We start from the raw sequence: 81,995 nt of genomic DNA on the forward strand, positions 1-81,995 counted from the left end.
TGGAGAGGAAATCGAGATTATCGGTATTCGTCCAACGTCTAAGACGACGGTTACAGGCGTTGAAATGTTCCGCAAGCTTTTAGATCAAGGTCAAGCGGGTGATAATATAGGGGCTCTGCTACGTGGTGTTGACCGTGAAGGGATTGAGCGTGGTCAAGTATTGGCGAAGCCAGGATCCGTTACGCCTCATACACGTTTTAAAGCAGAAGCTTACATTTTGACAAAAGATGAAGGTGGACGTCATACACCATTTTTCACGAATTATCGCCCTCAGTTTTACTTCCGTACGACGGATGTTACAGGTATTGTTACGCTTCCAGAAGGAACGGAAATGGTTATGCCAGGTGACAATGTTGCGATGGATGTTTCGTTGATCGTTCCGATAGCGATGGAAGAGAAACTTCGTTTTGCTATTCGTGAAGGTGGTCGTACNGAGTGCTTTGATTATTGAAGGCACTTTGTATAACAGGGAAATAAAGAGCATGAACAGTCAGAATATTCGCATTCGCTTGAAAGCGTTTGATCATAGAATTCTTGATACGTCGACGCGTGAGATCGTATCGACTGCTAAACGTACCGGTGCAAATGTCCGTGGTCCCATTCCGCTTCCGACGCGGATTGAGAAGTTTACGGTCAATCGTGGACCGCATATCGATAAGAAAAGTCGTGAGCAGTTTGAGATGCGAACACATAAGCGTCTTCTTGACATTGTTGATCCAACGCCGCAAACAGTGGATGCGCTTATGAAGCTCGATCTTTCTGCTGGTGTGGATGTAGAAATTAAGCTCTGAGGTTTGAGGACAGAAGGAACAGACCCGATGCGTTCAGGTGTAATAGCACAGAAGCTGGGCATGACCCGTATTTATAATGATGCTGGTGAGCATGTGCCGGTGACGGTACTTCGTTTGGAGAATTGTCAAGTCGTTGCTCAGCGTACAGTTGAAAAGAATGGTTATACTGCTGTTCAATTAGGTGTAGGCTTTGCTAAGGTTAAGAATACTTCACAAGCTCTTCGTGGACATTTTGCTAAGGCTTCTGTTGAGCCTAAAGCTAAAATAGCAGAGTTTCGTGTGAGTCCCGACAATCTTCTTGATGTTGGTACTGAGATTACAGTGGAACATTTTGTTCCAGGACAAAGAGTTGATGTGACTGGTACCAGTATTGGTAAGGGGTTTGCTGGTGTTATGAAACGACATAACTTTGGTGGGCATCGTGCTTCTCATGGTAATTCGATTACACATCGTGCTCATGGTTCTACAGGGCAGTGCCAAGATCCTGGTAAAGTTTTTAAAGGTAAAAAAATGGCTGGCCATATGGGGCAAGTGCGTGTAACAACACAGAATATTGAAGTTATTTCCACTGATAGTGAGCGTGGTTTAATTTTAGTGCGTGGTGCTGTTTCTGGTTCTAAAGGTTCTTGGATTTTGATACGGGATGCTGTGAAGAAGCGTCTTCCTGAGAATGCTCCAAAACCTGCTGGTATTCGCCGTCTTGTGAAGGAGAAAGCGGAAATGGTTACTCCGGTGACGGAAACCTCTGAGGTTGAGGGAGCCTAATAATGGATCTTGTAATTAAAACTCTTGATGGTAATGAAGCTGGCAAATTAAAGGTTTCTGAAGCTATTTTTGATCTTGTTCCGCGTGAGGATATTTTGCAACGTGTTGTTCGTTGGCAGCTTGCACGTCGTCAGCAGGGAAGTCATCAATCCCAAGGTCGTTCTGATGTGTCGCGAACAGGGGCAAAAATGTTTAAACAGAAAGGAACTGGGCGTGCTCGACATTCATCTGCACGTGCACCGCAGTTTAGGGGTGGGGGTAAGGCACATGGACCGGTGGTTCGTAGCCATGCGCATGATCTTCCTAAAAAGATTCGTGCTCTTGGGTTACGTCTTGCTTTATCTGCAAAATTAAAAGCAAAAGATTTAATTATTGTGGATGAGTTGACTGTTAAGGATGCTAAAACGAAAATGCTTGTTTCTCATTTTTCTAAGCTTGGATTTAATAACGCTCTCTTGATTGGTGGTAAAGAGATTGATATTAACTTTTTTCGTGCAGCCTCTAATATCCCTAATATTGACATTTTGCCTATTCAGGGAATTAATGTCTATGATATTTTGCGTCGCAGCAAACTTGTTTTATCAAAAGCAGCTGTTGAGGCTCTTGAGGAGCGTTTTAAATGACAGATCTTCGCCATTATGATATAATTATTAGTCCAGTTATTACTGAAAAGGCGACTATGATTTCTGAATATAATCAAGTTGCTTTTAATGTCGCGCCGAAAGCGACGAAGCCTGAGATTAAGGCTGCTATTGAAGCGCTTTTTAGCGTAAAAGTTAAAGCAGTTAACACGATAGTCCGTAAGGGTAAAGTGAAGCGTTTCAAAGGTATAGTTGGTCGGCAGAGTGATGTCAAAAAAGCGATCGTAACTCTGGCCAGTGGTCAGACTATCGACGTTTCGACAGGTCTTTAAGAGGCTCGGAGATAGGAATAATGGCACTTAAGCAGTTTAATCCAACGACACCTGGGCAGCGTCAGCTTGTTATTGTGGAACGTTCTTGTCTTTATAAGGGAAAACCTGTAAAGATGTTAACTGAAGGTTTGTCTTCAAAGGGTGGACGTAATAATCGCGGTCGTGTTACTGCTCGTTTTCAGGGTGGTGGACATAAACGTAGTTATCGGTTTGTCGACTTTAAGCGTCTTAAACGTGATGTTTCAGCAAAGGTTGAGCGTTTAGAATACGATCCTAATCGTACCGCTTTTATTGCTTTAATCCGCTATGAGGATGGGCAATTGAGTTATATTCTTGCACCACAGCGTCTTGGTGTTGGTGATTCTGTTATGGCTGGTTTAAATGTGGATGTTAAACCAGGTAATGCTATGCCTCTTGCTAATATGCCTGTAGGTACAATTATTCATAATGTTGAGATGAAGCCAGGGAAAGGCGGACAGATTGCACGTTCAGCAGGTGCTTATGCGCAGTTGGTTGGACGAGATCATGGTATGGCTATTCTTCGTTTAAATTCTGGTGAGCAGCGTTTGGTTCCGAGTAGCTGTTTTGCAACTGTTGGCGCTGTTTCAAATCCTGATCATGGGAATATTAATGATGGTAAGGCGGGGCGGTCACGTTGGCGTGGTAAACGTCCACATGTTCGTGGTGTTGCTATGAACCCCGTTGATCATCCACACGGTGGTGGTGAAGGTCGTACATCGGGGGGGCGCCATCCAGTTTCTCCCTGGGGTAAACCTACGAAAGGTAAGCGTACGCGCTCCAATAAAGCCACTGATAAATTTATTATGCGTACGCGTCATCAACGCAAGAAATGAGAAAGGTAGTCTGAGGTGGTTCGTTCAGTGTGGAAAGGTCCGTTTGTTGACGGCTATCTTCTTGGTAAAGCAGAGAAGGTACGTGCAAGTGGGCGCAACGAAGTTATAAAAATATGGAGTCGTCGCTCTACTATTTTACCGCAATTTGTTGGTTTAACTTTTGGTGTTTACAACGGTAATAAGCATATTCCTGTTTCTGTTTCTGAAGAGATGGTTGGGCATAAGTTTGGTGAGTTCGCTCCTACCCGGACTTATTATGGTCATGGTGCCGATAAGAAAGCGAAGAGGAAGTAGGAATGGGAAAAGCTAAAGTTTCGCGCCAGCTTAAAGATAATGAAGCAAGAGCTGTCACGCGGACAATTCGTGTTAGTCCGCAAAAGCTTAATTTAGTTGCTGCAATGATTCGTGGTAAAAGAGTTAATGTAGCGCTCGCTGATTTGATGTTTTCACGCAAGCGAATTGCTGCTACTGTGAAAAAAACGCTTGAATCAGCAATTGCAAATGCAGAAAATAACCACGATCTTGATATTGATTCGCTTGTTGTGGCGGAAGCTTATGTTGGTAAGTCGATAGTGATGAAGCGCTTTCATGTTCGTGGTCGAGGGCGTGCTAGTAGAATTGAACGTCCATTTTCGCATCTTACTGTTATTGTTCGTGAAGTTACCGAAAAAGTGGAGGCCGCGTAATGGGGCAGAAGATCAATCCAATAGGACTTCGTCTTGGTGTTAATCGGACTTGGGACTCTCGTTGGTATGCTGATAGTGGTGAATATGGGCGCCTTCTTCACGAAGATTTGAAAATTCGTTCATATGTGCTTGAGGAACTTAAACAGGCGGCTATTTCTAAGGTTGTTATTGAGCGTCCTCATAAAAAGTGTCGTATTACAATTCATTCTGCACGTCCTGGTTTGATTATTGGTAAAAAGGGTGCTGATATCGAAAAGCTTCGTCGTAAACTCTCAGAAATGACGGATGCTGAAACTTCATTGAATATTGTGGAGATTCGTAAACCGGAGATTGATGCGACAATTATTGCGCAATCAATTGCTCAACAGTTAGAGCGTCGTGTTGCTTTTCGTCGTGCAATGAAGCGTGCTGTTCAGTCTGCTATGCGTCTTGGTGCGGAAGGTATTCGTATCAATTGTTCTGGCCGTCTTGGTGGTGCTGAAATTGCTCGTATGGAATGGTATCGTGAAGGTCGTGTTCCACTTCATACCTTGCGTTCTGATGTTGATTACGGTACAGCAGAAGCTAAGACCGCTTATGGTATTTGTGGTATTAAAGTTTGGGTCTTTAAGGGTGAGATTCTTGAGCATGATCCGATGGCTTCAGAACGTCGTGCTACGGAAGCTGATCAATCTGGTTCTTCATCGAATCGTCGCCGCGAAAATGCTTAGTTTTTGAGATTGAACTAAAATTTGGAGTAGAGAACAATGTTGCAGCCAAAGCGCACAAAGTTCCGTAAACAGTTCAAAGGCCGTATTCACGGTTTTGCGAAGGGTGGTACGGATTTGAATTTCGGTGCCTACGGTTTGAAGGCTGTTGAGCCGGAGCGGGTTACTGCTCGTCAAATTGAAGCGGCGCGTCGTGCGATTACACGTTATATGAAGCGTTCTGGTCGTGTGTGGATTCGCATTTTTCCAGATCTTCCGGTTACATCTAAACCGACTGAAGTTCGTATGGGTAAAGGTAAGGGAAGTGTTGATTATTGGGCTGCACGTGTTGCTCCTGGGCGCGTCATGTTTGAGCTTGATGGAGTTCCGGAGGATGTTGCACGTGAAGCACTAAGATTGGGTGCTGCAAAGTTGCCTATAAAAACGCGTTTCATCCAGCGTATTGCTGAATAATGAGGTTATAAGCGATGAGAGCCACAGAATTACGGGCGCAAACGCTCGACCAAATGAAAGATGAATTGGCTAAGTTAAAGAAAGAGCAATTTAATTTGCGTTTTCAAAAAGCAACAGGTCAATTAGAAAAGACTGCGCGCGTTAGACAAGTTCGTCGTGATATTGCGCGTATTAAAACTTTTCTTCGTCAAAAGATAAGTGAAAGTAAGGTTTAAGGAAATAAGAGATGCCTAAACGCGTTTTGCAGGGTGTTGTTATTAGCGACAAAAGTGATAAGACTGTTGTTGTCAAAGTTGAACGCCGTTATTCTCATCCGCTTCTTAAGAAGACTGTTCGGCAGTCTAAAAATTATAAAGCGCATGACGAAAACAACCAATTCAAGATTGGGGATCAAGTTTCTATTCAGGAATCTAGACCAATTTCGAAAGATAAATGTTGGATTGTTGTAAAAGACAATGTAGCGTAATGAGTTAAGCTTATTGTTTTAGAATTTAACAGTGTGGTTATCATTGATAAATTTGAAGGCGATAACTTTATCGTTATTTGGCAGGCAAATCCGAGTGTGTAAAAGATTCAATCGGATATATGTGTTAAGAGAAGGTGGCCAGTCATGATTCAGATGCAAACAAACCTCGACGTTGCTGATAATTCTGGAGCGCGTCGTGTCATGTGCATCAAAGTGTTAGGCGGTTCAAAGCGGAAATATGCTTCGGTCGGTGACATTATTGTTGTTTCGGTTAAGGATGCAATTCCTCGTGGCCGTGTTAAAAAAGGTGATGTTATGAAAGCTGTTGTGGTTCGTACTGCTAAGGATATTCGTCGCGCAGATGGTAGTGTCATTCGTTTTGATAGTAATGCTGCGGTTTTAGTAGATAATAAAAAAGAGCCGATCGGTACTCGTATCTTTGGACCTGTTCCCCGTGAATTGCGTGGTAGGAATCATATGAAGATCATCTCGCTTGCTCCTGAAGTTCTGTAAGGAGTAAATGTTATGCAGAAGATTCGAAAAGGTGATAAAGTTGTTGTTTTGTCCGGTAAGGATAAAGGATGTAGTGGTGAAGTAATTAAGGTTAGTCCAAAAGAGAATAAGGCTTTTGTTCGTGGGATTAATATGATTAAACGTCATCAACGTCAAACGCAGAAGCAAGAAGCTGGAATTATTTCTAAAGAAGCTCCGATTCATCTGTCTAATTTGGCGATTGCTGATCCTAAAGATGGTAAGCCTACACGTGTAGGCTTTCGTATGAATGCAGATGGTAATAAAGTTCGTTTTGCCAAGCGTTCGGGAGAGTTGATTAATGGCTGAGGAAAGACAAATACCGCGTATGAAAGCGCATTATTTTGAAGTGATTCGTAAAGTGCTTCAAGAGAAGTTTAATTACAGAAATGCGATGCAAATTCCGCGGATTGATAAAGTTGTAATAAATATGGGGATAGGTGAAGCAACTGCTGATTCGAAGAAGCCTTCCCTTGCCGCTGAGGATTTAGGGCTAATAACGGGTCAGAAGGCTGTTGTTACGCGTGCGCGTAATTCTATTGCGACCTTTAAGGTTCGTGAAGGAATGCCTCTTGGGGCTAAAGTTACATTGCGTAAAGATCGTATGTTTGAGTTTTTAGATCGTCTTGTGACGATTGCTCTTCCGCGGGTTCGTGACTTTCGTGGTTTAAATTCAAAGAGTTTTGATGGTCGTGGCAATTTTGCTATGGGTATTAAAGAACACATTGTGTTTCCAGAAATCAACTATGATAAAGTTGATCAAATTTGGGGTATGGATATTATCGTTTGTACGACAGCAAAAACGGATGATGAAGCTCGTGAGTTATTGCGTGCTTTTAATTTTCCTTTTCGTTCGTAACGGCAAACGTAGTGAGGTGAAATTATGGCCAAAGTAAGTGCCGTTGAAAAAAATAAGCGTCGTGAGGTGATGGTAAAGCGCTATGCTGCCCGTCGTGCACGTTTGAAAGCAATAGTTATGGATCAGAAGGTTTCTCTTGAAGAACGTTTTAAAGCTTCTGTTCAGCTGGCAGAGTTGCCGCGTAATTCTTCGAAAGTTCGTATTCGTAATCGCTGTGAGGTTTCAGGTCGTCCGCGGGCTTATTATCGTAAATTAAAAATGTCGCGAATTGCGTTGCGTGAGCTTGGCTCTATTGGCTATATTCCTGGTATTGTAAAGTCTAGTTGGTAAGAGGAGATTATTTAATGTCTATGTCAGATCCTCTTGGTGATATGCTAACACGTATTCGTAATGCACTTGGTCGTAAAAAAGGTAAAGTAGTTACTCCAGCTTCGAAGCTTCGTGCGCACGTTCTTGATGTTCTTCAGTCGGAAGGTTATATTCGCGGATATAATCAAATTGATTTAGGTGATGGGAAAGCTGAGATTGAAATCGAATTGAAGTATTTTGAAGGGCTGGCTGCTATTCGTGAGATTTCACGTGTATCAAAGCCAGGGCGTCGTGTGTATGTTTCTGCTAAGTCACTTCCTCAGGTGGCAAATGGCCTTGGTATTTCGATTTTATCGACTCCTAAAGGTGTCATGGCAGATCATAAGGCGCGTGAACAGAATGTTGGTGGAGAACTCCTTTGTCGTGTTTTCTAAGTTATGTCAAGAAAACGGAAGAAAAAGTAGGTTAGAACAATGTCTCGTATTGGAAAGAAACCCATTTCAATTCCTTCTGGAGTTACTGCTACTGTTGAAGGTCAGCTGGTTAAGGCAAAAGGTCCAAAAGGTGAGCTGAGTTACGTCGTCAATGATGAAGTCTTAGTCAAACTTGAGGAAAATATCATATCAGTTATGCCGCGGGATCAGTCAAAAGATGCGCGTTCTAAATGGGGTATGTCGCGCTCAATGATTGAGAACATTTTTTGTGGTGTGAAAGATGGTTTTGAAAAGAGGTTGGAGATTAATGGGGTTGGTTATCGTGCTGCTTTGCAGGGTAAGGATGTTCAACTATCTCTGGGCTTTTCGCATGATGTGGTTTATAAAGTTCCGTCGGGTGTTACTGTGACTGTTCCTAAGCCAACGGAAATTGTTGTTTCTGGAATTGATAAACAGCAAGTTGGACAAGTTGCAGCGGAGATTCGTGAGTATCGTAGGCCTGAGCCTTATAAAGGTAAAGGTGTTAAGCATGCAGATGAACGTATCTTCCGTAAAGAAGGTAAAAAGAAATAAGGATTTTGTATTATGGTTTCATCTAAGGACATTATCCAACGTCGTGCAAGGCGTGTTCGTCGTAGAATTAAAATGGTTTCTCATGATCGTCCTCGGCTTAGTGTTTATCGTTCAAATCAGAACATTTATGCTCAAGTTATCGATGATTTGCGGGGATGTACACTTGTTTCAGCCTCTACTCTTGAAAGTGATTTGAAAAAATCGTTAAAGAGTGGTGCTGATAAAAAGGCGGCCTTTGCTGTTGGTAAGTTAATTGCTGAGCGTGCGAAGAAAGCGGGTGTTAATGAGGTGGTTTTTGATCGTGGAGCGTATGTGTACCATGGTCGCGTCAAAGCTTTAGCTGAAGCTGCTCGTGAAGGTGGTTTGAATTTCTAAAATTTCTTATTTATGAATGAGTAAGGAGAGTTTAGAGTATTTCGTTTAAGTTCTTCCAGTTTGATGAGGGACTTTGTTATCGTGCTTCCGGAAAAGAAAAAGGAATGAGGAATGGCACAAAAAGAACGTGGTGAGAGAGAAGAACGCGATAATGAATTTGTCGATAGGCTCGTTCATATCAATCGTGTTGCTAAAGTTGTAAAGGGTGGTCGGCGTTTTGGTTTTGCTGCTCTTGTTGTCGTTGGAGATCAAAAAGGGCGTGTGGGTTTTGGACATGGTAAAGCCCGTGAAGTTCCAGAAGCCGTTCGTAAAGCAACGGAATCTGCGAAACGTGGGATGATTTATGTTCCGCTTCGGTCTGGGCGTACATTGCATCATGATCTTGAAGGTCGTCACGGAGCTGGGCGTGTTTTGCTACGTTCGGCTTCTGCTGGTACTGGTATTATTGCTGGGGGACCGATGCGTGCTATTTTTGAAGCTCTTGGTATGCAGGATGTCGTTGCAAAATCACTAGGGTCGTCGAATCCTTATAACATGGTTCGTGCAACATTTGATGCATTGAAACATCAAATGCATCCTAGAGATATTGCTGCTCAACGTGGTATAAAGTATTCGACTTTGCAGGCGCGTCGTCGCCATTTAGTCGACCTAGAAGGGTAGTTTCTGAGATTATCAGAAAAGGAATTAGGAAATGGTTCAGAAAAAATCTCAGAGTGGTAAAACTGTGACGGTGGAACAAATTGGAAGCCCTATTCGAAACTCACAGATTCAGCGTGCAACCTTAAAGGGGCTTGGACTAAATAAAATGCGTCGTCGGCGCGTTTTAGATGATACACTTTGTGTGCGGGGTATGATTGCTCGGGTTCGGCATCTTGTTCGCGTTATAGATGAAGGTTAAGGGTTGCGGGAGTATTAGATATGAAACTCAATGAACTGCGTGATTGCGAAGGCGCAACAAAAAATCGTAAGCGTGTTGGGCGTGGTATTGGTTCCGGTACGGGTAAGACTGGTGGACGTGGTGTAAAAGGGCAAAAGTCACGTTCTGGTGTTTCCCTTAATGGTTTTGAAGGTGGGCAAATGCCTATCTATCGTCGTTTGCCAAAACGTGGATTTAGGAATTTCTTTGCTAAAACCTACAATGAAGTTTCACTGGGACGTATTCAGTTGGCAGTTGATGCAGGTAAGTTGAATATTGAAAAGCCTGTTGATATGGTTTCTTTGAAAGAGGCTGGTATTATTCGTCGTGAAAAAGATGGGGTTCGTCTTCTTTCTGATGGTGATTTGAAGGCTAAGATTACCTTTCATGTTTCTGGTGCTTCACAAGCTGCTCGTGTTAAGATTGAAAAAGTGGGTGGCCAGGTTATTCTTCCTGATATTGCTCGATAATTTTTTGATATGAATAGAGACCTAAAGAAGAATAATATCTGTTTTGTGGGATCTTTTGTGGAGAATTGTTTAAGTTCTGCATTTGTTTGTGTATGCATATATGAATTTTAGGATTATACTTCTGTGATTTGAAGAACTGGAGTGTAAAGTGGAGACGTTTTATGGCATCAGCAGCAGAGCAATTTGCTTCCAATATAAATTTCGGCACCTTTTCGCGTGCAACTGAATTAAAGAAACGCATCTGGTTTACTCTGTTGGCGCTTCTTGTATATCGTTTTGGCACTTACATCTCTCTTCCAGGCATCAATATCGATGCTTTGCGGCAAACATTTGAACATCACGCGTCGGGTGTATTAGGACTCTTTAATATGTTTGCTGGAGGTGCCGTTGGGCGTATGGCTATTTTTGCGCTGGGTATCATGCCTTATATATCGGCATCTATTATTGTGCAATTGTTAACATCTATTATTCCTTCTTTGGAAACTCTTAAAAAAGAAGGGGATTTAGGTCGTAAGATTATCAATCAATATACGCGTTATGTAACAGTCGTATTGGCAATTCTACAAGCTTTTGGTATTGCGGTTGCGCTTGAAAGCGGTATAGGGTCGGGGCTTCAAATTGTTTTAGAACCAGGTCTTATGTTTCGTATTTCTTCTGTTATTACGCTTGTTGGCGGAACGATGTTTCTTATGTGGCTTGGCGAGCAAATTACGTCACGTGGTATTGGTAATGGGGTTTCTCTTATCATTTTTACAGGGATTGTAGCCAACTTTCCTTCTACTTTTGCTCAGCTTTTGACAGCTCATAGTCAGGCTGATTTATCAACTTTTCTTTTAATAGGAATCGTTCTTATTGCTGTTTTGGTTATTGGGCTTATTGTTTTTATAGAGCGTGCGCAACGGCGAATTCTTATCCAATACCCGAAACGTCAGGTCGGTAATCAAATGTTTCAAGGAGATATGTCGCATCTTCCTTTAAAGTTGAATACTGCTGGTGTTATTCCACCTATTTTTGCTTCATCTTTATTATTATTACCTGCCACTATTAATAATTTTTCTGATAAAATGCCACAATGGGTTCAGGAGATTTCTTATGCTCTTGGTCATGGACAGCCACTTTATATGATTGTTTATGCATTTTTAATGGCGTTTTTTTGCTTTTTTTATACAGCTATTGTGTTTAATCCAAGTGATACTGCAGATCAGTTGAAAAAACATTCTGGTTTTATTCCAGGGATTCGTCCAGGTGAGCGTACAGCCGAATATATTGATTACGTTTTGACGCGTATTACTGTTGTGGGCGCTATTTATATTATCTTGGTTTGTTTGTTACCTGAATTTATGATATCTGCATTACAGGTTCCTTTTTATCTTGGGGGAACATCCTTGTTGATTGTTGTTACTGTTACACTTGATACGGTTGCTCAAATTCAGGGGCATCTTGTTGCCCACCAATATGAAGGGTTGATAAAAAAATCAAAACTTCGTGGAGGTAGAAGGAATCGATGAGAGTTATTCTTTTAGGTCCTCCTGGAGCGGGAAAAGGTACGCAAGCAAAAATGTTGACTGAGGAATATAACATTCCTCATTTATCAACAGGGGATATGTTGCGTGAGGTGATTGCCAAAGAAACGGAGATTGGTAAAAAAGCTAAAGCTATTATAAGTTCTGGTGCTTTGGTACCTGATAGTATTGTTAATCAAATCGTATCAGATCGGATTGATGAAGCTGATTGTGTAAACGGTTTTGTTTTGGATGGATATCCGCGAACTGTGGGGCAAGCAGAAGCGTTGCAACAGATACTGGATTCAAAAAATATGTGGCTTAATGCTGTTATTGAATTGTGTGTTGATGAAGACGTGTTGATTGAACGTATGAAGAAGCGTGTTGAGGAAACAATAGCGACTGGTGGACAGGTTCGTTTAGATGACAATCCTGTTGCTTTTGCAAAAAGATTAGTAGAATATCGTGAAAAAACAGCTCCCTTATCAAAATTTTATTCAGAGAGGGGAATGTTGAAGGTTATTGATGGAATGATTGGTGTTGCTGAAGTGACACGTATGATTAGAGGGTTTCTTTCATGAGATTTTTTTTAGAAATAAATGAAAAGAGTTGACTTTTGAGATGAAATCTATCAAAAGTGAATTTAATTTATTTTAGTGAAATAATAGGATTCGGAAGAATTTTTTTTCTGAGTCTATTTTTTTCTGTAAAGTATATCAGGTGTTTTATAACAATTTGTCAAAATAACTAAGGAGAGTAGGCGTGGCTCGTATTGCTGGCGTCAATATCCCGACAAATAAGCGTGTAATTATTGCGCTTCAATATATCCACGGGATTGGACCAAAATTTGCTCAAGAAATTATTGAAAGAGTTGGCATTCCTTTGGGGCGTCGTGTGCATGAGCTTTCAGATGCTGAGGTGCTGCAGATTCGTGAGGCAATAGATCAGGGGTATCAAGTTGAAGGTGATCTTCGTCGTGAGGTTGCTATGAATGTTAAGCGTTTGATGGATCTTGGTTGTTATCGGGGATTGCGTCATCGCCGATCTTTGCCTGTCCGAGGACAGCGTACACATACGAATGCCCGTACACGTAAAGGTCCGGCTAAGGCAATCGCCGGTAAGAAGAAATAAGGGCCTTTGTAGAAGGTTTTTTATATATTCTTTTTCTTGTTTGATTTGTTTGACAAGGAAAAAAGGTGGAGCTGCTGATGTTACGGCAGTGATGAGATCGTTGAAAGGGAAATTATGGCCAAGGAAGCCACACGTGTTCGTCGTCGCGAACGTAAAAATATTTCATCGGGTGTTGTGCATATTAATTCAACATTTAATAACACAATGATTACTATTACTGATGCTCAGGGTAATGCAATTGCTTGGTCATCTGCGGGAGCTCAGGGGTTTAAAGGTGCGCGTAAATCGACACCTTTTGCTGCTCAAGTTGCTGCGGAGGATTGTGCAAGAAAAGCGCAAGAGCATGGTATGCGTTCTTTGGAAGTTGAAGTTTGTGGACCTGGATCAGGGCGTGAATCTGCTTTACGTGCATTGCAATCTGTTGGTTTTGTCATTACTTCTATTCGCGATGTAACACCAATTCCTCATAATGGATGTCGTCCGCGGAAAAGGCGGCGTGTTTAATTGGGTGTTGTTTTTTGTTGTCGGAGATTTCTCTGATGTTCACATTGGTCGTTACGATTGAATGGTAACGGAACTAAAGAACGGGAATAAAAATATGATCCAGAAAAACTGGCAGGAACTTATTAAACCCAATAAGGTTGAATCATGTGCACATGATAATCCAAATATTATAAGTGTGATTGCTGAACCTCTTGAGCGTGGTTTTGGTTTAACGTTAGGAAATGCGCTTCGTCGCGTTTTGTTATCTTCGCTTCGTGGTGCTGCTATTACTGCTGTGCAGATTGACGGTGTCTTGCATGAATTTTCATCGATTCCAGGTGTGCGTGAGGATGTTACGGATATTATTCTGAATATAAAAGAAATTGCGCTTCGTATGGAAGAAGAAGGGCCTAAACGTGTCGTCGTTTATAAAGAGGGGCCTGGTGTCGTGAAAGCGGGAGATATCAGTACAGTTGGGGATATGGAAATTCTAAATCCAGATCATGTTATTTGTACTCTTGATGAAGAAGCTGAAATTCGTATGGAATTTATTGTCAACACAGGAAAGGGGTATGTTCCATCTGATCGTAATTGTGTTGATGATGCACGTATAGGGCTTATTCCAATTGATAGTCTTTATTCACCTATCCGTAAGGTATCTTATAAAGTAGAAAATACACGCGAAGGTCAAGTTCTCGATTATGATAAATTAACGCTCACGATTGAAACAAACGGTGCTGTTAATGGTGAGGATGCTGTTGCTTTTGCAGCACGCATTCTTCAGGATCAATTATCGTTATTTATTAACTTTGAAGAGCCACAGAAGGAGCCTGTTGAAGAGGCTGATTCTGAGCTTTCTTTTAATCCTGCTCTTCTCAAAAAAGTGGATGAATTAGAACTTTCAGTTCGTTCGGCAAATTGTCTTAAGAATGATAATATTGTCTATATTGGTGATCTGATTCAGAAAACAGAATCTGAAATGCTTCGGACACCGAACTTTGGTCGCAAGTCGTTGAATGAGATTAAAGAAGTTTTGGCGTGTATGGGTTTACATCTTGGGATGGAGATTCCTGCGTGGCCGCCTGAAAACATTGATGATCTTGCAAAACGTTATGAAGATCAATATTAAAATTAGAATTTAAGGAGAGGGCTTATGCGCCATAGTAAGTCAGGACGCAAGTTGAACCGTACTGCCAGTCACCGTAAAGCGATGTTTGCAAATATGGCAACTTCGTTGATCGAGCATGAGCAGATTGTGACAACACTTCCAAAGGCTAAGGAAATTCGTCCTATTGTTGAAAAACTCGTTACTCTTGGTAAGCGTGGTGGTTTGCATGCGCGTCGGCAAGCTATTGCAGCACTTCGTGATGCAGGAAAGGTTGCAAAATTATTTGATACGCTTGCGCCACGTTATGCATCACGCAACGGTGGGTATTTGCGTATTATGAAAGCGGGGTTTCGTACCGGTGATAATGCGCCCATGGCTGTTATAGAATTTGTTGATCGTGATGTTGAAGCGAAGGGTGCTTGGGATCGTGCTCGCATGGAAGCTTCTGAGAATGAAAAGGGAACATCTTCGTAGAGTTTTTTATTCTGTTGGATTTTTAAAGGCCGCCTTGTCTTGGGCGGTTTTTTTGTGAGCATTTTTAAGTTTGTTTTAGTTGAGAAATAGGTGCAGAGAGAAAATTATAGAATATTGAATTATCTTATTTTTATAATATTTATTGTTCAAATAGGTTGTTTTTATTCTCTATTATGAAATATTAATAGAGGTCCTTAATTTGCGGGGATACGTTTTTTTATTCTATTAATCTTCAACAGAATGTGCTGATTTTATAAGGAGTGGATTATGAGGTATTCTTTTTGGGTGCGGATTTTTTTTGCAATTATGATGCAGATATCATTTGATCATGTATATGCTCATGTTCCTCAAACACAAACAGAAATCACCCTTTCATTTGCTCCTTTAGTTAAAAAGACAGTTCCATCTGTTGTAAATATTTATGCAGCTCGACAAATTAGAGCTCGATCACCTTTTGAAGGCGATCCATTTTTTGAGCAATTTTTTGGTCGTTTTCAAAATAAATTTCCTGTTCGTAAGCAATCGTCATTAGGATCAGGGGTGATTGTTGATGCACGTGGTTTGATCGTTACAAATTACCACGTCATTAAAGATGCAAGCGAAATTAAAGTGGCTTTTTCTGATGGACGGGAGTTTGAGAGTAAGGTCGTGCTCAAAGATGAAGCAACTGATATTGCAATTCTTGAAGTTAAGGAAAAAGATGCTCAATTTCCGGCTCTTTCTTTGGGAAATTCTGATACTGTTGAAGTTGGTGATCTTGTTCTTGCTATTGGTAATCCCTTTGGTGTTGGTCAAACAGTTACAAGTGGTATTGTTTCAGCGCAAGCGCGTACACGTGTTGGGATTTCTGATTTTGACTTTTTTATTCAAACAGACGCAGCCATTAATCCAGGGAATTCTGGTGGCGCTTTAATTGATATGAAAGGTCAGTTAATCGGAATTAATACGGCTATCTATTCGCGTTCCGGTGGTTCTGTAGGGATTGGTTTTGCTATTCCAGTTAATCTTGTAAAAGTGATGCTTGATACTGTTAAACGCGGTGGAAAATATTTTGTGCCGCCTTATATTGGGGCTTCTTTTCAAAATGTTACAGCTGATATTGCTGGTGGTTTAGGTTTAGAACGTCCCTATGGTGCTCTTATTGTTGAAGTTATCAAAGATAGTCCTGCTGAAAAAGCTGGATTGAAAGTAGGTGATGTTATTTTGAGTGTGCAGGGGGTACGCGTTGACAGTCCAGATAGTCTTGGTTATCGTTTGATGACAGCTGACGTTGAGCATAGTCTTGCCTTGGAATATTTACGAAGTGGAAAAACTTTAAAAACACAAATAACAGTTTCATCAATATCAGAAACTGCATTTTTAAAATCTGAAAAAATTACGGGTGACAGTCCTCTTGCTGGTGCTGAGGTGTTAGATTTAACACCGCAAAATAGTCGACGTTTTCATCTTCCTATATCTGCAAAAGGGGTTGTGATTACCAATCTTGAGGAAATGAGCAATGCAGCTGGAATTTTTCAGTCAGGAGATATTCTACGTGTTGTAAATGGCCATAAAATTCAAACAGTTCATCAGTTGAAAAAGGTTCTTATGCAAGGTCGCTCAAATATGTGGCAATTGGAATATGAACGTGATGGTATGTATATTCGCCAATTTATTCGTTGAGGTTTTTTTTTGAAGAAAGATTTTTTTACTTCGTCGTTTGATTTTCAAGTTAATAAAAATCAGCCACTTGCAGAAAGAATGCGCCCTTGTTCTCTCAATGATGTTGTGGGACAAAAGCATTTGATTGGAGAGGATGGTTTGCTTTCACGTATGGCGGCAACAGGCTCAATTGGATCGATGATTTTTTGGGGACCTCCAGGGACGGGAAAAACGACCGTTGCACGTTTGTTAGCCCTTGAAACAAATTTCGCGTTTGAACAGGTTTCTGCTATTTTTACAGGAGTTTCTGAACTTAAAAAGATTTTTGAAGTTGCGCAGAGGCGTTTTATATCTGGGGATAAAACACTTCTCTTTGTTGATGAAATTCATCGGTTTAATCGTGCACAGCAGGATAGTTTTCTTTCTGTGATGGAAGAGGGTACTGTGGTACTTATAGGTGCAACAACCGAAAATCCTTCTTTTGAACTGAATGCTGCCCTTCTTTCGCGTGCACGTGTTTTAACATTTCTTTCTCATGATCATGAAAGTTTGGACATGCTTTTGAGGCGTGCTGAAGAAGTGGAGGGAAAAACTCTTCCCTTGGATAATGATGCCAGAGACGTTTTGATAGAGATGTCTGATGGTGATGCGCGGGTTGCGTTAACATTGGCAGAGGAAGTTTGGTCTATTGCGCCATTGGGAGAGATTCTTGATGTTGTTGCTTTGCAAAAAGTTATTCAGCGTCGTGCGCCTATTTATGATAAAGGACGAGATGGGCATTATAATCTCATTTCAGCGTTGCATAAATCCGTTCGTGGATCTGATCCTGATGCTGCGCTTTATTATTTGGCACGTATGTTGGATGCTGGTGAAGATCCTCTCTATATTGGGCGAAGATTGGTTCGTATGGCCGTTGAAGATATTGGTTTGGCGGATCCTCAAGCTCTTGTCATTTGTAATGCAGCAAAAGATGCCTATGATTATTTAGGATCACCAGAAGGAGAGTTGGCCTTGGCGCAAGCATGTCTTTATGTTGCAACTGCGCCAAAGTCAAATGCAGCATATCTTGCGTATAAAGCAGCACTGCGTTGTGCACGCAAAAATGGCTCTTTACCACCTCCTAAGCATATTCTTAATGCTCCTACGAAATTTATGAAGGAAGAAGGGTATGGAAGTGGTTATTGTTATGACCATGATGAACCAGATGCTTTTTCAGGACAAGAATATTTTCCCGAAAAACTTGGACGTCAGAGTTATTATAAACCAGTTGAGCGTGGTTTTGAGCGTGAAATTGTGAAACGTCTTGAGTGGTGGCAACAGTTGCGCAAAAAACGTAAAGATCAAAATAAAATTTGAGTTGAAATACGTTTTTTATTGATCTCTTATGTTATTGTATGAGAAATTTAGCTTATATTTTAAACAATTTATTGCATTGCTTGTAGAGATTTTTTTGATATCTTCAAAAGTGCATATTTTTTCAAATTTAAATATATCATTCAACTTTTAAGCTGCTTTATTTTTTTTGGTTTTATTAAATAATATATTGACTTATAATGATAATTAACTGTTTCGTAAGTTGAATGAAAGTTTCAAATACCGTAAATTTCTCTCATCCCAAGTCTGTTATTTGTTGAAGCAATCAAGTTATTCGCTTGCATGTTACAAGCAGGATTAGCGTGTGATAAAAACTGTACAAGAAAGGACTAAAAATCCCTCCTATGAATTGTCTCAAGTGCCGAGAGCTGTTGCAATATTGGAGGATGATAAATAGTGTGATGGTGCCGGCTTGCTCCTTCTATAGAGTAAAGATGGTGGTGCCTAAAGGGTTTTGCAGTATACCACATTCATAGGTGTTGTCACAAAATGAGCTTGGAAGTTTTGAGAGATGTTTCTTAAATCAAGTGCATGAATATGCAACACAATAGCGTTTTGTTCTTCGATGCAATAGGGTATGAGGTTGATTGATGATGCGTTTTTTGTGTGATCAATAGCGGGAGAATTCTTAGTCTCTCAAGTATTTAATCAAAGGGATAAGCAGAAGGGTTGTAGAACATTGTGTTTAAAATTAAATTGTTCCTTTTCTAGAGAGATATAAATATGTTAACTATGCTCCCATAGAGATATTACTTTATTGGAGTTTATTATGTGTCATAAGATAAGCAATGCCAATTCTTTATTGTGATGGTCATGAATGTTTATGGACATAATGTGGAGATAGGAATGGAAATAGTCTGTGAAACTCTAAACTCAAGCCTTTAGTTAAATTAAAAGTACAGTATACACTAAAGTTTTAGGTTATTATGAATTCGGTCAAGGATATAATCGTGGATAAAACAAAAGCTCTCGATGCTGCTCTCTCACAAATTGAACGTTCTTTTGGTAAAGGCTCGATTATGCGTCTTGGGCAAAAAGAGCAGGTTGTTGAAATTGAAACAATTCCAACAGGGTCGTTATCCTTGGATATTGCTTTAGGGATTGGTGGATTACCGAAGGGGCGTATTGTTGAGATTTATGGACCAGAAAGTTCTGGGAAAACAACATTGGCTCTCCATGCTATTGCTGAGGCACAGAAAGGTGGTGGGATTTGTGCTTTTATTGATGCAGAGCATGCGCTTGATCCTATTTATGCGCGTAAGCTTGGTGTTGATTTAGAAAACTTGTTCATTTCTCAGCCAGATACCGGTGAACAGGCATTGGAAATTACAGAAACGTTGGTTCGTTCTGGTGCCGTTGATGTGCTTGTTGTGGATTCTGTCGCAGCTTTAACACCGCGAGCAGAAATTGACGGTGAAATGGGTGATGCTTTGCCCGGATTGCAAGCTCGGTTAATGAGTAAAGCGTTACGAAAATTAACCGCAGCAATTTTTCGCTCTAACTGTATGGTTGTTTTTATTAATCAAATTCGCATGAAAATTGGTGTGATGTTTGGTTCTCCTGAAACGACAACGGGTGGAAACGCTTTAAAGTTTTATGCTTCTGTTCGTTTAGATATTCGTCGCATTGGATCCATTAAAGATAGGGATTCAATCGTTGGTAATCAGACGCGCGTTAAAGTGGTGAAAAATAAATTGGCACCTCCATTCAAACAGGTTGAGTTTGATATTATTTATGGTGAAGGTATTTCCAAAGTAGGTGAATTGATTGATTTGGGTGTCAAGGTTGGTGTTGTTGAAAAATCTGGTGCATGGTTTTCTTATAATTCTCAGCGTTTAGGGCAGGGGCGTGAGAATGCAAAGCAGTTTTTACGTGAACATGTGGAAATAGCTACAGAGATTGAAGCAGCTTTGCGCCAAAATGCTGGTTTGATTGCGATTGAATTGTTAGAAAATGCAGGGTCAGAAAATATAGAAAGTGATGAAGCCATTTGATGGGGGGGGGTCGTCTATAATTTTTTTTTCTTTAAGATTTTTCTGTTTTTTTGTTTGAGTTTTTAAATACGCAGTCATTTTTTTCTCAATTTTTTAAAACAAATATTCCATTTTTGATTAAATTGACTCCATGCGTGGCGAAGAGGATTTAATGAGGGGGGATTTTTCTTTTATGGTTTTGTGCTGTATTGAGCAGGTGTCAACATGAATAGTGTTAATAATATTCGGTCAACATTTTTGGATTATTTTCATCGTAATGGGCATAAAGTTCTTTCTTCTAGTCCGCTTGTTCCGCGGAATGATCCTACACTTATGTTTACAAATGCAGGGATGGTGCAGTTTAAAAATGTTTTTACTGGACTTGAACAACCTTCTTATACGCAGGCAACAACGGCACAAAAATGTGTTCGTGCAGGTGGAAAGCATAATGATCTTGATAATGTTGGTTATACGGCGCGCCATCATACATTTTTTGAAATGCTGGGTAATTTTTCTTTCGGTGATTATTTCAAAGAAGAAGCTATTTTTTTATCATGGAATCTTTTAACAAAGGAATTTTGCCTGCCAAAAGATAAATTGTTGGTGACAGTTTATCAGAGTGATGATGTTGCTGCTGAACTGTGGCGTAAAATTTCAGGTCTTCCAGATGAAAAAATTGTTCGTATTGCGACGGCTGATAATTTTTGGTCGATGGGAGAAACAGGCCCTTGTGGTCCTTGTTCGGAGATTTTTTATGATCATGGTGATGAAATATGGGGCGGTCCTCCTGGAAGTGCTAATGAAGATGGGGATCGCTTTATTGAGATTTGGAATCTTGTTTTTATGCAGTATGAGCAAGTTTCCAAGGAAGAACGTGTTAACTTACCTCACCCTTCTATTGATACCGGTATGGGATTAGAGCGTATTGCTGCTGTTTTACAGGGCGTTCATGATAATTATGATATTGATCTTTTTCGTGCATTAATTGCTGCATCAGAAGAAATTACAGGGATTGAGGCAAAGGGTGATTTTATTGCCAGCCATCGTGTCATTGCTGATCATCTTCGCTCATCTGCATTTTTGATTGCTGATGGTGTGCTTCCTTCTAATGAAGGAAGAGGATATGTTTTACGTCGTATTATGCGTCGTGCTATGCGTCATGCGCATCTTCTTGGTGCTAAAGAGCCCTTAATGTGGCGACTTTTACCTGCTTTAATTCGCGAAATGGGACAAGCTTATCCTGAGTTGACACGTGCTGAATCTTTGATTTCAGAAACTTTAAGGTTAGAAGAAATACGTTTTCGTAAAACGCTTGAACGAGGACTTGGTTTGTTGAACGAAGCAAGTACCGATCTTAAAGAAGGGGACTATTTGAATGGTGAAGTTGCTTTCAAGCTCTATGATACCTATGGTTTTCCGCTTGATTTGACGCAAGATGTTCTTCGTCGTCGCGGAATATCTGTTGACGTTGGTGCTTTTGATAAAGCGATGGAACGCCAAAAAGAGGAGGCACGTGCCAATTGGTCTGGTTCTGGAGAAGCTGGAACAGAGAAAATCTGGTTTTCTGTTCGTGATCAAGTGGGGGCCACAGAGTTTTTAGGTTATGAAACTGAGACAGCGAAAGGTATTCTTACAGCTCTTGTATGTGATGGTAAAATTGTTGATCATATTTCTTCAGATCAGAAAGCTATGCTTGTTGTTAATCAGACACCTTTTTATGGTGAATCTGGTGGGCAAATTGGTGATAGCGGTATCATTTCTGGTAAAAATTTTATTTTTAAGGTGCATGATACCCAAAGAAAGGGTGATGGTGTTTTTATCCATATTGGGGAGGTGAAATCTGGTCAGGCATCGAGGTCTGATTGTGTAGAATTAACGGTTGATATTGTTCGTCGTAAGAAAATTCGTGCGAATCACTCTGCTACTCATTTGTTACACGAAGCTTTACGCCAAACATTGGGGGACCATGTTACACAAAAGGGTTCTCTTGTATCGCCAGATCGGTTGCGTTTTGATTTTTCCCATCCAAAATCCGTTTCACCAAAAGAGTTGAAAAAAATAGAAGATTTAGCCAATGAGATTATTTTGCAAAATAGTAAAGTAATAACGCGCCTCATGGCTGTAGATGAGGCCATTTCTGAAGGAGCCATGGCATTGTTTGGTGAAAAATATGGTGATGAAGTTCGCGTTGTTTCTATGGGGGAGCCACTTGAACAGGAAAGATTAAAAAAGCGTTGGTCAATTGAGCTTTGTGGAGGGACACATGTGGAGCGAACAGGTGATATTGGTTTAATTCATATTGTTTCTGAAAGTTCTGTTTCAGCTGGAGTGCGGCGTATTGAAGCTTTAACAGGCAAAGAAGCACGTCTTTATCTTAGCCGCCAAGATGAACGTATTCATGAAATCGCTGATCTTTTAAAAACTTCTTCTGCTGGTGTGGAAGAACGGGTGCGAATTTTGCTTGATGATCGTCGTAAACTTGAAAAAGAATTGAATGATGTACGCAAGAAAATGATGTTGAGTGGTGGAGTAACAGAAAGGAGCCAAGGTGATATTACCATCATCAATGGGCTTTCTTTTACCGGACGCGTTGTTAAAAATATTTTACCACGGGATCTTAAGGCGCTCGTCGATTCTGAGAAAAAACAAATTGGATCTGGAGTGGTTGCTTTTATTAGTGTCTCGGAGGATGGAAAAGGGAGTGCTGTTGTCGGTGTTACGGATGATTTAACGGATAAATTAAATGCTGTAGATCTCGTTCGTATTCTTTCAGCGATGCTTGGTGGTAAAGGTGGAGGTGGCCGTCCTGATATGGCGCAGGCTGGTGGTCCTGAGGGGAACAAAGCTGATGAGGCATTTGCGGCACTAAAAGATTTTCTTGAAAAAAATTAAATTAAATCATTCTGCATAGGTGTTTTTTACATTGTTATATTTGGTTGGCATCTATGTATCATGAATATCTGTCTGGTGTATTTCTGAAATGCAGATACAGCGTAATTGGGGAAAATACAATTGTAAAGATAAAGACAGTGTTTGTCTTTATCACCACTTTATCATTTGGCTTTATAGCTTCCAAGCGTTTCAGGAGTCACCTTTTTAAGATAAGATAGATTATGCAGCACTTCATGCTTTACTGTGTATTCTTTTACTAGGAAGACTAGTTATTGTGTTGCTCTTATAGATTTTTTGAAGAAACATCTCTTTTTATGAAAGGAAAAATACAAGATTTATTGCATACGATTATCCTTATAAAGTTATAAGCTATCATTATTCGATTAGTTATTCAAATGAATAAAATTTCTTTCCTTGAAAAGGCTTATAAAAGAGTTGTTGTATCTTAGAGCTATTATTTTCATTTTGCTTGTTATGTACAAGAAAACAGTTTTTTGGTTTATTATTAAAAGGTCTTGAAAGGAATATTCTCCTATCTTTATAAATCTTTATTTTAAGTTATAAAGTAATGAATTATCAATATAAATCAAAGGAATATAACATAAATCTAAATATTTAGATTAACATCTAATTTATTTATGATGAAATTGCTTTAATATATTGAATTATAATGATAATTTATCGTTTTATCTTTTGAATAAGAGCTACGAATATTCGTAGGGTTTTATTATTTCAAATTCTGTGTATGTTAAATTAATCAAAACCACTCACGAATGTCGTTGTGAAATGGGCTTAAGAGCATTGAGAAATGTTTCTTAAAAAAAGTTATATGAATGTGCAAAACAAGGATGTTCTGTTCTTTATGAGAGGACTATAAAGAAAGTGATAAACAAAAGTGCAACGCAATACATAATATTCATTATTTAAAAGATATTACTTTAGTTCGTTTTGAAATTCGTAAAGCTGAGTTAAAAGAAGACGGTAAAACTGGAAATTGTTTTTACCTTTACATTTTCCCTAAATGAGAATGTATACTCGTCAATATGCACAGATATAGGAAAATATTTTTGTTCTAATCTAGTAAAATTGCAATAGCAGAGAAAATACTAAACTGTTTTAATATTTTTCTTAAATACCTAAAATGGATTGTGGCATTTTTAGAAATCTTTTTACTTGTATCATATAAGCACTCTTGTTATCTTGAGGAGGATTTTTTGGCTTGAAAAAGAGTATTAATTTTATGATGCTATGGCTTCATGTAAGGGGATAACATTTTCTCCTTCTCTTTCTGGTGGTTTGATTGTTAAACCACTTGCCTTTAAAAAATTAGAGAAACGTCCCCCTTTATCGATCAATTCTTGAAAGTTTCCTTTTTCCATTAAGTGACCATGATCCAGAAAGAGTATCACATCAGCATTGCGTACTGTTGAGAGGCGATGTGCTATAATAAAAGTAGTGCGGTTATGGCTTATGCAATCGAGAGCATCTTTGACACGTGCCTCTGTTTCAACATCAAGAGCGCTTGTTGCTTCATCTAGAATGAGAATAGGGGCATTTTTTAAAACAGCGCGTGCAATTGCTAGTCGCTGTTTTTCTCCACCTGATAATTGAGATCCTCGTTCGCCCACCATTGTGTTATAACAATCAGCTTTTTTTAGAATAAAATCGTGAGCTTCTGCTATTTTTGCTGCTTCATAAAGTTCTTCATTCGTTGCGCTCGCTTTTCCTATTGAAATATTGTCATGAATAGTACGGTTGAAAAGACCCGAGTCTTGAAATACTGTTGCTAGAGATTTGCGTAAAGATTCGCGATTGATTGAGCATATATTTATTCCATCAATGGAGATATGCCCAAGGGTAGGGTCGTATACGCGCTGCAACAGATTGATCAATGTTGTTTTTCCAGCCCCTGTTGGTCCTACAATCGCAACAGTTTGTCCTGCTTTAACCTCAAAGGAAATATCAAAAACACCTTGAGAAGAATTTGGGAATTGATAGGTCACGTGATGAAATTGTATGGCGCCTTTAACATTTTGGAGGGAAGGAAGATTTTGTGGTTCGTTGATATGAAAGGTTGAGTCTTCCATTTCAAAAAATTCTTGCAGTTTTGCTTGTGAGGATATTGCACAATTAATAAAATTGCTCATTTGGTCTAGGCGGCTAATCATGAGTTGTGCAAATCCAACAAAAGCAACGACTTCACCTACTCGTAATTGATCTTTTGCAACAAAAAAAGCTCCAAGGAGAAGAACACAAACGATTGAAATTGTTGAAGCCATTCGATTTAAGCCACTGGCGAGCGCCCACCAATTGAGAACAGGATTTTGTGCTTTAAGAAGAGCATTTGTATGTTGATGCAGTATGGAAGTTTCTTCTTTTATTCGGTTATAACTTTGTACAATGGAAACATTAGAGATTGAATCACTGACATGCTTAAAAAGGTTATGATGATAGCATTCTACAGCGGCTTGTCCGTCTTTTGTTTTTCGCATCACTAAACGTGCAATTAATACATAAATGATGGCAAGCACAACCAAGACTATTGAAAGACGCCAATTCATATTAAACGCTATGGGGATGAGAACCAATAAGGCGACAAGCGTTGAGAGGTGTTGGCGCATAAAATCAAGCCATATGGTTGACATGGAATCTATTGCGCGCAAAAGTGTATGGAGTGCGTTGGAAGTTCCACGTTGTTGATGCCAAATTAAAGGCATGGCAATGATACGTTCGAAAGATTCCGTTAAAACCGTTAAGCGGCGTCTATGGGCTAAGCGGTCAGCACCGCGAGCAACAAGGACATAAGCAATAATATGTGAAAGTCCAAAACAAACCCAAATGGCAAGAGTAGGGATGATAGCTGTTTTGTCTGTAATAGAATCAATAACTTGTCCAAATAAAATAGGTTCTGCAATAGTGATAATAGCTAATATAACATTAGCGGTACAGATTAAAAGGGATGCATTTTTTTCTCTATTTAGGTAAGTGAGAACACGTGCATAGGTTTTGAATAAGGACACGGTTAATTATCTCCATTCGCTATTAAGCGTAAAGGCTGTTGATTTTTACAACGCTTAGTTTTTAGCTAATAAAATTTGGACGTTAAGAAAAGGAAATTTTGGATACTAACTGTAATATGGTGTGATAAAACCAACTAAAATATGAATTTTTGTGTTTATAAAGGCGCAAAAATAGATCAATAAAATTATCAGGTAAGGGAATTTTCATGGCAGGCATAGAAATAAAAAAAGTTGAGGCAGATGAAAATGGAATGCGCTTAGATCGCTGGTTTAAAGTGCATTATCCAGGACTTGGTTTTGGAGCTTTGCAAAAATTGTTGCGTTCTGGTCAGATACGGGTTGATAGTGGACGTGTTAAAGCCGATACGCGTCTTTGTATAGGGCAAGCTGTTCGTATTCCACCTCTCCCTATTAATGACAAGGAGAGTCTTTCAATAACGGATAAAACACTTCGTGGGCAGGATGATGGGACCGTTTTGAAAAAAATGCTGCTTTATGAAGATCCAAAGGTATTTGTTTTTAATAAACCAGCTGGGTTGGCTGTACAAGGAGGCTCTGGTTTAACACGTCATATGGATAGTATGCTTGAGGTATGGCGCAATAAAAAAGGTGAAAAGCCGCGTTTGGTTCATCGTCTTGATCGTGAGACGTCGGGTGTGCTTATTGTTGCGCGATCAAGGGGAGCTGCTCAGTCCTTAACTGCTGCTTTTAGAGCGCGAGAAACAAAAAAGACTTATTGGGCGTTGGTTCGGGGCGTGCCTAAAAAAAAGCAGGACAAAATTTCAACGTGGATGGTTAAGGAAATGACTGCACAAGGTGACAAAATGCGTGTTTGTGAACATGGGGAGCCAGATTCACATCATGCGGTTTCTTACTATCGCGTTTTAGATACGCGAGGGCGGGCTCTTTCGTGGCTTGAAATGGAACCCTATACAGGGAGAACACATCAGCTTCGTGTGCATGCAGCCCATATGGATCATCCTATCATTGGCGATACAAAGTATTTTTTTTCTGATAGTAATTGGACATTATCAGGAGGAATTCAAAATCGTCTTCATCTTCATGCACGTCGTATTCGTATTCCGCATCCTTCAGGAGGAATATTGGACATTGTTGCACCTTTACCACCTCATATGGTCCAAAGTTTTAATCTTTTATCTTTTAATGAGAGTGATGCTGAAACCGACTAAACAAACTTCATTTGTTCTTTTTGATTGATACAAATTTTATCTATAAATTTGATAAGATGAATAGGGCATCATTTGAAGAAAGTTTTTGATAAGTCAATAGCTATGAGAAAATTGTGTTTTTGAGTGATGAAATTTTCGAATATCATGGCTTTCTTTCTACAGCTCTTTATCCATATTGATTGTATTGTTATTTTGGATATGATGTATCGTTTAATAATCTGAGTTTATGAAGCTGCTCCTTTGAATTATCTACAGAGGTCATATATTGGGGAGGCGTGTCTGTTGAGGGAGATGAGTTAGATAAAATCTGAAAGATATTTACTAAAATAGTGAAAGCAATTTTAGTTTTTTCATGGGGAATAATGGAGGCATTTTATAGTAATGCTGAGGGAAAGTAGCCTCTCAAAAAATTCCTGTTGTCAAGGATTTTTGTTTTGTTATCAATGTGGTTTGATATGCTTATAGTATAGATTTATGCTTTGTATCTTTGCTTACACAATGAAGCCTTCTTAGCAAAGCTCTCCTTTCAATGACCAATTATTTTTCTACTTACTTAGTTTATCCAAAAGATTATCTTTCATAAAAGAAGAAATAAGTTTTTAGTATCTTAATGCTTCATTGAAGTGAACTCATCACATTGAAAAAATATCTAGACAAAAAATTGGAGATAAAACGTCAGGCGCGTTTTATTGCTCTAAGGAGGGCTTGAACACTTTTGTTTTTTCTAGTGAACAAAAACAGATATTTATTATGGAAACATTCAAAGGGGGGATAAGTTGAAATTAGGAGTGACTGATGGGATCATTATTGATTGACGTTAATAACGTCTCAAAAATATATCGCAACATTGACAGAGGAATTGGTTTTAAAAACAAGGTCTTTTCTCTCTTCAAGCCGGTTTATACAAATCATCATGTGTTAAAAGACATGAGTTTCACCCTCTTTTCAGGGCAATCGTTAGCAATTCTTGGCCCTAACGGAGCGGGTAAATCGACACTGATTAAAATACTTTCTGGTATACAATACGCTGATGAGGGATGTGTTAAAGTCCTTGGTGTTGATCCTTATAAAGCGAAGAAAAATCTGTTCAAGTCTTTGGGTGTGGTCTTTGGTCACAAGAATTGTTTATGGTGGGATTTGCCCTTACGCTACAGTTTGGATATGGTTCAACCATTATATGGTCTTGAACGCGCCTCTTTTACCCGTGATCTTAAAGAGATCGCTGAGTTACTGGGCCTTGAGCATATTATGGATAAGCCAGTGCGGATGCTTAGTCTGGGTGAGAGAGTGAAAAGTGAATTGGCATTTAATCTCTCCTTTAGACCTAAACTGTTGTTTCTCGATGAGCCAAGTATTGGTCTTGATATTACATCTAAGCATGAAATCAGGGAGCTTCTTAAAAAACTGAAAAAGGAGCGTGGCACTGGATATATCATCACAAGTCATGATATGGGAGATATTGATGGATACGTTGATGATATTATTCTCTTGCATAAAGGAAAGAAACAGTTTCATGGTAATCTTCACGCGCTTAAAAATGTCATCCCTTCTTTGGTGAGAATAACGTTTTTTTGTGAACACATGGCTGTACCTTCAGCTGTTGTAGAAAAAATTGATGAGATTGCGTTGAAATTATCTACTTCTTTAAAAGATAAGCACTTTAACGCTGAAGAATGCTCGCTGGAGGTTTCGCTGCCCCGTGAGGATTTTGCGCGTTTTGTACGCGAAATTACAACCAAATTGAACTGTACGTTCTCTGTATCCACTCCCTCGCTTGAAGAGATGCTCCGTGTTAAATTTAAAGAATTTATCTAACCACTGCTTTGGTATGTTTCTTTTTGCCAAGAATGGATTACTCACTGTTCTAAGTGATAGAGCAATGTTTTTTACCGATATTATCATTGGGACACTTTCGCCATTTGTTATTCAACTTCTATTATGGAATGCACTTTTCTCTGATACGGGCAACACCATAAATGGCTTTAGCTTTTATGATATGATGTATTATTATGCTTTTGCTTTAGTCCTAGGTCGCTTAAATAATGGTTATAATGTGATTAAGTTTTTCTCTCATCATGTTAAAGAAGGCCAATTAGAAGTATATCTTACAAAGCCCTTTAGTTATATGACACAAATGCTTTTTACTTTTTTAGGGGAGAGTGTATTATATAGCATCCCATTATTGGCTCTTTTTATTGTTAAGCTTGTTTTATCCTATGAAAATATTCTGGGATTGGTCATCGCTTTTCTGTTCTTTTTTCTGGTTGTTATTCTATCACAATTGCTTTGTTTTTTAATCTCTTTTGGAATTGCTTTATTAAGCTTTTGGGTGATTGAGTACAATATATTACTCTCTTTTAGTATTCTTAGTTCAGCGCTTCTTGGGGGTGTTCTTTTACCACCATCTTTTTGGCCGGTGTGGCTTATTCCGCTTATGCAATTTAATCCTTATCGTTTCATGATATCCGCTCCTGCCGAGTTTTTCGCGACGCAAAATTTAGCGTTGTTTCAGCAGTTTATTTTCGGAAGTTTTACTTATATTTTGTGTTTTTTATTCTTAATTTATATCGCTTGGAATAAAGGGATGAAAGCATATAATGGAGCAGGTGGTTGAGATGAAAATCATCCTTCATTTTATCAGTCTGAATATCCGCCGACAGATTGTTTATGGTAAGAATTTGGCTGGGGAGTTTATTCTTTCTCTATGCTATTATTTTATTCAATTCATATTTATTGATAGAGTATCTTCTTTTTCAGGAAAGATCGGTAACTATAGCAGAGATGAAATCCATTTTATCTTTGTTGTCTTTGTTTTACTTGGAATATTTTTGAATATTTTTATTAATTCTATTGAAACGTTTTTTGAAAAAGTAGCGGATGGTAAAATTGAACCATACTTGATAAAGCCCGTTTCAATTTGGTTGTTGATGTTGTTTGGTTGGTGTAAACCTCTTAATTTGATCAAGCTCTTTGTCCTTTATGTTAGTGCCTATTTATTTGTATCATTACCGAATATTTCTGATCTTAAGCTAAGATGGATCTCTTTTGTTGTTGCAATATTTTGTGTTTTTATTGTCAATATTTGTTTTTTTCTGATGTTCAATTTTATAACATTTATTATTAGCCGTAAGATGCCTGTCGAATATTTTCATGAAATGATTTATGAGCTTTCATTTGTGCCAATAGGAATTTATCCTTTAAGCATCGTAAAATGGCTTTTGTTTATGCTTCCCATGGCTTTTTCTGCTTCCTTGCCTGTGTCATTGTTGCTTGGTAAAGGCGAATGGAATATTGGATATCTTCTGTTGAGCGCTTTTCTTTCCATGGTCATGACTTTCATAAGTTATAAGAAAACAATGCGTAAATTTAATGGATTAGGGGGATAATATAAAAGTCATCATGATTATAAAAATAAAAAATTGAGTAAAAATTCTATCGTACTGTAAAATATCGTTATTTATGCTGGCGGTATAAGTCATGTAAAATTTACATATGAGGATTTTTTATTAGACATATTCATGCATAAAATCGGTTGTATTTCTATAGCTATGAGCAAAGAATTTACAATAAAAATCAGAGAGTTAAATTTCTTGGTTTTAGATTAGTTTGAGTTTAGATGGCTGCTTGATGACACAAGCCAATGGTAAGATGGTGTACAATATTAGTAGTGCTTTCTTCTCCGAGCAAAATTTATTTTTGTTGCGTTTATAGTGCTAAAAAATTGTCAAAGATGGGTAATTTTTATATGTGCAGAATGTGGTTATTCGTGCGGATTTTGTTGGTGCATTCAATATATTATTACGTGGAGGAGTTTTTGCTTAAACAATAAGAACATTGACAGAATAAAGCTTTTAAGTTGTCCGATAGAAAGCTAAGAGCTTCGCCAAACAACATGATAGCAATTATCAAGACAACAATCACATAGAGATTTTTCAGCATGCTGAGCAGTCAAAATTCAGTTAATAATTGCTTGGAAATAAAAGGATCCACTAAGCAAAGCGGGAAAAAACGATGGCAACGCAACTGAGTTCAATAACATAATTAAATATATTTCTTTGTTGTAATGGTTAATTAAGGGAATTATACTTAATTTTATTGTAAATTTCTTATTTTATGTTATGATTTTATTTAATATAAAGATAATTATTATGTAATATTTTAGTGTTATTATAAATATTATTATTTAATTAAACATATACAATATAAATATAATATATTTATATTATTTTAAAAAGTAATTAAATAAGATATTATTTTGTAAAAAATTATTTTCTATTTTTTAATATTAATAAGCTCATTTTTCAATTTTTCATTAACAATGATAAGAGAAAAATGGAGTTTTACATCCTCTTTACAATAAATAAAAATGATACTTTAATCTGGTGTTGCTCTCTAAACTTAGAGCTATATAGATGTTATTGCTTATCATTAATAAAACTAATGTGATTGATGGCGTAGAGATTACAAAGGGCTAAATTTTTTTGCATGTAATTCATATCTTTTACAAGACTTTAAAAATAACACAGAAAAAATGAGAGAGGAAGGAATAGTGAACAAGAGTGATAAGCTTTTTCATTTTCTAGTGTTATGATTACTTTTGTATTTTACGGTTCATTCATTGTATGTATGATCAATTCCAAAATTTTTATTTTAAGCTTATAGTGAATCTATATTTTAGTCTGTTATTGAAGTGTTGTCGTGATTGAGATTACAATATCACAGTAGTGAACACTCTGATTTAATAGAGAAGATTGTTTGCTAGCAAATAATCTATCCATATCAACGTTATTTAAATTTTTTTCCAAAATATATATCTATGTTAATTTTCGTGATTGATATCTTTTCTAAGATGAAAAGGGGCATGAGCTGATTTGAATATCCATAAATTTTTCGTATTAACTCAAAAAATATATGATCACATCATTTTACGGCTATTCTAGATTATCATTTTGATAAACTGAATAAGTATAGCGATGCGTCTTACAAATATTTGCAAAAATGCTTTTATTGGACATTATTAAATTTTTTATGATTTATATTTTTAATCATTTTATCTTGGTTAGAAAGAAGGTGTATTCATTTTTATTTCTCTATTTTATCTTAAAGTCGTGGAATTATATTAATGTTAGAAATTTATAATTGTGGAAGACAATGAACTTTATTAAAATTATTCCACGTTCTTGTAGAAACGCATGGCTGTGAAATCGTTGAAATGTGTAATAGCTTATGGCATTAGATTTGGCGCATTCACCAAAGTTATCCCTTATCTTACCTAATTTAGCTTTTTTAATCAAAGAGTTAAGCTGGTGCTTACGCTAATTGTAGCTGGGGCAAATATTTTTTCTCAATCTATCCTAAGGAAAAATTATTTTATAAAACTATTTATTTTACTATATTATACAAAAAAATAAAAATATTATGTGTAACTAAAAAACAACATATTGATATTTTTATATATTATAAAATCATAATAATATTTATGATAATAAAGCTAAATTTATAATAAAAACAATAAAATAATTTTATTTTAATATATTTTTATCATTAAACTACATAATGTAAAGTACAAATAAAATAATTGACAATTATTAAATAAACATGTAACGGATATATTGTAAGTGTAATATAATATAAAAATAACAATTAAAATAAAATTATTAATTAAATTTTGTATTATATTTTTATTATCAGAAGATAAATATACTTTATCGATAGATAACGGAATGTTTTCTATTTAGAGGGGGCGGTAAAGAAAATTTATTTTACTAAATATTGTAATTAGGTGGTTATGATGAAAATATTCAAGCATTGTATAGTATGTTTTGTTGCAGTAGCGATTTTCTTTTCACAGATTTTAAGAGCCAATGCTGATTCTTTAAATGGCAGATTTCAAAATGCTGGTTTTATTTCTGTAATGACACAGGAAAATAGAGTTATTAAAGCTGTTGATATGATTATTAGCCAGTTTGGAGGACAAGGGGCTGAGAAAAATGTCCAAAAAGTTGCGGGTTTAATGGGGTTGGAGACAGCGATTTTTGGTCTCATCGCATATCTTGTATATTTCTTTACTAGAAAGCCACCGAGTCCTAACAGAGAGACAGGTGGAAGAACATTCGATGCTTTTGCTCATAGTTCATGGGCTTTGAATTAAAAGATATTATCCTTGATAAACTTTGAATTATGCTGTTATTGAATGTTTTATATTAAATAAACCGTGATATTTAATCACGGTTTATTTATTTTTTTTAATCTTAATGATCTTGATAAGTTTATCCTTTTATATCATTAAGATATTGTTTTGTGGATGCCTGTATATGGTGCATTAAATTCAGCTAATCAGTTGCTTTTTAAATTTACTTAAATTTTTTTCTCTTCAAAATGCGCATTTAAGCTAAGTTTGTGGTTGATATTTTTTTTATGATGAAAACGCGAATGCATTAATTGAGATATCCATAAACTTTGTATATCAACTCAAAAAATACAAGGTCACACAATCTTACGACTATTTGTGGGTTTTATGTTGATGAACTGAATAAGTATAGCGATGCGTCTTACAAATATTTGCAAAAATGCTTTTATTGGACTCTTTTAATCTCTTTGTGGTTTACAATTCATTTTATCATTTTATCTTAAGCAAAGAGAATGTGGATTCATTTCTATTTCTCTATTTTATCTGAGAAGGGTGGAGTTATACGAATGTCAAAAAAAGTCATGATCGTGGAAGATAATGAGCTTAATATGAAGTTATTTCGCGATCTTGTAGAAGCGAGTGGTTATGAAACCGTTGAAACACGTAATGGTCTTATGGCATTAGATTTGGCGCGTTCATCAATGCCATCTCTTATTCTTGTGGATATCCAGTTGCCAGAGGTCTCTGGAATAGATGTTATTAAACAATTAAAAGAAGATGAAGAACTTCGATCAATCCCCGTTGTTGCTGTAACAGCTTTTGCTATGAAAGGCGATGAGGAGCGAATTCGTGCCAGTGGATGTGAAGAATATATGTCAAAGCCTATTTCTGTCCCTCATTTTATTACAATGGTAAAGCATTTCTTGGACTAAAGCTTGTTAAGTGATGATAGAAAAAATATTGAAAAGCTTATAAGATTGCTAAAGTTGTCGCGTAAAGATTTTTGTGCTTTAGCACGTCGATATATTACAAGTTAGTAAAACAGATTTAAAAAATTGAAACTGAAGTTTTGAATTTTTTCGGTCTATTTTTCTTGCCTTTTATCTTAAGAGAAGAGGTTGTTTTGCATTCTTGTTTTTTCTAATCGGTATAGATTTGTTCCTACATTCATCTAAAAGTCTGTTTTAGCAGTTTTAAAAAGCCCCGTTTTTGTCCGAGGCTTTATGCATTGCAAAAATTGAAATTAACGCTTTGAGAATTGGAAAGAACGACGTGCTTTTGCTTTACCGTATTTTTTACGTTCAACAACACGACTATCACGGGTAAGAAACCCACCTTTTTTCAAGATTGAGCGAAGTTCTGGTTCGTAATAGGTTAAAGCTTTGGAAATGCCATGGCGCACTGCACCGGCTTGTCCAGAAAGACCACCGCCTGCAACGGTTGCAATAATATCAAACTGGGTATCCCTATTTGTTGCAACAATTGGTTGACGAAGAATCATTCTAAGAACAGGACGAGCAAAATATTTGTCAAATTCCTTATTGTTGATCGTGATTTTTCCAGAACCTGGTTTAATCCATACACGCGCAACAGCGTCTTTACGCTTTCCTGTTGCGTAAGCACGTCCTTGTGAATCAAGCTTCTGCACGTGAACAGGAACAACATTTTCATGTGTTTCTGTAATACTTGTTACTATGCTAAGCTCAGAAAGAGAATTAATTTCAGCCATAATCAAGCAATCCTTTTGTTTTTGCGGTTTAAAGCACCAACGTCAAGAGATTCAGGCTGTTGTGCTTCATGTGGATGTTGGCTTCCAGCGTAAACACGTAGATTCTTCAATTGACGGCGACCAAGAGGCCCTCGAGGAATCATGCGCTCTACTGCTTTTTCAATAACGCGTTCGGGAAAACGCCCCTCAAGAAGTTGACGTGCTGTACGTTGTTTGATTCCACCAATATAGCCGGTATGCCAATAATATTTTTTATCCGTATATTTTTTGCCAGTGAGAGCTATTTTATCTGCATTAATGACAATAACGTTGTCACCATCATCAACATGTGGAGTAAATGTAGCTTTATGTTTGCCACGTAAGCGGTTAGCAACAAATGTGGCAAGACGACCCAAAACAAGGTTTTCTGCGTCAATAATAACCCATTTTTTCACCACTTCAGTTGGCTTTTGTGAAAAAGTTGCCATAGAAGTATCCTTTATTAGAACCCTTTTAATATAAGGGAATTTTTACTGTTTTGCGTTGAAAATTGTTACCATAGCGAAATATTTAACGCATACTACTTGCTCTGATATAATGTCTTTTGATTGACGTCAAGAGAAAATAAAAACTTTATAAAACAACATGTTACAAGAAAGGTATTATAATACCCCATTAAAAGAAGTTTGTAGACCATTTAAACTTAAAATGAATGTTGCAAAAGACTATTTTATCTTTAACGCATGATTGTATTTTATCGTTCTTCATTATAAAATAAGAAATAATGCAGTGGTCTCGTTATTTTCTCAATGTTGAATCTTCTGCTTGTGGTCAAGCTTGGTTAGATGCCCTTGATGTTCAAGGGATAAATAACGCGCGCGCTATTTCTCAAAAATTTGGCTTTCCAGATCAGTTAGCTCGAGTACTTTCAGCAAGAGATGTGGATGAAGCTGAGGCTGTTGCTTTTATTAATCCAACATTGCGTACGCTTATGCCTGATCCAGAAAGTTTTAGGGATATGCAATGCGCTGCAGAGCGCATTGTTAAGGCTCTTCTCAATCAAGAACAGGTTGCTGTGTTTGGTGATTATGATGTTGATGGTGCTTGTTCATCGGCACTCATAGCACGTTTTTTTCGTTATTTTGGTATTGAAGTCAAAATTTATATTCCTGATCGTATTGTTGAAGGCTATGGTCCGAATGAACAAGCAATGAGAATGCTTGTGCAAGAAGGCGCTCGGTTAATTATCACTGTTGATTGTGGCGCAAACAGTCCTGATGCCGTAAAAGCAGCGAGGCTTGCTGGTGCTGATGTTGTGATTTTAGATCATCATCAAATGTCAGAGATTCATCAAGAAGCTGTTGCTCTTGTCAATCCTAATCGTCCTGATGATTTTTCTAAACAGGGGCATTTATGTGCAGCTGGCGTTGTTTTTGTTACGTTAGCTTGGGTTCATCATTTGCTGCGGAAAAAACAATTCCAAGGACCGCTGCCTGATCTTTTAAGTATGCTTGATCTTGTTGCATTGGCAACCATATGTGATGTCGTTCCATTACAGGGGGTTAACCGTGCTTTTGTGTTAAAAGGGCTTCAAGTTGCTCGTTCTATGCATAATCTAGGAATAACAGCTTTAACAAAGGTTGCACGAATAGGGGAGCCGCTTAATAGTTTTCATTTAGGTTTTTTATTAGGTCCTAGAATTAATGCAGGAGGGCGCATTGGTGATCAAGCTTTGGGAGCACGTTTGCTTAGCTGTGAGAATAAAGATGAAGCGGACAGAATAGCAGAACAATTAGATCGGCTTAATCAAGAACGCCAAGAAATGGAGAATATTCAATTAGCACAAGCGGAATCCTATATTGCTTCTCTTTATCAAGGTCAAGAAACACCATTGTCACTTGTCATTTCTCATAAAGAATGGCATCCGGGGATTATTGGTATTCTTGCTTCCCGCCTCAAAGAGCGTTTTTTTTGTCCTGTTTTTGCTATTGCTTTGAAAGAAGATGGAAATGGCGTAGGGTCGGGACGCTCAATTAATGGTATAGATTTAGGAGCAATCGTTCGTGAAGCTGTTACACTCAATTTATTAGAAAAAGGAGGGGGGCATAGTATGGCAGCAGGAATTACAATTCAATCAACAAAAATTGAAATTTTTCGAAAATGGCTAGAAGAAAAAGTTTCTTTAATGGTTTCACAGTTGCGTGCAAAAAAATCTCTTAGTATAGATGGTTCTCTTTCTGCTTCTGGTGTTAATGAAGCGCTGTTTGAATTGCTTGAAAAAGCAGGGCCATTTGGGGCAGGGAATGCAACACCTGTTTTTGTTCTTCCCTCTCATCGACTGGTGAATCTATCTGAAGTTGGTAAAGGACATCTTCGCCTCATTGTATCTAATGTTGAAGGAAAAAAACTACAAGGAATAGCTTTTCGTGCTGTAGGGACATCGCTAGGTGATTTTCTTTTTGAAAATATTGGTGAAATGATTCATTTAGCTGGTCATCTTAGTTTGAATTATTGGAATGGAACGATCAATCCGCAACTGCGCGTGATTGACGCAGCTGCAGTGGTTTGAAAGGGATATTTTTTACATTAGATGTCTAGATTAGAGGCAAAAGTAGAGTTTTCTTGTATGAAACGAAATCGTGCTTCTGGTTTTGTTCCCATGAGACTTTCTACAGTCTTTTTCGTTTCTTGCATTTCCACGGCATCAATAGAAACACGAAGCAATGTACGTTTTTGAGGATGCATAGTCGTTTCTTTAAGTTGTTCTGCGCGCATTTCACCCAGCCCTTTAAAACGCCCGATTTCGATTTTAGCTTTTCCAGTAAATTCAGTTTTGAGCAATTCATCCTTATGAATATCGTCACGAGCATAAGCAACTTTTCCTCCTTGCGATATTCTATAAAGGGGAGGGACGGCAAGATATAAATGTCCCTGATGAATAAGGTCAGGCATTTCTTGAAAGAAGAAGGTAATGAGCAGTGACGCAATATGAGCACCATCAACATCAGCATCTGTCATGATGATAATACGTTCATATCTGAGATCTTTTTCACGATACTTGGAGCGTGTTCCACATCCAAGAGCAAGGATCAGATCGCTAATTGTTTGGCTTGAGTTCATTTTTTCATGTGCAGCACTGGCGACATTTAAGATTTTACCACGAAGAGGTAAAATTGCTTGGTTTGCTCTATTTCTTGCTTGTTTAGCAGATCCTCCTGCAGAATCCCCTTCAACAATGAATAGTTCAGCACCCAAAGCATGGTTCTGGCTACAATCTGCAAGTTTACCGGGCAGACGTAATTTACGGACAGCAGTTTTTCGACTTATTTCTCTATCTTGGCGTCGTCTAACACGTTCTTCAGCACGTTCGATAACCCAATCGAGAAGTTTTGTTGCTTCTTGTGGGGAATTTGCTAACCAATGATCAAAAGGATCGCGGATTGCATTCTCAACGATACGCTGTGCTTCAATGGTTGCTAATCGATCTTTTGTTTGTCCAACAAATTCAGGGTTACTGATAAAGACTGAAAGTATTGCGGCTGTTGAAATCATAATATCGTCAGACGTAATAATCGTTGCGCGCTTGTTTCCTATTAACTCAGCGTAGGATTTCAATCCACGCAAAAGAGCTTGACGTAATCCTATTTCATGTGTTCCGCCTTCTCCTGTAGGAATCGTATTGCAGTAAGATTGCACACAAGAATCACCACCATGCCAAGCGATAGCCCACTCAACGGAGCCATGGCCATTATTGTGTTGTGTTTTGCCAGAAAAAATTTCTGACGTTACTCGATATTCATCTTTTAGTGACGAAAGTAAATAGTCTTTAAGCCCATCGGGAAAATGAAAAACAGCTTTTTCAGGAATATTTTTTGCGCCTTCAAGTATGACGGGATCACAAGACCAGCGAATTTTTACGCCACCAAAAAGATAGGCTTTGGAGCATGTCATCTTATAGATTTTTTCTGGATCAAAAGCTGCTTTTTCACCAAAAATTTTATGATCAGGATGAAAACGAACGCGCGTACCACGACGATTATAAACATCTCCCAGATCTTCCAATCCAGATTGAGGAATACCACGTGAGAAACGTTGGCGGTAAAGTTTTCGTTCTCGTGCAACTTCAACTTCCATATCATCAGAAAGAGCATTGACGACAGAAATTCCTACTCCATGAAGTCCACCTGCAGTTTGATAAGCCTTTCCATCAAATTTTCCCCCTGAGTGGAGTTGTGTCATAATAACTTCAAGAGTCGATTTCTCAGGCATTTGAGGATGATTTTCAACAGGAATACCGCGTCCATTATCTGTAACGGTTATATAACCGTTCCTATCTAATGAGACCTCAATAGAATCTGCATAACCCGCAACAGCTTCATCCATCGCGTTATCAATAATTTCGGCAAATAAATGATGAAGTGCTTTACTGTCTGTTCCACCAATATACATTCCAGGGCGTAAACGTACCGGCTCTAAACCCTCAAGAACTCGAATAGAGAGGGCATTATAGTCATCTTCTTGCGTATCTTTTGCACTTTTTCTTGAAATCATCGCGTTTGATTTCATTGGAGACTGCAGAGTGTTTTCTTTTGTATTTACCCGAGATTGGGCTTTATTTAAAACACTAAAAAGATCCTTTTTGTTATCGCTCATAGCGTTTAACTATCCACCTCATAAAATCAAATATTTATTAAAATAATTTTATGCCTGTTTTTTATTTAAAAATCAATGCACTTAGGAAACATCGATTGTTGGACCAAAAATTTTTTCAAAAGCGTGTTTGAGAGCAATATCAATATCATGCATTGCTACAGGGCAACCTAGATCAAGAAAGCTTGTTACACCGTGGTTTGTAATTCCACAAGGAACAATTCCTGAATAATGGGCTAAATTAGGATTAACATTGATAGAAACTCCATGAAAACTTATCCATTTGCGCACTCGAATGCCAATAGCTGCAATTTTATCTTCGGAAGAAAGATCATTTTGTTTTGATGGGCAATGAGACTGTTTAACCCAGACACCAACGCGATCTTCTCTGCGTTCGCCTTTAATATTAAAGTTGGCAAGCATCTGTATAATCCATTCTTCTAATGCACTAATGAAAGCACGAATGTCTTGTTTCCGGCGTTTAAGATCAAGCATGATATAAGCAATACGCTGTCCTGGACCGTGATATGTAAATTCACCTCCACGTCCTGCTTCATAAACAGGGAATAAATTAGGCGCCAAAAGATCTTTTTTATTTGCACTCGTTCCCGCTGTATAAAGGGAAGGGTGTTCGAGAAGCCAAACTTGTTCATGCGCAGTTTTTGCAAGAATTTTTTCTACACGTTCTTGCATATAACGCAGAGCTTCAGGATACTCAATCAGATGATCGCTTATTTTCCATTCGACGGGTGGATTTTCTAGAATTGCATTAAAATGATGTGATAAGTGATTACGATCTGTATGTTTCAATTCACATGTCATGGGTAATATTTATCTTGATGTTTGAGTTTGTATTGTAATCAATAAAAGTGATTACAGAGTAAGGTATAGAATTGTTGAATAAAAGAGAATACGTTCATAAAATTTTATCTTAAGAAGATTTGCTACGCTTAAAAATCCACGTTCCTTTTACCATCTTCCTGTTGCACCACCACCACCTGATGATCCACCACCACCCCTAAATCCCCCTCCACCTCGAGGACCACCGAACCTTCCACCAGGATATCTGCCACCGGCACTTAAGTTAAGAAACCAAGGTGTGAAGATGATCCCCAGCCAGAGATACTTTTGTGGACCCACTTTTTTACCAAAAATCATTGCAAGAATGGGCAAACCAACGACTATAAAGAGAATGAGAAACATAATTGCATTGATTACCATTTCTTCTTTTTCAGCTTGTTTACGTTGTTCTTCAACGATTTTAGCTTTTTCTTTGATGCGAAAAGTAAAATCAGAATCACTTTCTGTAATAACTTTGATAATTGTATCAACTGCTTCAGCAATTCCTTTTTGATAATTTCCTTCGCGAAAATTAGGAATCATGAAGCTATTAATAATGACAGAGGAAAGAGCATCTGTTAGCTCTCCTTCCAAACCATATCCAACTTCGATACGTGCTGTGCGTTCATTCGGTGCAATGACCAGTAATACACCATTATTGATCTTCTTTTGGCCTAATCCCCATGTACGAAAAAGAGAATTGCTGTACGTTTCTATATCGTTGCCCGAAAGAGTAGGGAGTGTTACAAGAACAATTTGATCTCCCGTTTTCTCTTCGAGTGCTGCCAGTTTTTTTGTCAAGTCTTCCTTGGTTGCATTATCGAGCAAATGAGCCACATCATTAACATAACCTGTTAAATGAGGAAATTTTATTTGCGAACAAGCGATACTTCCCAATGCAGCAACTAAATACAGAGAGCAGATAAAAGCCCATAATTTTGGAAATACAATACGTTGCAAAGAGTATCGAAATGATTTCATTAATTAAAATTAACCTTTGGTGTTTGTTGGCTATCAGTATCGATGGTAAAAGTTGGCATAGGTTTAGCATCACGAAACCATAATTTTGCCCAAATCATCGTCGGCATTGTTTTGAGTGCAGTATTGTAGGCACGTACTGTTTCAATATAATCGCGGCGCGCAACGGAAATACGGTTTTCTGTTCCTTCTAATTGTGATTGAAGAGCAAGAAAGTTTTGGTTTGCTTTAAGATCCGGATAGTTTTCAACAACAGCCATAAGTCGCGAAAGTGCACTTGATAAATTTGCTTGATTTTTGAGATATTGCTGCATAACTTCTGGATTATTCAACATATCTGCATTAATGTTGACTTGTGTTGCTTTAGCACGTGCTTCAATTACATTTGTGAAAACACTTTGTTCATGAGCTGCGTAAGCTTTAACTGTTTCTACAAGATTGGGGATGAGATCTATACGACGTTGATATTGATTGAGCACTTCACTCCATGCTGCATGTGCTTTTTCTTCATTTGTTGGTATCGTATTAAATCCGCACCCACTTAAAAATGGCACTAACCATGCCAAAAGAATCACGATTGGAAATTTTTTTAATATTTTAAACATTGAAGAAGTTTGTACATTTAACATAAAGATGTCTCCACAGATATTTTATGTATTATATAGGGTTTATTTTCTTGGTGGAAAGTATTTTGAACTTTATAAACAGGCGTATTTATCAATAAATTGATATCTCTCTGCGTTTTAGGTACGCTTAAGTGACTTGTTGATGTTAAAATAATAATAGTAATATAGATGTCATCTTATAAAAGATCAATAATATTTATATCAATTATTATTACAGAAAAATATATTATTTTCGTAGGAGTTTTGGGTTTCGCAACGTGCAGATAACAATTGGAAAAGAGAAAAATGTAAGTATCAATCTTATGGAAAGATATAAGGTCAGGGCAGTTCTTATTTTCCTCCTTTAGAAGTTATGTTTAATACATTGGATAAAAAGGCTTTTTTATTATGTATGGTAGTAATTGAGAAGGAGGGTGAAAGTCCTATGATAGAAAGTGTTCAGCGGCAAAGTGAAAAGTTTGATGGATTGGCTAATGATTATGATCGTTATCGTCCTCGCTATCCCCTTACTTTATTTAAAACCATGCTCCATCCTTTTAAGAACAAAAAGCATTTGTCCATTGTGGATGTGGGTGCTGGGACAGGCATCGCATTAGAGGGAATTGTTAAATTTTTAGGAAATGAGCACCAATATCATGCTATCGATGTATCGGCAGATATGATTAAGCAGGGGCGAAAAAAATTTCCTACGGTGCAGTGGTATCAGGGCCGTGCCGAAGACCTATTGCCTCAAATTGGCGAGGTTGATCTTGTCATTGCAGCGCAAGCGTTTCAGTGGATGGATCGTCCCAAGTTGCTTTGTTCTGTTTCAGATCAACTTCGAGTCAATGGTGTCATGGCGGTTATTCAAAATAATCGTGATTTCAAGCATAGCGAATTTCTAGAGGCTTATGAGACATTGTTAGAGAAAATGAGTCCGAATTATTCCCGTTATTATCGTAATTTTGATTTTTTACAGGAAATGACTGATGGCTTTGGGGTAGATCCAGAAAAGATTTTTTTTCATACGCACAATTGGACGATGATGATCCCATCTGAAGCTTTTATTGGAATGAGCCGCTCTTCAACGCAAGCGCAACGCGCTATTGTTTGCTATGGGGAAGAATATTTGCGGCAATTGGTCGCATTGATAAAGAAATATGAAGTGCAAGGCAATTTGGAGCTTTTGTATCGAAGTGAGCTCTATATGTATGCAGGATAATCCGATATCGATGATTGCTTTTGCTCTTTTAGCACATCAGAGTGGGCGGTATTCAGGAAATTAACGCCTTATTAAGGCAGACTTTGAGGGCGAAAGTTTTTTTCTTCAGCATTCACATTGACATCTTATTACCGCTGATTTTCATTGTTCACTTGATATGAGAGAGTTTAAATAGAAAATTTATGCAGTGCATTATAGTATCGAAGCGCTTTTTTTACTGCAGTTTAACAACAGATTATTTTATAAAATAAGAAGAGGTAGATTGAATAGAAATATTTGATAATTCTTTGTTTTTATGATTGTTTTTTGTTATTAAATGAGAGTGTTTTTAATAAATTTTGACAAAAACAACTGAAAAAGTACAAAAAATTATCATAATCAGAAATTTGTAGTAAAAAAGGTAATGGCTTGGAAGCACCTTTAAAAAACAACTCATTTTGAAATTATCTCTAAATTCAGATTCAATATAACAAAAAAGTAAAATATAAATATGCTATATGAAGCATTTCTCTGTTTAAAAGATATAATATAAAACAATATATTAATTATTTTTTTTTGATATAAGAAAACTTCTTTTATTTTCTATTTTAAATAACGGGTTAGGCCGATTCTTATGTGGTTTTATTGAAGATGTGTTTTTCAAGGTTTAATCTGGCGCTTTAAATACAATTTTAGAAGTCGCAAATAAGCTCAATTTCTTCTCTGTTGTGATGTGTTAAATAAGTTTTTTAATTTTCTATAGAGTTTGATTTTTGCAATCATGATAGATTGTGACAGCTATCTATTTAAGGTTTTTATAAGTTTAGTAAGAATAGCTTGATAATAAATCCATTGATTTTTTCATCTTTACGCTTCATAAAAGAATAAGCCTGCACCATCCACACTTTCATCTCCCAATGTTGCGACAGCCCTTGACACGGTTCATAAGAGGAGTTTTTAGTCCTTTTTTACAGTTTTATCCATACGCCAATCTCGCTTATGACGTGCAAGCGAATGGTTTTGATTTATTCAACATACACAGATGTGGAATGAGAGAGTTTTAAGATATTCAGCTCTCTCATTTAATATGAAGCATGCTAGATTATGATTATAAATTAAAGCTTTATCTATTTTTGAAATCCATGACTTGGTTGTGTTTGTCAATATTTCATTTTCATTTATCGTAAACTATTCTACTTTTGGATAATAACTCCATTGTAAGGAATACCTTTAAGAAAGCATTCTCGCTTTAAAGAGTCGTTATAGTTTTTTTTGTTTTATAGAAGGATCAATAATGCTAAACGTTATACTTTGATAAAAAAAAAGAAAGTAGATTATGACTATTATACTGAAACCGAGCGAGGTGACGCTTAGTGAGCTTGCAGCTATTTATTTTAATGGTGAAGTGAGTAAACTTCATAATGACACGCATTTAGCTATCGAGAAAGGGGCTCAGCGCATTGCTGAAATTGCTGCTGGAAGTGAGCCTGTGTACGGTATTAATACTGGTTTTGGGAAGTTGGCTTCCATTAAAATTGATGCGGACGATGTCGCTGTTTTACAGAGAAACCTTATTTTGTCCCATTGTTGTGGGGTAGGAGAGCCTTTAGCTGAAAATATTGTGCGTTTGATAATGAGCTTAAAGCTTATCTCTTTAGGAAGAGGGGCTTCAGGAGTTCGTCTAGAATTGGTAAATTTGCTGGAAAATATGCTTGCAAAGGGCGTCATTCCTGTCATCCCTGAAAAAGGGTCTGTTGGTGCTTCAGGTGATCTAGCTCCACTTGCTCACATGGCGGCTGTTATGATGGGAGAAGGAGAAGCATTTTTTCAAAATATTCGTATGAGTGGGGCGGTTGCATTAGAGAAAGCGGGATTGTCCCCTATTATTTTAGAGGCAAAGGAAGGTCTAGCTCTTATTAATGGAACTCAAACATCAACAGCCCTTGCACTTGCTGGTCTTTTTCGAGGTTATCGGGCATTGTGTGGTGGATTGTTGGCAGGGGCTTTGACGACAGATGCTATCATGGGATCAACGGCGCCATTTCATCCTGATATCCATATTTTACGAGGACATTATGGGCAGATTGCTGTATCGAAAACATTAGAAAAGCTTGTAGAGGATTCAGAAATTCGTGCAGCACATTTACGGGGGGATGAGCGTGTACAAGATCCTTATTGTATACGTTGCCAGCCACAGGTCATGGGGGCATGTTTTGATATTTTGCTGGCAGCAGCAAAAACACTGATTATTGAAGCAAATGCTGTTACAGATAATCCATTGATTTTAAGGAATGGTGAAGTTGTATCAGGTGGGAATTTTCATGCTGAACCTGTAGCGTTTGCTGCTGATCAGATTGCTCTTGCTTTATGTGAAATAGGATCTATTTCTCAACGGCGTATTGCTCTTATGGTTGATCCAGCAGTTTCTTATGGACTTCCAGCTTTTTTAGCGCATAATGCGGGTCTTAATTCAGGTTTTATGATTGCTGAAGTAACAGCGGCAGCTTTAATGTCTGAAAATAAGCAAATGGCCCATCCTGCTTCCGTTGATTCAACCCCAACTTCTGCCAATCAAGAAGATCATGTTTCAATGGCTTGCCATGGAGCGCGCCGGTTATTGGTAATGAGCGAAAATCTTTTTACACTTATTGGCATTGAAACGCTTGTTGCAGCACAAGGAATTGAATATCGTGCACCTTTAAAAACAAGTACTTTTTTGCAATCCGTTATGGAATGTCTACGAAAAAATGTTGCTTCTCTTAAGGAAGATCGCTATCTGGCTCCAGATCTTCATCAAGCACATATACTTGTGCGTGAAGGGCACTTATTATCTGTTTTACCAGAAACAATTTTTCCTTCATTAAGTTTTCAATAGTATTTGTTTGAAGGTCAATGCTGAAGGGCGGATATTGAATTTTAAAACTTTCTCATATGAAAATATAGAGGAGCGATACAATATTTGAATTATTTAATAAATCATATATTTATTACTGTATATATCTGATTTTTGTAGTTAACTAGATATTATGTTATTTTATAGAAACTATAAACTTAAAGCACCTATATTTTCTGATTTATATCAGAAATTTTAATATAAGTTAAATAATATCCACGAATTATATATTCGTGATATTATATTTCTATAAATATAAATATAAATTATAATATATGTATTGTATCGAGTAAAAATAAAAGTTTTATTTTATATTATTCTTATTTGTTAATACTTTATGAATTTTATAGTTTATTTTTGATATTTAAAATAAAAAAGGAGAAAGGAATGTTTAAAAGTGCTAAATTATGTGTTTCAATAACAGTTCTTTTTTTCTCTCAAATTCTTGAGATTCATGCAAATTTTAGGAGAGGTAGCTTTCCAGAGGAAGTTTTCATTATGATAGTGGCCCAAGAGAAAGAGCCTCTTATTTCAGCGAAAAACAAAGATTTTATTGCTATATCAGGGCAAATTCCCAGAGGTAAGGAGAACGCTATCATCGGACCAACAATCAAAGATGCTCTTTTTACCGTATATTTTTTTTTCATTGGAAAGCTTGTCGTTAAGGCAGCTGGAGTCCTTAAAAGATGGGTTGTAGATACACTTTCTCATACTTTTGAAAACTTGCGAGATTCGTATTATCATTAATTGAGCTATTCAATTGGCGTAAAAAGTTTTTTTATAAGCTCAAAGAGAGTTGGCTTAAAGTAACAAAAAATTAATTGTATGCATAGTTAATGTGTTTGTTATGAATTTTTAGGCTTCTATTTCAGTGCACTGAAATAGAAGCCTAAAAGTTTAGATTACATTAAGGTTAATTTTCTCTGTAAAAAACTAGAGAATACGAAATGAATTAAATGACAATTATGAAAAAATTCATTATCACTTTATTTGAATAAAATAATACGAAATTGTAGGCTATAAAAGCTGAATAATTCGCAATAAAAGTATTTTTTCATTGTTTAGAGCAAAGTGTTGGACTGGCTGGTCTTCGATGTTTTTTGAAATATATTTGTGAAAGAAACATGAGGCTTTATTTCTCATAGAGCTGTTATCGTGGTGTGGATTGTCAGCATTTCAAAAAGTAAGGAAAGAAATGGCAATAAATGAACTGAAAAGAGGGATGAGTAAGCGCCAAGTTATTTTTTTAGCTCTTGGTTCTGCTATTGGAACAGGTCTTTTTTATGGGTCTGCACAGGCAATTAAGCTTGCGGGTCCCAGTGTTTTGATTGCCTATTGTATTGCTGGTTTAGCTATTTTTATGGTTATGCGGGCTCTAGGAGAGATGATACTTCATAATCCATTGCCTGGTTCTTTTGCTCGTTATGCGGCAAATTACATATCACCATTAGCAGGTTTTTTAACGGGATGGACATATGTATTTGAGATGATTCTTGTTGGTTTGGCTGATATTACAGCTTTTGCGACTTATATGGGGTTTTGGTATCCTGATGTTGCTCCTTGGGTATGGGCACTGAGTATTACATTAATCATCACAGGTATTAATTTAGCGGCTGTAGAAGTCTATGGTGAACTAGAGTTTTGGCTATCTTCTATTAAAGTTATCGCTATCATTGCGATGATTATTTTAGGAATAGCAATTATTTTTTGGGGGTGGGGTGAAGGTGCAGATTTTTCTACCGTTACTGTTCATAATTTATGGAAAAATGGTGGACTTTTTCCCAATGGTTGGTTTGGTTTTTTAGCTTGCTTTAGTGTTGTTGTTTTTGCTTTTGGTGGCATAGAAATCATTGGCATGGCAGTTATGGAAGTTCAAAACCCTCATCAAACGATTTCAAAGGCAATTAATTCTACTCCAGTTCGTATTTTGCTTTTTTACGTCATGACTTTAGCTATTTTAATGTCTCTTTATCCTTGGAATGAGATTGGTCTCATGGATAGCCCTTTTGTATCCATTTTTGAAAATCTTGGGATTTCATATGCAGCAAATATTTTAAATATTGTTGTTGTTACAGCGGCTATTTCAGCAATGAATAGTGGAATGTATGGTGCTTGTCGTATGATCCATGGTTTATCGCAGGAAGGTTATGCTTTAAAAAAGTTTCAATATTTATCAAAAAACGGTATACCAGTTTTTGTTATTTTGATGATCTTCGGTATTTTTCTTCTTGGTGCTGTCCTTAATTATTTTTATCATGAAAAGCTTTTTTTTCTTATTGCTGCAATGGCAACATTTGCGACAGTTTTTGTTTGGATGATGATTCTACTTTCACAATTTTTTATGCGAATTAAGATGCCTAAAGAAGCTCAGAATGGTTTAAAATTTCCCATTCCATTTTGGCCAATAGGATCGATTTTTTCTATTTTATTTATGGTTTTTATTTTTATTCTCCTATGGTATTTTGATGAGACACGACCAGTTTTAATTATAGGTGTTATTTGGATTGCTTGGCTTGTTATTTGTTTCTATACACTTAAACTTTATAATTTTAAGCAAAAGAAGCTGAATAAAATGTGAATAGAGAAAAAACTCAAAACAAATAGCTGATGTCATCAGGAGAACAGGTGTTTGATTGTTTTCTCTAAAGGTTAGAACAATCTAGATTGAAAAAATCTGCTCGTTATTATTTTGCTTTGGAAGTTTTTGTGAGCCATTGTTTACGGTAACGACAAAATCATATAAATATTAGGCGTTTTTTTGATGGTGAGCTGTGCCATCAATATAAGTCTTTCAGGTTAAAATGCCTAACAGTGCAAATAGATTTTACCAGATACATGATTATAGGCAGATATCTTTTTCTAGACGTATTAATGAAGTTCTGTTTCACGAAAGAAGTTATTGTAAGAATTGTTTTTTAGCTCTTTAAAAAATTGGTTGTTTAAATTTTGTTGTTTAGAAAATTACTATTGCTTTTAGAAGCGAAGATAAAGTTCTTTATGTATTTTTTCTCAAAGAGGATTGGCGTTGGTAGAAAATAGTGGATAACAAAGTTACATGAGGCATTGTATCATTGTTTTTACAAAAACTTTAATAAACAGCAGCAAGGTATTACAATAAAATCTCATAGAAGAGTAAATTAAAGAGAACAATGAACGTGTGACAGTTTTACGATTCTTATTGCTCTCACAAGAGGAAGGATCAAACTTATTTTTTAATATTGATACAAGAGTAATTTTTATCACAAGTGGAGGCGGACAAAATGCACTCCGCAACTGTATTTCGGTGCAAAATTATTCGATATTACCATAAAAGGCGCTCAAGAACACTACAACCAGCAAAAAAATCATCGGAAAGTGGCTTTTTACACGAGAAATCTTCCAATAGCTCTGAACACACACAACAACAATTCTCTCTATCCTTGAGGCAACAGGCAATGTTGATATGGATGTACAATGAGATGCTACGATTATTGCTTCTCATCTGATTTCTGGTCAAGATATCAATGTAATGGGGGAAAGTATGACGATTGTTGGCATGACAGACCATCATAGCAGCCATTCACAGACGCATGAAACAGGTTTTGATGGGAATAAATTTGACTTTGTAAGCAGAATTATTGGCGGTAATGGCTATACCTACGAAACGATACCTGCTGGCAGTAACGTTTGGATAGAATGGTAGAGAGTGGCTACAAATCCCATAAATCCCCATACCTGTCTTGGAGATGCGGGTCCAAAATGCCAAAAATTTTATGGCACATCTCATTTAGAACAAAAGCCTTGAATTAGATCATGGAGTAAAAAATGAAACACATCGTAAAATTATTAAGTGCTGTAACTTTGTTAAGTATAGCTGGATGTCAGTTTAATAAGCCTCCTTCAGGATATTTGACTGCTTGGGAAAAACCAGGAGCAGATTTTACAGAGATAGGAAAAGGCTTGTTAGAATGTGGTATGCCAACTCCTTATGATGTCGATCCAGAAAACAGAAAGCAGAGCATCAATGCAAAAGCAACAACTTATGCTTGCATGCTTCAATCAGGTTTCCGCTATAAAGATGAAGAGGTAGCAAGAGCGGGTGGACCATGTTATACTTTTAGAGCCGAAAACTTGCCGATTTGTCGTTCAGGCGCAGTCATCCCGAGGCGCAGTGTCAAGAAGCGCTTGAACAGCCCTTTTTGTAAAAAATATAAAAATGCACCTGAATGCAAACCTTAAGTCTTGCTGTTTGTGACGATCACAATCCCTACCTTCATGTTTCTCATACCCGTACGCGGGGGGGCTTAATTCAGCATGTCAATGCTATTTATTTATGGGTACCACAACTGTTGGCGCAATAATATGAAATATCTATTTTGGTTATAATCAAAATATTGATAATAATTATAAGCATATCGTTGATAGATAGATGATTTTAGTAATAATTTTACCGTATTTTTGATATAATAATTATGGCATAATCTTCGGAAAGATAAAAATAATATAGGTTGATAATGTTCATCATTGTTTTGGAAATAAAAAACAGCATGTAAAATAATTTATAGATTGTTTCGTAATATCAAAATTACTCAAGGATAGGAAAATGAAGCAGATTTTAAAATTATTAAGCGGGATAACCTTATTTGTTATGGCTGGATGCTACCCTGAGCAGCCTTCTCGAACAGCTGTAGATGCATGGGAAAAATCAGGTGCTGATCAGCTTGAGATCAAAAAAGCTCTGTTAGAATGTGGAATACAGCATCTTGATGGTCGTCTTGATACAGAAACAAGTACTGATGAGAAATTCAATGCTGAGGAGTCTGTGAATGCATGTATGATCCAAGCAGGTTTCCAAGATAAATTGGGAAGAATGAAGTGGTGTGAGAAATATAAAAATCTTCCAATTTGTCAGCCTGATGCAGTTATTCCTCAGCGAAGTGTAGAGAGGCGTTTGAATAGTCCTCATTGTGAAGAGCATAAAGAACAACCTGAATGTCAACCTTAAGTATTGAGGCTGCTGTAATCAAAAATCCTTCCATTCTTGTTTTTGCATGGGGGGTGGGATTGTTTCTTCAATATCTATATGCTAACAAAAGTCATCTTGCGTGTGAGAAAATATTAGAAGACTTATCAGTCTTTCTATCGTAAATATTGACGGAGGGGGAAATGAAAAAAACATTGAAATTATTGATTGCTATAATTTTATTAAGCTCTGCTGGGTGTATTAGCAAACCTCCCCCATCGACGTTAGAATTATGGGAAAAGTCTGGTGTCAGTAAGTCTATGGTCCAACAAGCACTGTCAAAATGTGGTTGGAAACCAATCTACGCTTCTTCTAAAAATATGGATTCGCGTGCAAGTGATTTTGCAGCAGTTTATGAGTGCATGACTAAAGCAGGTTATCGGTACAAATTACAAGATTCAAAGGGAATCTATTTTTCATCAACGCCGCGAAGTGATTCATTTTTAGTCAATTTAATGGTAGCAGGGTATCAGCAGGTTATGGACAATGATACTTTTGGTGTAACCAATTCGACACAACAAGAGCGAGATTTGATGTTACGTTTTGAAAATGATAAAAAGCGCCAGAAAATAAAAAAAGCTTTGCACAAGTGATCATCAACAGTAGAACGTTAATTTTTAAAGCAATAATTAAATAAAAATATTAAACGGGAGAAGAGAGAAATATAGCTCTTTTGTCTCTAATGTAGTTATATTCATCAGCTACGAGATTGGCAATAGTGTTGTTGTCAGATGATGCTAGCGGAGGATAGTGAGTTGTTGTTTAGAGAAATTTATTCAATATAAAGAATGGCAAATAATAGCTTTGCTAAAATATCTTCTTTAACGATAATAAACAGATAGCTTTCATAGAGCTAATTTTGATGAAATTTTATTTTGGTGTTTTTTAAGTTCAGAATGGTGAGTGTTTTACTGTATTTTAGATTTTATCAAAAGATCTAAAATATTACATTTATTAATTCAAATCATTGATGATAGGGTATTAGGAGAAGTTTTTTATTTATTCAAATTTCTTTGTTAGATATCTAGCATTTTTAATATAGAAATTGTGTACATTAGCTTATACATTAGTGTGCAATTTCTTGTTTTTTTGTTGTAGTTGAAGAGATGATGCGGTTATAGATTTCGTATACTGTATCTTTTTGTTCTGTGTTTTATTAAAACGTTTTAATCGTTTAATCTTAGAAGTCATTCTCATTTTGTTGTATTTTTATTTTTTGGTGGTGAGATAAATTGAATATTATATCTCTTCAAAATTCGCATTTTTTACGTTTTTTTAAGATTGGTTTTTTGGCCTTTTGTAATTACAGTTTCCAGCGGTTTTTGAGATGCATTCTTTAAAGGGATTTTCATCCTAAATGGTATTTTTAAACTTTTTGTTCTTTCTTTACATAAAACACAAAACATATTATTGAATGCTATGATTTTATCATGAAAAATAAAATAATTTTGTTTGTTTTATTCTTGTTGTGTTTAATTTGTGGTTTATTTTTTTGCCAGCATTTTTTGTTTTTGTTGAAAAAAGAAAGTTTTGAAAAACAATGATAATCAAGGTATCTAACAATCACTTGTATTCGTGCGTTTTTACAGCAGCTATTTTTTCTTTTTTGTTAAATATAAATATTGAGGCACATTCTCATTCATATACATCACTGTCATGTGACAAAAACAAATTACCTTATGAATGCAGTGATGGTTCAAAGCATACAATTAGTGATAAAGTATATAAATTCACGGCGCCTGTTAAAGAAACGAATGGGGAGGATTGTTCTCTCATGTTACCTGCTGCTATAGTAGTGCAGGAGCCAAATACAGTTATTCAGGCAACGCGTGTAGAGGTTGAAGGGACTGCGGGTATAGAAGATATTTATGGTGTTTTTGTATCACGAGGGGGAAAAATTGTTTTGAGCGATTCAGCTTTTAAAAATGTATCAATAGGTCTTAAAGCTGATAATGGAATGATTGAGGTTGATCGTGGAACAATTGAGGCTTTTCAGATTGCTGCTTATGCAGAGAAGCGAGGAGCATCTGTTACGTTAACGAATACAAAAATTAAAGTGGAAGGTTTGGGTATCGGTCAAGAGAGTGCTCTTTTCGTTAGTGCTGATGCGGGTATTCAGATGAAAAGTGGATTTATTGATGTGAATGATGCTGCTGCGCTTTATGTGGGGAGAGGGGGGAGTGCGACTTTAGATGGTGTTACCATTGCTTCAAAATATCAAAAAACAGAAGACAAAGAAAATACAAATGAAAAAATTACACATACAGTTTTCAATGTAAAACATCAGGGTTCTGTTTATGTAAAAAATACGAATATTATTTCTACGGATGTTCATGTTTTAACAGTTGGACAAGATTCTAACACGCCATCCAATAACGGCAGGGAAGGAAATATTTTAATTTCGCGGGTTAATATTGAAGATTCAACAATTAAAGCAATAGGTAACAAACATGGTATGTATTTTGAGAGGGATGAGGAAAATGATGCGTATGAACAGGGGCTTGTCTTTTTGAAAAGGACGATTTTTGAGGTTCCAGATGGGACAGCTGTTCATAGTCATAACAGTCGTATTTATATTGGAGTAACAGAAGGTACAAAAATTTTTGGTGACTTATTATTAACAGCTGAAAAAGGGGGAAGTGTAGCGATTTTGGCTAATTCTTCTTCATTGATAGGAGGGACTCGTGTTGCCGATGATTCTATTGCTGAGCTTTATTTAACAGGGGGATCAAAATGGTTTTTGACAAAAAGAAGAGAGATCGATTTGCAAGTTGCAAACCGTACAAGTTCGTCTATTTCATTTGTGAAAGTTTCTGATAGTTTTATTGCTTTTGAGACTCCAATGTTTCAGGAGTATCAGACACTTCATATTGGGAAGGGAGAAAAAGAAGTTTATAGTGCGCAAGATAGGGCAGATATTTATCTCAATACGCATCTCAGTAGTGATGGTTTGCTCGATAATACAAAAACTGATCGGCTTTTAATACATGGTGATGTTTCTGGAAAAACAACAGTTTATGTGCAATTTGTTGCAGGAAATCAGGGTGAGATAGCAACCGGTGAAAATGCTCATAGTATTTCACTTATTCAGGTTTCTGGAAAAGCGGCAGAGGATTCTTTTCAGTTAAATCGTGCTTATATCGCATTAGAGGGTTTGCCTTATCAATATTATCTTCATGCTTATGGTCCAGCTTCTGCTCTTGGAAATGCACAAACTTCTCAAAGATTGGTTGAAGGAGATGGAGATTTTTGGGATTTTCGCCTTGAAAGTAAATATATTCAGCCTGCTTTAGAGGTGTCTGCTATTCCCCCTTCTGAGTTAAAGGTCAGAGAGGTTGTTCCACAAGTTCCGACCTATCTTTTGTTACCAAATGCGTTGTTTCATGTTGGGCTCATGGATATTAGTCATCAACAAAAGCAGTTGCAAGTTAGGCGGTCTATTCCTCGTAAATTATTAAAAGTTGAAGGGAACTTTGCTTTATCTGTCCACGGTTATGGTGGGAGTTATCGTTATGTCTCAGATCTTTCTACACTTAAATATGGGTACGATGGTCATGTTGATTATAACGCTATAAAAACAGATATTTTGCTCAAAACAATAGAGCGTGCATATAGTACGACATCTTTTGGGATTATGGGAACCTATGGAAAGCTTTCCTTACAACCTCATAACGTGGAACAAAGTCAAAAGAGTACATTTAATAAATGGTCATTTACGGCATATGCTAGTGTGAAACATTACACTGATTTTTATATAGATAGTTTTTTATCTTATGGTTTGTTTAAAGGGGATGTGCGTAGCCGTGTTTGGGGTAAGACGGCGACATTAAAAGCAAATCCTTTGAACGTGTCGTTTTCTGCTGGTAAAGTGTCTATGACAGGATATAAAGATCTTATTTTTGATCCGCAACTTCAGCTTATTTATCAACATCTTCAATTTGATAAGTTTCGTGATATTGATGGATTTGATGTTGAGATGAAAAAAATAGATCAATGGTTTATGCGTGTTGGTGGGCGTTTAAGTAAAACATTTACAGCCTCTGAAAAGGATCGTATCATTTCTTTTTATGGAAATATTCATCTTGCTCATTGTTTTGGTAAAGAACAATTTGTTCATTTTAAAGATGTTTTTCAGTTGAGTTCTTTTGGTTCTTCCTTAGAAGTTGGCTTGGGTGTCAATTCACAGTTTTCTTCTAAAGTTACACTTCACAGTGATCTTAGCTATCAGCATAGGTTAACCAAGGCTGGTTTTTCTGGAGTTCGTTTTTCTGGTGGATTGCGCTATCATTTTTAAGCAATCTTTTTAAAAATAATAAATGTGATTTTCGAAGTCTTGTTCTACTATCGGAATTAAAACCATTGTTTGTGCAGAATTTTTTAATAATGGTACCATGTGCTTTAATAAATATGAAAATATCATGTTGATTTATTTTTATCTACTATAGCATTTCTCAAATGTTTTAAAAAATTTGTCCATCTGATAAACAGATTAAAATGAGAAAATCCTACAATATCGGGGTTCTTATTCAATATGAATAAAGATAAATTATCATTATAAATCAATGTTTTGCCATATGATGCTTAAGGTATCATCGAGCCATTTGTGGTAATTGCGTGCTTCTTCGTTTGAGTTATGAACAGAGAAAATAAAACCAGGATATCCACCAAATGCTGGTGGAGGTGGTGAAAGATGATTGGTTTCAAAGAAAATGATAGTTCTGGCGGTTTGAGGATGCTGTGCAACCTTATCGAGACCTAAAAATCCAGAAAACCGTCCATGACCACGAAGAGGAATAATATAATTTGCCGCCACTTTTTCAGCTGGGAGTATATCGGGAAGGTCTAAGTTTTTTTCAGCTAAAGCGGCATTCATACATAGTTTTGCAAATGAAATCCCTGTACCTTGCTCAACAATAAAATGGGAGACACCCGATCCACCTATACGAGCGCCAATCTCAATGATATAAGGTAAATTATGAGCATCTAGGCGTAGCTCTACATGGGCAGCACCTATATTTATACCAAGAGCTTTAACTCCAGAGCATGCAGCCTCACATAAAGCAATAATTAAAGGATCATCTATATCACAGCGTTGACGATAAATTGTTTCTTCAAACCATGGTCCCTCAGGCTGTCCCTTGTCTCCAATGGCCAGAACGTGTACACCTGCTGTATCAACAAAGCATTCTACGACAAACTCTTTTCCTGGCAAATACTGTTCTACTACTAAACCTACAGGTTTATTTTTATCATTAAAACGTGCCATGTCTTTATGCTGAACATTCCATACGGCTTTAATGAGATCAGGAAGTTCGGCGGAATTTTTAGCTAACATTACGCCTGTACTTGCCCATCCAGAGACGGGTTTAATAACGAGTGGATAATCCAAGGCTTGTGTTTGTGATAGGTCTTCTGGATGATCTATATAAAAGAATCCTGGTGTTCTTAAGCCTGCTTTAGCGAAAGCTTGACGCATGAGATATTTATTTCTGGTTAATGCTGCTACTTCTGGTTCAATACTTGGAGTATTGATTTTTTTTGCAGCTAAAGCTGTCCATAGGATGGCTTCTTCGCGAAGGGTCATAACCCCAGAAATATTGCGTTCTTTTGCTTCCGTTGCAAAAGTGTCTAGAGCTGCCTCTGGGTTATCAAAAACAGGAAGTTGCCAAGTTGAAGTTACTGCTGCGGGGTGTTGAGAGGGAACGCTTTCAGCGGTATCATAGATCATTACTAATTCGATATTAGCTGCTTGTGCTGCTTCAAATATAAATGGTAATTTTGCATTGCGCTGGCAAACTAACGCGAGTTTTTTCATTTTGTTTCCTCATTAAATTTGGAGTTTTGAGAATGGCGTTTATGTTGCCATGTAGATACCTTTGATGCATCTATAAATAAGAGTGTCATCCCTATAACAACTACAATCATAGCAATTATTTTGATCATATTGAGAGAAGGGCTCGAGCCGATTATCCATTCACATGCAATCACTGCAAAAGGGGATAATACGCCGATAGTGTTGGCGTATAATACGCCTCCTTCGGCTAAAACTTTTTGATATAATACGTAAACTGGTGCCGAGCAAACAGTTCCTAAAATCAATATTTTAAATATATCTTCTAACTTAAGATAGAAGAGTGGGGCAGGATCAAAAATAAATAATGGCATAAATGATGCTGCAGAAATTGTCGTGATCCAAGCCAGTGAGGTGAGCAAAGGTAGATTTTTAAGATAACGTTTAGACAATAAGCCATAAGCAGAATAAGAAAGTGCTGCTGTTAAGGCAAGCACTACTCCTATCAGGTTATAATATCCACCTTCTCCACTATTTATATTGAATACTACAGCTGCTACACTGACAATTATCACTCCACTAAGCTTCAGCCATGAGAATTTAAGGACATTTGTCAATGCACCTAATATATAAGTAATTCCTGGAATAGTAGCGAGCACCATGGTTAAATCACTGGCTTTGAGCGATTTTAATGCACCAAAGCTGCATACAAAATACAGCGAAAATCCTAACACTGAGAGAATTAAAAAAGAAGGTATCATGGAAAGCAATGGTAGGGATCTGAAAACAGCTTTCTCACGAAATATTGCAATCAGCCATAAGGTGGCAGCGGTGGCAAACAACCTAAGTCCAACCGCATGCATGACGGGTATATTGCTAACCAAATTCTTAGATAATAACCAACTTATGGAAAACAATGCTAGAATGGCAAAAGTAAATAATAATAATCGTCCTTTTATAAAACTCAATGATTTAATCCTCTAATCACTCGCTGTGCATAAGATGATGTTGAAAAATTAAATCGTGACTGTGAAGTTTGCGGCTTACCAAGATTATTTTGGATATAATCTTTAGCTCCTGCCAAATAAGCGTCATCATCTAATGCTTCAAGTGCTTCTATATCTGCTATCATCAATATTATTACTTTTTCAAGACGCTCCAAATCAAATTGAAGATAACCTTGATTTGTTTCAATCAATGCTTTGTTCCGCATCAATATTTCAAAAAGCAAGATCCCTGTACCAGCATCGAATGTCATATGCTGATCAGAATCTTTTGGATAACGAAATATGCGTTCTAATAGGATAAATTCAGTTATTTCTTTCCAAAATTTTGGATGATTTTGTAGCATAATACGCACTGTAATTAAATCAACTTTAGTTTCTTCTAGAAGACCTGTAAACCAATTTAATTTTATATACAGATTTTTATCCAATGGCCGCGGTCCGGTATGATGTGCATAGTCATGATAATAGCCCCACAAACAGCGAGCATCGTAAATGTCTTCTTTAGATAAGTTACGACTATGCAATTGACCGAACAGGAATTTACTATCTCGACCGAGTAAACGTTCAGCTTCCACAATTGTTTGCTTGTTGTAAATATCAAAGAATTTACTGAAAAAAAACAAAGCAAATGCTTGCTTATCAATTTTTTGAGCAGCTGCTACAGATTCTGGGAATAGAACAATGCAATTGCCTTCTAAAAAACCTCTTGATGCTATTCCCATTTTTATACATTGAAATGGTGATACATAATTATTTGTATATTTTGAGGCGTCAGCAAGATAGGCCGTTTCATGACGATATCCTGTAACTAATTCCAGCCGGAATCCTTCTGGATCAGGTCCATTTGTTGCACGCATTGGAGCCAAGAAAAACAAGGGCGCATCTGGTAATGGGGCTTTGAAAGCAGCCAAAGTGTTATCAAATTTAGGAGGGGTCGTTAAACCGCTGATCATCCACTGATGAAGATCATCAGAAGTGGTCGCTAAAAGTTTTGGAGATAATCCGTCAAGAATATTGGCATGGTGGTTCAGCAGAGTGATCAATTCATTGATCATATTATTATCTGCTGAAGTTGGTTCTTTAATGCTCCCATCTCGTTCTTGGCGCATACGGAATTTGTCAACCAAGTTAACAATGGAAAGAAGCGCTTCAGATTTTTTCATGATGAGTTGACTTTAGTGAGTGGAGCAAAAAGGCCATTGGCACTTGTCCAAAATTTTCGACAATACTCAGCCTATAGCGATTTGCCGCAACCGATGTTGTGATACAAGCATCTGCTTTTTCAGCCTTACAAAGAACGGCTGCATCAGCATTGCTGTTGGCAAATACTTTGTCATATTGATGAGCTACCAGAGATTGCGGGGCAGGATGAGACGCTATGGTTTTAATTTCATCAGCGTTATTGCGTTTAGCTAAAACCATAGAGTGAGTAGGCATGATAAAGCTGTCAAATAATTGCATATCACCTAAACGGGTAAATATGAGTGTATGCAAATCAGGGTAAGCAGCACAACTTAAGAGATAAGCATCTTTTTTTTGAGCAAGTTCATTAAATGCTTCTTCAAGAGTTGCGTATTATATAATACGGGATCTCGAGTCAGTGGACAAAATATTTTTATTGTGATTGTCAAGCCACCACTGTGTTGCTGCTGCACAGTTAGTATCTGCAGGGACAAGTGTATAGATAAAAGCATTATTTTCAGATTACATAATCTCTATTCTTTTAATTATGCGACTAAATTTAAATTAGTGTGATATGATAGAGTATATCAAGAACAATGCGTTAAGTAATTTAGTGCTTTATAAAATAATGTATATATGAAAGAAAATTTACAATTATAATTTTGTCTGTTCATTATTCTATCATGCCGTAAAACAGCGTCTTTTAGGGGAGTAATTGAGCAGAAAAATTCTATGCAGGGTATTTATTGGATATGTTAGAGAATTATTGAAATGGTTAAGCGAAGGTGAATGACACGTAAACCGTACTGCTCTATCATTTTTTGGATGAGCAGCGTTTTTGAATCTGTTCATATTGATAATACTATTGTAGGTGAATAATAAGCAAATTGGTAAGGCATGAACATCTTTGCCATAAAACTCAATATGTTTAACTTCTTAATTAAGATAATACTTTTAGAAATTGTTTTACTATTATGATTGTATTAAATATATAAAAGGCAATCATCATTGTCTTGTTTGTAAAAGAAACATGAAATATAACTCTTAAATCAGATTGAGATTGGTAAGATTTTTTTCTTCTTTGGAATCGTTAAGAAGGTCAGATTAAACCTTATTCAAGCTACAGAACCTAAAGAAACAGTCGTTTTTTTTGAAAAGATCAGAGGTAAACAAATATGCGTGAGATTTTGGATCATGTTGATATGCCATTGAATAAGAAGAGTTCTGTTCAAAAGGTTCAAAATCTTTCATTCCAATCACACCCAAAACGGTTTTATAAGCAAGTGAAGATCGCTTGTGAGGAGGGCGGCTTTACGATTTTGTTGGATGAACGTCCTGTAAAAACGCCCGCAAGGCGTCATTTTCATGTGCCAACAGAAGTGTTTGCTGAATATGTTGCTCAGGAATTTGAGAACCAAAAGCACGTTGTTGATCCTGCAAAAATGCCGATGACGCGTTTGGTTAATACTGTTATTGATGGTATCGCTGATGATATGCAGGCGGTTTTTGAAGATTTATTGCGTTTCGTTGCATGTGATATGATCTTTTATCGTGCACAAACACCTAAAGAGTTGGTGCAAAAACAATCTGAGCAATGGGATCCTTTATTAGATTGGGCAGAAAAAAAACTGGGTGCAAGGTTTTATTTGACAGAAGGGCTGATGCATGTGGAACAATCACCAGAAGCACTTCAAGCAGTCAGTAATTATTTACGTAGAGTTGAGTCTGCTTATATGCTTGCTGCACTTCATATGATGACAACATTAACGGGATCTGCTCTCATTGCTCTTGCTGTTGCAGCGGGAAACATTGATGCTGATCATGCTTGGTCTATTGCCTATTTAGATGAAGATTGGATGATGGAGCAATGGGGAACGGATAAAGAAACAATAGCACGCCGTTCTCATAAAAAAGTTGAATTTAAGGCTGCTGCTACAATTGTTACAACTTGTTTATAGGGGAAAATCTTTTATTTACGTGCATTCTTTTCGCTCAGAGTATTTTTGTGACTTTTTGAGGATTGGTTTTTACTTTATCAAGTCCAGGAAATAGTTCATTGGTTATGGTTAAGAGCGCTTCGTCATTACCACGGATAAAATACCATTGGTTATCGTGAAGTAGGGCAATAATTTCAGTTTGAATAGAGCATTTTTTTCCAGCATTTGTTGTGGTTACAAGCTCCACGGGTATAACAAAATAAGGGGTACCATTATCAAGGGTACCTTCACGTTTTTGTTTTTGATCAATGTTGATCGTTTCAATCTTGTAACTTTCTGCCAACCGTTCTATTTGGCTTTTCATGATTTGTAGAAATTGTGATTGATTAAGATTTTTTTGGGCGGTTAAGCGGTTGATGACTTGGGGAGGAATAGCATTTAAGATGGCATTTGCATCGGCATTTTTAAGTGCTTTACTATAAGCAGATGTTGCTTTCTCAAGAGTTGTAAGTTTTTGGTTGGTTATTGTATGTGCTTTAGTTGTTGATGTGATAAAGACAATGCATAAAAGAACGGGAACGAGAAAACAAATTCGCGGCATTAGAAACCTTTGTTAATTCATTTGAAGAGATTCAATACATTATAAAGGAAAAGCGGGCGAGCAAAAAGCCTCTTGCGCTTTTGCATGAGAAGAATATCCACAAAAATGGAGGCTTTTGCCTCCACTTTAAAAATCAAAAGAATACGTATTAATTGTTTAAACAGAATAGTACATATCAAATTCAACAGGATGGGGTGTTGTTTCGTAACGCAAGACTTCTTGCATCTTTACTTGAATGAAGGAATTAATCTGATCATCATCAAAAACGTCGCCAGCTTTAAGAAAGCCACGATCTTTGTCAAGTGCTTCAAGCGCTTCACGCAGGCTTCCTGAAACAGTAGGGATTTCTTTAAGTTCCTTTAAGGGAAGATCATAAAGATCTTTATCCATAGCATGTCCGGGATGAATTTTGTTTTTGATACCGTCAAGACCAGCCATTAAAAGGGCTGCAAATGCCAAATAGGGATTTGCTGTTGGGTCTGGAAAACGAACTTCTACGCGTTTTGAATTTGGTGAGGAGCTCATTGGAATACGGCAAGATGCAGAACGATTACGTGCTGAATAGGCAAGAAGAACAGGAGCTTCATAACCAGGAACCAAACGTTTATAGGAGTTTGTAGATGGGTTGGTAAAAGCATTTATTGCTTTTGCGTGCTTAATAACACCACCGATAAAAAACAGACAGGTTTCTGATAGTCCAGCATATTCATTTCCTGCAAAAATGGGTTTGCCATCTTTCCAAATGGAAATGTGGACATGCATTCCAGAGCCGTTATCACCAAAAACTGGTTTTGGCATGAAGGTTGCTGTTTTCCCATAACTGTTTGCTATTTGATGTACAACATATTTAAAAATTTGCATCTTGTCAGCCTCGCGAACAAGTGTATCAAAACGAATACCCAATTCATGTTGGCCCGCTGCTACTTCGTGATGGTGTTTTTCGACCTGTACACCCATATCTTTGAGTGCTGTGAGCATTTCAGAACGCATATCTTGGCAGGAATCAATCGGCGGAACAGGAAGGTAGCCTCCCTTTATTCGTGGGCGATGCCCTAGATTTCCTGTTTCATATTCCGTATCATCATTAGAGGGAAGTTCACTTGAATCGAGTTTAAACCCTGTGTTGTAAGGGTCCGTTTTATAGCGCACATCATCAAAGATAAAAAACTCTGCTTCTGGACCCACATTGATTGTATCTCCAATGTTTAAAGATTTCATATACACCTCAGCCCTTTTGGCGATAGAACGAGGATCTCTACGATAAAACTCACCAGAGACAGGATCAAGTACATCACAAAATATGACCAAAGTAGATTGAGCAAAAAAAGGATCAATATGTGCTGTTGCTGGATCTGGCATTAAAACCATGTCAGATTCATTAATTGTTTTCCAACCAGCAATTGAAGAACCATCAAACATGACACCATCACTAAAAGTATCCTCGCTGATCTCTGCGATATCCATTGTAATGTGATGCAATTTTCCTCGTGGATCAGTAAAACGTAAATCAACAAAACGGATTTCGTTGTCTGTAATCTGTTTGATAATATCTGATGCGGTTGTCATATTCAATTTCCTTAATATGGCGTTGAGGTGGATAAAAAAGTGAATTTTCCTGTTATTTATTAAAGGGCATCGATACCGGTTTCGTCTGTGCCTATACGAATTGCATCATCAATGGAAAAGACAAATATCTTTCCATCCCCTATATGTTTGGTTTGAGCTGCTTTACGTATTGCATCAACAGTTTGTTCCAGTTTTTCATCGGACACAACAATTTCAATCTTTACTTTAGGTAGAAAGTCAACAACATATTTCGTACCACGATAAAGTTCTGTATGTTCCCTTTGACGACCAAAACCTTTCGCTTCTGTTACTGTAATACCATGTAACCCAATTTTTTGAAGCGCTTCTTTCACTTCATCAAGTTTGAAAGGTTTTATAATGGCTTCAATTTTTTTCATGCTGAAATTATCTCCAACGTTATTTTGTCTTTTTAGACTGCATCACATTATATTGACAACTGTAAGATGTCCAACAGATACTTTGTGCACAAAAAGTCGAAAATAATGACACTCTATGCTCTGTTAGGAGAGTTTCTTTTGTAGAATACAGCCAAATACTGTTTTTTGGGAAAAAAACTTACAATTCTTATACAGAATTCAAATAATATAATAAAAGAGTTTTGTTTCTTTTTTATTAGATAATATCTTGACTTATAAGGATAATTAGACGCTCTCCACATTGAATGAGAAACTCTAATAGCGTAAGATTTTCTCATTTTAGATCTTTTTATCGTCAATCAATCAAAACGATACTTTTATATATCATAAATAGTTATGAGTGTGTGGATAACAACATTTGAAAAAAGAAATAAAATGCTTTTTATGAAAGCTTTCGATAATTAAAGGCTTTACAATATTAGGGAGTAGGGAAGACAAATATTGGAAAAGAGTGTGATGATGCCGATTCATAAATGTAAAGATGGTGGTGTATAATAATGAGTTTATCATTATAGCATTCATAGGAGCCGTTGTGAAATGGGCTTGAGAGCATTGAGAAATGTTTCTTTAAAACAGATGTGGGAATTGGCAACGCAAATATATTCCGTTTGGGGCGTTTTGTTCCTTCGTGAGGAATGTGATCTTCATTAAGGAACGCGATAAATAAAAGTGTGAAGCAATGGCAATCTTCATTATAAGATATTGCTGTGGATGCCTTGGAAAATCATAAAGATAAATTAAAAGGAAATGGAAATATAGAAATTTATTTATACCCTTAAAACTTCATATTCTTCCCAGTTTAGGTTGTCTGGTCGTTTCAGGTATAAACAAAACAGAGAATAAATACGCAATTATGTGCGCGTTCCTATTTGGCAATACGACAACTGAAACAGCTTATAAAGCGCTAAATTGTTTTTAGTCTTTGCTTCAAACGTGTTGCACCACTGGAATTAGGTGTTGGTTTACAGGTAATAATAAAAGTACAGGCTTTGTTAGTATGCTGTATTTTACAATAGAAAGCGTTTCTAAGAATTGGAATTATAGAGAGATGGGCGCAGTAAAACATGTTTTAGAAATTTTCCCGTATAGGAAGCGGGAACCTTAATGATGTCTTCAGGGCGTCCAATTGCAACAATTTCACCACCGCGATCTCCACCTTCTGGTCCTAAATCAATAATCCAGTCGGCTGTCTTTATAACATCAAGGTTATGTTCAATGACTATAACTGTGTTGCCTTGCTCGACTAGTTCGTGAAGCACTTCAAGAAGTTTGGAAATATCATGAAAATGTAAACCTGTTGTCGGTTCATCCAAAATATAGAGTGTACGTCCCGTTGTTTTACGAGAAAGTTCTTTCGCAAGTTTTACACGTTGTGCTTCCCCACCAGAAAGTGTGGTTGCTTGCTGTCCTACTTTTATGTAACCCAATCCTACTTTAATGAGAGTTTCCATTTTATTATGAATAGCGGGAATAGCTTGGAAAAATTCCTCTGCCTTTTCAATTGTCATATCCAAAATATCGGCTATAGACTGTCCTTTGAATTTTATTTCTAGTGTTTCTCGGTTATAGCGTTTTCCTTTACAGACATCGCAAGTAACATAGACATCAGGTAAAAAGTGCATTTCAATTTTGATGACTCCATCACCTTGACACGCTTCGCACCGTCCTCCTTTAACATTAAATGAAAAACGCCCAGCTTTGTAACCGCGGGCTTTTGATTCTGGAAGATCGGCAAACCACTCACGAATCGGTGTAAAAGCACCTGTATAGGTTGCGGGATTAGAGCGTGGGGTGCGTCCAATAGGAGACTGGTTGATATCGATGACTTTATCAAGAAATTCTAATCCTTCAATTTTGTCATAGCAGGCAGGGCTGTGATGAGAGCCCATGATATGATGTGATGCTGCTTTGAAAAGCGTTTCAATAAGAAATGTTGATTTTCCTCCTCCAGAAACACCAGTTATGCATGTGAAGGTTCCAAGAGGAATATTCGCATTGATATTTTTGAGGTTATTGCCTTTGGCGCCGATGACTTTAAGTGTTTTCGTTTTTGATATTTTGCGTCGCTCTGTAGGCATTTTAACAGCCATTTTTCCTGAAAGGTATTGGCCTGTGAGAGAGGCTGAATTTTCTATAATTTCCTGCGGTGTTCCTTGCGCTATGATTTCTCCACCATGAACGCCTGCGGCAGGCCCCATATCGACAACATAGTCTGCTGTGAGAATAGCATCTTCATCATGTTCAACAACAATAACTGTATTGCCAAGATTACGCAAATGGCGCAGCATTTCCAACAGGCGTTCATTATCGCGTTGGTGTAAACCGATAGATGGTTCATCTAAAATATAAAGAACGCCTGTAAGACCAGAACCAATTTGGGATGCCAACCGAATGCGTTGGCTTTCTCCCCCTGAAAGCGTTCCTGAATTTCGAGACAAGGTAAGATATTCCAATCCTACATGATTTAAAAAAGCCAAGCGTTCACGAATTTCTTTTAAAATACGTACGGCGATATTACGTTGTTTTTTTGTGAGATATTGATGAACATTGGCAAACCAATCATCTGCCTTTAGAATAGAAAGATCTGATATTTGCCCAATATGCATTCCGTTTATTTTTACAGCAAGTGCCTCTGGTTTTAAACGATAACCGTGACAAGCTGGGCAGGGCGAAGAAGACATATAACGTTCGATTTCTTCTCGAGACCAAGCAGAATCGGTTTCTTTCCAGCGTCTCTCCATATTAGGGATGATTCCTTCAAAGGGTTGGGTCGTTTTATGCGAACCAGAATTATTTTTATAGATAAAAGAAATTTCATCTCTTTTTGTACCGTAGAGAATAGCCTGTTGTGCTTCATTAGAGAGTTCACACCATTGATCTGTGAGTTTGAAACCGTAAGCTTTTCCTAATGCTTCTAAGGTTTGTTTATAGTAAAGTGAATCTGACTTAGCCCAAGGGGCAATGGCGCCATTCTTGAGGGTAAGATTTTTATTGGGCACAATTTTCAGTGGATCCATTGCTTTTTTTATGCCCAGTCCATCGCAGAGAGGACAGGCGCCAAAAGGATTATTGAACGAAAAAAGGCGTGGTTCAATTTCAGGAATAGAAAAACCCGATACAGGGCAGGAAAACTTTTCTGAAAAAATGAGCCGTTTGTGTGTATCATTTTTTGATTTATGAGCAGATTCCTTTGTTGTTTCTTTTTGTGCTAAGGGTTGGTCTGCCATTTCAGCTATGGCAAGCCCATTTGCTAGCTGTAAACAGGTTTCTATACTATCAGCCAAGCGAGAGGTGATATCCTTCTGTACAACAATGCGGTCTACCACGACATCGATGTCGTGTTTATATTTTTTATCAAGAGGTGGAATATCAGCGATTTCATAGAATTTTCCATCAACTTTAGCGCGTTGAAATCCTCTTTTTAAAAGTTCTGTTAGCTCTTTTTTATATTCTCCCTTTCGTCCTCGCACTAAGGGTGCCATAATAAAAATTCGCGTTCCTTCTGGTAAGGCCATAATTTGATCCACCATTTGGCTTACTGTCTGGCTTTCAATAGGAAGTCCTGTTGCAGGAGAATGAGGAATACCAATACGTGCAAAGAGAAGACGCATGTAATCGTGGATTTCAGTAACGGTACCTACCGTTGAACGAGGGTTGCGACTGGTTGTTTTTTGTTCAATGGAGATAGCTGGAGAGAGACCGTCTATGCGGTCGACATCGGGTTTTTGCATGACTTCCAAAAATTGGCGTGCATAGGCTGAAAGGCTTTCGACATAGCGGCGTTGTCCTTCAGCGTAAATTGTATCAAACGCTAAGGATGATTTCCCTGATCCAGAAAGTCCTGTTATAACAATGAGTTTATCACGAGGCAGATCGAGATCAATATTTTTAAGGTTATGCTCACGTGCACCGCGAATGGAGATATATTTTTGATGAGTCATACTTTATCCTTGGCATATGTGGCAAAAATTGAGCACCTAAAATGGAATAAAACTGTTTTTTTAGAATTATAATGTGTTTAACTGCTTTAATGCAAAAGGAAGGTATAAGTTTTGTGAAAAAAATACAAATGAGCAGCTTTTTATTCTCTCGTGGTGGAATAAACTATGCGTTTTTATCATCTTTTGTTATAATTACACTGAATACAATATTGGTAAAGGATAGCAATACCCATATTGATAGTCAATTGCGACATGTAAATTGAAGGTCAAGATGGTTATAACTGTTATAGAACAGAGTATTTTACAAATTAAAATTTTGGAGTTTATGCGATGGCTGGTAGCCTTAATAAAGTTATTTTGATTGGTAATCTTGGTGCGGATCCTGAAATCCGCCGTTTGAATTCTGGTGATCAAGTGGCAAATCTGCGTATTGCTACTTCAGAAAGTTGGCGCGATCGGAATACAAATGAGCGAAAAGAACGCACTGAGTGGCATAGTATTGTTATTTTTAATGAAAACCTTGTCAAAGTTGCAGAGCAATATTTAAAAAAGGGCAGCAAAATTTATATTGAGGGGCAGTTACAGACACGAAAATGGCAAGATCAAAATGGAAATGACCGTTATACAACAGAGATTGTTTTGCAAAAGTACCGTGGCGAATTACAAATGCTTGATGGGCGGGGAGCTGCGAGCGGGGAGCAAGGAGCAAGTCAAGGGGGGAGTTATAGTGGTGGCTTTGCCGATAGTCACTCAAATCAGAGAAATGCTTTTGGTCAAAATAATAATCAATTGGGAGAAAGTTTTTCACACAAATTAGATGATGACGTCCCTTTTTAAGAGTCTTTAAATTGCAGTATTATGATCATTTTATGGTTTGCTTGTTTCAGATTTTTGAAGTTTAGCGAAGTGAAAATTGTTAATTATTATTGGTAATTTAAAATATAAATTAATAACATCTTGAAAAATATTGTTAAATTTCTTTTTTGTCATGGGAGAGAAATTAGCATTTTTGTGTATTTTTCGCTATAAATAAAGTGAAATGATTCTTTTTTGAAAGTTTTGAAATTGTGACCGATCTTACTCCACACCCAGAACGTGATGTGCTAACCGGTATTGAACCAATCAGTATTATTGATGAAATGCAACGCTCCTATCTCGATTATGCGATGAGCGTGATTGTTTCACGTGCACTCCCTGATGTCCGTGATGGTCTTAAGCCTGTTCATCGACGTATCCTTCATGCTATGAATGAGATGGGGCTTTCTTTCAATAAGTCGTATCGTAAATCTGCTGGTGTTGTTGGTGAGGTTATGGGGAAATTTCATCCCCATGGTGATGCTTCAATTTACGATGCATTAGTGCGTATGGCGCAGGACTTTTCTTTAAGAAATCCATTAATTGATGGTCAGGGAAATTTTGGTTCCGTTGATGGTGATCCACCCGCGGCTATGCGCTATACTGAGTGTCGTTTAGAAAAAGTTTCAGAAGAACTTTTAGCTGATATTGATAAAGATACTGTTGATTTTCAGGATAATTACGATGGGCGTGAGCGTGAACCGGTTGTCTTACCAGCGCGTTTTCCCAATCTTTTGGTTAATGGGTCAGGGGGAATTGCTGTGGGAATGGCAACCAATATTCCTCCCCATAATCTTGGTGAAGTCGTTGATGGTTGTATCGCTTTGATTGATAATCCCGATATCACACTCGATAAAATAATTGAAATTATTCCTGGTCCGGATTTTCCTACAGGGGGTATTATCCTTGGCCACTCTGGTGTTCGTGCAGCTTATGAAACAGGGCGTGGCTCAATCATTATGCGTGCTAAAGTTGAGATCGAAGAAATTCGCAGTGGTCGACAAGCAATTATTGTGAGTGAGATCCCTTATCAAGTTAATAAGGCAACAATGATTGAGAAAATGGCTGAATTGGTGCGCGATAAACGCATTGAGGGAATCTCTGATTTGCGTGACGAATCTGATCGTGATGGATATCGGGTTGTTATTGAGCTGAAGAAAGATGTTGTTGCGGAAGTTGTTTTAAACCAATTATATCGGTATACGCCGCTACAAACTTCCTTTGGTTGTAATATGGTTGCTTTGAATGGGGGAAAACCCGAACAGATGACGTTGCTTGATATGCTTCGTGCATTTGTTTCTTTTCGGGAAGAAGTTGTCAGTCGGCGAACAAAATATCTTTTGCGTAAAGCGCGTGAGCGAGCACATGTTTTGGTTGGCCTTGCCCTTGCTGTTGCCAATATTGATGAAATTATAGCGCTTATTCGCAAAGCTCCTGATCCGCAGACAGCACGTGCACAGTTAATGGAGCGACGCTGGCCAGCGATGGATGTCGCGCCTTTGATTAAACTTATTGATGATCCTCGTCATATTATTCATGAGGATGGTACTTATAACCTCTCTGAAGAACAGGCGCGTGCTATTTTAGAATTGCGTTTGCAACGATTGACAGCCCTTGGGCGTGATGAAATCGCTGATGAATTGAATAAAATTGGCGTGGATATCGCTGACTATCTTGAGATCTTGGCATCACGCGTACGCATTATGTCTATTGTTAAGGATGAGTTGAGTGCTCTTCGTGAGGAATTTGCAACGCCGCGACGTACCGTATTTGGTTTTGGTAGCGCTGAGATGGAGAGTGAAGATCTGATCGCACCAGAGGATATGGTGGTAACGGTAAGCCATAGTGGCTATATTAAGCGTGTGCCTCTTAATACCTATCGTGCACAGCGACGTGGTGGTAAGGGGCGTTCTGGTATGTCCACGAAGGATGAGGATTTTGTAACGCGGTTGTTTGTTGCCAATACGCATACTCCGGTTCTTTTCTTTTCATCACGTGGGATTGTTTATAAGGAAAAAGTTTGGCGGCTGCCGCTGGGGACACCCCAATCGCGTGGGCGGGCTTTGATCAATATGCTTCCTTTACAACAAGGTGAGCGTATTACAACGATTATGCCTTTGCCTGAAGATGAAGCGAGCTGGAGTGCATTAGATATTATGTTTGCGACAACACGTGGAACTGTGCGTCGTAATAAATTATCAGATTTCGTTCAGGTTAATCGTAATGGTAAAATTGCGATGAAACTTGATGAAGAAGATGAAATTCTTTCTGTTGAAACCTGTACAGAACATGATGATGTTGTTCTAACAACAGCCAAAGGACAATGTATCCGTTTTCCAGTTGTTGATGTTCGGGTCTTTGCTGGGCGTAATTCTGTGGGAGTTCGTGGTATCAATTTAGCTAAAGGCGATAAAGTCATTTCGATGACAATTTTAGAGCATGTCGAGGCGACGTCCATTGAGCGTTCTGCTTATATTAAACGTGTAATGAATGAACGGCGTGCTTCTGGTGCAGATGCTGATGTTGAAGATGTTATAACTTTTGATGAAGAAGATGGGGGTGCTGAAACAGAGTTAACAGATGAACGTTATGCAGAACTTCATGCACGTGAACAAATGCTTTTGACAGTGAGTGAGTTTGGTTATGGTAAACGTTCTTCTTCCTATGAGTTCCGGATTTCGGGACGTGGCGGAAAGGGGATTCGCGCAACAGATCCATCTAAAACAGCTGAAATTGGTAAATTAGTAGCGGCTTTTCCGGTGAAGGCGCAAGATCAAATTATGTTGGTATCAGATGGGGGGCAGCTTATTCGTGTCCCTGTTGAGGGAATTCGTACTGCTGGGCGCTCAACTAAGGGAGTCACAATTTTTAATACAGCCAAAGGTGAAAGAGTCGTATCGGTTGAACGTATTTCTGAACCTGAAGATGATACGAGTTCATTAGATGATGAAGGTGAGAAGCATTCTGATACAGTTGATATGAGCGAAGAAAAATAATTTTTAAGAGGAAGGAGTAAAGTCATGAAAATTGCTCTTTACGCGGGTTCTTTTGATCCTCTTACAAATGGTCATCTTGATGTTTTGAAAGGGTGTTTTGTGTTAGCTGATAAGGTGGTCGTCGCTATAGGGATACAGGCTGACAAAAAAACACTCTTTAGCTTCGAAGAGCGTGTTGATTTCATTACGCAGGTAGGGAAAGACTTATTTGGTGCAGATTCTAATCGATTGCAGGTTCTTTCATTTAGCAACCTTCTCATTGAGAAGGCGCGTGAAGTTGGTGCTTCATTTCTCATTCGTGGATTGCGTGATGGTACTGATCTTGATTATGAAATGCAAATGGCAGGAATGAATGGTGTTATGGCTCCTGAATTGCAAACTGTTTTTTTGCCGGCAAGTGTTTCTGGGCGCGCGATAACTTCTACATTGGTACGCCAAATTGCCTCTATGGGAGGTGATGTGACACCATTTGTACCGCCCAATGTTGCACAAGCTTTAAGCTCGAAATACCAATCTTTTAGGGGAGAATAAGTGTGTCTCGTAGAATTTTTGCTGTTTTGATATGTGTGTTTTGTTTTTTTTCATTGTCCGCTGTCGCTGGTAATCCTAGACCAGCAAGCGATGCAAGCCTTCTTGTTTTATCTCTCAAAGATGGTGATGTCATTATTCGTCTGCGTCCTGATTTGGCGCCAAAGCATGTTGCGCAAATCAAAAGATTAACAGAGGAGGGGGCCTATAATAATGTTGTGTTTCATCGCGTTATTCCTAATTTCATGGCACAAACTGGTGATGTAGAATTTGGAAAAAAAGGCAGTAGAGATTTTGATCTGAAACGCGTTGGTATGGGTGGCTCAAATTATCCCAATATACCGGCAGAGTTTTCAAAACAGCCGTTTAAGCGTGGTACAGTTGGGATGGCACGGTCACAAGATCCGGATTCCGCGAATTCTCAATTCTTCATTTGTTTTGAGGATGCTGCTTTTTTAAACGGTCAGTATACGGTTGTTGGAGAGGTTATAAAGGGGATGGATGTTGTTGATAAAATAAAAAAAGGTACGACAAGTAATAATGGATCTGTAAAAAATCCTGATGTTATTAATGCTGCTACTTTACAAGTTGAGAAATGAATCAAGGGAGCTTTCCATATGGCTGAGAATAAAAATCCAGAGAATACTTTAATTCTTGAAACAACAAAGGGCAGAGTTGTTATTGAGCTTTTTGCTGATTTGGCACCTTGTCATGTTGCACGTATTAAAGAACTGGTACGGGAAGGTGCTTATGATAATGTTATTTTCCATCGCGTTATTGATGGTTTTATGGCGCAAACAGGGGATGTGCAATTTGGAAAGAAGGATAGTGAAAAATTCAATTTATCACGTGCTGGTATGGGGGGAGCAGAAAAACCAAATTTAACAGCAGAGTTTTCAAATCTTTCTCATAAGCGTGGTACAGTTTCTATGGCACGGAGTCAGAATCCAAATTCTGCTAACTCTCAGTTTTTTATTTGTTTTGCAGATGCTCCGTGGCTTGATCGTCAATATTCCATATGGGGGCAGGTTGTTGAAGGTATGGAAAATGTTGATAAAATTAAACGTGGTGAACCTGTTGCAGATCCAGATTCAATTACCAAAGCCATTATTGCTGCGGATGTAGAATAGTATAAACTATACTGATTTCAATTGTAAGTTTCTAAGAAAAAGTACTCTTTTCTGATCAATAAAGGCACACGAAACTCTTTTGTAGTATCACGCTTACCTTTTATAATTTCGAGCTAAGCATTGTCCATATATTTTCTTCAATCGGATCTTCCTGAAGAATATAACGTAACGGATTTGTACAAACACCTGTCAGAATAAGAAAACGCAAAGTCTGTTGTATTATGGTTGTTGTTTGGCAAAGTGTTTTATAAAAAATTCGGCATTTCTCTTCAATCCATTGTCGGTCTTAATGGTTTTATGATGTTACTTTCTTAAGAGAGCGTGTGCTTTTGTTTCTGCTCGTAAATCAACATCCAATCCTAATGCAGAAGCATGTTTGAAACACATATTAAGATGGATAAGAGCTTTACTCGCTCATCCAGTTTTCCTAGCAAGGTGGAAAACCAGCATATATATATATTGGCGTAATCTTTAAAATAAGAAGACAGTTTAATCTTAGAAGAATATAATAAAGGCGCAGAAGTGAAACAAATGGCTAGTCTTGCCATCTCCTTTTTAACTCAACTTTACTTTTTTAAAAGTATCTAATGCAATATCTTTTAAATAATGAAGATTATGCATGGACTTACGCTTTTATTTTTCTCGTTTTTTAATAGAGGAATGCTCCAAACGGAATACACTTGTGTTGCGTATTTACGTGTTTTTTAAGAAGCATTTCTTAGTACATATCAACGTTCACTTCCACGATGATATTCATGGCATGTATAGTTTTAAAGCTATAAATAGTATAAAATCTATTATGTACCACCTTCTTTAAAGCTTATGAAGGAGCAAGCGGGTACCATCATACGCTTTTTCAGCCTCTAATGTTACGATAGAGCTTTTGGTATTTGAGAATCTTTACAAAAAGCATTTTTAGTTTTTTAAAGTATTTTTATTTACACGTTAATTTCTTTTGTGAATTATCTCTAATGCCAAGAGCTATCTCAATATTGTGAGTGGATAAGTGATTATGCTCATTTGCGTTTTTATTAAGCGTGAGGATCGCTGTGCCCAGTAGATGAAAAATTTTTATCTGTAAAAGTTAAAGAATATGTAAGCTGTACAATGCGTTCAAAATTTTCTTCTATGGGTACAAAGTTACTGCTTATGGAAGTATGTGAAGATGAAATTATTGTGATAATAATGTTGCAGTTCTGTTAAGGATAAGCGTAGGTATTTTGAGGTATGATATTATAAGGATTTTACTATTTTTTGGGAGCTAGATTATCACTTTTATTATGGTGGTTTCTTAACAAGAAATGTTCTTTTATCTCGTTTAATTTTTGATGCTGATTACAATATTGAGCGAATCAAAAATTAATTCATAAAGCTTTTGACAATGCTCGTAAGGGGATATCTTTTTTCTTTCTATAGAGATATGCATTGATGGAATCAAAAAGACGAGAGTTATGATAAAGACATTTCATTATAGAAAAATTGCTCAAGATGGGTATGCACGTCGAGGCGAAATTATAACGGGGCGAGGATGTGTTCGTACACCCGCATTTATGCCTGTTGGGACGGCAGGAACCGTTAAGGCTATGTATATGGATCAAATTCGTGATCTTGGTGCAGATATCATTTTGGGGAATACTTATCATTTAATGTTACGTCCAGGAGCTGAACGTGTTGCGCGTTTAGGAGGATTACATGAATTTTCACGCTGGAGCGGACCTATTTTAACCGATTCTGGTGGCTTTCAGGTTATGTCATTGGCGGGAATCCGTAAAATTACTGAACAAGGTGTGATTTTTCGTTCTTACATTAATGGAGCCTACTATGAAATGAGTCCAGAGCGTTCTATCGAAATTCAAGAACTTCTTGGTGCGGATATCCAGATGCAGTTGGATCAATGTATTGCATTACCCGCAACTGAAAAAGAAATGGAAGAAGCTATGGAACTTTCATTGCGGTGGGCGCTGCGTTGTAAAACAGCTTTTGGAGAGCAGCCAGATAAAGCATTGTTTGGGATTGTTCAAGGTGGTGATAATATGAAACTGCGTGAACGTTCTGCTCAAGCATTAAAAGAAATAGATTTAAAAGGTTACGCTATTGGAGGGCTTGCTGTTGGTGAGCCGCAGAGTGTTATGACAGCAGTATTGGATACTACTTGTCCGATTTTACCAGAGGATAAACCACGCTATCTTATGGGAGTAGGGACACCTGATGATATTTTACAAAGTGTTGCTCGTGGTGTTGATATGTTTGATTGTGTTATGCCGACGCGTGCAGGACGTCATGGTTTAGCTTTTACCCGCTTTGGTAGAATTAATTTGCGTAATGCGCGTTATGCAGAAGATCCACTTCCTCTTGATCCACAGTCACTTTGTCCAGCAGCACATGATTATAGTTGTGCTTATTTGCATCATTTGATTAAATCTGGTGAATCTCTTGGGGGGATGTTGTTGACGTGGAATAATCTTTTTTATTATCAACAACTTATGCAGGGAATTCGTGATGCCATTGAGGAAGGCTGTTATGCCGATTTTTGCGCTGAAACGCGTGCTCTATGGGCACAAGGACGCTAAAATATTAATCGTAATATAGCGCCTCATTTTTTTATTGAATTTATTCTCGCACTTACAAATTTAGCTAAAAAATGAAATTAGAAACATCTTCCAAAATTATAAAATTCCACTATCTTAGGATATAACAGTGCGGTTTTATAGGGCACATATTCTTTTTCTAATTACTAGATAAAAACAGAAACTGTTACTCCGGTACGCGCTACCTGATCCGGAGAAAAACAGTTTTTCTGTTTCTGATGACTGTTTACAGCAACAATGTTAATGAGGCGTTAGCGAACTCTTAAAGAAGTATGAAAATTGTATTTTTATGAGCTACTTTGTGTTTTTTATTACTAAAGGTAAAGAATGGATTATATACAATCGAACAGATAAATTTTTAGAAAATTAAAATAAAACTAAAATAAAATTACAACATTTAAAATGTTATAATTTTATTTTTTAAGTTTTTATATATAAATATTCTTTAAAATAGATTTATGTAATATTATTTATATAATAAAAATATAGATATTATGTCATAATAAATTAAATATTAATCACGGTAATTGTCATGTTTATAAAACATCAATAAACATACTTATACAAAATTTATTATATTTGTTTTTTGCTTTGTTTATAGAATTTATCTGAAAATAATCATAATATATTTACGTGAATATTTTAATTTACAGATAGTGAGTTAGATATCTGATGCGATTCCTCTGTTAGATGAGGGAGGGGTAAAGATGTCTAAAAGAGGGTATTTAATAAATCTAGAAACCAAGCACTATTATCATGAGAATTTTTAAAAGACTCTATAATAATTTATAAGAATGGCCTAAAGTTGAAATTATAGCTTATCGATTTGGGGGATCTGTATTCAGGTAGCAAAATAAAGCAACAATAATTTTGGGGGAGAAGTTTTATCTTTGTATCAAGATAATGATGAGATATTATTCACTTGTTTGAAATGCATTCTTCGGCAAATTTTAGAATTATTTATAGGATATAGTATATCGTTGCAAAATAAAGTTTTCACTGTAAAATTACAATGGCTGAAAAGAGGAGACAAAGTTTATTATCTGGTAGATCTGATAGAAATAGGTGAATACGTCTATGATCTTGAGGTTTTCAAAGATTTTCCATTAAAGAATCTTACTTAAAACTCTATAAAATGCTTTATATATCAAAATATTTCTAAAACTTTATTGGGGACTATTGGGCATGCGTATAATAATGTTTTGAATTTTTGTTTGTGTGTATTACAGATATTTACAGTTAAAACTCCTATCCAGAAGTGATAGTATGAAGGATTTTTATCAACAAAAGGTTCTTGCATTGGGAATTGATTCGAGAATACGGCGTTTAATAATTTTAGCTCTTGCCGTGGGGAGTTTTGCTATTGGTACTGCAGAGTTTGTCGCAATGGGGCTACTGCCAGAGATGGCACGAAGTTCCTATGTTGATATTCCTACCGCTGGTCAATATATTTCTGCTTATGCATTAGGAGTTGTGATTGGAGCACCTCTTTTAGCTGTGGCAACAGCTCAGGTATCACGCAAAACTGTTTTGATGGGATTAATGCTTTTTTATGCCTTAGCAAATATTGCTAGTGCCTTTTTTTCTGATTTTAGCATATTAGTAGTATTACGCTTTCTCAGTGGACTTCCCCATGGAATCTATTTTGGACTTGCGGCTATGGTTGCTTCTTCAATGGTAGAAATGAAAGAACGTTCTAAAGCTGTTGGATATGTTATGCTCGGCTTAACAATTGCAACCGTTTTGGGAGCACCCAGTGCTACTTGGATTGGTCAACTTATTGGTTGGCAGATTGCTTTTGTCCTTGTGGGTATGATTGCTTTATTGTGTAGCTTGCTTATTTGGAATTTTTTTCCTTGTGATTCAAGTTTTCCAAAAACGAATCCTTTGCAAGAAATGGGTGTATTAAAGCAAAAGCAGGTGTGGCTTCTTTTGTTGATGGTGTCGGTGGGAGCGTCAGGATTATTTTCTGTTTTCACTTATATCAAGCCAACATTAATGCATATTTCTGGTGTTTCACTTGAGTGGGTACCATTTATTATGCCGTTAGTTGGATTGGGAATGGTGATAGGAAATCTCTTGGGGCCTAAATTAGCTGTTAAAATTGGCATTTCACCGATGATATTTTTCTCTATGCTTTGGAGCGTATTTGTTTTTTTTCTTTTTTTCTTTTTATCCTATGCTCCGTTAACAGCGGCAATAGGATGCTTTTTTGTTGGAACTTCTTTTGCTGCTATGCCTTCTATACAAACAAAAATTATGGATGTTGCACTACAGGGACAGATTTTGGCAGGAGCATTAATGCAGTCTGCTTTTAATATTGCCAACGCTCTTGGTGCTGAATCTGGAGCATTAGTTTTAAAATTGGGCTATAGTTATGAATATACAGCTGTTTTAGGAAGTGTTCTAACTTTGTGTGGATTAATGGTTTTTTGCATCTCATGGTATATGGAGAAGCATGCTTAATATTTTTCATTTTTTTAATGAAGAAGGAATTTTTATATTTATTTTTAGTTATTGGAATGTCCTGTTGGGTTTTTCAATATGAAGTAAGAAATGCGCAGTGCTAATGGAATAGCAAGACAAAATAAAAGACCCATGAGCACTATAAGAAGAGTTTTTGCTGCTAAGATCATTCCTATTGTTCCTCCAGGATTAAAGAGGCCTGCAAGATTGGTGATGACTCCTGCTAGAGTTGCACTTAAGGCTGCTGAAAATAGTTGTACAGAGGTAAGGGATTCACTGGCACGGAGAGCATCTTCATCATTTGCACATTGTAAGATCCTTGTGAGCAAATGTGGCCATGCTATGCCCGCACTGATTCCAATAGAAAACAGTGCTAAGCAAATAATAAAAATATATTCAAGCGCGGAAACTTCTGTTGGGATGAGCCATAAAAGAATCATTATGCCTAACAGTTTTAATAGGGGCGAGTATACAATGATGTTGCGAATTTTTTTTGTGGAGAGACCAGCACTTGAGATGGCTCCACATGTCCACCCTAGGCTCATAAGTGCTGCTATATAACCAGCAATAAGTGGAGCTTGCCCATGAAGCTCTTGAAGAAAAAGTGGAAAATAAAGTTCTATACTGTATACGACTGTTGTCATAACGAGTATCAATGCGTAAACAGAAAAGATTTCAGAAGAGAAAGAAAAGGATTTGCGGGGCAACATAGGATGAGGGGTAGATGATTCGATTTTTGCTAGAACAAAAAGAAGACTAAGTCCGATAACTAATCCGCAAATTTTTGCTATTGTAGACTCCATAGCCCCTCCAACAGAAATAATAAAAATCAATAAGGTGAGTGTGAAAAGCTGGAGAAGAGGAAGAGGGGGTGTTGGAACATCGTTTTCATTCTTTTTTGGTAAAAATTTAAAGGCGATGAGTGAGAAAAATATAGCTAATACGCCAATGATCAAAAAGGATGCTCGCCATAGCCCATAATATACAGAAAGCCCCCCGATTGCTGGTCCTAACAAGGTTGATATTCCCCACATTCCAGAGATAATACTTAATGCATGTGACCATAAAGATGGGCTGAAAACAATCCGTACCATGGAATAGGATAGGGATAACAAAGAACCACTTCCAAATCCTTGAATAAAGCGTCCTATTAAAAACAATGGCATAGATGAAGAAATGCTGCACATAAAAGTGCCTAGGGTGAAGATAAGTCCAGAAATAACATACGCATTGCGAGGACCTAATTTCCCTAATATTTTTGTTGCAAGTGAAGTACCCACGAGTGAAGCTGTAATAAAGACAGTAGCCACCCAAGAATAATATATTTCACTGCCAATATGATTCATAAGAGAGGGTAAAATAGTAATAACAATATAAACGTTGGTGGCGTGTAACACAACTCCACCTGTAAACGTTAAAAAGCAAAGACCATTTTTACCCAATAAAAGCGCAGACCAGCCCTGTTTTTTCACTGTTGTTTGCTATTTAATAAAAATCTATCCTCTTTTTACTTATAAGGTACTTCTTTGAATTTGCCAAGAGAAATTCAAAGCTCTGTTTAGAGCTTTGAATTTTAATTTAAGTAATAACTTAATTGCCCATTGCTTTTTTGAGATTCTCATCAATTTTATCGAGGAAACCTGTTGTAGAAAGCCACTTTTGTTTAGGCCCAATCAAAAGTGCGAGATCTTTGGTCATAAAACCTTCTTCGACGGTTTTAATACAAACTTCTTCCAATGTCGTGGAAAAGTTTTTTAACTTCTCATTGTTATCTAGTTTAGCACGGTGCGCTAGTCCACGCGTCCATGCAAAAATAGATGCAATAGAGTTCGTTGATGTTTCTTCATTCTTTTGATGCTGACGATAATGGCGTGTTACAGTGCCGTGTGCTGCCTCTGCTTCAACAATTTTGCCGTCAGGTGTCATGAGAACAGAAGTCATGAGACCCAGAGAACCAAAGCCTTGGGCAACAATATCAGATTGGACATCACCATCATAGTTTTTACATGCCCATACGTATCCACCTGACCACTTTAATGCAGAAGCAACCATATCATCAATAAGACGGTGTTCGTAATATAATTTACGGTTTTCAAATTCAGTTTTAAATTCCGTATCGAATATTTCTTGAAAGATATCTTTAAAACGACCATCGTAAGTTTTTAGAATGGTATTTTTTGTTGAAAGATAAACTGGAACATTCCGTTGTAGTCCATAATTAAAGGATGCGCGGGCAAAATCACGAATTGACTCATCAAGGTTATACATAGCCATGGCAACCCCTGCGCTTGGAGCATCAAAAACATCATGTTCAATAACTTGATTATCATCACCGACAAATTTAATACTTAATTTCCCTTTTCCTGGAAATTTAAAATCTGTTGCCTTGTATTGATCACCAAAAGCGTGACGTCCGATAATAATTGGCTTTGTCCAGTTAGGAACAAGGCGAGGGACATTTTTACAGATAATGGGTTCGCGAAAAATGACTCCTCCTAAAATATTGCGGATTGTGCCATTAGGTGATTTCCACATTTTTTTTAGGTTAAATTCTTTAACGCGTGCCTCATCAGGTGTGATGGTTGCGCATTTTATACCAACCCCATATTTTTTGATAGCATTGGCAGAATCGATAGTTACCTGATCATTGGTTGCATCACGATTTACGACGGAAAGATCATAATATTTTAGATCAATGTCGAGGTAGGGATGGATTAATTTATCTTTGATATATTTCCAGATGATGCGGGTCATCTCATCCCCATCAAGTTCAACAACGGGGTTTTCTACTTTGATCTTTACCATTAGAAATCCTTTTTCTTTTAAGCGATACTACTTGTATAACACTTTCAAGTTTATAATGAAAAGTAAAAACAAGGGAAAAAAGCATTCAAATATGAGCTTTTAGAATATATTATCAATAGAGTGTAAAATTTTGTTGGAGGGTTTAATTTTTGAAAAGAAGTGATGTGTTTGCAAATCTATAATTATTCTATGATTGATGAAGAATCTGTTTAATAGATAAGGTAGTTAGATCACCGAGGGACGGGGATTATGCGTTTTTATTATCAGAGATTCCATTTAATAAGTTGATCGTATTCTGAATTATAGTTTCTTGATTTGTTGTGTTAGGTGAATAAGAAACTATTTTTATATTGCTATTTCAATTCTAAGCTTACGGTCTGTTTGTTTATAAAAAGTTTAATGTGATAACAAAGGCACTGTAATTAGAAATGCTTCATATAAAATGCGTTTGAGATAAACTTCAATTTTGAAGGTTGAAAAAAACGTATAAATGATGCGGCTGGTTTTAATTTAAAAATTAACAGCATACGCAAGAATATGACTTATAAAATTACCGTATCGCGAGCTAGAATCTTCTAATTCTTATGTTTTATCGATTCTTATTGTTATTAACTATGCGCAGTAAAGCACTATCCTCGAAATGCAACAAAGAAATTAATCACCTAATGATTCTTGTATCCTTTTTACGAAGAGATTCCTTTTAAAATCTTATTCCCTCATTTTTATTTATGCATCCCTCATTTTTAAAAACACAAATAAAATGAATATATTACACATAGAAAAAAGAAACATGGTACGCCCAAGGGGCGGGTATAGAGTAAATAAAATCAAAGAATTATATAGAATATAAGGGAATTAATGAATTTTGATTCTATTACGTTTTTTTGTCTCTGCCCCTAACTTTTTTGGAGCTTTTTTATAGCTTCAAGAGCTAGTCTTTTACGATCTGCACTCTTTGTATAAAGGGATGCCATCTGATCTTCTGTCCAGCCAAAAATTGCTTTCAATTGTGATACTGTTGCTCCAGAATTAGCTGCACGTGTTGCGGCTAATTTTCTTAATCCATGCGCCGATTTTTTAATTCCAGCCGCATTACAAGCGTCTCTAAATCCATTCCCAAAGCTTTCTTTGGTGAATTTTTGATTCACTTTACTACAGATAAATGTTTCTTCTCCAATAGGACCAGTTTCAAGCGTTTTAGCTAATTCCGGTAAAATGGGAAGAAAAACATCTGTTTGGAATTTACTTTTCTCTGTTTTGAGATGAAT

Annotated in this window: 75 protein-coding genes; 57 read left to right on the top strand and 18 right to left on the bottom strand. The window is 37.2% G+C overall.

The features are described from left to right. From ACFIKX_RS04805 to alaS, 32 genes are all read left to right on the top strand, one after another. Positions 1-451, top strand: a 451-nt coding sequence (locus ACFIKX_RS04805; protein WP_375661222.1) for an EF-Tu/IF-2/RF-3 family GTPase, incomplete at its 5' end; no start/stop codon positions are given. 31 nt (positions 452-482) lie between these two features. Then, entirely contained in the window at positions 483-791 is a 309-nt protein-coding gene (gene rpsJ, locus ACFIKX_RS04810; protein WP_005773267.1) for a 30S ribosomal protein S10, read from the top strand. Between the two features lie 27 nt (positions 792-818). Next, complete coding sequence (rplC, locus tag ACFIKX_RS04815) at positions 819-1,556, top strand: 50S ribosomal protein L3 (protein ID WP_375629003.1); 738 nt, start codon at positions 819-821, stop codon at positions 1,554-1,556. A 2-nt stretch (positions 1,557-1,558) separates the two neighbouring features. Beyond that, on the top strand, positions 1,559-2,179 hold the full coding sequence (rplD, locus tag ACFIKX_RS04820) for a 50S ribosomal protein L4 (protein WP_273791405.1): 621 nt from the start codon (positions 1,559-1,561) through the stop codon (positions 2,177-2,179). After that, positions 2,176-2,469 (top strand): 50S ribosomal protein L23, encoded by a 294-nt coding sequence (locus tag ACFIKX_RS04825; protein WP_273723987.1) that lies wholly within the window; start codon positions 2,176-2,178, stop codon positions 2,467-2,469. The genes rplD and ACFIKX_RS04825 overlap by 4 nt, the downstream gene beginning before the upstream one ends. A gap of 20 nt (positions 2,470-2,489) precedes the next feature. Further along, complete coding sequence (rplB, locus tag ACFIKX_RS04830; protein WP_375611474.1) at positions 2,490-3,323, top strand: 50S ribosomal protein L2; 834 nt, start codon at positions 2,490-2,492, stop codon at positions 3,321-3,323. Between the two features lie 15 nt (positions 3,324-3,338). Next, the gene (gene rpsS, locus ACFIKX_RS04835; protein WP_004855734.1) at positions 3,339-3,617 is read left to right on the top strand and encodes a 30S ribosomal protein S19; all 279 of its coding nucleotides are present in this window, start codon (positions 3,339-3,341) and stop codon (positions 3,615-3,617) included. 2 nt (positions 3,618-3,619) lie between these two features. Beyond that, positions 3,620-4,009 (top strand): 50S ribosomal protein L22, encoded by a 390-nt coding sequence (gene rplV, locus ACFIKX_RS04840; protein WP_273791407.1) that lies wholly within the window; start codon positions 3,620-3,622, stop codon positions 4,007-4,009. Beyond that, complete coding sequence (rpsC, locus tag ACFIKX_RS04845; RefSeq protein ID WP_273791408.1) at positions 4,009-4,719, top strand: 30S ribosomal protein S3; 711 nt, start codon at positions 4,009-4,011, stop codon at positions 4,717-4,719. Before rplV ends, rpsC begins: the two co-directional genes overlap by 1 nt. 36 nt (positions 4,720-4,755) lie before the next feature. Beyond that, positions 4,756-5,169 carry a 50S ribosomal protein L16 gene (gene rplP / locus ACFIKX_RS04850; protein ID WP_375611475.1) on the top strand — a complete coding sequence of 138 codons (414 nt, stop codon included), beginning with the start codon at positions 4,756-4,758 and terminating at the stop codon, positions 5,167-5,169. Positions 5,170-5,183: 14 nt separating this feature from the next. Then, the gene (gene rpmC / locus ACFIKX_RS04855) at positions 5,184-5,384 is read left to right on the top strand and encodes a 50S ribosomal protein L29 (protein WP_375606714.1); all 201 of its coding nucleotides are present in this window, start codon (positions 5,184-5,186) and stop codon (positions 5,382-5,384) included. An 11-nt stretch (positions 5,385-5,395) separates the two neighbouring features. Further along, positions 5,396-5,635: a 30S ribosomal protein S17 gene (gene rpsQ / locus ACFIKX_RS04860; RefSeq protein ID WP_012231991.1), complete on the top strand. Its 240-nt coding sequence runs from the start codon at positions 5,396-5,398 to the stop codon at positions 5,633-5,635. Between the two features lie 144 nt (positions 5,636-5,779). Beyond that, a complete protein-coding gene (gene rplN, locus ACFIKX_RS04865; protein ID WP_004855715.1) occupies positions 5,780-6,148 on the top strand; it encodes a 50S ribosomal protein L14 in 369 nt (122 codons plus the stop codon). A 12-nt stretch (positions 6,149-6,160) separates the two neighbouring features. Beyond that, positions 6,161-6,475: a 50S ribosomal protein L24 gene (gene rplX, locus ACFIKX_RS04870; protein ID WP_015856579.1), complete on the top strand. Its 315-nt coding sequence runs from the start codon at positions 6,161-6,163 to the stop codon at positions 6,473-6,475. After that, entirely contained in the window at positions 6,468-7,025 is a 558-nt protein-coding gene (gene rplE / locus ACFIKX_RS04875) for a 50S ribosomal protein L5 (RefSeq protein WP_375661223.1), read from the top strand. The genes rplX and rplE overlap by 8 nt, the downstream gene beginning before the upstream one ends. Positions 7,026-7,049: 24 nt before the next feature. Continuing rightward, positions 7,050-7,355 (top strand): 30S ribosomal protein S14, encoded by a 306-nt coding sequence (gene rpsN, locus ACFIKX_RS04880; RefSeq protein WP_273791412.1) that lies wholly within the window; start codon positions 7,050-7,052, stop codon positions 7,353-7,355. Between the two features lie 14 nt (positions 7,356-7,369). Continuing rightward, on the top strand, positions 7,370-7,768 hold the full coding sequence (gene rpsH / locus ACFIKX_RS04885) for a 30S ribosomal protein S8 (protein ID WP_375629006.1): 399 nt from the start codon (positions 7,370-7,372) through the stop codon (positions 7,766-7,768). Between the two features lie 39 nt (positions 7,769-7,807). After that, the gene (gene rplF, locus ACFIKX_RS04890; RefSeq protein WP_273791413.1) at positions 7,808-8,341 is read left to right on the top strand and encodes a 50S ribosomal protein L6; all 534 of its coding nucleotides are present in this window, start codon (positions 7,808-7,810) and stop codon (positions 8,339-8,341) included. Positions 8,342-8,353: 12 nt separating this feature from the next. Next, positions 8,354-8,716 carry a 50S ribosomal protein L18 gene (rplR, locus tag ACFIKX_RS04895; protein ID WP_273791414.1) on the top strand — a complete coding sequence of 121 codons (363 nt, stop codon included), beginning with the start codon at positions 8,354-8,356 and terminating at the stop codon, positions 8,714-8,716. 111 nt (positions 8,717-8,827) lie between these two features. Then, entirely contained in the window at positions 8,828-9,376 is a 549-nt protein-coding gene (rpsE, locus tag ACFIKX_RS04900; RefSeq protein ID WP_015856574.1) for a 30S ribosomal protein S5, read from the top strand. 31 nt (positions 9,377-9,407) lie between these two features. Further along, the gene (gene rpmD, locus ACFIKX_RS04905) at positions 9,408-9,614 is read left to right on the top strand and encodes a 50S ribosomal protein L30 (RefSeq protein WP_375611481.1); all 207 of its coding nucleotides are present in this window, start codon (positions 9,408-9,410) and stop codon (positions 9,612-9,614) included. Between the two features lie 20 nt (positions 9,615-9,634). Next, positions 9,635-10,102 carry a 50S ribosomal protein L15 gene (rplO, locus tag ACFIKX_RS04910; RefSeq protein ID WP_375613141.1) on the top strand — a complete coding sequence of 156 codons (468 nt, stop codon included), beginning with the start codon at positions 9,635-9,637 and terminating at the stop codon, positions 10,100-10,102. Between the two features lie 161 nt (positions 10,103-10,263). Then, positions 10,264-11,610, top strand: coding sequence for a preprotein translocase subunit SecY (secY, locus tag ACFIKX_RS04915; RefSeq protein ID WP_375611483.1), 1,347 nt, complete (start codon positions 10,264-10,266; stop codon positions 11,608-11,610). After that, positions 11,607-12,185 (top strand): adenylate kinase, encoded by a 579-nt coding sequence (locus ACFIKX_RS04920; RefSeq protein ID WP_375613140.1) that lies wholly within the window; start codon positions 11,607-11,609, stop codon positions 12,183-12,185. Before secY ends, ACFIKX_RS04920 begins: the two co-directional genes overlap by 4 nt. A gap of 181 nt (positions 12,186-12,366) precedes the next feature. Continuing rightward, a complete protein-coding gene (gene rpsM, locus ACFIKX_RS04925) occupies positions 12,367-12,735 on the top strand; it encodes a 30S ribosomal protein S13 (protein WP_026500557.1) in 369 nt (122 codons plus the stop codon). Between the two features lie 114 nt (positions 12,736-12,849). Beyond that, positions 12,850-13,239 (top strand): 30S ribosomal protein S11, encoded by a 390-nt coding sequence (gene rpsK / locus ACFIKX_RS04930; RefSeq protein WP_007347762.1) that lies wholly within the window; start codon positions 12,850-12,852, stop codon positions 13,237-13,239. Positions 13,240-13,333: 94 nt separating this feature from the next. Next, positions 13,334-14,347, top strand: a complete 1,014-nt coding sequence (locus ACFIKX_RS04935; protein ID WP_375611485.1) for a DNA-directed RNA polymerase subunit alpha — start codon at positions 13,334-13,336, stop codon at positions 14,345-14,347. Between the two features lie 24 nt (positions 14,348-14,371). Next, on the top strand, positions 14,372-14,800 hold the full coding sequence (rplQ, locus tag ACFIKX_RS04940; protein ID WP_375629010.1) for a 50S ribosomal protein L17: 429 nt from the start codon (positions 14,372-14,374) through the stop codon (positions 14,798-14,800). Positions 14,801-15,067: 267 nt separating this feature from the next. Further along, positions 15,068-16,462: a DegQ family serine endoprotease gene (locus ACFIKX_RS04945; RefSeq protein ID WP_375611486.1), complete on the top strand. Its 1,395-nt coding sequence runs from the start codon at positions 15,068-15,070 to the stop codon at positions 16,460-16,462. Between the two features lie 9 nt (positions 16,463-16,471). Then, a complete protein-coding gene (locus ACFIKX_RS04950; RefSeq protein WP_375613137.1) occupies positions 16,472-17,797 on the top strand; it encodes a replication-associated recombination protein A in 1,326 nt (441 codons plus the stop codon). 968 nt (positions 17,798-18,765) lie between these two features. Further along, positions 18,766-19,809, top strand: coding sequence for a recombinase RecA (gene recA, locus ACFIKX_RS04955; protein WP_273791424.1), 1,044 nt, complete (start codon positions 18,766-18,768; stop codon positions 19,807-19,809). A 204-nt stretch (positions 19,810-20,013) separates the two neighbouring features. Next, the gene (gene alaS, locus ACFIKX_RS04960; protein WP_375629012.1) at positions 20,014-22,680 is read left to right on the top strand and encodes an alanine--tRNA ligase; all 2,667 of its coding nucleotides are present in this window, start codon (positions 20,014-20,016) and stop codon (positions 22,678-22,680) included. Positions 22,681-23,918: 1,238 nt separating this feature from the next. On the opposite strand, the gene ACFIKX_RS04965 is transcribed toward alaS, so the two are convergent. Next, positions 23,919-25,700 (bottom strand): glucan ABC transporter ATP-binding protein/ permease, encoded by a 1,782-nt coding sequence (locus tag ACFIKX_RS04965; protein ID WP_375629013.1) that lies wholly within the window; start codon positions 25,698-25,700, stop codon positions 23,919-23,921. 206 nt (positions 25,701-25,906) lie between these two features. Here ACFIKX_RS04965 and ACFIKX_RS04970 point away from each other — a divergent pair, with 206 nt between their 5' ends. The 6 genes from ACFIKX_RS04970 (at position 25,907) to ACFIKX_RS04995 (ending at position 33,952) form a co-directional block, all read left to right on the top strand. Further along, entirely contained in the window at positions 25,907-26,890 is a 984-nt protein-coding gene (locus tag ACFIKX_RS04970; protein ID WP_375629015.1) for an RluA family pseudouridine synthase, read from the top strand. Between the two features lie 795 nt (positions 26,891-27,685). Further along, on the top strand, positions 27,686-28,705 hold the full coding sequence (locus ACFIKX_RS04975; protein ID WP_375629017.1) for an ATP-binding cassette domain-containing protein: 1,020 nt from the start codon (positions 27,686-27,688) through the stop codon (positions 28,703-28,705). After that, on the top strand, positions 28,680-29,504 hold the full coding sequence (locus tag ACFIKX_RS04980; protein WP_375629019.1) for an ABC-2 family transporter protein: 825 nt from the start codon (positions 28,680-28,682) through the stop codon (positions 29,502-29,504). The genes ACFIKX_RS04975 and ACFIKX_RS04980 overlap by 26 nt, the downstream gene beginning before the upstream one ends. Continuing rightward, a complete protein-coding gene (locus tag ACFIKX_RS04985) occupies positions 29,488-30,276 on the top strand; it encodes an ABC-2 family transporter protein (protein ID WP_375613131.1) in 789 nt (262 codons plus the stop codon). The genes ACFIKX_RS04980 and ACFIKX_RS04985 overlap by 17 nt, the downstream gene beginning before the upstream one ends. Positions 30,277-32,681: 2,405 nt before the next feature. After that, positions 32,682-33,041, top strand: a complete 360-nt coding sequence (locus tag ACFIKX_RS04990) for a hypothetical protein (RefSeq protein ID WP_375613153.1) — start codon at positions 32,682-32,684, stop codon at positions 33,039-33,041. 545 nt (positions 33,042-33,586) lie between these two features. After that, positions 33,587-33,952 carry a response regulator gene (locus ACFIKX_RS04995; RefSeq protein WP_273724078.1) on the top strand — a complete coding sequence of 122 codons (366 nt, stop codon included), beginning with the start codon at positions 33,587-33,589 and terminating at the stop codon, positions 33,950-33,952. Positions 33,953-34,263: 311 nt separating this feature from the next. Here ACFIKX_RS04995 and rpsI read toward each other — a convergent pair whose 3' ends face one another. Further along, the gene (gene rpsI, locus ACFIKX_RS05000) at positions 34,264-34,749 is read right to left on the bottom strand and encodes a 30S ribosomal protein S9 (RefSeq protein ID WP_015856545.1); all 486 of its coding nucleotides are present in this window, start codon (positions 34,747-34,749) and stop codon (positions 34,264-34,266) included. 2 nt (positions 34,750-34,751) lie between these two features. Continuing rightward, on the bottom strand, positions 34,752-35,216 hold the full coding sequence (gene rplM, locus ACFIKX_RS05005) for a 50S ribosomal protein L13 (RefSeq protein WP_015856544.1): 465 nt from the start codon (positions 35,214-35,216) through the stop codon (positions 34,752-34,754). Positions 35,217-35,512: 296 nt separating this feature from the next. Between rplM and recJ the strand changes: the two genes are divergently transcribed. Beyond that, the gene (gene recJ / locus ACFIKX_RS05010) at positions 35,513-37,297 is read left to right on the top strand and encodes a single-stranded-DNA-specific exonuclease RecJ (RefSeq protein WP_375629022.1); all 1,785 of its coding nucleotides are present in this window, start codon (positions 35,513-35,515) and stop codon (positions 37,295-37,297) included. 17 nt (positions 37,298-37,314) lie between these two features. Here the strand turns inward: recJ and parE are convergent, their stop codons facing one another. The 4 genes from parE to ACFIKX_RS05030 form a co-directional block, all read right to left on the bottom strand. Further along, entirely contained in the window at positions 37,315-39,381 is a 2,067-nt protein-coding gene (gene parE / locus ACFIKX_RS05015; protein ID WP_375629023.1) for a DNA topoisomerase IV subunit B, read from the bottom strand. Positions 39,382-39,462: 81 nt separating this feature from the next. Then, positions 39,463-40,200, bottom strand: coding sequence for a lipoyl(octanoyl) transferase LipB (gene lipB / locus ACFIKX_RS05020; RefSeq protein WP_375629025.1), 738 nt, complete (start codon positions 40,198-40,200; stop codon positions 39,463-39,465). Between the two features lie 147 nt (positions 40,201-40,347). Next, positions 40,348-41,199 (bottom strand): TPM domain-containing protein, encoded by an 852-nt coding sequence (locus tag ACFIKX_RS05025; protein WP_375629027.1) that lies wholly within the window; start codon positions 41,197-41,199, stop codon positions 40,348-40,350. Then, complete coding sequence (locus tag ACFIKX_RS05030; protein WP_375629028.1) at positions 41,199-41,825, bottom strand: LemA family protein; 627 nt, start codon at positions 41,823-41,825, stop codon at positions 41,199-41,201. Before ACFIKX_RS05030 ends, ACFIKX_RS05025 begins: the two co-directional genes overlap by 1 nt. A 421-nt stretch (positions 41,826-42,246) precedes the next feature. On the opposite strand from ACFIKX_RS05030, the gene ACFIKX_RS05035 reads away from it, so the two are divergent. The 10 genes from ACFIKX_RS05035 to ACFIKX_RS05080 all read left to right on the top strand — a co-directional run bounded on the left by ACFIKX_RS05035 (position 42,247) and on the right by ACFIKX_RS05080 (position 55,191). After that, a complete protein-coding gene (locus ACFIKX_RS05035; RefSeq protein ID WP_375629030.1) occupies positions 42,247-43,023 on the top strand; it encodes a class I SAM-dependent methyltransferase in 777 nt (258 codons plus the stop codon). 1,315 nt (positions 43,024-44,338) lie between these two features. Then, on the top strand, positions 44,339-45,877 hold the full coding sequence (gene hutH, locus ACFIKX_RS05040; protein WP_375629031.1) for a histidine ammonia-lyase: 1,539 nt from the start codon (positions 44,339-44,341) through the stop codon (positions 45,875-45,877). A 405-nt stretch (positions 45,878-46,282) separates the two neighbouring features. Next, the gene (locus ACFIKX_RS05045) at positions 46,283-46,642 is read left to right on the top strand and encodes a hypothetical protein (protein ID WP_375613125.1); all 360 of its coding nucleotides are present in this window, start codon (positions 46,283-46,285) and stop codon (positions 46,640-46,642) included. A 448-nt stretch (positions 46,643-47,090) separates the two neighbouring features. Next, the gene (locus tag ACFIKX_RS05050; RefSeq protein WP_375629034.1) at positions 47,091-48,473 is read left to right on the top strand and encodes an amino acid permease; all 1,383 of its coding nucleotides are present in this window, start codon (positions 47,091-47,093) and stop codon (positions 48,471-48,473) included. Positions 48,474-49,415: 942 nt separating this feature from the next. Further along, entirely contained in the window at positions 49,416-49,577 is a 162-nt protein-coding gene (locus tag ACFIKX_RS05055) for a hypothetical protein (RefSeq protein WP_375613123.1), read from the top strand. A 122-nt stretch (positions 49,578-49,699) separates the two neighbouring features. Next, on the top strand, positions 49,700-50,113 hold the full coding sequence (locus ACFIKX_RS05060) for a hypothetical protein (protein ID WP_375613122.1): 414 nt from the start codon (positions 49,700-49,702) through the stop codon (positions 50,111-50,113). Continuing rightward, positions 50,101-50,235, top strand: coding sequence for a hypothetical protein (locus ACFIKX_RS05065; RefSeq protein ID WP_375629036.1), 135 nt, complete (start codon positions 50,101-50,103; stop codon positions 50,233-50,235). Before ACFIKX_RS05060 ends, ACFIKX_RS05065 begins: the two co-directional genes overlap by 13 nt. Positions 50,236-50,477: 242 nt before the next feature. Then, positions 50,478-50,879 (top strand): hypothetical protein, encoded by a 402-nt coding sequence (locus tag ACFIKX_RS05070; protein WP_375613121.1) that lies wholly within the window; start codon positions 50,478-50,480, stop codon positions 50,877-50,879. 161 nt (positions 50,880-51,040) lie between these two features. Continuing rightward, the gene (locus ACFIKX_RS05075) at positions 51,041-51,490 is read left to right on the top strand and encodes a hypothetical protein (protein ID WP_375611505.1); all 450 of its coding nucleotides are present in this window, start codon (positions 51,041-51,043) and stop codon (positions 51,488-51,490) included. Between the two features lie 947 nt (positions 51,491-52,437). Further along, complete coding sequence (locus ACFIKX_RS05080) at positions 52,438-55,191, top strand: autotransporter outer membrane beta-barrel domain-containing protein (RefSeq protein WP_375629038.1); 2,754 nt, start codon at positions 52,438-52,440, stop codon at positions 55,189-55,191. A 258-nt stretch (positions 55,192-55,449) separates the two neighbouring features. Here the strand turns inward: ACFIKX_RS05080 and ACFIKX_RS05085 are convergent, their stop codons facing one another. From ACFIKX_RS05085 to ACFIKX_RS05100, 4 genes are read right to left on the bottom strand one after another with little or no spacing between them, the layout of a single operon-like run. After that, positions 55,450-56,712 carry an acetyl-CoA carboxylase biotin carboxylase subunit family protein gene (locus ACFIKX_RS05085; RefSeq protein WP_375613118.1) on the bottom strand — a complete coding sequence of 421 codons (1,263 nt, stop codon included), beginning with the start codon at positions 56,710-56,712 and terminating at the stop codon, positions 55,450-55,452. After that, on the bottom strand, positions 56,709-57,656 hold the full coding sequence (locus tag ACFIKX_RS05090; protein ID WP_375613117.1) for a DMT family transporter: 948 nt from the start codon (positions 57,654-57,656) through the stop codon (positions 56,709-56,711). Before ACFIKX_RS05090 ends, ACFIKX_RS05085 begins: the two co-directional genes overlap by 4 nt. Continuing rightward, on the bottom strand, positions 57,653-58,858 hold the full coding sequence (locus ACFIKX_RS05095; protein WP_375629039.1) for a DUF6421 family protein: 1,206 nt from the start codon (positions 58,856-58,858) through the stop codon (positions 57,653-57,655). Before ACFIKX_RS05095 ends, ACFIKX_RS05090 begins: the two co-directional genes overlap by 4 nt. Continuing rightward, positions 58,845-59,156 carry a prephenate dehydratase domain-containing protein gene (locus tag ACFIKX_RS05100; RefSeq protein WP_375611511.1) on the bottom strand — a complete coding sequence of 104 codons (312 nt, stop codon included), beginning with the start codon at positions 59,154-59,156 and terminating at the stop codon, positions 58,845-58,847. The genes ACFIKX_RS05095 and ACFIKX_RS05100 overlap by 14 nt, the downstream gene beginning before the upstream one ends. An 896-nt stretch (positions 59,157-60,052) precedes the next feature. Here ACFIKX_RS05100 and ACFIKX_RS05105 point away from each other — a divergent pair. Then, positions 60,053-60,835, top strand: coding sequence for an ATP12 family chaperone protein (locus ACFIKX_RS05105; RefSeq protein ID WP_375629042.1), 783 nt, complete (start codon positions 60,053-60,055; stop codon positions 60,833-60,835). A gap of 34 nt (positions 60,836-60,869) precedes the next feature. Here the strand turns inward: ACFIKX_RS05105 and ACFIKX_RS05110 are convergent, their stop codons facing one another. The 4 genes from ACFIKX_RS05110 to uvrA all read right to left on the bottom strand — a co-directional run bounded on the left by ACFIKX_RS05110 (position 60,870) and on the right by uvrA (position 67,359). Then, positions 60,870-61,415 carry a hypothetical protein gene (locus tag ACFIKX_RS05110; protein WP_375629043.1) on the bottom strand — a complete coding sequence of 182 codons (546 nt, stop codon included), beginning with the start codon at positions 61,413-61,415 and terminating at the stop codon, positions 60,870-60,872. A 156-nt stretch (positions 61,416-61,571) separates the two neighbouring features. Then, the gene (gene glnA / locus ACFIKX_RS05115) at positions 61,572-62,981 is read right to left on the bottom strand and encodes a type I glutamate--ammonia ligase (RefSeq protein WP_375611514.1); all 1,410 of its coding nucleotides are present in this window, start codon (positions 62,979-62,981) and stop codon (positions 61,572-61,574) included. A 59-nt stretch (positions 62,982-63,040) separates the two neighbouring features. Further along, the gene (locus tag ACFIKX_RS05120) at positions 63,041-63,379 is read right to left on the bottom strand and encodes a P-II family nitrogen regulator (protein WP_015856528.1); all 339 of its coding nucleotides are present in this window, start codon (positions 63,377-63,379) and stop codon (positions 63,041-63,043) included. Between the two features lie 1,064 nt (positions 63,380-64,443). Then, on the bottom strand, positions 64,444-67,359 hold the full coding sequence (uvrA, locus tag ACFIKX_RS05125; protein ID WP_375629045.1) for an excinuclease ABC subunit UvrA: 2,916 nt from the start codon (positions 67,357-67,359) through the stop codon (positions 64,444-64,446). Positions 67,360-67,689: 330 nt separating this feature from the next. On the opposite strand from uvrA, the gene ssb reads away from it, so the two are divergent. From ssb to ACFIKX_RS05160, 7 genes are all read left to right on the top strand, one after another. After that, a complete protein-coding gene (gene ssb / locus ACFIKX_RS05130; protein WP_375611516.1) occupies positions 67,690-68,196 on the top strand; it encodes a single-stranded DNA-binding protein in 507 nt (168 codons plus the stop codon). A 230-nt stretch (positions 68,197-68,426) separates the two neighbouring features. Then, positions 68,427-71,210: a DNA gyrase subunit A gene (gene gyrA / locus ACFIKX_RS05135; protein ID WP_375629047.1), complete on the top strand. Its 2,784-nt coding sequence runs from the start codon at positions 68,427-68,429 to the stop codon at positions 71,208-71,210. A 24-nt stretch (positions 71,211-71,234) separates the two neighbouring features. Continuing rightward, on the top strand, positions 71,235-71,741 hold the full coding sequence (gene coaD / locus ACFIKX_RS05140) for a pantetheine-phosphate adenylyltransferase (protein WP_375611518.1): 507 nt from the start codon (positions 71,235-71,237) through the stop codon (positions 71,739-71,741). 2 nt (positions 71,742-71,743) lie between these two features. Continuing rightward, positions 71,744-72,337, top strand: coding sequence for a peptidylprolyl isomerase (locus tag ACFIKX_RS05145; protein ID WP_375629050.1), 594 nt, complete (start codon positions 71,744-71,746; stop codon positions 72,335-72,337). Positions 72,338-72,355: 18 nt separating this feature from the next. Further along, positions 72,356-72,868, top strand: a complete 513-nt coding sequence (locus tag ACFIKX_RS05150; protein ID WP_375611520.1) for a peptidylprolyl isomerase — start codon at positions 72,356-72,358, stop codon at positions 72,866-72,868. Positions 72,869-74,319: 1,451 nt separating this feature from the next. Then, positions 74,320-75,438, top strand: a complete 1,119-nt coding sequence (gene tgt / locus ACFIKX_RS05155; RefSeq protein ID WP_375629052.1) for a tRNA guanosine(34) transglycosylase Tgt — start codon at positions 74,320-74,322, stop codon at positions 75,436-75,438. Positions 75,439-76,722: 1,284 nt separating this feature from the next. Continuing rightward, positions 76,723-77,922, top strand: a complete 1,200-nt coding sequence (locus ACFIKX_RS05160) for an MFS transporter (RefSeq protein WP_375629055.1) — start codon at positions 76,723-76,725, stop codon at positions 77,920-77,922. A gap of 44 nt (positions 77,923-77,966) precedes the next feature. Here the strand turns inward: ACFIKX_RS05160 and ACFIKX_RS05165 are convergent, their stop codons facing one another. From ACFIKX_RS05165 to ACFIKX_RS05175, 3 genes are all read right to left on the bottom strand, one after another. Next, positions 77,967-79,394 (bottom strand): MFS transporter, encoded by a 1,428-nt coding sequence (locus ACFIKX_RS05165; RefSeq protein WP_375629058.1) that lies wholly within the window; start codon positions 79,392-79,394, stop codon positions 77,967-77,969. A gap of 118 nt (positions 79,395-79,512) precedes the next feature. Further along, positions 79,513-80,727, bottom strand: a complete 1,215-nt coding sequence (locus ACFIKX_RS05170; protein ID WP_375613103.1) for an NADP-dependent isocitrate dehydrogenase — start codon at positions 80,725-80,727, stop codon at positions 79,513-79,515. 896 nt (positions 80,728-81,623) lie between these two features. Beyond that, a partial coding sequence (locus tag ACFIKX_RS05175; protein WP_375629061.1) for a tyrosine-type recombinase/integrase occupies positions 81,624-81,995 on the bottom strand: 372 nt, incomplete at its 5' end.

The organism is Bartonella sp. CM86QHHN (assembly GCF_042194695.1).
In the GTDB taxonomy this organism is placed as follows: Bacteria; Pseudomonadota; Alphaproteobacteria; order Rhizobiales; family Rhizobiaceae; genus Bartonella.

Bases quoted from the DNA above. Each gene is read 5' to 3' on its own strand.
- rpsJ (WP_005773267.1), top strand. From the start codon at position 483: ATGAACAGTCAGAATATTCGCATTCGCTTGAAAGCGTTTGATCATAGA.
- rplC (WP_375629003.1), top strand. From the start codon at position 819: ATGCGTTCAGGTGTAATAGCACAGAAGCTGGGCATGACCCGTATTTAT.
- rplD (WP_273791405.1), top strand. From the start codon at position 1,559: ATGGATCTTGTAATTAAAACTCTTGATGGTAATGAAGCTGGCAAATTA.
- ACFIKX_RS04825 (WP_273723987.1), top strand. From the start codon at position 2,176: ATGACAGATCTTCGCCATTATGATATAATTATTAGTCCAGTTATTACT.
- rplB (WP_375611474.1), top strand. From the start codon at position 2,490: ATGGCACTTAAGCAGTTTAATCCAACGACACCTGGGCAGCGTCAGCTT.
- rplV (WP_273791407.1), top strand. From the start codon at position 3,620: ATGGGAAAAGCTAAAGTTTCGCGCCAGCTTAAAGATAATGAAGCAAGA.
- rpsC (WP_273791408.1), top strand. From the start codon at position 4,009: ATGGGGCAGAAGATCAATCCAATAGGACTTCGTCTTGGTGTTAATCGG.
- rplP (WP_375611475.1), top strand. From the start codon at position 4,756: ATGTTGCAGCCAAAGCGCACAAAGTTCCGTAAACAGTTCAAAGGCCGT.
- rpmC (WP_375606714.1), top strand. From the start codon at position 5,184: ATGAGAGCCACAGAATTACGGGCGCAAACGCTCGACCAAATGAAAGAT.
- rpsQ (WP_012231991.1), top strand. From the start codon at position 5,396: ATGCCTAAACGCGTTTTGCAGGGTGTTGTTATTAGCGACAAAAGTGAT.
- rplN (WP_004855715.1), top strand. From the start codon at position 5,780: ATGATTCAGATGCAAACAAACCTCGACGTTGCTGATAATTCTGGAGCG.
- rplX (WP_015856579.1), top strand. From the start codon at position 6,161: ATGCAGAAGATTCGAAAAGGTGATAAAGTTGTTGTTTTGTCCGGTAAG.
- rplE (WP_375661223.1), top strand. From the start codon at position 6,468: ATGGCTGAGGAAAGACAAATACCGCGTATGAAAGCGCATTATTTTGAA.
- rpsN (WP_273791412.1), top strand. From the start codon at position 7,050: ATGGCCAAAGTAAGTGCCGTTGAAAAAAATAAGCGTCGTGAGGTGATG.
- rpsH (WP_375629006.1), top strand. From the start codon at position 7,370: ATGTCTATGTCAGATCCTCTTGGTGATATGCTAACACGTATTCGTAAT.
- rplF (WP_273791413.1), top strand. From the start codon at position 7,808: ATGTCTCGTATTGGAAAGAAACCCATTTCAATTCCTTCTGGAGTTACT.
- rplR (WP_273791414.1), top strand. From the start codon at position 8,354: ATGGTTTCATCTAAGGACATTATCCAACGTCGTGCAAGGCGTGTTCGT.
- rpsE (WP_015856574.1), top strand. From the start codon at position 8,828: ATGGCACAAAAAGAACGTGGTGAGAGAGAAGAACGCGATAATGAATTT.
- rpmD (WP_375611481.1), top strand. From the start codon at position 9,408: ATGGTTCAGAAAAAATCTCAGAGTGGTAAAACTGTGACGGTGGAACAA.
- rplO (WP_375613141.1), top strand. From the start codon at position 9,635: ATGAAACTCAATGAACTGCGTGATTGCGAAGGCGCAACAAAAAATCGT.
- secY (WP_375611483.1), top strand. From the start codon at position 10,264: ATGGCATCAGCAGCAGAGCAATTTGCTTCCAATATAAATTTCGGCACC.
- ACFIKX_RS04920 (WP_375613140.1), top strand. From the start codon at position 11,607: ATGAGAGTTATTCTTTTAGGTCCTCCTGGAGCGGGAAAAGGTACGCAA.
- rpsK (WP_007347762.1), top strand. From the start codon at position 12,850: ATGGCCAAGGAAGCCACACGTGTTCGTCGTCGCGAACGTAAAAATATT.
- ACFIKX_RS04935 (WP_375611485.1), top strand. From the start codon at position 13,334: ATGATCCAGAAAAACTGGCAGGAACTTATTAAACCCAATAAGGTTGAA.
- rplQ (WP_375629010.1), top strand. From the start codon at position 14,372: ATGCGCCATAGTAAGTCAGGACGCAAGTTGAACCGTACTGCCAGTCAC.
- ACFIKX_RS04945 (WP_375611486.1), top strand. From the start codon at position 15,068: ATGAGGTATTCTTTTTGGGTGCGGATTTTTTTTGCAATTATGATGCAG.
- alaS (WP_375629012.1), top strand. From the start codon at position 20,014: ATGAATAGTGTTAATAATATTCGGTCAACATTTTTGGATTATTTTCAT.
- ACFIKX_RS04970 (WP_375629015.1), top strand. From the start codon at position 25,907: ATGGCAGGCATAGAAATAAAAAAAGTTGAGGCAGATGAAAATGGAATG.
- ACFIKX_RS04975 (WP_375629017.1), top strand. From the start codon at position 27,686: ATGGGATCATTATTGATTGACGTTAATAACGTCTCAAAAATATATCGC.
- ACFIKX_RS04985 (WP_375613131.1), top strand. From the start codon at position 29,488: ATGGAGCAGGTGGTTGAGATGAAAATCATCCTTCATTTTATCAGTCTG.
- ACFIKX_RS04990 (WP_375613153.1), top strand. From the start codon at position 32,682: ATGAAAATATTCAAGCATTGTATAGTATGTTTTGTTGCAGTAGCGATT.
- ACFIKX_RS04995 (WP_273724078.1), top strand. From the start codon at position 33,587: ATGTCAAAAAAAGTCATGATCGTGGAAGATAATGAGCTTAATATGAAG.
- rpsI (WP_015856545.1), bottom strand. From the start codon at position 34,749: ATGGCTGAAATTAATTCTCTTTCTGAGCTTAGCATAGTAACAAGTATT.
- rplM (WP_015856544.1), bottom strand. From the start codon at position 35,216: ATGGCAACTTTTTCACAAAAGCCAACTGAAGTGGTGAAAAAATGGGTT.
- recJ (WP_375629022.1), top strand. From the start codon at position 35,513: ATGCAGTGGTCTCGTTATTTTCTCAATGTTGAATCTTCTGCTTGTGGT.
- parE (WP_375629023.1), bottom strand. From the start codon at position 39,381: ATGAGCGATAACAAAAAGGATCTTTTTAGTGTTTTAAATAAAGCCCAA.
- lipB (WP_375629025.1), bottom strand. From the start codon at position 40,200: ATGACATGTGAATTGAAACATACAGATCGTAATCACTTATCACATCAT.
- ACFIKX_RS05025 (WP_375629027.1), bottom strand. From the start codon at position 41,199: ATGAAATCATTTCGATACTCTTTGCAACGTATTGTATTTCCAAAATTA.
- ACFIKX_RS05030 (WP_375629028.1), bottom strand. From the start codon at position 41,825: ATGTTAAATGTACAAACTTCTTCAATGTTTAAAATATTAAAAAAATTT.
- ACFIKX_RS05035 (WP_375629030.1), top strand. From the start codon at position 42,247: ATGATAGAAAGTGTTCAGCGGCAAAGTGAAAAGTTTGATGGATTGGCT.
- hutH (WP_375629031.1), top strand. From the start codon at position 44,339: ATGACTATTATACTGAAACCGAGCGAGGTGACGCTTAGTGAGCTTGCA.
- ACFIKX_RS05045 (WP_375613125.1), top strand. From the start codon at position 46,283: ATGTTTAAAAGTGCTAAATTATGTGTTTCAATAACAGTTCTTTTTTTC.
- ACFIKX_RS05050 (WP_375629034.1), top strand. From the start codon at position 47,091: ATGGCAATAAATGAACTGAAAAGAGGGATGAGTAAGCGCCAAGTTATT.
- ACFIKX_RS05055 (WP_375613123.1), top strand. From the start codon at position 49,416: ATGACGATTGTTGGCATGACAGACCATCATAGCAGCCATTCACAGACG.
- ACFIKX_RS05060 (WP_375613122.1), top strand. From the start codon at position 49,700: ATGAAACACATCGTAAAATTATTAAGTGCTGTAACTTTGTTAAGTATA.
- ACFIKX_RS05065 (WP_375629036.1), top strand. From the start codon at position 50,101: ATGCAAACCTTAAGTCTTGCTGTTTGTGACGATCACAATCCCTACCTT.
- ACFIKX_RS05070 (WP_375613121.1), top strand. From the start codon at position 50,478: ATGAAGCAGATTTTAAAATTATTAAGCGGGATAACCTTATTTGTTATG.
- ACFIKX_RS05075 (WP_375611505.1), top strand. From the start codon at position 51,041: ATGAAAAAAACATTGAAATTATTGATTGCTATAATTTTATTAAGCTCT.
- ACFIKX_RS05080 (WP_375629038.1), top strand. From the start codon at position 52,438: ATGATAATCAAGGTATCTAACAATCACTTGTATTCGTGCGTTTTTACA.
- ACFIKX_RS05085 (WP_375613118.1), bottom strand. From the start codon at position 56,712: ATGAAAAAACTCGCGTTAGTTTGCCAGCGCAATGCAAAATTACCATTT.
- ACFIKX_RS05095 (WP_375629039.1), bottom strand. From the start codon at position 58,858: ATGAAAAAATCTGAAGCGCTTCTTTCCATTGTTAACTTGGTTGACAAA.
- ACFIKX_RS05100 (WP_375611511.1), bottom strand. From the start codon at position 59,156: ATGCAATTATTTGACAGCTTTATCATGCCTACTCACTCTATGGTTTTA.
- ACFIKX_RS05105 (WP_375629042.1), top strand. From the start codon at position 60,053: ATGCGTGAGATTTTGGATCATGTTGATATGCCATTGAATAAGAAGAGT.
- ACFIKX_RS05110 (WP_375629043.1), bottom strand. From the start codon at position 61,415: ATGCCGCGAATTTGTTTTCTCGTTCCCGTTCTTTTATGCATTGTCTTT.
- glnA (WP_375611514.1), bottom strand. From the start codon at position 62,981: ATGACAACCGCATCAGATATTATCAAACAGATTACAGACAACGAAATC.
- ACFIKX_RS05120 (WP_015856528.1), bottom strand. From the start codon at position 63,379: ATGAAAAAAATTGAAGCCATTATAAAACCTTTCAAACTTGATGAAGTG.
- uvrA (WP_375629045.1), bottom strand. From the start codon at position 67,359: ATGACTCATCAAAAATATATCTCCATTCGCGGTGCACGTGAGCATAAC.
- ssb (WP_375611516.1), top strand. From the start codon at position 67,690: ATGGCTGGTAGCCTTAATAAAGTTATTTTGATTGGTAATCTTGGTGCG.
- coaD (WP_375611518.1), top strand. From the start codon at position 71,235: ATGAAAATTGCTCTTTACGCGGGTTCTTTTGATCCTCTTACAAATGGT.
- ACFIKX_RS05150 (WP_375611520.1), top strand. From the start codon at position 72,356: ATGGCTGAGAATAAAAATCCAGAGAATACTTTAATTCTTGAAACAACA.
- tgt (WP_375629052.1), top strand. From the start codon at position 74,320: ATGATAAAGACATTTCATTATAGAAAAATTGCTCAAGATGGGTATGCA.
- ACFIKX_RS05160 (WP_375629055.1), top strand. From the start codon at position 76,723: ATGAAGGATTTTTATCAACAAAAGGTTCTTGCATTGGGAATTGATTCG.
- ACFIKX_RS05170 (WP_375613103.1), bottom strand. From the start codon at position 80,727: ATGGTAAAGATCAAAGTAGAAAACCCCGTTGTTGAACTTGATGGGGAT.